Origin of the sequence: Asticcacaulis sp. (assembly GCF_047605585.1) — a bacterium.
In the GTDB taxonomy this organism is placed as follows: domain Bacteria; phylum Pseudomonadota; class Alphaproteobacteria; order Caulobacterales; family Caulobacteraceae; genus Asticcacaulis.
The window spans coordinates 400,326-515,668 of the sequence record NZ_JASGFK010000003.1; the positions used below are offsets into that span (position 1 = coordinate 400,326).

99 protein-coding genes and 1 tRNA gene (2 of these 100 cut by a window edge) are annotated in these 115,343 nt (G+C 60.5%); 55 read left to right on the plus strand and 45 right to left on the minus strand.

Annotated elements, in window-relative coordinates; all coding sequences use genetic code 11:
* Positions 1-875: the 3' portion of an ABC transporter ATP-binding protein gene (locus QM647_RS11065; protein WP_414995571.1), read on the plus strand. The gene continues 52 nt to the left of window position 1, outside the view; the window shows 875 of its 927 coding nt (coding positions 53-927); the start codon falls outside the window, past its left edge; it ends in the stop codon at positions 873-875.
* Positions 868-2,202 (plus strand): ABC transporter permease, encoded by a 1,335-nt coding sequence (locus QM647_RS11070; RefSeq protein WP_414995572.1) that lies wholly within the window; start codon positions 868-870, stop codon positions 2,200-2,202. The genes QM647_RS11065 and QM647_RS11070 overlap by 8 nt, the downstream gene beginning before the upstream one ends.
* A gap of 74 nt (positions 2,203-2,276) precedes the next feature.
* On the opposite strand, the gene QM647_RS11075 is transcribed toward QM647_RS11070, so the two are convergent.
* The 4 genes from QM647_RS11075 to QM647_RS11090 form a co-directional block, all read right to left on the minus strand.
* Complete coding sequence (locus QM647_RS11075) at positions 2,277-2,519, minus strand: hypothetical protein (protein ID WP_414995573.1); 243 nt, start codon at positions 2,517-2,519, stop codon at positions 2,277-2,279.
* 272 nt (positions 2,520-2,791) lie between these two features.
* Positions 2,792-3,196, minus strand: coding sequence for a hypothetical protein (locus tag QM647_RS11080; RefSeq protein ID WP_414995574.1), 405 nt, complete (start codon positions 3,194-3,196; stop codon positions 2,792-2,794).
* A gap of 24 nt (positions 3,197-3,220) precedes the next feature.
* Positions 3,221-3,775 carry a hypothetical protein gene (locus QM647_RS11085; RefSeq protein ID WP_414995575.1) on the minus strand — a complete coding sequence of 185 codons (555 nt, stop codon included), beginning with the start codon at positions 3,773-3,775 and terminating at the stop codon, positions 3,221-3,223.
* Between the two features lie 212 nt (positions 3,776-3,987).
* On the minus strand, positions 3,988-4,905 hold the full coding sequence (locus tag QM647_RS11090; protein WP_414995576.1) for an RcnB family protein: 918 nt from the start codon (positions 4,903-4,905) through the stop codon (positions 3,988-3,990).
* 496 nt (positions 4,906-5,401) lie between these two features.
* Here QM647_RS11090 and QM647_RS11095 point away from each other — a divergent pair, with 496 nt between their 5' ends.
* Positions 5,402-5,692: a sel1 repeat family protein gene (locus tag QM647_RS11095; RefSeq protein WP_414995577.1), complete on the plus strand. Its 291-nt coding sequence runs from the start codon at positions 5,402-5,404 to the stop codon at positions 5,690-5,692.
* A gap of 206 nt (positions 5,693-5,898) precedes the next feature.
* Here the strand turns inward: QM647_RS11095 and QM647_RS11100 are convergent, their stop codons facing one another.
* Positions 5,899-6,630, minus strand: coding sequence for a polysaccharide biosynthesis/export family protein (locus QM647_RS11100; RefSeq protein WP_414995578.1), 732 nt, complete (start codon positions 6,628-6,630; stop codon positions 5,899-5,901).
* A 163-nt stretch (positions 6,631-6,793) separates the two neighbouring features.
* Here QM647_RS11100 and QM647_RS11105 point away from each other — a divergent pair, with 163 nt between their 5' ends.
* From QM647_RS11105 to QM647_RS11120, 4 genes are all read left to right on the plus strand, one after another.
* Positions 6,794-8,356, plus strand: a complete 1,563-nt coding sequence (locus QM647_RS11105; protein ID WP_414995579.1) for a GumC family protein — start codon at positions 6,794-6,796, stop codon at positions 8,354-8,356.
* A gap of 21 nt (positions 8,357-8,377) precedes the next feature.
* Positions 8,378-9,091 (plus strand): transcriptional regulator, encoded by a 714-nt coding sequence (locus QM647_RS11110; protein WP_414995580.1) that lies wholly within the window; start codon positions 8,378-8,380, stop codon positions 9,089-9,091.
* Positions 9,088-10,377 carry an O-antigen ligase family protein gene (locus QM647_RS11115; RefSeq protein WP_414995581.1) on the plus strand — a complete coding sequence of 430 codons (1,290 nt, stop codon included), beginning with the start codon at positions 9,088-9,090 and terminating at the stop codon, positions 10,375-10,377. The genes QM647_RS11110 and QM647_RS11115 overlap by 4 nt, the downstream gene beginning before the upstream one ends.
* Positions 10,378-10,474: 97 nt before the next feature.
* Positions 10,475-10,690, plus strand: coding sequence for a hypothetical protein (locus QM647_RS11120; protein WP_414995582.1), 216 nt, complete (start codon positions 10,475-10,477; stop codon positions 10,688-10,690).
* Here QM647_RS11120 and QM647_RS11125 read toward each other — a convergent pair.
* From QM647_RS11125 to QM647_RS11140, 4 genes are read right to left on the minus strand one after another with little or no spacing between them, the layout of a single operon-like run.
* Positions 10,687-11,472, minus strand: a complete 786-nt coding sequence (locus tag QM647_RS11125) for a polysaccharide deacetylase family protein (protein WP_414995583.1) — start codon at positions 11,470-11,472, stop codon at positions 10,687-10,689. The genes QM647_RS11120 and QM647_RS11125 overlap by 4 nt on opposite strands.
* A complete protein-coding gene (locus QM647_RS11130) occupies positions 11,472-12,392 on the minus strand; it encodes a glycosyltransferase family 2 protein (RefSeq protein WP_414995584.1) in 921 nt (306 codons plus the stop codon). Before QM647_RS11130 ends, QM647_RS11125 begins: the two co-directional genes overlap by 1 nt.
* Positions 12,389-13,855 carry a polysaccharide biosynthesis C-terminal domain-containing protein gene (locus QM647_RS11135; protein WP_414995585.1) on the minus strand — a complete coding sequence of 489 codons (1,467 nt, stop codon included), beginning with the start codon at positions 13,853-13,855 and terminating at the stop codon, positions 12,389-12,391. Before QM647_RS11135 ends, QM647_RS11130 begins: the two co-directional genes overlap by 4 nt.
* Positions 13,855-15,372: an exopolysaccharide biosynthesis polyprenyl glycosylphosphotransferase gene (locus QM647_RS11140; protein WP_414995586.1), complete on the minus strand. Its 1,518-nt coding sequence runs from the start codon at positions 15,370-15,372 to the stop codon at positions 13,855-13,857. Before QM647_RS11140 ends, QM647_RS11135 begins: the two co-directional genes overlap by 1 nt.
* A gap of 230 nt (positions 15,373-15,602) precedes the next feature.
* On the opposite strand from QM647_RS11140, the gene QM647_RS11145 reads away from it, so the two are divergent.
* From QM647_RS11145 to QM647_RS11180, 8 genes are all read left to right on the plus strand, one after another.
* Positions 15,603-15,694: transfer RNA gene (locus QM647_RS11145), tRNA-Ser, on the plus strand.
* A gap of 237 nt (positions 15,695-15,931) precedes the next feature.
* Complete coding sequence (locus tag QM647_RS11150; protein WP_414995587.1) at positions 15,932-16,753, plus strand: GntR family transcriptional regulator; 822 nt, start codon at positions 15,932-15,934, stop codon at positions 16,751-16,753.
* Positions 16,754-17,310: 557 nt separating this feature from the next.
* The gene (locus tag QM647_RS11155) at positions 17,311-19,989 is read left to right on the plus strand and encodes a TonB-dependent receptor (protein ID WP_414995588.1); all 2,679 of its coding nucleotides are present in this window, start codon (positions 17,311-17,313) and stop codon (positions 19,987-19,989) included.
* Between the two features lie 180 nt (positions 19,990-20,169).
* Entirely contained in the window at positions 20,170-22,449 is a 2,280-nt protein-coding gene (locus QM647_RS11160) for an alpha-N-acetylglucosaminidase (RefSeq protein ID WP_414995589.1), read from the plus strand.
* Positions 22,449-23,561, plus strand: a complete 1,113-nt coding sequence (locus QM647_RS11165) for an acyltransferase family protein (protein WP_414995590.1) — start codon at positions 22,449-22,451, stop codon at positions 23,559-23,561. Before QM647_RS11160 ends, QM647_RS11165 begins: the two co-directional genes overlap by 1 nt.
* Positions 23,562-23,571: 10 nt before the next feature.
* The gene (locus QM647_RS11170) at positions 23,572-24,465 is read left to right on the plus strand and encodes a BadF/BadG/BcrA/BcrD ATPase family protein (RefSeq protein ID WP_414995591.1); all 894 of its coding nucleotides are present in this window, start codon (positions 23,572-23,574) and stop codon (positions 24,463-24,465) included.
* A gap of 35 nt (positions 24,466-24,500) precedes the next feature.
* Positions 24,501-25,238, plus strand: a complete 738-nt coding sequence (locus QM647_RS11175) for a GntR family transcriptional regulator (protein ID WP_414995737.1) — start codon at positions 24,501-24,503, stop codon at positions 25,236-25,238.
* 357 nt (positions 25,239-25,595) lie between these two features.
* Positions 25,596-27,164 carry an alpha-N-arabinofuranosidase gene (locus QM647_RS11180; RefSeq protein WP_414995592.1) on the plus strand — a complete coding sequence of 523 codons (1,569 nt, stop codon included), beginning with the start codon at positions 25,596-25,598 and terminating at the stop codon, positions 27,162-27,164.
* Positions 27,165-27,238: 74 nt separating this feature from the next.
* On the opposite strand, the gene QM647_RS11185 is transcribed toward QM647_RS11180, so the two are convergent.
* From QM647_RS11185 to QM647_RS11205, 5 genes are all read right to left on the minus strand, one after another.
* On the minus strand, positions 27,239-28,756 hold the full coding sequence (locus tag QM647_RS11185) for a NosD domain-containing protein (protein ID WP_414995593.1): 1,518 nt from the start codon (positions 28,754-28,756) through the stop codon (positions 27,239-27,241).
* Positions 28,757-28,794: 38 nt separating this feature from the next.
* A complete protein-coding gene (locus QM647_RS11190) occupies positions 28,795-30,078 on the minus strand; it encodes a carbohydrate porin (protein ID WP_414995594.1) in 1,284 nt (427 codons plus the stop codon).
* A gap of 5 nt (positions 30,079-30,083) precedes the next feature.
* A complete protein-coding gene (gene aroD, locus QM647_RS11195; protein ID WP_414995595.1) occupies positions 30,084-30,959 on the minus strand; it encodes a type I 3-dehydroquinate dehydratase in 876 nt (291 codons plus the stop codon).
* Between the two features lie 24 nt (positions 30,960-30,983).
* Positions 30,984-33,233, minus strand: a complete 2,250-nt coding sequence (locus tag QM647_RS11200; protein ID WP_414995596.1) for a shikimate dehydrogenase — start codon at positions 33,231-33,233, stop codon at positions 30,984-30,986.
* Positions 33,234-33,423: 190 nt separating this feature from the next.
* Positions 33,424-34,320, minus strand: coding sequence for a LysR family transcriptional regulator (locus QM647_RS11205; protein ID WP_414995597.1), 897 nt, complete (start codon positions 34,318-34,320; stop codon positions 33,424-33,426).
* A gap of 190 nt (positions 34,321-34,510) precedes the next feature.
* On the opposite strand from QM647_RS11205, the gene QM647_RS11210 reads away from it, so the two are divergent.
* A complete protein-coding gene (locus tag QM647_RS11210) occupies positions 34,511-36,853 on the plus strand; it encodes a membrane-bound PQQ-dependent dehydrogenase, glucose/quinate/shikimate family (RefSeq protein WP_414995598.1) in 2,343 nt (780 codons plus the stop codon).
* Positions 36,854-36,894: 41 nt separating this feature from the next.
* Here the strand turns inward: QM647_RS11210 and QM647_RS11215 are convergent, their stop codons facing one another.
* Entirely contained in the window at positions 36,895-37,524 is a 630-nt protein-coding gene (locus tag QM647_RS11215) for a TetR/AcrR family transcriptional regulator (RefSeq protein ID WP_414995599.1), read from the minus strand.
* A 393-nt stretch (positions 37,525-37,917) separates the two neighbouring features.
* Between QM647_RS11215 and QM647_RS11220 the strand changes: the two genes are divergently transcribed.
* Genes QM647_RS11220 through QM647_RS11235 form a run of 4 tightly spaced genes read left to right on the plus strand, consistent with a single transcriptional unit; the run spans position 37,918 to position 42,611 of the window.
* On the plus strand, positions 37,918-40,035 hold the full coding sequence (locus QM647_RS11220) for a TonB-dependent siderophore receptor (RefSeq protein WP_414995600.1): 2,118 nt from the start codon (positions 37,918-37,920) through the stop codon (positions 40,033-40,035).
* 8 nt (positions 40,036-40,043) lie between these two features.
* Positions 40,044-41,420, plus strand: coding sequence for an MFS transporter (locus tag QM647_RS11225; protein WP_414995601.1), 1,377 nt, complete (start codon positions 40,044-40,046; stop codon positions 41,418-41,420).
* A 4-nt stretch (positions 41,421-41,424) separates the two neighbouring features.
* Positions 41,425-42,075 (plus strand): glutathione S-transferase family protein, encoded by a 651-nt coding sequence (locus tag QM647_RS11230; RefSeq protein WP_414995602.1) that lies wholly within the window; start codon positions 41,425-41,427, stop codon positions 42,073-42,075.
* Positions 42,075-42,611: a peptidylprolyl isomerase gene (locus QM647_RS11235; RefSeq protein ID WP_414995603.1), complete on the plus strand. Its 537-nt coding sequence runs from the start codon at positions 42,075-42,077 to the stop codon at positions 42,609-42,611. Before QM647_RS11230 ends, QM647_RS11235 begins: the two co-directional genes overlap by 1 nt.
* A 218-nt stretch (positions 42,612-42,829) precedes the next feature.
* Here QM647_RS11235 and hutU read toward each other — a convergent pair whose 3' ends face one another.
* The 3 genes from hutU to hutI are packed head-to-tail and all read right to left on the minus strand — an operon-like array spanning position 42,830 to position 47,195.
* A complete protein-coding gene (gene hutU / locus QM647_RS11240) occupies positions 42,830-44,485 on the minus strand; it encodes a urocanate hydratase (RefSeq protein ID WP_414995604.1) in 1,656 nt (551 codons plus the stop codon).
* Positions 44,482-46,023 (minus strand): histidine ammonia-lyase, encoded by a 1,542-nt coding sequence (hutH, locus tag QM647_RS11245; protein WP_414995738.1) that lies wholly within the window; start codon positions 46,021-46,023, stop codon positions 44,482-44,484. Before hutH ends, hutU begins: the two co-directional genes overlap by 4 nt.
* Positions 46,002-47,195: an imidazolonepropionase gene (gene hutI / locus QM647_RS11250; protein ID WP_414995605.1), complete on the minus strand. Its 1,194-nt coding sequence runs from the start codon at positions 47,193-47,195 to the stop codon at positions 46,002-46,004. The genes hutH and hutI overlap by 22 nt, the downstream gene beginning before the upstream one ends.
* 432 nt (positions 47,196-47,627) lie before the next feature.
* Between hutI and QM647_RS11255 the strand changes: the two genes are divergently transcribed.
* Positions 47,628-50,474: a PAS domain S-box protein gene (locus QM647_RS11255; RefSeq protein ID WP_414995606.1), complete on the plus strand. Its 2,847-nt coding sequence runs from the start codon at positions 47,628-47,630 to the stop codon at positions 50,472-50,474.
* A gap of 8 nt (positions 50,475-50,482) precedes the next feature.
* Here QM647_RS11255 and QM647_RS11260 read toward each other — a convergent pair whose 3' ends face one another.
* Positions 50,483-51,220 carry a 2OG-Fe dioxygenase family protein gene (locus tag QM647_RS11260; RefSeq protein WP_414995607.1) on the minus strand — a complete coding sequence of 246 codons (738 nt, stop codon included), beginning with the start codon at positions 51,218-51,220 and terminating at the stop codon, positions 50,483-50,485.
* A gap of 110 nt (positions 51,221-51,330) precedes the next feature.
* On the opposite strand from QM647_RS11260, the gene QM647_RS11265 reads away from it, so the two are divergent.
* A complete protein-coding gene (locus QM647_RS11265; protein WP_414995608.1) occupies positions 51,331-52,071 on the plus strand; it encodes an SURF1 family protein in 741 nt (246 codons plus the stop codon).
* 51 nt (positions 52,072-52,122) lie between these two features.
* Here QM647_RS11265 and QM647_RS11270 read toward each other — a convergent pair whose 3' ends face one another.
* Entirely contained in the window at positions 52,123-52,587 is a 465-nt protein-coding gene (locus QM647_RS11270; protein ID WP_414995609.1) for a hypothetical protein, read from the minus strand.
* 428 nt (positions 52,588-53,015) lie between these two features.
* On the opposite strand from QM647_RS11270, the gene cyoA reads away from it, so the two are divergent.
* The 7 genes from cyoA to QM647_RS11305 all read left to right on the plus strand — a co-directional run bounded on the left by cyoA (position 53,016) and on the right by QM647_RS11305 (position 61,499).
* Entirely contained in the window at positions 53,016-54,062 is a 1,047-nt protein-coding gene (gene cyoA, locus QM647_RS11275; protein WP_414995739.1) for a ubiquinol oxidase subunit II, read from the plus strand.
* Positions 54,063-54,068: 6 nt separating this feature from the next.
* Positions 54,069-56,135 (plus strand): cytochrome o ubiquinol oxidase subunit I, encoded by a 2,067-nt coding sequence (gene cyoB, locus QM647_RS11280; RefSeq protein ID WP_414995610.1) that lies wholly within the window; start codon positions 54,069-54,071, stop codon positions 56,133-56,135.
* A gap of 4 nt (positions 56,136-56,139) precedes the next feature.
* On the plus strand, positions 56,140-56,796 hold the full coding sequence (gene cyoC, locus QM647_RS11285; protein ID WP_414995611.1) for a cytochrome o ubiquinol oxidase subunit III: 657 nt from the start codon (positions 56,140-56,142) through the stop codon (positions 56,794-56,796).
* The gene (cyoD, locus tag QM647_RS11290; RefSeq protein ID WP_414995612.1) at positions 56,796-57,212 is read left to right on the plus strand and encodes a cytochrome o ubiquinol oxidase subunit IV; all 417 of its coding nucleotides are present in this window, start codon (positions 56,796-56,798) and stop codon (positions 57,210-57,212) included. The genes cyoC and cyoD overlap by 1 nt, the downstream gene beginning before the upstream one ends.
* Before the next feature lie 176 nt (positions 57,213-57,388).
* Complete coding sequence (locus QM647_RS11295; protein ID WP_414995613.1) at positions 57,389-59,008, plus strand: MFS transporter; 1,620 nt, start codon at positions 57,389-57,391, stop codon at positions 59,006-59,008.
* The gene (locus tag QM647_RS11300; RefSeq protein ID WP_414995614.1) at positions 59,005-60,126 is read left to right on the plus strand and encodes an HlyD family secretion protein; all 1,122 of its coding nucleotides are present in this window, start codon (positions 59,005-59,007) and stop codon (positions 60,124-60,126) included. The genes QM647_RS11295 and QM647_RS11300 overlap by 4 nt, the downstream gene beginning before the upstream one ends.
* Complete coding sequence (locus QM647_RS11305; RefSeq protein ID WP_414995615.1) at positions 60,123-61,499, plus strand: efflux transporter outer membrane subunit; 1,377 nt, start codon at positions 60,123-60,125, stop codon at positions 61,497-61,499. Before QM647_RS11300 ends, QM647_RS11305 begins: the two co-directional genes overlap by 4 nt.
* On the opposite strand, the gene QM647_RS11310 is transcribed toward QM647_RS11305, so the two are convergent.
* The 11 genes from QM647_RS11310 to QM647_RS11360 all read right to left on the minus strand — a co-directional run bounded on the left by QM647_RS11310 (position 61,477) and on the right by QM647_RS11360 (position 71,549).
* Positions 61,477-63,045 carry an inorganic phosphate transporter gene (locus QM647_RS11310; RefSeq protein WP_414995616.1) on the minus strand — a complete coding sequence of 523 codons (1,569 nt, stop codon included), beginning with the start codon at positions 63,043-63,045 and terminating at the stop codon, positions 61,477-61,479. The two genes, QM647_RS11305 and QM647_RS11310, sit on opposite strands and share 23 nt — an antisense overlap.
* A 248-nt stretch (positions 63,046-63,293) precedes the next feature.
* On the minus strand, positions 63,294-64,328 hold the full coding sequence (locus QM647_RS11315) for a sulfate/molybdate ABC transporter ATP-binding protein (RefSeq protein WP_414995617.1): 1,035 nt from the start codon (positions 64,326-64,328) through the stop codon (positions 63,294-63,296).
* 11 nt (positions 64,329-64,339) lie between these two features.
* Positions 64,340-65,185 carry a sulfate ABC transporter permease subunit CysW gene (gene cysW / locus QM647_RS11320; protein WP_414995618.1) on the minus strand — a complete coding sequence of 282 codons (846 nt, stop codon included), beginning with the start codon at positions 65,183-65,185 and terminating at the stop codon, positions 64,340-64,342.
* Complete coding sequence (gene cysT / locus QM647_RS11325) at positions 65,182-66,093, minus strand: sulfate ABC transporter permease subunit CysT (RefSeq protein ID WP_414995619.1); 912 nt, start codon at positions 66,091-66,093, stop codon at positions 65,182-65,184. Before cysT ends, cysW begins: the two co-directional genes overlap by 4 nt.
* Positions 66,094-66,201: 108 nt before the next feature.
* The gene (locus QM647_RS11330) at positions 66,202-67,218 is read right to left on the minus strand and encodes a sulfate ABC transporter substrate-binding protein (RefSeq protein WP_414995620.1); all 1,017 of its coding nucleotides are present in this window, start codon (positions 67,216-67,218) and stop codon (positions 66,202-66,204) included.
* Positions 67,219-67,341: 123 nt separating this feature from the next.
* The gene (locus tag QM647_RS11335; protein WP_414995621.1) at positions 67,342-68,391 is read right to left on the minus strand and encodes a sulfate ABC transporter substrate-binding protein; all 1,050 of its coding nucleotides are present in this window, start codon (positions 68,389-68,391) and stop codon (positions 67,342-67,344) included.
* A 96-nt stretch (positions 68,392-68,487) separates the two neighbouring features.
* Positions 68,488-69,882: an OprO/OprP family phosphate-selective porin gene (locus tag QM647_RS11340; protein ID WP_414995622.1), complete on the minus strand. Its 1,395-nt coding sequence runs from the start codon at positions 69,880-69,882 to the stop codon at positions 68,488-68,490.
* A 91-nt stretch (positions 69,883-69,973) separates the two neighbouring features.
* Positions 69,974-70,195, minus strand: a complete 222-nt coding sequence (locus QM647_RS11345) for a YezD family protein (RefSeq protein ID WP_414995623.1) — start codon at positions 70,193-70,195, stop codon at positions 69,974-69,976.
* A gap of 50 nt (positions 70,196-70,245) precedes the next feature.
* Positions 70,246-70,665 (minus strand): RrF2 family transcriptional regulator, encoded by a 420-nt coding sequence (locus QM647_RS11350; RefSeq protein WP_414995624.1) that lies wholly within the window; start codon positions 70,663-70,665, stop codon positions 70,246-70,248.
* A gap of 125 nt (positions 70,666-70,790) precedes the next feature.
* A complete protein-coding gene (locus QM647_RS11355; RefSeq protein WP_414995625.1) occupies positions 70,791-71,291 on the minus strand; it encodes a type II toxin-antitoxin system VapC family toxin in 501 nt (166 codons plus the stop codon).
* Between the two features lie 3 nt (positions 71,292-71,294).
* Positions 71,295-71,549 (minus strand): type II toxin-antitoxin system Phd/YefM family antitoxin, encoded by a 255-nt coding sequence (locus tag QM647_RS11360; RefSeq protein ID WP_414995626.1) that lies wholly within the window; start codon positions 71,547-71,549, stop codon positions 71,295-71,297.
* Positions 71,550-71,773: 224 nt separating this feature from the next.
* On the opposite strand from QM647_RS11360, the gene QM647_RS11365 reads away from it, so the two are divergent.
* From QM647_RS11365 to QM647_RS11390, 6 genes are all read left to right on the plus strand, one after another.
* Positions 71,774-73,168 carry a cation:proton antiporter gene (locus tag QM647_RS11365; RefSeq protein WP_414995627.1) on the plus strand — a complete coding sequence of 465 codons (1,395 nt, stop codon included), beginning with the start codon at positions 71,774-71,776 and terminating at the stop codon, positions 73,166-73,168.
* 240 nt (positions 73,169-73,408) lie between these two features.
* On the plus strand, positions 73,409-74,788 hold the full coding sequence (locus QM647_RS11370) for a cation:proton antiporter (RefSeq protein ID WP_414995740.1): 1,380 nt from the start codon (positions 73,409-73,411) through the stop codon (positions 74,786-74,788).
* A 155-nt stretch (positions 74,789-74,943) separates the two neighbouring features.
* A complete protein-coding gene (locus QM647_RS11375) occupies positions 74,944-75,603 on the plus strand; it encodes a hypothetical protein (protein ID WP_414995628.1) in 660 nt (219 codons plus the stop codon).
* Positions 75,600-76,685 (plus strand): glycosyltransferase family 4 protein, encoded by a 1,086-nt coding sequence (locus QM647_RS11380; RefSeq protein ID WP_414995629.1) that lies wholly within the window; start codon positions 75,600-75,602, stop codon positions 76,683-76,685. Before QM647_RS11375 ends, QM647_RS11380 begins: the two co-directional genes overlap by 4 nt.
* Before the next feature lie 10 nt (positions 76,686-76,695).
* The gene (locus tag QM647_RS11385; protein WP_414995630.1) at positions 76,696-77,586 is read left to right on the plus strand and encodes a pirin family protein; all 891 of its coding nucleotides are present in this window, start codon (positions 76,696-76,698) and stop codon (positions 77,584-77,586) included.
* A 125-nt stretch (positions 77,587-77,711) separates the two neighbouring features.
* Positions 77,712-79,616 carry a M61 family metallopeptidase gene (locus QM647_RS11390; protein WP_414995631.1) on the plus strand — a complete coding sequence of 635 codons (1,905 nt, stop codon included), beginning with the start codon at positions 77,712-77,714 and terminating at the stop codon, positions 79,614-79,616.
* Between the two features lie 30 nt (positions 79,617-79,646).
* Here QM647_RS11390 and QM647_RS11395 read toward each other — a convergent pair whose 3' ends face one another.
* A complete protein-coding gene (locus QM647_RS11395) occupies positions 79,647-80,285 on the minus strand; it encodes a TMEM175 family protein (protein ID WP_414995632.1) in 639 nt (212 codons plus the stop codon).
* A gap of 128 nt (positions 80,286-80,413) precedes the next feature.
* On the opposite strand from QM647_RS11395, the gene QM647_RS11400 reads away from it, so the two are divergent.
* From QM647_RS11400 to QM647_RS11415, 4 genes are all read left to right on the plus strand, one after another.
* A complete protein-coding gene (locus tag QM647_RS11400; protein WP_414995633.1) occupies positions 80,414-81,334 on the plus strand; it encodes an alpha/beta hydrolase in 921 nt (306 codons plus the stop codon).
* Between the two features lie 24 nt (positions 81,335-81,358).
* Complete coding sequence (locus QM647_RS11405; RefSeq protein ID WP_414995634.1) at positions 81,359-82,105, plus strand: 16S rRNA (uracil(1498)-N(3))-methyltransferase; 747 nt, start codon at positions 81,359-81,361, stop codon at positions 82,103-82,105.
* Positions 82,106-82,227: 122 nt separating this feature from the next.
* A complete protein-coding gene (locus QM647_RS11410; RefSeq protein ID WP_414995741.1) occupies positions 82,228-83,562 on the plus strand; it encodes a glutamate--cysteine ligase in 1,335 nt (444 codons plus the stop codon).
* A 152-nt stretch (positions 83,563-83,714) separates the two neighbouring features.
* The gene (locus QM647_RS11415; protein ID WP_414995635.1) at positions 83,715-85,595 is read left to right on the plus strand and encodes a peptide MFS transporter; all 1,881 of its coding nucleotides are present in this window, start codon (positions 83,715-83,717) and stop codon (positions 85,593-85,595) included.
* Here the strand turns inward: QM647_RS11415 and QM647_RS11420 are convergent.
* Both QM647_RS11420 and tldD read right to left on the minus strand, forming a co-directional pair.
* Positions 85,592-87,637: a TonB-dependent receptor plug domain-containing protein gene (locus tag QM647_RS11420; RefSeq protein ID WP_414995636.1), complete on the minus strand. Its 2,046-nt coding sequence runs from the start codon at positions 87,635-87,637 to the stop codon at positions 85,592-85,594. The genes QM647_RS11415 and QM647_RS11420 overlap by 4 nt on opposite strands.
* A 251-nt stretch (positions 87,638-87,888) precedes the next feature.
* Positions 87,889-89,295 (minus strand): metalloprotease TldD, encoded by a 1,407-nt coding sequence (gene tldD / locus QM647_RS11425; RefSeq protein WP_414995742.1) that lies wholly within the window; start codon positions 89,293-89,295, stop codon positions 87,889-87,891.
* Between the two features lie 394 nt (positions 89,296-89,689).
* Here tldD and coxB point away from each other — a divergent pair, with 394 nt between their 5' ends.
* The 9 genes from coxB (at position 89,690) to QM647_RS11470 (ending at position 99,253) form a co-directional block, all read left to right on the plus strand.
* Positions 89,690-90,736: a cytochrome c oxidase subunit II gene (gene coxB / locus QM647_RS11430; RefSeq protein ID WP_414995637.1), complete on the plus strand. Its 1,047-nt coding sequence runs from the start codon at positions 89,690-89,692 to the stop codon at positions 90,734-90,736.
* Between the two features lie 23 nt (positions 90,737-90,759).
* Entirely contained in the window at positions 90,760-92,496 is a 1,737-nt protein-coding gene (gene ctaD / locus QM647_RS11435; RefSeq protein WP_414995638.1) for a cytochrome c oxidase subunit I, read from the plus strand.
* Between the two features lie 229 nt (positions 92,497-92,725).
* A complete protein-coding gene (locus tag QM647_RS11440; RefSeq protein WP_414995743.1) occupies positions 92,726-93,703 on the plus strand; it encodes a heme o synthase in 978 nt (325 codons plus the stop codon).
* On the plus strand, positions 93,700-93,906 hold the full coding sequence (locus QM647_RS11445) for a hypothetical protein (protein ID WP_414995639.1): 207 nt from the start codon (positions 93,700-93,702) through the stop codon (positions 93,904-93,906). The genes QM647_RS11440 and QM647_RS11445 overlap by 4 nt, the downstream gene beginning before the upstream one ends.
* Before the next feature lie 2 nt (positions 93,907-93,908).
* Positions 93,909-94,448 carry a cytochrome c oxidase assembly protein gene (locus QM647_RS11450; protein ID WP_414995640.1) on the plus strand — a complete coding sequence of 180 codons (540 nt, stop codon included), beginning with the start codon at positions 93,909-93,911 and terminating at the stop codon, positions 94,446-94,448.
* Positions 94,449-94,565: 117 nt separating this feature from the next.
* Positions 94,566-95,462 (plus strand): cytochrome c oxidase subunit 3, encoded by an 897-nt coding sequence (locus tag QM647_RS11455; protein WP_414995641.1) that lies wholly within the window; start codon positions 94,566-94,568, stop codon positions 95,460-95,462.
* An 82-nt stretch (positions 95,463-95,544) separates the two neighbouring features.
* Positions 95,545-96,249: an SURF1 family protein gene (locus tag QM647_RS11460; RefSeq protein WP_414995642.1), complete on the plus strand. Its 705-nt coding sequence runs from the start codon at positions 95,545-95,547 to the stop codon at positions 96,247-96,249.
* Positions 96,246-97,511 (plus strand): M16 family metallopeptidase, encoded by a 1,266-nt coding sequence (locus QM647_RS11465; RefSeq protein WP_414995643.1) that lies wholly within the window; start codon positions 96,246-96,248, stop codon positions 97,509-97,511. Before QM647_RS11460 ends, QM647_RS11465 begins: the two co-directional genes overlap by 4 nt.
* A gap of 65 nt (positions 97,512-97,576) precedes the next feature.
* The gene (locus tag QM647_RS11470; protein WP_414995644.1) at positions 97,577-99,253 is read left to right on the plus strand and encodes a putative bifunctional diguanylate cyclase/phosphodiesterase; all 1,677 of its coding nucleotides are present in this window, start codon (positions 97,577-97,579) and stop codon (positions 99,251-99,253) included.
* Here the strand turns inward: QM647_RS11470 and QM647_RS11475 are convergent.
* Positions 99,250-99,903 (minus strand): YqgE/AlgH family protein, encoded by a 654-nt coding sequence (locus QM647_RS11475; RefSeq protein ID WP_414995645.1) that lies wholly within the window; start codon positions 99,901-99,903, stop codon positions 99,250-99,252. The genes QM647_RS11470 and QM647_RS11475 overlap by 4 nt on opposite strands.
* Positions 99,904-100,077: 174 nt before the next feature.
* Here QM647_RS11475 and QM647_RS11480 point away from each other — a divergent pair, with 174 nt between their 5' ends.
* A complete protein-coding gene (locus tag QM647_RS11480) occupies positions 100,078-100,560 on the plus strand; it encodes a peroxiredoxin (RefSeq protein WP_414995646.1) in 483 nt (160 codons plus the stop codon).
* Between the two features lie 3 nt (positions 100,561-100,563).
* On the opposite strand, the gene QM647_RS11485 is transcribed toward QM647_RS11480, so the two are convergent.
* From QM647_RS11485 to QM647_RS11500, 4 genes are all read right to left on the minus strand, one after another.
* Positions 100,564-101,115: a hypothetical protein gene (locus QM647_RS11485; protein WP_414995647.1), complete on the minus strand. Its 552-nt coding sequence runs from the start codon at positions 101,113-101,115 to the stop codon at positions 100,564-100,566.
* Positions 101,116-101,176: 61 nt separating this feature from the next.
* Positions 101,177-102,538 carry a serine hydrolase domain-containing protein gene (locus QM647_RS11490; protein ID WP_414995648.1) on the minus strand — a complete coding sequence of 454 codons (1,362 nt, stop codon included), beginning with the start codon at positions 102,536-102,538 and terminating at the stop codon, positions 101,177-101,179.
* A 68-nt stretch (positions 102,539-102,606) separates the two neighbouring features.
* Entirely contained in the window at positions 102,607-104,397 is a 1,791-nt protein-coding gene (locus tag QM647_RS11495; protein ID WP_414995649.1) for an acyl-CoA dehydrogenase C-terminal domain-containing protein, read from the minus strand.
* 42 nt (positions 104,398-104,439) lie between these two features.
* Entirely contained in the window at positions 104,440-104,853 is a 414-nt protein-coding gene (locus QM647_RS11500) for a MerR family transcriptional regulator (RefSeq protein WP_414995650.1), read from the minus strand.
* Between the two features lie 190 nt (positions 104,854-105,043).
* On the opposite strand from QM647_RS11500, the gene QM647_RS11505 reads away from it, so the two are divergent.
* The 3 genes from QM647_RS11505 (at position 105,044) to QM647_RS11515 (ending at position 109,803) form a co-directional block, all read left to right on the plus strand.
* Entirely contained in the window at positions 105,044-106,738 is a 1,695-nt protein-coding gene (locus QM647_RS11505) for a hypothetical protein (protein WP_414995651.1), read from the plus strand.
* Positions 106,739-106,821: 83 nt separating this feature from the next.
* Entirely contained in the window at positions 106,822-108,495 is a 1,674-nt protein-coding gene (locus tag QM647_RS11510; RefSeq protein WP_414995652.1) for a lysine--tRNA ligase, read from the plus strand.
* Between the two features lie 126 nt (positions 108,496-108,621).
* The gene (locus QM647_RS11515; RefSeq protein WP_414995653.1) at positions 108,622-109,803 is read left to right on the plus strand and encodes a serine hydrolase domain-containing protein; all 1,182 of its coding nucleotides are present in this window, start codon (positions 108,622-108,624) and stop codon (positions 109,801-109,803) included.
* A 26-nt stretch (positions 109,804-109,829) separates the two neighbouring features.
* On the opposite strand, the gene QM647_RS11520 is transcribed toward QM647_RS11515, so the two are convergent.
* The 3 genes from QM647_RS11520 to QM647_RS11530 form a co-directional block, all read right to left on the minus strand.
* Positions 109,830-110,462, minus strand: a complete 633-nt coding sequence (locus tag QM647_RS11520; RefSeq protein ID WP_414995654.1) for a S24 family peptidase — start codon at positions 110,460-110,462, stop codon at positions 109,830-109,832.
* Between the two features lie 90 nt (positions 110,463-110,552).
* The gene (locus tag QM647_RS11525; RefSeq protein WP_414995655.1) at positions 110,553-110,975 is read right to left on the minus strand and encodes a hypothetical protein; all 423 of its coding nucleotides are present in this window, start codon (positions 110,973-110,975) and stop codon (positions 110,553-110,555) included.
* 65 nt (positions 110,976-111,040) lie between these two features.
* Positions 111,041-111,409: a hypothetical protein gene (locus QM647_RS11530; protein WP_414995656.1), complete on the minus strand. Its 369-nt coding sequence runs from the start codon at positions 111,407-111,409 to the stop codon at positions 111,041-111,043.
* 214 nt (positions 111,410-111,623) lie between these two features.
* On the opposite strand from QM647_RS11530, the gene queC reads away from it, so the two are divergent.
* Genes queC through queE form a run of 3 tightly spaced genes read left to right on the plus strand, consistent with a single transcriptional unit; the run spans position 111,624 to position 113,816 of the window.
* A complete protein-coding gene (gene queC, locus QM647_RS11535) occupies positions 111,624-112,364 on the plus strand; it encodes a 7-cyano-7-deazaguanine synthase QueC (RefSeq protein ID WP_414995657.1) in 741 nt (246 codons plus the stop codon).
* Between the two features lie 42 nt (positions 112,365-112,406).
* Positions 112,407-113,132, plus strand: a complete 726-nt coding sequence (locus QM647_RS11540; RefSeq protein ID WP_414995658.1) for a hypothetical protein — start codon at positions 112,407-112,409, stop codon at positions 113,130-113,132.
* Positions 113,133-113,183: 51 nt separating this feature from the next.
* Positions 113,184-113,816 (plus strand): 7-carboxy-7-deazaguanine synthase, encoded by a 633-nt coding sequence (queE, locus tag QM647_RS11545; RefSeq protein ID WP_414995659.1) that lies wholly within the window; start codon positions 113,184-113,186, stop codon positions 113,814-113,816.
* A 36-nt stretch (positions 113,817-113,852) separates the two neighbouring features.
* Here the strand turns inward: queE and QM647_RS11550 are convergent, their stop codons facing one another.
* The 3 genes from QM647_RS11550 to aroC all read right to left on the minus strand — a co-directional run.
* Positions 113,853-114,566 carry a pirin family protein gene (locus tag QM647_RS11550; RefSeq protein WP_414995660.1) on the minus strand — a complete coding sequence of 238 codons (714 nt, stop codon included), beginning with the start codon at positions 114,564-114,566 and terminating at the stop codon, positions 113,853-113,855.
* 130 nt (positions 114,567-114,696) lie between these two features.
* Positions 114,697-115,002: a hypothetical protein gene (locus QM647_RS11555; RefSeq protein WP_414995661.1), complete on the minus strand. Its 306-nt coding sequence runs from the start codon at positions 115,000-115,002 to the stop codon at positions 114,697-114,699.
* A 98-nt stretch (positions 115,003-115,100) separates the two neighbouring features.
* Positions 115,101-115,343: the 3' end of a chorismate synthase gene (gene aroC, locus QM647_RS11560; protein WP_414995662.1), read on the minus strand. The gene runs 864 nt beyond the window's last position; 243 of the gene's 1,107 nt are visible here — the last part of the coding sequence; its start codon lies off the right edge, out of view — the gene reads right to left on this strand; the stop codon is at positions 115,101-115,103.

Sequence of the window (115,343 nt, forward strand, 5' to 3'; positions counted from 1 at the left end):
TCGAAGCCGTGCACGACCTCAGTTTCGAGGTGAAGCGCGGGACGATCTGCGGGTTCCTGGGGCCAAATGGCGCAGGCAAAACCACCAGCGTGCGCATGATGCTGGGGCTTTCCGAGCCGAGCGCCGGGCAGGTGGCGGTGCTGGGGCAGGCACCGGGCAAGGCGCTGGAGCGCATCGGCTTCATGCCGGAGGAGCGCGGGCTTTACCGCAAGATGACGGCGATCGATGTCATCGTCTTCCTGGCCGGGCTCAAGGGCGTGAAGGCTTCGGTGGCGCGGCAGAGGGGCAAGGCCATGCTGGAGGCACAGGGGCTGGGCGCTTTTGCAAACAAGCAGATACGCTCACTTTCTAAAGGTATGTCTCAGAAGGTACAGCTTATTTCCTGTCTGGTACATGAGCCGGAACTGGTGATCCTCGATGAGCCGTTTTCCGGGCTCGATCCGGTCAACCAGCAGGGGCTGGAAGCGGTGATCCGCGAACTGGCGAAGCGCGGGGCGACGGTGCTTTTCTCCACCCATGTGATGCAGCACGCCGAGCGCTTGTGCGAGCAGGTGGTTCTGCTGACCCGAGGGCGCAAGGTGTTCGAGGGCTCGTTGAAAGAGGCGCGGGCCGCGGCGCCCCGACATCTCGATCTGGAAGGGAATTTGAGCGAGGCTGATCTGATGGGGCTGCCGGGGATCGCCTCGGTGAGCGATATGGGCGAGGCGGGCGAGGGGGCGCACCTGTGGCAGTGCCGGTTGCAGGCCGGTCATACGGCGCATGAGGCGCTGAAGGCGGCCTTCCTGCGCGGGCTGGACGTGCGACGCTTCGAGGCCAAGGAACCCAGCCTGCACGAGGCCTTTATCGTTCTGACCGGGGGAAGCAGCGATGTATAAGACCCTTCTGATTGCCCGGCGCGAATATCTCGCCTTTGTGCGCACGGTCGGCTTCTGGCTGTCGCTGTTCACCCTGCCGCTGATCATCGGCGGCAGCATCTTCATTCCGCTGATGATGCGCCATTCCGAGCCGGTGGAAACCGTAGCGGTGCTCGACCTGACGGGCGACCATATCGAAGGGGCGGTGGTCGAGGCCATCCGTGCCCATGCGCCGGAAGCGGGGCCCAATGGCCTGCTGAAGGGCGGTGGGCTGCAGCCGGTGGCCCTGCCGGCCGGACTGACGCCGGATATGACAGCCGTGGCGGCCGAAGCGAAGATTCCGGCCCTGCTGGCCTCCGGAGCGGTGGGGTCGATCATCGTGGCGACCGACAGCGAGAACAGGCTGCATTTCCGCATCTGGTCGGTCAACGGGCACAAGGGGCGCGTCGAGGACGAGATTGGTCGGGAACTGAACGGGCTGCAATATTATAAGCTGGCCGGGATGCATGGCATCGATCAGGGGCTGGCGCGGGAACTGCGCGAGTCAAAGGCGGATATTGTCAGCCTCACGCCCGCCAGCGCGGCCGCGCCCAAGACCGACGGTGTGATTTCAGGCGTGCGCGAAAATGGCGGCAAGGTTTTGGGCATCATCATCGCTTACCTGACCTGGATCGCCATCTTCTCCTCCTCCATGATCCTGCTCGGTTCGGTGATCGAGGAGAAGGCGTCCAAGGTGCTGGAGGTGCTGCTGGCCTCAGCCTCGGCCGAAAGCCTGCTGGTCGGCAAGGTGCTGGGCGTGGTCATGGTCATGCTGACCGTGTGGGGGATCTGGGGGCTGACGGCCTTCGGACTGGCCTCCTATGGCTTCAGCGTCATGCCGCCGGATACGGTGCGAGAGGTCTCGGCAGCGCTGTCCGGCGTCTTCAGCCTGGGCCATATCGCCCTGCTGCTGACCTATTTCACCGGCGGCTACCTGATGTTCGGCGTGTTCTTCGCCGCCATCGGAGCCTTCTGCGAGACCCAGAAGGACGCCCAGGCGATCATCGGGCCGATGACCATGATCATGATGATCCCGATGATCACCATGCAGGTGGCCTTTACCTCGCCGGACCTGCCGATGCTGAAATACATGTCGTGGTTTCCGCTGTTCACGCCCTTCCTGATGCCGCTGCGGCTGTCGCAGAGCCTGCCGTGGTACGAGATCGCGGGCACGCTGGCCGGTATGGGGATCGTGGCGCTGATCATGATCAGCGTCGGGCGTCGGGCCTTCAAGGCCGGGGCCCTTACCGGCGGTAAGCTGAGCTGGGGCATGCTGCTGCAGATCGCTACCCGCAAGCCTGCGAGCTGAGACCGCATGAAAACCCCCGGCGCACAGGCACCGGGGGTGTTTGCTTGATTGTTGTCTGGCTTGAGAGGCGCAGCTTACTGGCTGGAAGACGAGCTGGAGGATTCCGAGCTGGTCGTGACCGTGCCATCGGCGGCTACCGAGGTCGAGGTCGATTCCGAAGCGGACGCGGTGGTCGAGGCATCGGCCGATGTACTGGTGGACGCGGTGGTCGATGAGCTGTCGGTCGCCGGAGTTTCTTGAGCGATCGAGATCAGCGGGGCGGCGCCAAGGGCAGCGATGAAACCGGCGGCGGCAATAATACGGGCAGAAGATTTCATTGGATATTACTTTCTCTCTGTAACTTGTCTTTTAATTGAGATGCAATGCAAGTATTCGTGCATTACGGTTATATCGAATATTATCGCTATGGCGTAATGTGTTCGACGGTTGTGAAATTTCTGCATCAATGCGGCGCAAATTTGTCGCTTGTAAGGTTTATCATCCAGGGTTGTGCCTTATTTGCTGCTTTTTACGGCTTCCTTATATTGTGTTGGTCGATGCCCCATCCGCTGCTTATAAAGAAAAAGCGCCCGACTGGCGGGCGCCTGATCTATTGAACGGATGATGTGTCCGGTTGCGGCGAGTCGCTGACGGGCGGTGGCTGCAACTGGCCCGCATCGGCCGGAACTGTGGTGTCGGGCGGCGGTGCGTAGGATGGCGCCGGCGTCGGATCATTGCCCAGGGCCAGGGCCTTGGCCAGTTCCTGCTTGTTGAGGTCGTTGCTGCTGGCGGGGTTCAGCGGGTCGTTGGCATGGTCACCGGCCGCAAGGGCGCGCTGATGCTCGCGCTGCAGTTGGGCGGCGTGTTCGGCGGTGCCCGGCGTTGGCGGGGTGTCCTTTTCCTGTGTCGGTCCCGTGGGCGTGGGCACCACGGCGGCCTCCTGCGCATAGGCGGAGGCTGTGAGCAGGCCGCCGATCAGGACGGCCGCGGGTATAATCGTCTGGACGTATTTCATGATCATCACCTTTGGGATTGGGGGTCACTTTGTCTCGGCATCCGCCTTGGCACCGGCTTGGGCACCGGCCTCGGCGCTGATACTGGTGTCTGAAGCGGTGTTAACGGCGTCTGACGCTGTGTCCCGAACCTGGCCAGTGGCCGTTCGGGCATCGCTGCGGACAGCATTGACGGTCGATCCAACCGCATTGATCGCGGCGCCCGGATTGACGGTGGCATCGGCGGAGGCATTGCCGTTCACGCTGTCCTGGCTGGCGGAGGCCTGAGCGGAGCCGTGAACTTTGGCCGCCTCCTTGGCTTCGCTGACCGTGTCACTGGTCTGTTTATGCAGGGTGTTGGCGTCCTGGCGAACAGAATCCGCCGCGCCATCGACTGTGCTGGTAACGCCACCGAGATTGGTCTGGCCGCTTAGGCTGCCGCTGCCCTGGAGGCCGCCGCTCAGGCCGCCTGCAGCGCCGCCCAGGCTGCCGCCAGCGCTTCCGCCCCCACCCAGGATCTGGGCGCTGGCAACGACGGGTGTCAGGCTGAGGGTTGCAGCCAGGGCGGCAATGGCGGTGGTGTGGATGACTGATTTAAACATGGGTTCGCCTTTCCTGCGACAGTTATTGTGGCGGCAGTGTCGGGCGGGGGAGGGGCGTCAATGCGGCGGAAAAGTAAGGAGCGGATGCCCTGTTCCGGGCAGGAAAATATAAAAACGCCCTGTATTCACCGGTCTTTCGCTTCGGGCGCGAAAAAAGCCCCGGACCTTGCGGGCCGGGGCTTCGGGATCAGAAAGATAGCCTGTGCCGTAATTTAATAGACATCATAGAAGACGTCGAGAATCTCACCGCTTTGCAGGTCTACCAGGACGACATCGCGGCCGACGAAGAAATAGGCGCAATCATAGGGCGGGGTCGGCAGGCCGTAGGACAGATAGTCGTAGATACGGTAGTCGAAGAAGTAGTCGGGCAGGTATTCGCCCGCCATCCAGCGATGGCCGTACCATTGGTTCGGCACCCGGTAATAGCCGTAGCTTGGTGCGAAGTAATAGCCGAAGCGGATACCCGAATAGCCACGGAAGCGATTGTCACGGCGATAATCGAAGTGATGATCGCCACCACGCCCCGAATTCCAGTCGGGGCGGTTGCCGCCATTGTTCCAGTTTCCGTTATGGTTGCCGTTGTGGCCGTTGTTCCAGTTACCGTTATTGCCGCCATTCCAGCCGCCGTGGTTATTACCGTTATGGTCGTTGTCACGATCGCTGTCGTTATTGCCGCCCTGGTTTGGCTGGCCGCCGCCATTGCCATTCCAGTTCCCGCCGTTTCCGCCGTGATTTTGGCCACCATTATAGTTGCCATTGTCGGGTCGGTCCGGACGATTGCCATTGCCCTGATTATTGTTTTGGGGCTGACCGTTTTGAGGGCGGTCGTCACGATCGGGCGTATTTCTGTCAGGGCGCTGACGGTTCATGCCGCTGTTGGACACGGCGCCGCTGCCGCGCGCCTGGGGCGCGGGACGGGACGGCTGGGCGGCGCGGCTGGGGGCAGCCGGGCGGGCTTGCGGGGCGGGTTGGCTGCGCTGCGGCGGGCTGTCGTTATTATTGCCCTGCCGGTTGCTGCCACTGCGGCTGTCACGGTCACGGGCGTCGGCGAAGGTCGGAGCGAGGGTAACGCCCGACAACATCACCAGCGCCATGCCGGATACAGCCAGTTTGGCCAGTTTTCTGTTCATTTTCATCCTCACTTGTCTGTCAGATCGTCCCCAGGCAAACAGGAACATGCGGATCTGAGACGCGCGGCGATAAAAATTATCGCGTTGATGTCTTTATGACAGAGCCACCCTGAACTGAAGCTGAACGAATTTTGACAGCCATGAGGCGATCAAAAAGCGCCTCTGGCAAGAGCTCGAGCTTAAAAAGCGATTTATTTTGATCGATTTGCTGCAGGCGCACATTTTTAGTCTGAGTGACATCTGGCGCATTAACCTGACTTGTGTTTGATTTGATGAGTAAATGTGAAATAATTTACAGTCTTTTATTTAAAGTAATTGATATTTTATAGGATAATTATCCATTATTGACGAATATGTTAACATGAATTTTAATATTAATTCGTCATTTACACAAAAAATTCAGTGTAAATGATGCTGTTAACTTTAATTTTATCCACCGGTGGTGAACTCGTAACATCAGTTTTCAACGGAGACGCGCAAAAAGCGCGATATTAAAATGACGAACGCCAACGAAATCGAGTTCAATGCCATCCCGCTGCCGACCCCTGAAATGGGCGGTGACGAGCTCTTCAAGCTGGGCCTGATGTATTCCACGGGGCAGGGCGGTGCGCCGGTCGATCTGATCTCGGCCCACATGATGTTCAACCTGGCCTCCATGCGCGGCTCGATCGAAGCCCAGGTCTATCGCCGCGAACTGTCGCGCGAAATGGACCGCGAGGAAGTGGCCGAAGCCCAGAAGGCCGCTCGCCAGTGGCTCGACGCCGGCCGCATCGGCTACGCCGCTTAATCCCGATCAGGGATCGGGATTAAGCTTTTCTTGCGTTGTGCGCTCAAACGCCGCGCAGGTTTACGCGCCTATGCTCAAGAAGCGAAGCATTAGCACGCTTATGGCATGCGCGACGGGCGGTCGCCCTTGCCAAAATTCCTGGGTGGAATTTTGGAGGTCTGCCCGGATTTAGAACGTGAGCCGCGCTATATGCGCAAAATACCCGCTTAGCTGCCGAAGGTTCTGTAGGTAAAGTAATTCATGATGCCGCCGGGGATCAGGTTATTGACCCATTGCTCCATGAAGACGCCCGCTTCGGCGACATTGGTGCGCGGCACATAGACGATATCGAAGCGGCGCAGCGCCACCATCTGCCCGGCCTTGCCCTTGAGCGGGTCCTGCAGATCGACGATCCGGCGCATGGCCTCACCGTTACGGCCGCGGCGAATGATCATCACCTGATGTGTCTTGGCGCCATGGGTGAAGCCGCCAGCGGCAAAAGTGGCCTGAAGGGCGTCCATATCGCCCGACATATCGACCCAGCCCGGATTTTTGACCTCGCCGCCAACGAGCACGCGCATTGGCGCCGTCTCGCCCGGATAGACCGTGACATTGGGATCGCGCAGGGTGCCGGCATAGGCGCGCTCTATCTCTTCCTGCAACTGCGGCACGCTGCGATAGGCGGCCATGATCTGCCCGACCAGGGCCAGGGTGATGCGGCCATCGGGCCCGACCTGGGTCTGGCGGCTGAGTTCCGGCGCGCCCGGCACGCTGATTTCCAGCTTGTCGCCGGGATAGAGCAGGTAAAGCGGCTCCTCATTGCTCCAGTTGGCGAAGCCGATCAGCGGTGCCTCAGGCATCTTGTCCTTCGCGGTCGCGCGGCTTGCCAGGGTGTCAATGGCCATTCCGCCAAGGGTGACGCCCAGTCCGGCATTGAGGAAAAAACGGCGCGTAAGCATGAAAGGTTTCCGGGCGCGTAAAGCATGAAGAGATACTTAATGAATAAGGTGAAAAACGGTAAACATTCGTTAACGCCCGGTCGGTTAATTTGGAATCAAGGCGTGCGCCGTGTGCTCAACTGCCTGAAAGCTTTCTGAAATTTCTGGTTACGGACGAGACTCAATGCGCGCCGAGGATGTGTGGGACGAGGACGACGAGCGGGTGGTGCCGTTGCGCCGGCCGCAGGCGCGTAAAGCGTCCGCACACGATGCTTCGGGCAATGCCAAAGGCGGGCGGTCCGAAAGTCGCATCATGCAGCTTGGCATCGGCGATATCGTGTCGCTGCTGTTCCGCGAACTGTGGGTGATGATTCTGGTCTTCGGCGTAATCTTCGCGCTCGGCCTGGCGGCGGCCTTTTCCATGCCATCGACCTATACGGCCGGCGCCAGCCTGCTGATGCAGCTGGGCAAGAACTATGTCTATGAGCCCGTGGCCGGCGATGCGGCGCGCGGCGCCACGGCAACGATCGACCAGGTGGTGCAGTCGGAAGTCGAAATCCTCAACTCGACCGAGCTGAAGCGCAAGGTGATCGCCAAACTGGGCTATAAGGTGATTCTGCCGTCCGATCCGGCCTACTGGAACCCGCGCAACGACACCGAGCGCGAAGCGGCGGACGCTGCGGCGCTCAAGGTGCTGCAGAGCGGGTTTGAGGCGGCGACATCGCCGGCGAATAATGTCGTGCGCCTGACCTTCAAGCATGAGAACGCCCGCTCGGCCTCGCTGATCCTCAATACCCTGATCGACGAGTACCAGGTCTATCGCCAGGAGGTCTATACCGACCAGACTGGCCCTCTGCTGCAGAAGCAGAAGGATGCCTTCGACCGCCGTTTGGCAGATGCCGACCAGCAGTACCAGGCCTTCCTGGCGCAGAACGGCGTGGCCGATTACGATTCGACCAAGGCGACCTATGCCAAGATCTACGACCAGGTGACCACCGATCTCTACGCTGCCCAGACGCAGTATGCCACCGATCAGGCCAAGCTGTCAGAGGTCAAGGCCAGCCTGGCACGCATGAACCCGGAAATGAGCATCGAGCGCGATCTCGATCTCTCTGTGCCCAGCAAGATATTCTCGCTGCAGCAGCAGCGCCAGGACCTGTTGTCGCGTTATCTGCCGACCGCCCAGCCGGTCAAGGACCTCGACGCCCAGATCGCTGCCCTGCAGGCCATGATGACCAGCGGGCAGGGGATCGGCGAGGCCTCGCACAAGATGGGCACCAATCCGCTTTACCAGACCCTGATGGGCCAGAAGCTCGATCTCGAAGCCGACATGGCCTCGGTCAGCGGCCGTATGCGACTGTTGCAGCAGCAGGCCGGACAGGTGATGGGCAAGATGCAGGGACTGGCCGGTCTGGAGGCCGAGTACAATACCCTGGCCACCGAACGCAGCGCCCTGCAGGACAGCATCAAGAGCTTCACCCAGCGCATTCAGGAAAATGAAGCCGCACAGGAAATGACCAAGGGCGCCGACGATACGGTGCGCGTGGTCGAAAAGGCTTCCATGCCTGACCGCCCGAAGAGCCTGAAGCGCATCATCCTGATCCTCAGCTTCCTGTTCGCCGGCTTCACCGCCCTGTGTGCCGGACTGTTGCGGGTCTATACACGCAAAGGCTTCGCCAATGCGCAGATGGCCGCCCGGACGCTGGATCTGCCGGTGCTGGCCCAGGCCAAAACGAAGGTGGCGTAATGGCTGAGCTGTGGGGCGTAAATGGTTGATCTGACCCGCGAAATGGCCGATCTGATGTCGGCGCTCGGCCGGCCGCAATCGAAAAAGGGGCGGGCGCTGATGTTCGTCTCGGCCTATGGCGGCGAGGGCGTCTCGACCGTTGCGCGCGAATATGCCCGCTGCGAGGCGGCCTTCGCCAAGAAGCCGATCTGGCTGGTCGATGCCGATCTGGCAGCCCAGGGCCAGATGCAGGCCCTCACCAACGATCCGGAACGCTTTGGCCAGCCGGGGGCGCTCAGCCTGGCGACGCCGGACGGTTCGGCCTTCTTCACCATCACGCCGGAGACTAATGCCCAGGGCGAGGCGGTGCGCGATGCCGATTATGTCGTGTCGCGGCCCTTTCTTGGCCGGCACCTGTGGGTGACGCGCTTTCGCCACAAGAACCTGGCGCGCGGCCAGCGGGCGCGCATCGCGCCGCAGACAACCTATTGGCAGGCCCTGCGCCAGCACGCCCAGACCATCATTGTCGATGTACCGGCGGCGGATCGTTCGGGGGCGGCGCTGCAACTGGCGCCGCTGATGGACGGCGTGATCCTGGTGGTCAGCGAGGGCGAGGGCGATATCCAGGCGCGCGTCGACCTGAAGAACGATATCGAGCAGGTCGGCGGGCGTTTCGTGGGCATGGTCTATAACAATGCCAGCCGGATCGTGGGGAACGCCACGCGGCGGCCGCTGGGACGGCTGGCGGGGCTTTGAGCCGCCTGACGGACACGCTTGCGGACTTTGAGGCCGGCATAAGAGAGGACTGGGGAGACGACTGGCTGTCGCTGGTTCTGGGGGCCTCGATCCTGTTCGTGTTTTCGCAGGCCTGGCTATGCCCGCTGTTTGGCTATGGCGAACAGTCGCCGGCGGCGGGGCTGATTGTCCGCAACTTCTATTATCCCTTCTACCTGATGAGCCTCGGGCTGGCGGCGATCTGCTGGCGGCAGATGTTCAGCGCTCTGTGGCGGACGCCACTGCTGCTTAGCCTGTGCGCCCTGTGCGGACTGTCTTTTATCTGGTCGATCGATCCCTCCGGCACCTTGCGCCGGTTCGTGGCTCTGGCGTTCACCGTTCTGGGCGGCTACGCGCTGGCGGCGCGCTTTTCCTGGGCGCGGCTGACCGAGGTGGTGGCGCTGGCCTTCGCCGTCATGATGCTGGGCTCGGCCTTACTGGCTCTCTGTATCCCGAAGATGGGGGTGATGCAGGAACTGTTTCCCGGCGCGTGGCGGGGCATGTGGCTGGAAAAGAACAATCTCGGTTCGTGCATGGCGATCGGCTTCGTAGGCGCGGCGGCGGCGGCGCTGCATAATCCGCGCCGACAGATGTTCTGGGGGATCATGGCGGCGGGCATGGTAGCCCTGACCCTGTTGTCGACCTCCAAGACATCGTTGGTCTGCCTGGTGCTCGGCATGGGCGGTATCGCCTTCATCTGGCTGGCGCGGCGCGGGCCGGTATTGGGCATCCTGCTGACCTGGCTGGCGGTGACCGTGCTGCTGGCCTTGTCCGGGCTGATCCTGTTCGCGCCGGATAAACTCTACCTGTTGCTCGGCAAAGACGCCACCCTGACCGGCCGAACCTTTATCTGGGACGGAATCTCGCGTGTGATGGAAGACCGGCCGAAGCTGGGTTACGGCTATGGTGTGGTATGGACCGACGAGGGGGATTATGCGCCGCTGGCCAAGATCACCGCTGTGGCCGGTTTCCGGGCGTTTCATGCCCATTCATGCTGGTTCGAGACCTGGCTGGGCCTGGGGTTTGTGGGGCTCGGTATCTGGGCGATGGTCTTCATCGAAACCTGGTTGAAATCGCTGTTTCGCATGCTGCGTGGCGATGGCGGTTATTTCGCCCTGCCGCTGCTCGGCATCTACAGCCTGTCTTCCCTGACGGAGAGCATTACCCTGAGCTGGAACGACCTGCGCTGGAGCCTGTTCGTCATGGTGTTGGTCAAGATGTCCCTGCCGCGCGACGAAGACGCGAAGGATTTCAGTTTTAGGCGTTGAGAATCTAGGCTGGAGATGGATGACGCCGCGCACGAGAGGGTGACGTTTCCTTTACCGGCTGGCATGTAGCCTGGACGGAAATCACAGGGAAAAGGTCATGGATCAGGTCTGGCTGCTGCACCACACGCACAGGGTCAATGAAGACCACGAGGATATAAAGCTTCTGGGCGTCTTCTCGTCACCGGAACAGGCTGAGCGCGCCCGGCAGCGGGCGGTGAACCTGCCGGGCTTCAAGGATACGCCCGATGGCTTCAGTATCGACAAATATCTGATCGACCGCATGGGCTGGACGACCGGTTATCGCACCATTTAAGCGGCTTTTGTCTTCTGCAGCGCCTGCCCGCTGGCCAGGCGGCTGCCTTCGGCGAAGGTGACGATCTCAAAACCCATGTCGAGCGCGCGGACGATCAGGCGTTCCAGGGCCTCGGGCGTGCAGCCCCATGCGGACGGTGCGTCACGCACATCGTGGGTATAGAGCACCAGCCAGGCGGTTTCATCTTCGGCGCGGATCAGCCAGTCTGTCGCGGTCTGCTCGCCATCGGCGCCCTCGATACCGACCGCGGGGGTCTGGTTCAGGTCGCTGCCCGGCGTGATCAGGCCGTGGTGCAGGGCGCGCGACGCCGCAAAGCGCGGCCCTAGCACCGACTTGGCCTGCGGAGAGACGTCACCATACGGATAGGCGAAGGTTCTGGCCTGGGGCAGGCCCATCCGGCGGAAGGCTTCGGCGTTCAGGTCGAGATTTTGCGTAATCTCCGCCGCCGTGGCGCGGCCGCAATCGAGATGGCTGAAGGTATGGCAGGCGATCTCGTGGCCGGCGGCGTGAAGCGCGCGGATTTCAGCCTCAGTGGTGTAGGCGCCGAGGTGACTGTCGCTGCCGCACAGGCCGGCGGAGATAAAGAAGGTGCCGCGTGCGCCGTATTTTTCGAGAATAGCCGCGCCGGCTTGGGCGGCCGAGGTCGGGGCATCATCGAAACTGACGGTCAGCAGGGGACGAGGGAGCGCCTCGAAGCGCGCCGGGCAGGTATAGATCAGGCGGGCCAGGCGACGGCGCAACTTGCCGTAAAAGGAACGATCGGCGCTGTAAATGTCTGTCATCAGACGACCTGTGCGTAAAGGGCGGCGCGATAGAGACGCAGGGCGAAAGCGCGCAGCTGGACGGGCAGGAGGGGCGTCAGGCCGGCCATCTTGATGACGGGCCTCAGGGCGCCGGTGAAAGGCAGTTTCTTGAGCAGTTTCGCCACCTTGTAGCTCGGATATTGAGATACCACGTGAGGATGTTTTGCGATCACGCGTGCGAAATTGCCGACCGATTGTTCATATTTCCGCGCCAGGGTCTGCGGGGTATCGAGGCCCATATGGGTGGCGGTGTTATCGATATGACCGACGCCGTATCTCGCCGCGACGCGCATGCCCCATTCGGTGTCTTCCCAGCCCCAGCCGGTGAAGGCGGGATCGAAGCCTTCGGCCGTGAAGACATCGCGACGCACGAGCAGGTTGGAGGTAAAGACGTATTTTTCCGGGAATTGGCTGCGTTCGGCGGCACTCAGGCAATCGCTTTGCCCGGCCATGGCCTTGTGGATGGCGAAGGCTTTTGTTTCGGGCGCCTGAATCAGCGAAAAGCCGCCGAAAACGACGGTCGAGCGGCCATCGGCCTCGGCCAGCCAGCGGTCGAGGAAGCTGGCGTCATCGGGTAGCATATCGGAATCGAGGAACAGGAAGTAATCGCCACGCGCCGCCGTTGTCAGGCGGTTGCGGCCGCGCGCACGGCCCTCGTTTTGCGCGCAGGTGATCAGTTCGCAGGCGAGGGGGGACTGGTCGATAAAGGCGCTGACCTCGGCGGTGATCTCCGGCATGGCGGAGCCGTCATCGACCAGGATGATTTCCAGCGCTTCGGGCGTGCGGCTTTTCAGAGCCCGCAGCAGGGCCAGTGGCGACTCCTTGTAGAAGGGAATCAGCACCGACAGGCGCGGCGTCACCGTGGCGAAGGCGGTGTTGTGCAGGACGGGCTGGCTCATGCGAACACCTTGGCGCGCAGGCGGCCGAACACCTTGAGGGCCGGTTCGCGGATATCGTTGAGATCGAGCCACCAAGCCAGGGCGGCATAGACGATGACGCCGGCGAGGCCTTTCAGGATCAGGTCGATAATGGCCAGGCCGGTATCGGGCACCAGGGCCACGGCCCCCATCATGACGGCGACACTGGCGACGGTCTTGCCGAGATCGAGCACGGGTACCGGCAGGGCCAGGGTCTTCAGGCCCAGTGCCCAGGCGGCGATCAGGCCGAAGGCAAAGCTCAGGGCGGAAGCGAGCGCCGCGCCCATCAGGCCCATCAGCGGAATGAGCATCAAATTGAGCGCGATATTGCTGACGGCGGGCACGGCCATGGCGACGACCAGCAGGCGGGTCTTGCGGGCCAGGGTGAAGGCCTGCAGGAAATAATAGGTGCCGAGACCGGAAAACAGCGCGCCCAGGCTGATCAGCGGGGTCACGCTCAGGGCATCGGCGCGCAGGCCTTCGCCGATCAGCAGCGCGCCCAAATCCGGTGCGACCATGATCAGGCCGCCGACTGCGGGGAAAAGAACAAAGGCCATGGTGCGGATCTGGTGGCGGGCATTCTGCTTCAGCTCTGCCTCGCCGCCATGTTCCAGCGCATGGACCATGGCCGGACCGCCGGCGGCGCCGAACCATATGAACAGCACGTCGAGAATGCGCGAGGCCAGGGAGAAGCCGGCATGATAGGCGCCGGCCTCGGCCTCGTTGAGGAAGTGGGCGATGAGGAAGCGATCGACCGTATAGAGCGCCAGGGTCAGGATCAGACTGGCCGAAACGGGGAAGCCGTAATGGGCGTAGGCACGGGCCTTTTCGGCACTGAAGCGGCCTTTCAGCGCACGGCCCCAGTCTTCGCGCACCACGAAGGGCAGGCACAGAAGCGCGATCAGCCCGGCGCCGACCACAGGCGACGCGCCACCGAGACCGGCCGTAGCGCACAGGATACCGAGGCCGAAGCCGCCGGCCGTCTGGATCATGTCAAGCATTGACGCGGCACCGACGCGGCCTTCTGAGCGGCGCTGTTCCTGCACCAGCTTGACCAGAGACCGGAAGATGACACAGCCCAGCCCGAGACCCATGGCCATTTTCAATGATTGATCGGCATCGCCGGAAGTGGGCCATAGCCACAGGCCAAGCGCGCACAGCACGGTGAAGCCGACCGCGACCAGGGCGAAAAGGCGGTACACCGTGCCGTAAAGTTCCGGGGCTTCGCGATCGGTGCGGGATTCGGCCGGATAGAAGCGTGCCATGGCGGCCTCGATCCAGGTGAAGAACAGGGTCTGCGCCAGGCTGGACATGCCGAAGGTCAGGGCGTAGCGGCCGTAATCCTCGGGCGTCAGGATGCGGGTGAACACCATCAGGGTGGCGAACCCGATCAGGCCTTGCAGGATATTGGCGGGCAGATAGCCCCATAGACCTTTGGAAAACATCAGCGAACCGCTTTCGCATCGCCCAGCAGGCAGGGGACGGTCATAGCCATGATGTAGAGATCGAACCAGATGTCGTGGCGCTCGATATATTCGACATCCAGAGCAATACGGCGGCGGACATCCTCGGCGCTATCCAGCGGGCCGCGTGAGCCCTTGATTGCCGCCCAGCCGGTAACGCCCGGCTTCATGCGGTGACGCCAGGCATATTCGGCGACCAGACGCGCGCTTTCCGATGGGCCGGTCTTCATGCCGATGGCATGCGGACGCGGACCGACGAGCGACATCTCGCCCTTGATGACATTGAACAACTGCGGCAGCTCGTCGAGGCTGGTCTTGCGGATGAAGCGGCCGATGCGGGTGACGCGCGGATCGCCTTTCGTCACCTGCTGAGCGGCGGTGGCGTCGCTCATGTGAGTGTACATCGAACGGAACTTCCACACCCGGATCGTTTCGTTATTGAACCCGTGGCGGCACTGGCGGAAGAAGATCGGGCCGGGGCTGTCGAGCTTGATCAGCAGGGCCGTGACCAGCATCAGCGGCGAGAAGATGATCAGGGCCAGGGTGCCGATGATCAGGTCTTCGGCGCGCTTCAGCATGGCTTTGCGGTCGTCCTCCGAAATACCGGAGACGCGCGCCAGCGGCATGTCGGCCACGCGCGACCAAGCGGCCTTGGCAGACTGGCTGTTTTCCATATCGACGAACAGAGACACCTCATTGGGCAGACTGCGCAGTTTCTCGATAATGGTCTTGACGCGCGCCTTGGCGGAGGTGTCGAGCGCCACGACGATCTGGTCGACATAGGGGGTGATCTTGTGGCCAAGCAGGGATTGCACGTCACCCAGCACCGGCACGCCGGCGACCGCTTCCGGGTTGCGCGAGAGGCGGTCATCGAAGATGCCGAGGATATTGACATGGCGTTCGGCTATGGCCGCCTCGATCAGCTTTTCGGCATATTTCGTGGCCCCAACGATGACAATGCTGGGGATCAGCTTACCCTGGCGGCGCCAGCGATCGACCAGGCTCCACCAGAGAAGGTGCTGGAGCATGAAATAGACGACCGTGGCGCCGATCCAGAAACGGACGGCAGCGGTAACGGCATAGTCGTTGATCGAGAAATCGGCGATGAAATCGGCCATGACATAGCCGCCGGCGAAGACGCAGGCCAGCTTGACCAGGTGTTTCCAGACGCGGCCATTGCGTCCAAAACGATAGAGCCCGGCGGCATAAAAGGCCCAGTAAAGCACCAGGGTGGTAGCCATGAAGGGCAGGATATTGCCGAAGGGCGCGGTGAAAAATCCGTGGGGCGCTACCGAACGGGCGCAGACAACAGCAAAGGCGACCAGGGCGAGGAAATCAATGGAGCGGAACAGGCTGACGAACATGTCGCCGCTGCGGCGCTCACGGGCCGACACCAGCTTCTCCGGCCGGAAGGGGCCCCGGCGATCCCTGGGATCGATGACGGGACTGTCGACGCGCGTGGCGTCTTCGAGCGTGTGGCGGGGGAGGACGGCGTTCATGACCTGCTGGGCTTATTCTAGGCTTGAAATGACCCTAAGCGATTAGACTTAGGGGGCGGTTAACAGTGCGTATTTTTTATGATTTTCTCGTGTGGCGTGTGTGGCGGTGCGGGACAGTCGGGTAAACGGCTGCAAAAACCACGCCGCGGGCACGCGTCATGGCAAAGCTGTGCAACATTTTCCGAAACAGCGTTGCCTTTTAAAAACGAATACGCTAACTCACCCGTAACGGAGACGTGGCCGAGAGGCTGAAGGCACTCGTTTGCTAAATGAGCGTACCCCCAAAAGGGTACCCAGGGTTCGAATCCCTGCGTCTCCGCCATTTCCTTCCCATAGCTTTCATAATTGTTCGATAGCCCTTATGTGATAAGGGTTTGCGCGGGTTTAATGATTAATCCCCGCTGTTTGTGCCTTTCATGCGATGTTACGGCGCTTAAAATTGTTTAACCAATTTCATTATAATGCTAAATTGAAATACAACTGCCGCTCCGGGGGGGGCTAAAATGGGGGCGGGAGAACTTCAGAATGCAGTCGGCGGCGTTTTTACGGGGCGAGAGTAATGGCGGGTTCAGACGACAATTTTGGCTTGAGACCTGAAGCGGATAAGGAAGTCCGGGCGTATCAAAGCGTTGGTAATTCTCTGCTCGATCGCATTCGCACCGGCGAGTTTCGGGTTTCCGGGAAGTTGCCGACCGAACGGGAATTGGCAGAAGTCTACGGCGTAGGCCGGGCCGTGATTCGCGACGCGCTGGTCATGTTGGAAGTCAAGGGACTGGTCCAGTCGCGCCAGGGTTCCGGCATATACATCACGCGCAAGGCTTATGAAATAGATCCGGCAGAAAAGGCTGAGGTCAGGGCGAAGCCTGCCTGGGAAGCCCTGCCATCCGGTGGCCCGTTTGAATTGATCCTGGCGCAGCAGTGGCTTGAAAGTCATATTGCGAGACTTGCGGCCACTCAGATTTCCGATGATGACCTGGCCCTGATCCAGCAGGCTTACGATGACTATTGTCGAGCGGGCTTTGTTGATGCCCGTGAGAGTTTGATCCTGCATCTGCACCTGGCCATCGCCAAGGCCACTCAGAATACGGAATTGACCGTAATCGTGGGGCAGCTTTGGATGCGACGTGACAGCGATCCGTTCTGGAAAGTGGCGAATGTGAGATTGCATGAAACTCAGAACAGGGACCGTTGGGTACGCGATTATGCGCAGGTTATCGCTGCAATCCGCAATCGCGATGGTGATGCCGCCTATGTGGCCATGTGGCAGCACCTTGAAAATGTAAAGCAGTCTCTCTCCGAAGGGTTTGCAGCTATGGAAAAGCCTGCGGAAAAGGCATCGGGACGTGGCGTATCTCGCCGCAAGCTCAGGACTGAAGCCTAAATACCGAAAAAAACGGCAAGATGTCAGGCGAGGGGGGAAGCTCTCGCCATGAACGCGCGCGTCCGCTTCTGAAATAGAAATTGTGGTCCTATGTCCACATTCGGTTTTTTGACGCTATATTGGTTGGCCAATATATTTGGCGGGCCAATTTAAGGAAGCTAAAACTCGCATCTGGTCGACAAATATAGCATATTTGTCACAGAGGTCGACCAATATTCCAGTGGGAAATTGTACGATATTTTTGAAAAAAATATCATAAGATGCCGTTTTGTAACGATAAAATATGTTTTCATGTCACGGAAGCGCGAAATAATTGCGTCAAAAACTATTTATCGCTGATAAAAAATTGTCATAACGCCAATATTGAAATTGACAGGCCAATTTGTCGACCATAGTCTCAAACTCACAATTGGCGCTCCAATACGATCCCAGTGGTATCGTCTCCCGCCAAATTGGTTTGAAGGCTGAAACACGACACTTGTCACGTCTGGAACGGATCAGCACCTGCGTACCTGAAAGGGGCGCCGTTCGAGGCTCAATCTAAAAGGGGATAGACTATGACGTTCAAGGACTACGCACTGCTAAGCACCGCACTGGCCGGCCTGCTTACCGCTTCTTCGGTGATGGCGCAGGAAGTTGCCGCCCCCGCCGCCTCCAGCGACGCCGCCACGGAAGTGGTGGTAACCGGTTTCCGCAAGTCGCTGGCGACCGCGCTTCAGACCAAGCGCCGGGATATCCGTGTATCGGACGGCATTTCCGCCGAAGACCTGGGCAAGTTTCCCAGCGATAACATCGCCGAAGCCATCCAGCGTATTCCGGGTGTGCAAATCCAGAACGTCAACGGTCGCGGCGCCACGATCAGCGTTCGTGGCCTCGGTCCGCAATACGCCAAGGTGACCATCAACGGTCAGGACTTCGCTAATCCGAACTTTATCGATGGCTTCCGCTTCGACATCATCCAGACGGAACTGGCCAGCGCCGTGAACGTCTACAAGTCGCCGACCGCCGACATGGACATGGGCGGTCTGGCCGGCACCATCGATATCAGCACGGCCAAACCGCTCGATATCAAGGGCGAAAAGCTGATCGTCACCGCCAAGGCACAGGAATCCACACTGGCCGATGCCGGCGTCAATCCCGCCGTCGGCATCACCTACGCCAACCAGTATTTTGGTGGGAAGCTGGGCATCTATGCCGGCGCCAACTATCAGGAACTGGACGACCGCGCCGATTACCTCTTCATGGATCGCTGGTACACCTCGGCCGGTACTGACGGTGAATATAATGGCGGCACCGCCACGCCGGCCGGCACTCTGGTGCCGCGCCGCTTTCGTTACCGCCGCATCGACCGGACTTCCGATCGCACGCAGTTCAACCTCGGCGTCGAATACAAGGCCTCCGATAATCTGAAGCTCGGCCTGGCCGGTGTCTATTCCAAGGACGCCACCAAGTATGACGTGACCCAGCTTGTCTTCGGCAATTTCTCGCAAAGCTCGATCACGCCGGTGACGGTTGAGAACGGCGTCGCCACGGTCGTGAACCTGACCAATTTCGGCTACGACAACAACCGCCAGCTGGAAACGCGCGACCTCTCCACCCAGGCCTATACTGCCTATGCCAAGTGGAATATCGCACCGGACTGGACCCTGAACGCCACCGCGCACTACACCAAGGGTGATGGTTACCTGACCGAAGAAGCAGCGATCACCGGCTATGGTGAAGCCTCCGGCACGCTCGACATCAGCGATCCGGACAATATCAAGTTCACTGTCTCGGGCGATCCGGCCAGCACGGACCAGTACGAGAGCTCGAATATCACCTGGTCGAGCTATCCGAACGGCGCGCAGAACCACCAGGTTACGGACTCGACCTCCGCCCAGGTTGACCTGAAGTGGGATGCCAATATCGGTGTCTGGAAAGACCTGAAATTCGGCATCAAGGCCAAGCGTGAAACCTTCATGCGCTATGTGACGCGTCGCGACTATTTCGATGACAATCTGCAATATGTGCCGACGGTCACATCGAGTTCGCCCATTGTCACCGACTTCCTGAATGGCGGCGTTTCGGGCGTGACCAGCTGGTACACGCCGGATATCGCGGCCTATAAGGCGGCCCTGGCAGCGGCCGGTGTCACGGTGGAGACCCTGTATAACCCGCAGGATTCCTATTCGATGGCGCGCAATATCAGTTCGGCCTACGTCATGGCGGATTTTGCCGGCAATCTCGGCACCATTCCTTATCGCGCCAATGCGGGTGTCCGTTACGAGGCTACGTCGCAGAGCGTGACGGCCAACATCACGGATGGCTGCGATTGCGATATCCAGGGGCTTCTGGGTACTGAAACCACCACGATGAAATACAACAACGCGCTGCCCAGCGCCAACATCGCCTTCGATCTGACCGATACCCTGGTCCTGCGTCTGGCGGCCGCCAAGACTCTGGTGCGCCCGATCCTCGACTCCAGCTCGCGCCTCAACACCTCGCAATATTCTGCGACCGACACCAGCGGCATCACGACGGTCTATGTCGATCAGGGCAGCCCGACCCTGAAGCCGATGACCGCCATGAACCTCGATATCGGTCTCGAATGGTACTACAGCCGCAATGCCGGCTTCAGCTTCGGCGCCTTCGCCAAGGACGTGAAGAACGGCACCTATACGCAGCTGGTCTGCCCGGCGACCTGGGATGGCGTAAGCCTGTCGCTCGATGCCACGACCAACGACTGTATAGGCACCAACGACAAGATCTACCAGATCAATGTCACCAAGAACGACGCCTCCGTCGTCAAGCTGCGCGGTGCCGAAATCAACTGGCAGTCCTCCCTCGACTTCGTGCTGCCGATCAAGGGCTTTGGTGTCCAGGCTAACTATACCTACGTCGATCCGCAATATACAGACGACGGGTTCTCGCTGCGCAACCTCTCCAAGAATTCCGGTAACCTCACGGGTTACTGGGAAAACGAGAAGATCAGTGCCCGTATATCGGCCAACTATCGCAGCTCCTACGAGCAGACGAGCGTCGACAGTTTCTTCGCCCGTGAAGGCCATACCATTAAGGGCGGCACCCAGGTCGATTTCTCGTTCGGTTACACCTTCAATCCGCATGTCAGCCTGACCGTCACCGGCCAGAACATCTTCAATAAGAAAGAAGAAGCCTACAAGAACTCCGAGTCGATCTGGCAGGAAACGGGCGTCTTCGGGCCCAGCTATCAGATTGGCCTGACTTATAAGATGTAGGGTGAGGGACGGGGCCAGGTCGCCATCTAAACCCCGTCTTCTGAGCCTGCATGACCCGCGGGGGAGGTCTCCAGTTCTCCTCCCCCTGCTTCCCTCAGCGGGTCATATCCGGACAGTGTAATGTGTGCCATTACACTGTCCGGACTTTCTCTCTATAGTTCCGAATTTGGGATTTCGCCTATGTCTTACCCGCTCTCGCGCCGTCAGGCGCTTCTGCAGTCTCTGGGACTCGCCGGTGTGGCGATGCTCCCGGGAAGGATTGCGCAGGCCGGTGAGGCGACCCCCGCCACGGGCGTGCTGACGCGGCTGCTCGGCAAGACGGCGAAATCGATAACGATTAAACTCTCCAAGGCTTCCGGCGAAGCGCCCTGGTACAGCGTGGCGGCGCGCGGCGGAAAACTGAGCGTAAGCGGGTCCGATTCCGTGGCGGTAACGCGCGGGGTCTACAGCTATCTGAAACAGAACGGCCTGGCCGATATCAGCTGGGAAGGCGACCGCATTGCGTTGCCGGATCAGTGGCCGGCCGCTGCCGGGCAAAGGGTCGAAACGCCGTTCCGCCACCGCGTCTATATGAATACCTGCACCTTCGGTTACACCACGCCGTGGTGGGGCTGGCCGCGCTGGGAGCGCGAGATCGACTGGATGGCCCTGCACGGCATCGATATGCCGCTGGCCATGGAAGGCCAGGAATTCGTCTGGCAGGCGCTGTGGCGCGAAAACGGCCTGAGCGACGCCGAACTGGCCGCCTATTTCTCCGGCCCCGCCTTCACGCCCTGGCAACGTATGGGCAATATCGAGGGCTATGACGCACCGGTGCCGCAGGCGTGGATCGTCAAGAAGCGCGATCTGCAACGGCTTATCCTTGGCCGGATGCGCGAACTGGGCATGACGCCGATCCTGCCGGCGTTCGGCGGCTATGTGCCCAAGGCCTTCGCCGAAAAACATCCCGACGCCCGCATCTACAAAATGCGTGCCTGGGAAGGCTTCCACGAAACCTACTGGCTCGATCCGGCCGATCCGCTGTTTGCCAGGCTGGCGGGCCGCTTTATCGCGCTCTATACCGAGACCTATGGCGAAGGTCAGTACTATCTGGCCGACTCGTTCAACGAGATGCTGCCGCCGATTGCCGCCGATGGCTCCGATGCGGCCAAGGCTACCTATGGCGATGCCACGGCCAATGCCAAGGCGGCGGAGGCAGTCGATCCGACGGTGAAGGCGGCACGCCTGGCCGATTACGGCGCGGCCATCTACCAGTCGATCCGTCAGGCGCGGCCCGATGCCGTGTGGGTGATGCAGGGGTGGCTGTTCGGCGCCGACCGTGATTTCTGGTCGAGCGACGCCATCGGCGCCTTCCTGAGCCGGGTGCCAGATGACAAGCTGATGGTGCTCGATATCGGCAATGACCGCTATCCCGATGTCTGGACGCGCGCCGATGCCTTCAAGGGCAAGTCATGGATCTATGGCTATGTCCATAATTACGGCGGTTCGAACCCGGTTTACGGCGATCTCGATTTTTATAGCACTGACCTGGCAGCTATTAAGGCCAGCGAGAAGACGCGCAATCTCACAGGCTTCGGCGTCTTCCCCGAAGGGCTGCACAGCAATAGCGTGGTCTACGAATATCTCTACGATCTGGCCTGGGAAGACGTGGCGCCTGCCGACTGGTTGAAGACCTATACCCGCGCCCGTTACGGCCAGACCTCGCCGGTCCTGCTTGTCGCCTGGGGCAACCTGCAAACCGCCGTCTACCAGACGCGCTACTGGACGCCGCGCTGGTGGAAGAGCCGGGCAGGGGCCTATCTGTTCTTCAAGCGCCCGACGCTCGACGCGACGGAATTCCCGCCCCTGCCGGGCAATCCGCTGCTGCTGAAACAGGCTCTGGAACAGTTCCTCGCCGTGGCGCCGGACCTGACCGGCTCGAAGCTGTTCCGCAACGATATCATCGACGCCGCGCGCCATCTGGCCGGTTTCGAGATCGACGCGGCGATCCAGGCGGCGATCACTGCGTACAAGGCTGGTGATCTGACCGGGGGAGATGCGACTGTGGCGCGCGTGAGCGATCTGGCCCGGCGCGTCGATGCGCTTTTGGGCGCGCAGCAGGAAACCCTGTCGAGCTGGATCGATGATGCCCGCGCCTATGGCGATACACCGGCGGAAAGCGCCTACTATGTCGAGAACGCCAAGGCGCAGGTTACGGTGTGGGGCGGCAAGGGCAATCTCAACGACTACGCCTCCAAGGCCTGGCAGGGGCTTTATGCCGACTTCTACCTGCCGCGCTGGACGCAGTTCCTGACCGCGCTGCGCCAGTCGGTGGTCGCGCAAAAGTCCTTCGACCAAGCCGCTTTCACGGCCGCCATCACCGAATGGGAACATGACTGGGTGAAGGCCGATACCGCCTATAGCCGCCATGTGCCGGCCGATGTGCTGGCCGATATCAAATCCCTGCTGGAGGCCTGCTGATGAAACCGGCGCGCTACAAATCGCTTGATGTCTTCCGCGGCCTGACCATCTGCGTCATGATCGTCGTCAATACGGCCGGTGCCGGGGCGGAGCCTTTTGCCACCCTGCAACACGCCAAATGGTTCGGCTTCACCCTGGCCGACGCCGTCTTCCCGTCCTTCCTGTTCGCGGTCGGCAATGCCATGAGCTTCGCCATGAAGTCCGGCGTCAGCCATCAGGACTATCTGCTGAAGGTGCTGAAGCGCACGGCGATCATCTTCCTGCTCGGCTACCTGATGTACTGGTTCCCGTTCGCCCACCAGCAGGCCGATGGCAGCTGGGCGTTCAATCCGATCGGCGAGACCCGCATCATGGGGGTGCTGCAACGCATCGCCCTGTGCTTCGGCATTGCCGCCATTGCTTGCCGCTACCTGTCGGTCAAATATCTGATCGCGCTGTGCGTACTCCTGCTGGTCGGCTATTGGTCGATCCTGATGATGTTCGGCGTCCCCGGCCAGCAGCTGACGCCGCTCGGCAATGCCGGCGCGCTGTTCGATCAGGCGGTGCTCGGTATCAACCACATGTATCGAAAGGGGCATGGCTATGATCCGGAAGGCCTGCTCAGCACCCTGCCGGCCATCGTCAATGTCATCGCAGGCTTCCTGGCGGGGCGCTATATCAGCCGCAGCGAGAACAAGCCGCTTCTGGTGCGCAATCTGCTGATCGGCGGCGCCGTGTTCGTCATCGCCGGTCTGCTGTGGAGCCTGGGCTTCCCGCTGGCCAAACGCATCTGGACCAGTTCCTTCGTGCTGCTGACCATCGGCATCGATCTGGTGATCCTGGGTGGCCTGATCAGCTATGTCGAGATTGCCGGGCGAACAGAGGGCACGAAATTCTTTGAAATCTTCGGACGCAATCCGCTGGCCATCTACCTGTTCTCCGAGCTGTTCGTCACCGTGCTGCAGCTGATCAAGGTGAACGGGGAGGGGCTCTATGACTGGATCGGCATTCACCTGTTCCAGGCTGTTATTCCAGGCGCGCTCGGTTCGCTGATCTGCGCCATCGTCTATATGCTGGTCTGCTGGGGCCTGGGCTTCGGTCTCGACCGCAAGAATATCATTATCAAGATCTGAGTTTCCGACCATGCTACAAGCCAATACCCCTCTTTATTATGTCGGCATCGATGGCGGCGGCACCAAATGCCGCGCACGTCTGAAAAACCGTGCCGGGAAGGTGCTCGGCGAAGGCCTGGGCGGCGCGTCCAATATCCGTCTGGGCCTCGTCACGGTCTGGCAGAACATCATGGTTGCCGTCGATGAGGCACTGGGCCAGGCGCAGCTGTCCCGCGCCGATCTGCCCGATATTCATATCGGCATGGGGCTGGCCGGCATTACCACCGAAATGAACGCTCAGGTCACCATCGATTCCGGCCCGGAATTCGGCAGTATCCACGCGGCCAGCGACGCGCACGCCGCTTGTCTCGGCGCCTTTTCCGGCCGTGATGGCGCCATATTGATCGCCGGCACGGGCAGCGCCGGCTACGCTTTCGTGGGCGGCGTCGGCCATGCCGTCGGCGGCTGGGGTTTCGAGGTGGGGGATGACGGTTCCGCCGCTGGGCTTGGGCGCGCGGCGCTGCGGGCGGCCCTGCGCGGTCATGACCAGATCGCGCCGTCCAGCGCCTTTACGCGCGATGTCATTGCCTCCTTCGGCGGCAATCCGGCGGACGTGATCGCCTTCGTCACCACGGCCACGCCCAGCGATTTCGGCACGCTCGCGCCCATGATCATGGAAGCCGCGGAAGGCGGAGATGCGATCGCCACCGGGCTTGTGCGTGATGTCGCCAATGATATCGGCCGCTATATTGCCCGCCTGCGCGATATCGGGGCGTCGCGCATCGCCCTGGTCGGCGGTCTGGCCGACCCGATCCTGCCCTGGCTGGGCGAAGAGGCCAGAAGCCTGCTGACGCCGGCCGAGCAGGACGCGGTCGAAGGGGCGTTACTGCTGGCCCATGGCGCCGATAACGGACTTAACAGATGAACCGGTCGGTCGATCCTGCGGAGTTGAAAGGCCGGCTGTCCTTGCGGGTCATGTTGGGGGAACTGGCAGAGAGCGATCCTGCGCCCCTGTATGTCCAGCTACAGAACAGCCTGCGCCGTGCCATCCAAACCGGCGCTCTGGCCGTCAATGACGCCTTGCCGGCTGAACGGCAGATCGCCGAGGACTTCGACATCGCGCGGATCACGGTGCGCAAGGCGATCGAAGGATTGGCCGCCGAAGGCTTGATCGCTCGCCGTCGCGGCGCGGGCACCTTCGTTATACGCCGACTTGAGAAGAATTTCGCCAAACTGTCCTCCTTCACCGAGGATATGCTGACGCGTGGCAGCACACCGCGTTCCGAATGGCTGAGCAAGAGCCGTGGCACCGTCACGCCGGAAGAAGCGCTGTCTCTGGGCCTGTCGCCCGGTTCGGAAGTCTGCCGGTTCGTGCGCCTGCGTTATGCCGATAATACGCTTATGGCGTTGGAATACACCACCATTCCCGCCTTCTGCCTGCCGCCGCTGGGATTGATCACCACCTCGCTCTATGCCGCCCTTGACCTGACCGGACATCGCCCCGTGCGCGCCTTGCAGCGCCTGCGCGCCGTATCGCTGGCGGTGGAGCAGGCGGAAAAGCTGGCCGTGGCGCCGGGCGAGGCCGGGCTGTTCATCGAACGGCGCGGTTTCCTGGCCGATGGCCGGACCTGCGAACTGAGCCACTCCTATTATCGCGGCGATGCTTATGATGTGGTCGCGGAATTGAGCCAGCAGTGATGCGCTGCGCCCGAACATATTTACGAGACTGCCGCCGATTGTCCTGTCGGAAGCGTTTACCCCTCCGGTTTCGGCCGGGTGGGTTTCTGGGATGATCGGCCCTTGGCGTCCCTTGCCATTGTCTGGCAAGGGACGCTTCTTTTTAATAAGTCAGGTCAGCCAGATTTAAGGCTGTATCTGTTGCAAATGTTTTATAACGCACTGATTATAAAATCATTTGTATGAAAATAATGCGCCGCCCCTCGATAAGGGGATGGGCGTTCTGCAATTAATCGCCAACAAACTGGATAACCAATTGCACATATTATGAGTTTGAACTAAATTGTCAGACTATAATATAAATAGAGGAAATGTTATATGAAAATCAAATCCTTAGTGTCCACGGCCTGTCTGGCGATGGCCTTGACATCCGGCGCCTTCCAGATCGCCAATGCCGATACCCTGCGCGCCGATGCAGCGCTGAAAGCTGACGAAAATGGCGGCACGATCAGCCGCTATATCTATGGCCAGTTTTCCGAACATCTCGGCGGCGGCATCTATGACGGTATCTGGGTCGGGCCGGACTCGAAGATCCCCAATGTCCGCGGGATCCGCAGCGACGTGGTGGCGGCGCTGAAGGATCTCCACGTGCCGGTTGTGCGCTGGCCGGGCGGCTGCTTCGCCGATGAATACGACTGGCGCGACGGCATCGGCCCCCGCGATCAGCGTCCGGTGCGCAAGAACAACTGGTGGGGCGATGCGCCGGAAACCAACCAGTTCGGCACGCATGAGTTCATGGACTTCATCGACCAGATCGGCTCGGAAGCCTATATCTCGGTCAATGTCGGTTCCTCTTCGCCGAAAGACATGCGCGAATGGGTCGAATATATGACCTCGCCCGGCACCGACACCCTGGCCAATGAGCGCCGCAAGAACGGCCGCGATGCGCCGTGGAAGGTCGCCTTCTGGGGTATCGGCAATGAAAGCTGGGGCTGCGGCGGCAAGATGCGTCCGGAATATTATGCCGACGAGTATCGCCGCTTCCAGGCCTTCTTCCACAAGAGCGACACCAATCAGGGCCTGAAGATTGCCTCCGGCGCCAATGCCGAGCACTATGAATGGACCGACACCCTGATGAAGGTCGCCGGTGGGGATATGGATGGCATTTCCCTGCACTACTACACCCTGCCGACCGGTGACTGGAACAGCTCCAAGGGCGCGGCGACCGGCTTCGGCACCGACCAGTGGGTCAGCACCTTCTCGCGCACGCTGAAGATGGAGGAGATCATCAGCAAGCACGAAGCGATCATGGACAAGTACGACCCGCAAAAGCGCGTCGGCCTGTTCGTCGATGAATGGGGCACCTGGTACGATGTGGAGAAGGGGACTAACCCCGGCTTCCTGTACCAGAAGAACACCCTGCGTGACGCCGTAGTGGCCGCGGCCAATTTCAACATCTTCCATCACCATGTCGACCGCGTGAAGATGACGAGCATCGCCCAGACGATCAACGTCCTCCAGGCCATGATCCTGACCGACAAGGACAAGATCGAACTGACGCCGACCTATTACGCCTTCAAGATGTACGTGCCCTTCCAGGACGCCACGGCCCTGCCTTTGACCTTCACGGCGCCGCAATACAGCGCCGGCGGCAACACCATTCCGGCGTTCAACGCCTCGGCGGCGCGCGGCAAGGATGGTCACGTCTATATCGGTATCGCCAATATGGACCCGGCCGATAATATCGTCCTGTCGGTCGATGTCAGCGGTCTGAAGGTGACCAAGGTCGGCGGTCAGGTGCTAACGGCCGACAAGATGGACGCCGCCAATCTGCCGGGCGTAAAGGCCGCAGTCGCCCCCGTCGATTACAAAGGCGGAAAGATCAAGGGCAATCAATTGACCCTCGACATCCCGTCTAAGTCCGTTGTCGTCGTGCAGTTGAACTAAGCCATATCCGCGGCGGGGCTACCGCCCCGCCGCGGCTTGTCTGACAGGATAGCTGCTGTTGCCACGAGCCCGCATCAGGTGGCGGGGCGGCTTAAGGGCGACGTGGCCCGATCCGATGAGGTCAGGGTCGCGGTGAAGGTCAGGGCCTTGCGTGCCGATGGTGATGCGTTCCTGAACACAAAGGTACCCTGGCCTTGGCTATCCAGAGGAACCATGACGAAACCCAGATAGGTCTCAGCCTCGTCCTCGCCTTTTGTCGCGTTCCCGAACAATTCGACGCGGGCGAGGCTGTCTGCCGGTCCCGTAACCGTTCCTGAAACAGCGACTTCACCCTTGATGCGACTGACGGCTGTGAGGGTCGGTGCTTTCAGGTTGTGATTGGGCATAGCCTCGCAGTTTTCAGTGATCGTGGCGCTGCAAATCTGTTCAAGCTTGGACGGATCACTCTCGACGCCGCCGCCGCGATTGCCGATAAAGCTCGCGTGTTCCAGTCCCGGCACACCGAGCACGATAGCGCCTTTCTGGTCGGGCAGGCAGGCGCCGCCGGCAAAGCAGCGTTTGATATCCTTGCCATTGGCATACATGGAATTGGCTGTGATCAGGTTGACCGCCGGTCCGCTCACCCGGTTTCGCGCCGGTGTGCCGTCCGCATTGGCCGGCACCTGCGGGCGTACCGAAACGGCGACGCGATTGCCGGTCATGATATTGCCGTCGACGATATTATCCGTCCCGCTGAGCGTCACGGCTGAGGACAGGTTGGTAAAGTAATTGGCGCCGATATAGTTGCGGTTGCCCCAGTTGAGCTGGACGCCATCCGACAAACCTTCGAAGTGGTTGCGCACCACGATGTTGTCATTGCCCCACAGGATTTCCAGCCCTTGCGAAGGCTCGGCATTGGATGCGTCCGAAGTGACGATATTGTCGGCGATCAGGTTGAAGGCGGCGCCGCGCGTCGCTTCCATGGCATCGCCGTTGTTGAGGAAGGTGTTGCGCAGGATCTTGTTGTGATTGGTCGTCGTGGCGGTTGAATTGCCCTTGCCGTCGTCACCGGTCAGCATGATGCCGGCACCGCCCTTGTTGCCGACGATGCGGTTATCGGAAATGTCGTTGTCGCTGGCGCGGTTGATCAGGATGCCGATACAGAAGTTGCGCACCTCGATGCCGTGTATTTCCACGCCATGGGTATCGCGCAGGATGAGGCCGGGATTGGTGGTAGTGCGGACATTGGTGCCGTACTGTCCCGGCACAGCCCCCGGACAGGCCCTGGCGCCATCGCCGATGACATAGGCCGAACCGTCGATGACCGCATAGGCGCCGGTCTTCGCATAATCCGTGCCTTCGATGATCACGGGGCCCAGGATCGGCGGCAGTTCGTGGCCCGGTTTGATCACGCCCAGCCCGGAAGAGAGGGCTATGCGATACTGGCCGGGATTGAGGTTGTTCTGTTCGATCGCCCAGCGCAGCGTACCGGCCGAGCCGTCATCGGCGGCGCTGGTCACTGCCAGCGTCGTCTTCGGGGCGAAGGCCGGTGACTGCGCCAGAGCCGGCATGGCGAATACGGCAAGAGCCGTGGTGATCAGCAGGGTTTTCATGTTTGCTCCCTAAAACGCTTTTATCAGCCTGAAATTTTTCAGAATGTGACCTTGGTCTGGAGGCCGATCACGGTGGCGTCCGGTGTTTGCTTGAAGTTGAAGGTACCGGGATTGACGACATATTGCACATCGGGCCGCACCATCAGCCACGGATTGACCTGATAGCTGTAGGACAGCTCCCACACGGTCTCGGCCTTGGTCAGATTGTAGCGCGCGTCGTCCAGCGTCACGCCGGCAGAAATCAGGCTGGCGCGTTGCTGGTCGATCAGGCGCGGGTTGATGGTGCCGCTGATCCAGCCCAGGGCGATCTTGTCCTGGTCGCGGCCCTTGAAAGTGCCCTGATAGACGGCGCCCAGCCCATACCAGTTCCAGATCTGCGAGGTGGCGCGATCGTGGGTCAGGTATTGCGCGAAGACACTCAGACCCCGCTTCGGGTTGGCCTTTTCGGCGAAAATCTTCTGCTCGCCCATGAACCAGTAGCCATAGCGGCCTTCCTGTGTACCGCTCAGGCCCAGGCGGCTGGCGGTCGAGGTGTCGTAATAGCCGCCGAATTTGTAATTGCCGGGATGGCTGGTCTGGCTGCCGGGGGTCCAGTTGATCTCGACCGGATAGAGCTGGCCAGTGGTATCGCCCGCCCAGGGCTTGAAGGCATTGCCCTGCTGGCCCAGTTCCGGATTGACCTGAAACACGCCGGTGCGGACGGACACTTCCGGCGTCAATTTCTGCATCACTTCAAGGCCCCAACGGGCATTGGGGTAATTATACCAGCCGGAATCGCCGGAAAGCGACAGGGGATGGGCGCAGAAAGCGGCGTTGACGAAATTGGTGCCCAGGGTTTGGACGGCATAACCATTGCCCATGGCGTAAAAACCGGCCTTCACATAGGTTTTGCCATCGAAAAAGCTCTGATCGTAGCTCATCTCGGTAATGCGGGCATAAAGTCCGCCATAGGCTTCCTGTATGGGAAAGCGGTTGCCGACCAGATCGGCCGATGTGCTTTCGCCGCGCCGGTCATTGAGTGTGAAGTGGAAGGCGCCACCGCTCCAGCCGGCCAGCTTTTTCATATCGAAATCGACGCCGATGCGGATCTGCTCGGCCGTGCGGAAGCCGTTCTCATAACCACCTTCAGTGACACCCAGGCCCTCGACCACGAGATCGCCACGCAGGGTAATACCCTTGGCGGCCCAGTCGGTACGCAGTCCACCCATGTCGCCGAACAGGGTCTTGCCCTCATAGGTGTTATCCGCATGGGCGTTGTCGGCAAGCGCCAGGCCAGCCGTGGCACTGAGCACCAGGGCGATAGTCAGTATGGAACGCGACATGGGCCCTACTTCTTGACGGTGGCGGAATGAAGAATATCGAGCGTCTGCTGTAACTGGCCGACATCGATCTGGCCAGGCGCCGAGGCAGTGCCCATCATGCCGAAGGTCATGGCCGAGCCGAAGGTTTCGCCGCTCAGACGCGTGATGACGCCGGTGCCGCCCATCGACATGGTGAGCAGTGGCTTGTCGGTATAGGTGCTGCGCATCTGCCAGGTGGCATCGAGCAGTTTCAGCACATCTCCGGCGTCATGCGGCATGACGGCGATCTTCAGCACATCGGCGCCCAGCGCGTCCTGCCGGCGCAGGCGGCTGACCAGTTCGGCAGTATCAGGTGTGCCGCCGAAATCGTGGTTTGACATGACGACCTTCTGGCCGGCGGCATGGGCTTTCGCCACAATGGCCCTGACAACGGCCTCATCGCGGAACATTTCGACATCGACCATGTCGGCAAAACGGGCCTCGATCAGCTTGTCCATCAGAGCGCCGTAATCGGTATCGCTGATGGCCGTGGCGCCGCCTTCGGCCTTGGTGCGGAAGGTCAGGATGATCGGTTTGTTGCCCGATGCCGCCGCAACCTGCCGGCCGAGCGTGATCAGGTCTGGCGCGCTGGTCGCGATATCGAGATAGTCGATACGGAATTCGATGACATCGGCCGCTGGATTGGCGGCGATGCGCGCCACCTGTTCGAGATCGGCCGCAGCCGTCTTGCCCGTGAGGGGCACGATGGTCTTGGGGCGGCCTTCGCCGATAGTCAGGCCCTTGACGGTGAAGGCTTTGACCGCAGGAGCGGCGGACGGAGCGGTTTGGGCGATAGCCGGGCTGGCCATGATCGGGGCCGAAGCCAGCAAGGCCAGAGCCAACAGGGAAATGGTCGTTTTCATTATGTCCTCCGGATTATGCTTTTGTCAGGCTTTCAGAGCAAAGCCCGAGGCCAGGCGCGACAGGTTGGCCTCGTGGCCGGTAAACAGGGAAAAGGAGATTGCGGCCCGCTGGATGGCCATGCCGCCGCCGCCGAGTGTCCGGCAGCCCCTGGCGCGCGCCGCCTTGAGAAATGCCGTTTCGAGCGGAAAATAGACCAGCTCATTGACCCACATTTCAGGACGCAGGAGTGCCGGGTCCATCGGCAGGGCGGGCTGGTGCTCCATGCCCGCCGGCGAGCACTGGACCAGGCCTGTGGCGGTCACAAGGGCCTCGGCGAGGGGCTGGGTGTCGATGGCTGGCGTGTCCAGCCGTGTGGCCAGTGCCGCGACGCAGGCCGCATCCGGATCGACGATTGTCAGGCGCCTGGCGCCCATGTCGAGCAGGGCCGAGGCGACCGCGGTGCCGACGCTGCCGGCGCCAAGGATGACCACATGCGACAGATCGGCGCCCGGCAGGCCGGCCTTGAAGCTGGCGATAAAGCTATCGGCGTCGGTATTGCGGCCGATCCTGCGACCATTGCGGAACAGGATCGTATTAACCGCCCCCAGCCGCTGCGCGCAGGCATCGAGGTCCTGCAGGTGGGGAATAACCGATTGACGGTAATGGCGCGCGACATTGACCCCATCGAAACCGGCGCGTTCCAGTCCGGTCAGCACGTCGCCGATATCGGCTTTGTCACCGCCATTACGGCGAAAATCACCACGATGGCCGAGGTCGATCGTGCGGTAGACCATGCCGATGCCCTGCGCGCGGGCTTCATACTCCTGCATGCGCGGGCTGCGCGAGCCAGTGATGCCGCGACCGATCAGTCCGGCCAGAACGGAGTGGGGCAGGGCAGCTGGATCTTCGCTGGCCTCCATCACTGCCGGAGCGATCTCCGTGACCTGCGGGCGGGCCGGATTGAGTACGGCGCACAGGCCGGCCAGCACCATGGGCACCGCGAAGACGGCGAAGATCACCGGCAGGGGCAGTTTGGCGGCCAGCAGCCAGCCGCCGAGCATGGGGCCCAGCACGGCGCCGATGCGGCCGATACCCATGGCCCAGCCGATGCCGGTAGAGCGCACGGCGGCGGGATAAAGCGTAGCGGCAAAGGGATAGAAGCCGTTGAAACCGCCCTGTACCGTCACGCCGATCAGGAAGGCGACGAACAGGGTGCCGCTGACCGGCATATGGACGGAACCAAAGACGATCAGGGCGGCGGCCCCGGCCAGCAGATAGGCGAGGATCAGCTTGCGCAGGTCCACCTTTGCCGGGAACATGCCGATCGAGGTCATGCCGACAAAAGCCCCGACATTATAGGCGGCCCCGGCATAGATGGCGTCTGACGTGGCCAGACCCGCCTGGATCGACAACTTGGGAATCCAGCTGATGACGAAGTAGAGCGTCATGAAGCACAGGGAGATGGCCAGCCAGATCAATACGGTCGGCAGGCCGCGCCCGTCGGCAAACAGGCCGCGCACCCCGACCTCATTTTTCGTTGCGACCACCGTTTCCGGCAGGATTTCCAGAGGGAGCTCGCCAAAGCGCCTGCGCAAGGCATTGATTTTGGTCAGCGCCCCCTTTGGTTGCCGCTTGATGAGGAACTCAAGCGACTCGGGCAGGCAAAAGAAGATCAGTGGCACGGTGACAGCCGAGGCGATCCCGGCCCAGAAAAGCATACCGCGCCAGCCCAGGGCCTCGATATGATGCGCGACCAGGAACCCGGTCAGAACCGCACCGACGGGATAGCCGGCCTGCAGGAAACTTACGGCAAAGACGCGATGACGCGGCGGGGCATATTCGGCGGTCAGGGCCGCCATCGAGGCCAGCACCGTGCCAATACCGATGCCGACCAGGAAGCGCAAACCAATCAGATGCGTGATGTCGCCCGCGAAGCTGGAGGCCAGGGTGGCCACGCTCATCAGGGCAATGGAGAACAGGATCAGGTAGCGGCGGCCCCAGCGATCGGCAAGGGGGGCAATAAACAGGCCGCCCACCGCCATCCCGGCCAGGCCGGCGCTGAAAAGGACGCCGAGACGATCGGGCGTCACGCCCCAGTCTTTCGAAAGTGTGGGGGCAATATAGGACAGGATCAGCACATCCATGCCATCGAGCATGTTGAGCAGGAAGCAGATAGCGACCACCAGCGCCTGCTGTGGCAACCAGCCAAGACCGGACTCGATGGCGGCGGCGTCCTTGCCGACCGTGACATAGGGCGCGACCGAAACCGAACCGCGCGTGGAAAAATCAGCCATTAAACCATATCCAACCTGAGTCGGCGCCTGCACGGGCCATCCGACGGCATCCTCCGTATCGCCGCTTGTCCGCGGTCTTTTTAACGAACTCAGCTATGCGCTTTTCGCTTTTCGGAGGGAAATCCCAAATCGGTTACCACCCATAACCCGAGGTTATAGGTGGTCATAGCTCCGCCTTATGGCCAGGGGCTCAGTGCCTGTTCATCTGCGCAAAGGTCGCCAGGGTCAGCGTGTTGAAGGCTTCGCTGATGACCGAACGCGGACCTTCGGTGGCCCGGCTCAGATAGACCGGCACACTGGCCTGCTCTTCCAGATCCAGGATGCGTACCTTGCCGGCGTGGGCACGCGCGGCGGTGAAGTCATCGATCAGGGCAATACCGATATCATTTTCGGCGAAAGCGAGCGCGGTGGCAGCGTAGCGGACATAGGTGGCGAATTCCGGCACGATGCCGGCCTCATGGTAAATCCGCTGGATGATCTGACCGTGTGGCGATTCATTGCGAAAGGCGATCAGCCGTTCTTCAGCCAGGTCACGGATCGAAATGTGTTCGCGATCGGCCAGCTCATGACCCACTGGCACGGCGCAGACCATCCGGCCGGACCCGATCCGAACCGAGGTGATGCCAGGATGATCTATGTCGAACACCGTCAGGGCATAGTCGCCGCGTTCGGACAGCAGGTAATGGGGAATCTGCGGTCGTGACAGAATCTCGAAATGCACGTTCAGGCCGGGATGATCGTGGATCAGTTGCTTGAGGATGCCAGGTACGATCAGGTGACCCAGGGAAGGCGACGCACCGATGCGCAAGACCTGGTCCTCGCCTTTGGCCAGCCGTCGGGCGATCTGGTCGAGATCCTCAATCCCGCGATAGATGTGCTGGATTTCCTCGAAAAGCACCAGGGCTTCCTGGGTAGCCACCAGCCGACCGCTGGAACGATCAAACAGGCTGTAACCCAGCCGATCCTCCATATAGCGCAACATCCGGCTCAGGCCGGGCTGCGAGACATTGAGCAGCTTGGCGGCCCCAGAGACCGTCTTGGCGATCATGATGGCGCGAAAAATCTCGATCTGGCGAAAATTGAGCATATACTGGCGGGCACCTGAGTAAGTCCCGCAAGCGGGAGCGTTTGACTTTCATTACCGCGTTTCAGATTGGATCGCCATAACCTGTTGTTATGGATGACTCACAAACTGGTGTTGGAATTTATTGCAACCTGTCGCCATTTTCCCGCGCGAAAGGGTCAAGAGGCCTCTGGCCCCATCAGGATGACAAACAATGGACACGAAAAAATCCCTCCTACTGAACGGATTGGCGATCGTACTGGGTGCGGTCATGGTACTGGCGGGACTGTTCTTCGCCTGGGGCGGCGTGCGCCTGATGTGGCTGGGCGGGACGTGGTATTTCGGCCTGATCGGGCTAGCCTTGATCGTCTCCGGGGTACTGATTGTCCTGCGTCATCTGACCGGGATCTGGTTATATAGCGCTGCCTTTGTCCTGACGGTGGTCTGGGCTCTGTTTGACGCCGGATTTCACTTCTGGCCACTGGTGTCGCGTCTGGTGGCGCCAGCCGTTCTGCTCATTCTCGTCCTGCTGACGACTCCGCTGATGCGTGAAACGGTCCGCGAGCAGAGGCGTTACAGCCTGTTCGGGGCGGGGGGCATCGCCATCGCCCTGGTTCTGACCCTGATCTATGCCTTCCTGCCGCACGCCATAATTCCAGCCAGCGGGGTGGCCCCGGCGCGTGCCGAGGTGACGGACAGCGGTGACTGGAACGTCTATGGCAAGGATGGCGCAGCCACGCGCTTTGCCGCGATCGGTCAGATCACGCCGGAAAACGTCAAATCGCTGAAGGTGGCCTGGACCTTCCGCACCGGCGATATTCCGCTGAGCCCGACCGGATTTGGCGCCGAGGACCAGAATACCCCGCTTCAGGTGGGCAATACCCTCTACATCTGTACAGCCCACAATATCGTCATTTCGATTGATGCCACCACGGGCAAGGAAAAATGGCGCTACGATTCCCAGGCAAAGGCACCGCAATGGCAACGTTGCCGCGGCGTGGCCTATCATGATGCCATATTGGCCCCGACGAATATCCCCCGCCCGGCTGCCATCTGTGAGCGCCGCATTATCATGACGACCGTCGACGATCGTCTGATTGCGCTGGATGCCGAAACCGGAAAGCCTTGCCCGACCTTCGGTGACAAGGGAACCGTCAATCTGGCCGCCGATATCGGCCCCATCAAGCCCGGCTTCTATACCCAGACCTCAGCGCCGCTGGTGGCCGGCAACCTGATAGTGGTCGGTGGTCGCGTGGCCGACAATGTCGAGGTCGGCGAACCGGGCGGTGTCGTCCGCGCCTTCGATGTCAATAGCGGCGCTCTGATCTGGGCGTGGGATATTGGCAATCCGGCCACCACCAAACTGCCGCCGAAGGGCCAGACCTATACCCGCGCCACACCCAATGTCTGGGCCGGCATGACCTATGACGACAAGCTCGGCCTGGTCTACCTGCCGACCGGCAACACCACCCCGGATGCCTGGGGCGGCGAGCGCACCGCCAATGACGACAAATACAGTTCCTCCATCGTCGCGCTGGATGTAAAGACCGGCCGTCCGCGCTGGTCTTTCCAGACGGTCCATCACGACCTGTGGGACTATGACGTGCCCGCGCAGCCGACCCTGGTCGATCTGGCCGATGGCACGCCGGCCCTGGTCCAGGTCACCAAGGCCGGCCAGATATTCCTGATTAATCGCGTCACCGGGCAGCCCATCGCCGATGTCGAGGAACGCAAGGTCGCGGTCGGCAATGCCAGGGGCGAGCGCTATTCCCAGACCCAGCCGTTCTCGGTCGGCATGCCTTCCATCGGCGCCCAGACCCTCAAGGAATCCGATATGTGGGGCGCAACCCCTTTCGATCAGATGCTGTGTCGCATCCAGTTCAAGCAGATGCGCTATGACGGTGCCTTCACCGCGCCGGGTGAGGACCTGAGCCTGCAATGGCCGGGATCGCTTGGCGGTATGAACTGGGGCGGTGTCTCGATCGACAAGTCAACCAACTACATGTACGTCAATGACATGCGCCTGGGACTGTGGACGAAGTTCATCCCGCGCGAACAAGTGAAGGGTGGCAGCGGCAAGGGCACTGAAATGGGCCTGTCGAGCCAGGACGGCACGCCCTACATGTCGATGCGCAACCGCTTCCTGTCGGTACTGCAGATCCCGTGTCAGAAACCGCCCTACGGCACGATGACGGCAATCGACCTGAATACGCGCAAGGTCGCCTGGCAGGTCCCCATGGGCACCGTGCAGGATACCGGCCCGTTCGGTATCAAGATGCTGGCGCCGATTCCGATAGGTATGCCGACTCTGGGGGGGGCGCTGGCCACCAAGACAGGCCTGGTTTTCTTCGCCGGTACCCAGGACTATTACCTGCGCGCGCTCAGCGGCACGACGGGCAAGGAATTGTGGAAAGCCCGCATGCCGGTCGGCTCGCAGGGGACGCCGATGAGCTATGTTTCACCGGTTGATGGCAAGCAGTATATTGTCGTCACCGCCGGCGGCGCGCGCCAGTCACCCGATCGCGGCGATTACGTCATCGCCTACAGACTGCCGTGACGCATAGAGGGTGGTGTTTTGGGGCAGACGGTGTGATCGGGCTAGGCTTCGCTATCGAACCCCTTAAGCGCCAGTGCGAGGACACGGACGAACTTTTCGAATACCTGCTCGGCCAGCTTCTGGTCATTGACGATTTCTTCGAGACAAAGCCCGCGGATAAAGCAGCCGATCATATATTCGGTCAGCAGGGGCGAGGGGTCTGCGCCAAGGTAACGACGCGAAATCTCAGGGGCGCCTTCGGTCGGTTCGGAGGGCAGGTAGTCTTCCAGGCGCTCGTCAAAGCGTTCGCGCAGGGGCCTGTCCGTTCTGGCCGCGATCATGAACTCGATATTGGCCGGAAAGTCCTCACGATAATTCTGCCAGAGCAGGCGCAGGCGCTTTTCCAGCTCATCATCCTGACCGTCAAGGCTGGCGACCATCTGACGGGTCTTGTGGATGCGGCGGCTGATCAGGTAAGCAGCGGCTTCGGCGAACAGATCGACCTTGGTGGGGAAATGGTGCACCAGGGCGCCGCGCGAAACACCGGCGCGCTTGACGACTTCTTGAGTCGATGTCGCGGCATAGCCATCTTCGGCCAGTCCCTCAAGCGCGGCCTTGAGCAGGCGGTCCTTCATCTCCGAGCTGCGTTCTTCCTGCGTCCGTCGCTGCATATGAGGCGTGGGAGAGGACATCGTTCACCTGTGAGTTTCTTTTCGGCCGCTCGCGGCCTGGTTTATGTAAATTGAGTATACGCGCAACGATACTCTATATTCTCACATGGCCAACAGCTTCCTGTGTCATTGAACACACGGGGCTGGCGGTAACATAAGATTTTTACGCATTGCGCCTTGACACAAAAACAAACAGGCCTGACTGTATCATTATAAACACGATTGAGGCAAAATAAATAATCTCTGAAAATCAGGGCTTTAGATAAAACCCATAAATAACACTAACTTAGTGTGGTATTGAGTTTGACTAAAGAAACAGGCGACAAAAACTTACTTGAACCTGCGTCGCGATCTGGGATTACGGCTCCAGTCAGCGATTTTCGCTCGGATGAAATGTATCAAAGAGGTATTTAAATGAAGCGCCTGCTACTCAATACGACTGCCACTCTTCTGGTTCTCGCCATAACTTCTGTCGCTTCCGTCCACGCGCATGCCGAGAGCGCGGACACCGCGACGGCGGCGACCAGCGATGATCCGGTTGAAACCATTACCGTCAAGGGCTTGCGCAAGACTAAGGTGCCAACGACTGGCGCTCTGGGCGCGCGTTCGGCGCTCGACACGCCGTTCGGCATCTCGGTTATCGACAGCGACGCCATGCTGGATCGCCAGCTCAATTCGCTGGGGCAGGTCTTCGCCGATGATCCTTCGGTCAATGGTGCCGGTAATACGTATACCTTTCACAGCAACCACCTGAATGTGCGTGGCCTGCAACTGGACGAGTCTAACGGTTTCAAGATTAACGGACTGCCCATCTATTCCTTCAGTGTCGAGCTGCCGTTGGAAGACTTCCAGCAGGTCGAACTGCTGAAAGGGGCCACTGGCTTCATGTATGGCTTTGGCTCGCCGGGCGGTATCGTCAACTACGTCACCAAGAAGCCGGGTAACGATCCGGTCGCCAGCTTCGATTTCGGCTATCATGGCGGCAGCCTCCTGACCGCCCACGCTGATGTCGGTGGCCGCGCCGGCGCCAACGATGTCTTTGGCTATCGCATCAACGCCACGACCGAGAGCGGCGATGCCTATAACGGCGCCAGCGTGCATCGTAACGCGCTGGTCGGCTCGTTCGACGCCCGCCTGACTCCGGACCTGCTGTGGACCGCCGACCTGATCTATCAGGAACGCGATACCAGTGGCCAGGTTCAGGGCTTCGGCACGGCCTTCTATACTGGCAGCGAAATCCTCCCGACCGTCGATGGCGCGCGCGAGCTGCCGGCCTCGAACGGCACCTTCTTCAATACCAAGTTCGCCCTGGCAACGACTGGTCTGCAATGGCGCATCAGCCCGAACTGGAAGGCGAAGTTCGATATCTCGGCCTCCGACCGCCTGGCGCGTTTCGCTGCGGACTGGTTCTACCCCGTCGATTCATCCGGCGAGACCATCGACTATCTCAATGCCAGCCGTTCCGAGAACAAGGTGAACCTGTTCCAGGGGCTGGTTGAGGGAGATGTGACGACTGGCGTGCTGAAGCACCATCTGGTCATTGGCGCCAGTTACCAGAAACAGGAAAATTACAGCAACGCCAATCAGGTCTGGGGCTATCTCGGCACGCTCAACCTCTATGAGGACACGCGTCTGACCTACGATAATTCCAACACCTACGCGCCGTATCACTCGGCCGACTATATCCAGAAGGCAGTCTTTGCCAGCGACAGCATCGACCTGACCTCGAAGCTCCAGCTTCTGGCCGGCCTGCGCTATACGGACTACGAGCAGACCAGCTTCAACACCAGCGGCGTTGAAACCTCGACCTACACCAAGTCGCCCATCACCCCGACTATCGCCCTGTTGTACAAGCCGGTGCCGGACGCGACGGTCTATGTCTCCTATGTCGAGGCTCTTGAACAGGGCAGCGTCGTCGGCTCGACCTATGCCAATGCCGATGAAATCCTGAATCCGCTGCGCAGCAAGCAGTATGAAGCCGGCGTCAAGTACAAGTCAGCCCGCTGGGGCGGCAATGCGGCCCTGTTCCGTGTCGAACGCGGCGCCGAATATGCCAATGCCGACAACTACTACGTCCAGAACGGCGAAGTTCGCTATCAGGGCGTCGAGGTGAACGGTTATGTGTCCTTGACCGATAACCTGAAACTCTCGGGCGGTGTCACGGCCCTGGATACTTCCTACCGGAAGGGCGATGCCAGCATCGAAGGCAACCGGGCCGAGGGCGCGCCGCGCAATCAGGCCGTGGCCAACTTCGACTACAAGGTCTCGGCGGTTCCGGGCCTGAGCCTGAACCTGGGTGCCCGCGCCAACGGCAATGAGGCCATCGATGCCGCCAATACGCTCTTCCTGCCGGGTTACACGCTCTATAATGCCGGCGCCAAGTATACGACGGAAGTTTCCGGCCGTCCGGTGACCTTCCGTGTGCAGATCGAAAACCTGGCTGACAAGCAATACTGGTACTATGTTCAGTCGGGCTACTTCTACACCGGCGCGCCGCGTACCGTGTCGGCTAACATCCAGTTCGGTTTCTGATGACAACCATGGCTAAAAAGCCGATGTCGGCGGCCGCGCAGAGAGGGATCTACGCGGCCGTCAACATCCCCTTCATGATCATGCAGGCGCCGGCCTTCATGATCCTGCCGGCCCTCTATGTAAAGCACGCGGGCCTGGAACTGGTGCTGGTTGGCACCATCCTCACGGTCTTGCGTGTGCTGGATGCCGTGCTCGATCCGGTGATCGGTTTTCTGTCCGATCGCACACGCTCGCGCCTTGGGCGGCGCAAGCCCTGGATACTGGTTGGGGCGGTCCTCGGCGGTGTGGGCACGCTTGCGGCCTTCCAGCCGCAGTATTCTACCGGATATGTCTATTTCACGATCGCCTTCTTTCTGATGACCCTGGGCTGGACGCTGCAGGAAATCGCCCACTCGGCCTGGCTGAGCGAATTGTCAGAAGATCCGCAGGAGCGCCATAGCCTGTCAACCTGGCGCTACAATGCCGGCATGCTGGCGACCGCGCTGGTGCCCCTGATCCCGCTGACGGGCCTGTTCAAAACGACCGAGATGACGCCGCAAGTCATGTCGGTCGCTGCCTGGCTGGTGGTGATTTTCCTGTTTCTGACCATTCCGCCCATGTTCCTGCTGCCGAACGGAAATACCCATACCGAGACCGTGCGCAAGGTGCCCGCGAAGATCGTGTTTCGCGACATGTTCCGTAATCGACCGTTCCTGCTGTTCGTGGCCATCTTCACGACCCAGGGTCTGGCTTCGGGGATGGTGTCAGGCCTCTACTATTTCTACCTCGATAACTATCTCCACGTCAGCGACCGCTATTCCTACGTAATGCTGGCGGTTTATGCGCTGTTCGTTGTGGGCGCCGGTGCTTGGCTTTGGCTGGCCCGATGGATCGACAAGCACATCATCATCGGCATCTGCACGCTTCTGGTCGCGGCGACTAATATCGTCATGTACCTGATCGTACCTGGACCTCAGGCTTTCTGGCAGTTGCTGGGTGCTTTTTCGGTGTCGGCCATCGCTACCGCTGGCGCCATGGCGGCGCAGAACGCCATGCTGTCCGATATCGTTGATTTCGGCACGCTGGAAAGTGGCGAGAACCATTCCGGTAACTATTTCGCTGCCCTGACTTTCATCAACAAGTTCAACCTGGCGGCCGGCAGCGGCATTGCCTTCGTCATTGCCGGTCTGTTCGGCTTTTCGGCCAAGGGAACAAATGGTCCGCTGGCCATGACCGGCTTCTTCGTCGCTATCATCTGGATTCCGTTCGCGCTCAATGTCGTGTCCGGCCTCCTGTGCTGGCGCTATCCTTTGAACCGCAAGCGGCTGGAAGACATCCGCGCGCAGCTCCAGTTAAAAACCGCACCCTCTGAAGACCAAAATCTTATTCCTGAAAAAACGAGTTAAACCCGTGCCTGTCATCGAGATATTCACCAAGCCTGGCTGCGGCTGGGCCGAGCGTAACTTCGCCGCCCTGGAACTGAAGGGGCAGCCCTACCATATCGTGCCATCTTGCACTCAGGCGGGGGTAAAGACGGAAGAGTTCCTCTCCCTGTCGCCCTACGCCCGGACACCGACTGTGCGTATCGACGGCTTTGTTGTCTACGAATCCGCTGTCATCAACGACTATCTGGATGATATTCTGCCGCAATCGCCCCTGCGCCCCGCTGATGCAAAACAGCGGATCGCCAACCGCCTGTGGATCAGGCATTGCGACCGCGAACTGATCCCGCAGTTGAATGCCTTCGCGCCCGGCAAGGAGGCCGACAAGCGCGAGGCGGGCAGGGCCGCCATGACGACAGCGCTGGAACAACTGGCCTACTGGGGCCTGCTCAATCGCCCGTCCGCCTTCTGGGATGGCGAAGAGATCGGTCTGGTCGACCTGGCTTACCAGACCTTCTTCGTTGCATTGTCGAAGGTCAATGCACAATGGGATGCCGGGATCGAATTGCCCGAACCCGTCCGGCAATGGGCGGAACGCATAGAGGCTCATACCGCCGTTCAGCGTGCCCGCGAGGTCGGCCAGCAAGTGACTTATATCGATGCCAAAGGAGCCGCCTGATGATCCCCGCCCGTATTGAAACCCCTTATGGTGTTATTGAACTCGAACTGGATGATGTCCGCGCGCCGATCACGACGGCCAATTTCCTGAAACTGATCGACGATGGCGCGCTCGAAGGCGCCGATGTCTACCGCATCGTTATCTCCACCCAGAAGTACGGTGAGTTGCCGACCATCGACGTCATCCAGGGCGGCATTGGCTGGACGCGTTGCAAGGACTTTACCCCTATCGAACACGAACCGACCAATGTGACCGGTCTTCGCCATCTCGATGGCACGATTTCGATGGGCCGCACCGCCGAATTCGGCGCCACCACAGAATTTTTCATCTGTATCGGTGCGCAGCCGAAGCTCGATGCCGGGGCGATCGAAGGACCGGGCGCGGCGGGCTTTTCGGCCTTCGGCCAGGTGGTTTCGGGAATGGATATCGTCAAAACCATCCAGCACTTGCCGACGATCCATGAATCGCCCACCGGCGAAGAACGCTTCAATGACCAGTTTCTGGAACAACCTGTGCCTGTCAAGGTTCTGCGCTAGAACGTTTCGCGAAAAAGTTTGTTAAAGCAAAGAATTAGAGCGCTGGCTCATGAGGTCAGCGCATGACAATACTCTATTGGCCTCCTTTTAAAGGAGAGCCGGCCGTTCAGAAATGTTCAGCCGGTACCAATCGATTATGACCGGTACCTGAAAGCATTATGAAGCCTGTTTATGCCGATAGAGCGACTTGTTATAGAGATGTGTTTGCCTGCATGGACTTACAGGATGGCCGGCAGGTCGAGACCTTTCTCACGGGCGCAGTCGATGGCGATGTCGTAACCGGCATCGGCATGGCGCATCACGCCGGTAGCCGGATCGTTCCACAATACGCGCGCCAGTCGTTTGTCGGCGTCCTCGGTGCCGTCGCAGACAATGACCATGCCGGAATGCTGCGAATACCCCATGCCGACCCCGCCGCCGTGATGCAGGCTGACCCAGGTGGCGCCCGAGGCCGTATTGAGCAGGGCGTTGAGCAACGGCCAGTCGGAAACGGCGTCTGAGTCGTCCTTCATGGCCTCGGTTTCGCGGTTAGGCGAGGCGACGGAGCCTGAATCAAGGTGATCGCGGCCGATGACGACGGGCGCCTTCAGTTCGCCTTTGCGCACCATTTCATTGAAAGCCAGACCCAAGCGATGGCGATCGCCCAGGCCGACCCAGCAGATACGCGCCGGCAGGCCCTGGAAAGAGATGCGTTCGCGCGCCATGTCGAGCCAGTTGTGCAGGTGCGGATTATCTGGGATCAGCTCCTTCACCTTGGCGTCGGTCTTGTAGATGTCCTCCGGATCACCCGACAGCGCCACCCAGCGGAACGGACCGATGCCGCGGCAGAACAGCGGGCGGATATAGGCCGGCACGAAACCGGGGAAATCGAAGGCATTGGTCACGCCCTCATCGAAGGCGACCTGACGGATATTGTTGCCGTAATCGACCGTGGGCACGCCGGCCGCCTGGAAGTCGAGCATGGCCTGGACGTGCTGCGCCATTGAGGCCTTGGCGGCCTTGGCCACGGCTTGGGGGTCGCGTTCGCGCTTCTCCAGCCATTCCTCGACCGTCCAGCCGGAGGGCAGATAGCCATTGACCGGATCGTGCGCCGAGGTCTGGTCGGTCAGCAGGTCCGGGCGCACACCACGGCGGTATAGCTCCGGCAGGATATCGGCGGCATTGCCGAGCAGGCCGACCGAGATCGGCTTTTCGGCGTTTTTGATCATCTCCAGCGCCTCGTCGATCGTATCGGCGCGGTAATCGAGATAGCGGGTACGCAGTCGCATATCGATACGCGAGGCCTGACATTCGATGGCCAGGCACGAGGCGCCGGCCATTACCGCCGCCAGCGGTTGCGCGCCGCCCATGCCGCCGAGGCCCGCTGTCAGCAGCCACTTGCCCTTGAGATCGCCGTTATAGTGCTGGCGGCCCATCTCCACGAAGGTTTCGTAGGTGCCCTGCACGATGCCCTGCGTGCCGATATAGATCCACGAACCGGCGGTCATCTGGCCGTACATCATCAGGCCCTTGCGGTCGAGTTCGTGGAAATGCTCCCAGTTGGCCCAGTGCGGCACCAGATTGGAATTGGCCAGCAGGACGCGCGGGGCGTTTTCGTGGGTCTCGAAGACGCCGACCGGCTTGCCTGACTGGATCAGCAGGGTCTGGTTGGTTTCGAGGCGTTTCAGGGTTTCAACGATGCGATCATAGCTTTCCCAGTCGCGCGCCGCCCGGCCGATGCCGCCATAGACGACCAGTTCTTCCGGACGTTCGGCGACATCCGGATGCAGGTTGTTCATCAGCATGCGCAGCGGCGCTTCAGTCAGCCAGGACTTGGCGGAGAGCGTCGTGCCGGTGGCCGGCTTGATCACGCGGGAATTATCGAGACGGGTCATTGGTCAACTCCGGGGAGGGCGATATGGGCGGCGCGGGTCACGGCCTGCGAACGGACGAGATCGATGGCCAGGGCCATGTCCGGGTGGAAGTGGCGGTCGTGATCGAGCGCGGGGACGGCGGCGCGGGTGAGGGCCCGGACGCGCTCCAGTGCCTCGGATGAGGTCAGCGGGGCATGGAAATCGCAGCCTTGCGCTGCCGCCAGCAGTTCGATGCCGATGACGGCGAAGGCGTTCTCGGCCATTTCCATCAGGCGGCGTGCGCCATGGGCGGCCATGGAGACATGGTCTTCCTGATTGGCCGAGGTCGGGATGGAATCGACGCTGGCCGGATAGGCGCGCTGCTTGTTTTCGGAAATCAGCGCGGCAGCGGTCACCTGAGGGATCATGAAGCCGGAATTGAGGCCCGGTTTCGGGGTCAGAAACGCCGGCAGACCTGACAGCGCCGGATCGACCAGCATGGCGATGCGGCGTTCGGCGATCGAGCCGATTTCGCAAATGGCCAGGGCGATCATATCGGCGGCGAAGGCCACGGGTTCGGCGTGGAAATTGCCGCCCGAAAGCGCTTCATCGGGATCGGTGAAAATCAGCGGATTGTCGGTGACGCCATTGGCCTCGGTCTCCAAGGTGGTGGCCGCCTGACGCAGGATGTCGAGCGCCGCGCCCATCACCTGTGGCTGGCAGCGCAGGCAGTAGGGGTCCTGTACGCGCTCGTCGCCCTTCAGGTGTGAAGCGCGGATGGCGGAACCGCTCATCAGCTCACGCAAGGTGTGGGCGGTGTCGATCTGGCCCTTGTGGCGGCGCAGGGTATGGATGCGCGGATCGAACGGCGCGTCTGAGCCCTTGGCGGCTTCGGTGGAGAGGGCGCCGGTGACCAGTGCGGTCTGCATCAGCACCTCGGCTTCGAACAGGCCGGCCAGGGCATTAGCGGTTGAGAACTGTGTACCGTTGAGCAGGGCCAGGCCTTCCTTCGGGCCGGGATCGAGCGGCTTTAAGCCTGCGTCAGTCAGGGCCTGCATGGCGGGCTTGCGCACGCCGGCGACCTCGATCTCACCGACACCGAGCATGGCGGCGGCCATATGCGATAGCGGCGCCAGGTCGCCCGAAGCGCCGACCGAACCTTGGCAGGGAATGACCGGCATCAGGTCATGCGCCAGCATGGCCTGCATCAGATCCAGCGTCTCGACCCGGATGCCGGACGCGCCTTGCGCCAGCGAGGCCAGTTTGAGCATCAGCATCAGCCGGACCACGGGTTTCGGTGACGGGGCGCCGACGCCGGCGGCATGGCTGAGGATGATATTGCGCTGGAGCGTTTTCAGGTCGGCATCCTCGATGCGGGTCGAGGCCAACTTGCCGAAGCCGGTATTGATGCCATAGACCGGCTCACCCCTGGCCAGAATGCGGGTGATGGCCGAGGCGCTCTCCGCCACCTGCGGGAGGCAGGCCGGATCAAGTGAAAAGGCCTCGCCGCGATAGATGGCGCGCCATTGTGCCAAAGAGATGGAGCCGGGGGTAAGGATCATACGGGTAGGCCTTGGAATACACGGGAATGGAGGGGCGAAGCGCCCATGAAATAGACGAGGTCGGCCGGTTGCTCGCAGTCCCAGACGGCGAAATCGCACCACTTGCCGGGTTCCAGCGCGCCGATATCGTCGCGGCCGAGCGCCCTGGCGGCATTTGTGGTGACGCCCGCCCAGCATTCATCGACCGTCAGGCGGAAGCAGGTGGCGGCCATGTTCATCGCCATCAGCAGCGAGGTCAGGGGCGAGGTGCCGGGATTGCAGTCGGTGGCGATGGCCATGGGGACGTTTTCGGCGCGTAAGGACTCGATCGGCGGCTTGACCGTTTCGCGCATGAAGTAGAAGGCGCCGGGCAGGAGGGTAGAGACCGTGCCGGCATCGCGCAGGGCTTCGATACCGTCGGCGTCGAGATGTTCGAGGTGGTCGGCGGAGAGGGCGCCATAGCGCGCCGCCAGGGCCGCACCGTGGAGATTGGAGAGCTGTTCGGCATGAATTTTTACCCGTAGGCCGTGCGCCTGCGCCGCCTGGAAGACGCGCTCGGTCTGGGCGGGTGAGAAGCCGATGCCCTCGCAGAAGACATCCACCGCCGAGGCGAGACTGACCGCCGCCGGGATCATCTCGTTACAAACGGCGTCGATATAGGCGTCGGGCCGGTCCTTGTATTCGGGCGGCAGGGCGTGGGCGCCGAGCAGGGTGGTTATGACGCGCACCGGGCGCAGGCGTTCCAGGGCTTTGGCGGCGCGGAGCATTTTCAGTTCGTCATCGAGCGTCAGGCCATAACCGGACTTGATCTCGACCGTGCTGACGCCTGAAGCGATCAGAGCGTCGAGGCGAGGCAGGGCGGCCTGGATCAGATCGTCTTCCGAAGCGGCGCGGGTGGCGGTGACGGTCGAGAGGATGCCGCCGCCGGCGCGGGCGATCTCTTCGTAGGTGGCGCCATCGAGCCGCAGCTTGAACTCATGGGCGCGATTGCCGGCAAAGACCAGATGGGTGTGGCAATCGATCAGGCCGGGCGTCACCAGCCGTCCGCCGAGATCGATGGCGGTATCTGTCTCGAAAGCCGGGGCATCGGCCTCAGCGCCGGCATAGAGGATGCGGCCGTCAAGACACGCGATCACGGCGCGCTCGATAACGACGGTGCCGGCGGCCATGGTCAGCAACCGGGCATTTTTCCAGAGACGATCGCAGCGCATTGCGAACCTTTGATCAGCGGGAGGTGTGCTGATATTTAATAATGTATAGACATATTAAATGGCAAGCGCGAATATCATATCCAGCATTTTGAGCGAGATTTTGATCTCAATTATTTGATTTTATATATGATTATCAGGAGTAGTTGAGCTGAGAACGTCTGTTTTTCGATATCTAATGGTTATGTAGCGCGCTTTACAGGTGGGATGTCGACAGAGGAGTATAAAGCGCCATGACGTAGGCATGTGAGGAGTAGAAGCGGGGCAGTACGGTTCCCGCTGCATAAAGACGCAGCTGCCATTGGTTTTGGGAAACTCTGAAAATAATTATAGGCTACAACATCGAAGACTTATTGATCCTTTATTTATCTGGTCGCTAATGTGTGAAGCGTCGGCTTTGGCGATGCGGATCATCTTAAAACGCAGAAAATCCTAATGGATGAGAGTACGGTATCTGAAGGGGGCGTCGGGGCGGCGTTACAATCCCATCTCGCGGCCATTGTGGATTCGTCGGATGACGCGATCATCAGCAAGGACCTGAACGGCATCATCCGTTCCTGGAACAAGAGTGCGGAACGTATTTTCGGTTTTTCAGCCGCAGAAGCGATCGGCAGGTCCATCACCCTCATCATCCCTCCCGACCTGATCGCTGAAGAAGCTAATATTATCGCGCGTATCAAGGCCGGCCGGCGGGTGGACCATTTCGAAACCATACGCCAGACCAAGGCCGGCGCGCTGGTTCGCATTTCCCTGACCGTTTCACCCATCCATGATTCCGAAGGCCGTGTTGTCGGGGCATCCAAGGTGGCGCGCGACATTACGCAGGTACGCCGGATCGAGGAGCAGCTCAGCCTGGCGACCGAGGCCAGCGATATAGGTCTCTGGGATCTCGATGTGGTGGCCGATATTCTATTCTGGGATGTTCGGTGCCGGCGCATGTTCGGCTATTCCCATGACGACGCGGTCAGTCTCGAGGGTTTCTATGAGGCCGTGCACCCGGACGACCGGGAGGCCGTCTTTACGGCCTTCGAGTCGGCCAAGGACACAAACATCCGGACGGACTACGATATCGAGTTTCGCGTTGTCGGGAAAAATGACGGACGCATCCGCTGGATCGCGGCCAAGGGCAAGGTGCTTTTCGACAGTGCCGGCCGGCCGGTGCGCGCCGCAGGGACGGTGCGGGATGTTTCCGCGCGCAAGGCGGCGGATCTGGAAGCCCAGACCGAGAAGGCAATCGTAACGGCGCTGTACGAGGTGGGAGAAGCCTTTTCGATCAATGCCGACCTGCAGCAGGCCGTTCAGACCGCCACGGATATTGCCACCCGCCTGACCGGGGTCAAATTCGGCGCCTTCTTTTACAACCGCACGGATGCCGCCGGGGAGAGCTACATGCTCTATACCCTGACAGGCGTCGATCGCGCGCGTTTTGAAGGCTTTCCCATGCCGCGCAATACGACCCTCTTCGCGCCGACCTTTTCCGGTCATGGCACGATCCGTTTTGACGACGTGACGGTCAGTCCGCTTTACGGAAAGAACGCGCCCAACCGCGGATTGCCACCAGGGCATATTCCGGTGCGCAGCTATCTGGCGGTACCGGTGCTTTCCAAAGGCGGTGAAGTGCTGGGCGGGCTTTTCTTCGGTCATGCCGAGGTCGGCATTTTTAGCGAACGCAGCGAGCGGATCGCCCGCGCGATTGCCGCGCAGGCCGCAACCGGTATCGAGAGCGTCCGGCAGCTGGAACGGGCGCAACAGAACGAGGAGCGCCTGGGCAATATGGCGGATTCGATCGATCAGATGATCTGGTCCTGCGATGCCGCCGGAGAGGTAACCTATTATAACCGGCGCTGGTATGCCTTCACGGGCATGGAGGATCGGGTAAGGCGCTGGACGTCTGTCCTTCACGATGAAGATCGTGAGGGCGCGCAGGCGGAATGGGAAACGGCCGTAAGCACCGGTACGCCGTTTGAACGCCAGGTTCGCATCTGCCGCCAGGATGGCGTCTGCCGGTGGGCCCTGGCTCGTGCCGAGGCCGTCAGAGACCGCGAGGGGATCATCCAGGCCTGGTATGGCACCCTGACGGATATTCAGGATCTGGTGGACGCGCGCCAGAGGGCGGAACAGGCCAATATCGCCAAGACTGAATTTCTGGCCAATATGAGTCATGAGATCCGCACGCCGATGAATGCGATCATCGGCCTGTCGCATATTCTCGCCCGAAGCGCGCCCCTGACCGAGCGGCAGCAGAATTATGTGGCGACGCTGGCAACCAGCGCCAATGGCCTGCTTGAACTGATCAATGACCTGCTGGATGTGTCCAAGATCGAGGCGGGGACGGTTGAACTGGAAGAGACGCCCGTCGATGTCGTCGAATTGGCGGAGGAAGTGATCGGCATGGTGGCCGTCAAGGCGCGCGAAAAGGGGCTGGTGCTCGCTCTGCATGGCGAGTCGCTCCGTGGCATGCGCTTTTGCGCCGACCCCCTGCGTATCCGCCAGATACTGGTCAATCTGTGCGGCAATGCCATCAAGTTCACCGAAAAGGGCCGGATTGACGTGAGGCTTGTCCGTGAAGGCGGCGATTCCCCCGACCGGTCGATCGTGAGTCTGATCGTGGAGGACACGGGCATAGGCATTGAGGCCGGCAAGGTCGGGACCATTTTCGAGAAGTTCGTCCAGGCGGACAGCAGTATTTCGAGGCACTATGGCGGCACAGGGCTTGGGCTGGCCATTTCGCGAAATCTCGTGGAACTCATGGGCGGCCGCATCGAGGTGGATACCGAGCCAGGTCGTGGCTCTCGCTTCACGGTTTCCCTGCCTTTGCGATACGCTGGCGCTATTCGCGATGGCGGCCTGATGGTCGCTGGACCGAACGAGATGCTGATCCGGGATAATGATCCGAAACTGCCGGTTCTGCTTGTCGAGGATCATGGCCCGAACATCCTGGTCGCCAGCACGTTGCTGGAAGCCTTCGGCTATGGCGTGAAGGTGGCCGAAAGCGGGGAAGAGGCGCTGGAAAAGGTCAGGCGTGAGGCCTTTGCGGCCATACTCATGGATGTCCAGATGCCGGGCCTCGATGGTTTTGAAACGACGCGGCTGGTGCGGATTCATGAAGGTGAGGCCAGCCGGCCGCCGGTGCCGATCATTGGCATGACGGCGCACGCCCTATCCGGAGACCGTGATCGCTGCCTCGCTTGCGGCATGGATGACTATATTTCCAAGCCGTTTGAACCCGAGGATCTCAGGCGACGCCTCGAAACCCTGATCAAGGCGTCTGAACCTATTTAGCTGCAAGCTCAGGTTTGCAATATCTGGAACGTGATGACCAGCACATCGCGGTGGCCGGGCGCGTGCATATCGACCAGGTGGATCGGGGTGACGCCGTGCAGGACGCGGTGGTCATCGAGAAAGACCGCGTCGAGGGGGGTACCCAGGGTGAACTGGCCCAGCGGCTTACGCCCCGGCCCGCAGATGGCGGTGACGCCTTCACCGACATTCAGCCGATCGACCAGTATCACCGCCACCCAGTCGACGCCGTCGCGATGCATGCCTTCCGGCGTCGGCTGGCCGGTTTCACCCGGCGCCGGCTCGATGCGGAACTGATGGATTTCAACGCGTCCGTTCGCTGCGTGCGCATCGGCGGTGAAGAGGTCGCGGCAGAGATCGAGCAGGGCCAGGAAGGCCGGATTGCTGGCCGTCTTCTCCGTCACCGGCTCGAACCAGCGCTGTACGCCACCATTGAGCATGTTGTAATCGCGGCTCTGGTAATGCGGCTGATGCGCTTCACGCGTGAACTGGCCCGATGTCAGGCTGAAGATCGCGTGACGGCGCTTGCGGTAGCGGCCACCATCGGCCATGAAGCGGTCCGGTCCCAGGTCGTCCCATGAGGCGGCAAGGGCTGGCCAGTGGTCGGCGAAACTGGCCGGCAGCAGGGCCTGCGTGATCTCGCGTGGCGCAAAGACATGGCCATCGGCTTTCAGCCGGCGGCGCAGGTCGGGCAGGGCAGGGACGTTATCGGGGGCGTTATCCGGCATTGTGGCAATCCTTTTTCCGCCTCTCTTAACCGCTTCAATGTGAAAAGCAATGTGATGAGGTGTCGCGCCGTGTCTATGATAGGACCGCGCCCATATTCACGAGGCCTGTCATGTCCAATCGCAAAATCTCCCTGCCATCGATCCTGTTCGGTTGCCTGACCGTGGCGGCAATCGCCCTGTTTCTGACGCTCGGCGTCTGGCAGGTGCAGCGGCTGGCCTGGAAGACCGCCCTGATCGCGCGGGTCAATGCGCGCGTGGCGGCGCCTGCGGTGGCCGCGCCCGGCGTGGCCGACTGGCCGCGTGTCAATCGCAACGACGATGAATACCGTCATGTCACCCTGCGCGGGCAGCTGATGAACGATGCCGAGGCCCAGGTCTATACTCTGTCCGACTATGGCGCTGGCTACTGGGTGATGACGCCGATGCGGCGCGATGACGGCAGCATAGTCTATATCAATCGCGGCTTCGTGCCGATGGAGAAGCGCCAGCCGGCCACACGGACGGAGGGACAGCCGCAGGGCGAAGTGACGGTGACCGGATTGCTGCGCCTGCCGGAAACCAGGGGCTGGCTGTTCCAGCAGGCCAATGACCCCGCTCATGACGCCTGGTATCGTCGCGATATCGCGGTCATGGCGCAGAGCCGTCACATCGGGGCGGTTGCGCCCTATTTTGTCGATGCCGACACTACGCCCAATCCCGGCAGCTGGCCGAAGGGGGGGCTTACGGTGGTGAAATTCCCCAACAGCCACCTGATGTACGCCATCACCTGGTTTTCCATGGCGGCGATGCTGATCGCCGTATCGGTCTGGCTGTTGTGGTTCCGCAAGCCGGAAAGCGCTGACGGCAAATGAAAACGGCCGCCGGACTGTCCGGCGGCCGTTTGCTTATTCTGTAGCCTTGAATTAGATGCGAACCTTGACCGGTTCGGCATGGGGCAGACCGTTGACCCAGCGGGTCAGGGCATCATCCATATGGCCCAGCACGGCGAGGTGCAGGCGCTTGAACGGATGGCCGGCCAGGGTCAGGAAGATCTGGAACATGCCGTAGTGCGGTTCCGGGGTCAGGGCGTCGATGATGTCCGACTTGCGGATCACGGCGTCGATGACCAGACCGTTATATTCCAGACGATCTTCGTAGAGCGACAGCTTGCAGCGCCAGATCATGGGGGCGCCGAAGAGGGCGGCCGCGATGGGAATCAGGCTGAGTGCAATGCCGCCGAACTGGGCGACCGCGCCATGCATATGGGTATAGGACTGTATCGCACCGGTAACACCCATAACAATAAGCGCCAGGGCGCCGGCCAGAAGAAGGGCTTTGAAAACCGGTCCAAACTGATAGACACGCGGATAGGCTTTAGTCGCTTCCATACTCTATTTCCTCACGTCAATTAATTTTAACGCCTGCGTCAATTTATCCCACGCTACCTCATAATTGGGATATTGCAACGCCTTTTCCCAATTTTAGATTAATGAAACGGCGTAAAATCGGCCTGCGCGGATTTGGGCAGATTTTGGATGTCACGGTTATTTGACTTTTACGTCAGTGTTTGCAGCGTTAAATAACTCCGTTTTTTAACGCAAATGCGAAAAAATAAATGCGGCGGTGCGACAATGTGCCCCTTGCGACCCTGGCGAAATTCCTGTTTACGCGTCGGAATCCTCGCGAGAAAAAGCGCGAAGAGTGTGCCAACTCCTTTGTGTGATTTAGGTTTAGTCCTGTGAACCCTTTGGATCGTCATTCGACGCGCCTTTTACAGGCCGTATTTTCCAAGCGGAGCGTTTCCTTGTCTTCTATATTGCGGCGCACAATTAAGCGCGCCTTCATCGCGGGCAGCCTGATTGCAGGCGCGGCCCTTTTGTCGGGATGTCACATGGCTGTGATGGACCCGAAGGGCCCCGTCGGGATGCAGGAAAAAGACCTGATCATCCTGGCCGTGCTGTTGATGCTGATCCCGGTCGTGCCGGTCATCTTCATGACCCTCTGGTTCGCCTGGCGCTATCGCGCCTCCAATACCAAGGCGACCTACGCGCCGGATTTCGAACATTCCAACCGCATCGAGGCCGTCGTCTGGGCGATCCCGACCCTGATCATTATCGCGCTCGGCGCCGTGACCTGGGTGTCGACGCACGAACTGGACCCGCGCGCGCCGCTGGCGCCGCATGAAGCCCAGGCGAATGTGAAGCCGATCGAGGTCGAGGTCGTTTCGCTCGACTGGAAGTGGCTCTTCATCTATCCCGAATACAATATCGCCACGGTCAACGAGATGGCCCTGCCGGTCGGCACGCCCGTCCACTTCAAGCTGACCTCGGCCACGGTGATGAACTCCTTCTTCATCCCGCAGCTCGGCTCGCAGATCTACACCATGACCGGCATGGAAACCCAGCTGTCGCTGCGCGCCGACCATGCAGGCACCTATGACGGCATTTCAGCCAATTACAGCGGCCACGGCTTCGCCGGCATGAAGTTCCAGGCCCTGGCCATGGACGACGCCGGTTTCAAGGCCTGGGTGGCGAAGGCGCAGGCCTCGCAAGTCCCGCTGGATGCCGCCGCCTATACGCAGATTTCCAAGCGCGACCTGGCTTTCAAGCCAGCCTATTACGCTTCGGTCGAGCCGGACCTGTTCCACAAGATCCTGAACAATTGCGCCACCGGCGGCCTGTGCACCGATGACTCGCACAATATGGCGATGATGAAGAATCTGGCGCCCGGCGCCGATCAATGCAAGCCGGGTGAAGAGTCCCAGACCAAAACCAAGTCCAAAGCCGCGAAGCCGGCGGTCGTCACCGAGGCGGCCATCACCCCCAAAACCCTTTTCCAGTCATCTGGCGCGCACAAGAGCTGATATCATATGTTAACGCACGCAGAACCTGCCGCCAGCGCGGCTTCAACGGCCGATGTGTCGCCGCTTGTCGAATTCCTGTTCGGCAAGCTGCGCATCGATTCGGTGCCCTGGCATGAACCGATCATCATGGTCGCCGGCGGCGGCATGGTGGGCGGGGCCATCTTCGTCCTCGCCCTGATCACCTATTTCAAGCAGTGGAAATACCTCTGGACCGAATGGCTGACCTCGGTCGATCACAAGAAGATCGGCGCGATGTACATCATTCTGGCCCTCATCATGCTGCTGCGCGGCTTTGCCGACGCCCTGATGATGCGCGGCCAGCAGGCCCTGGCCTCGGCCGGCGGCTCTGGCTACCTGCCGCCCGACCACTTCGACCAGATCTTCTCGGCGCACGGCGTCATCATGATCTTCTTCATGGCCATGCCCTTCGTCATTGGCCTGATGAACGTGGTCATGCCGCTGCAGATCGGGGCGCGCGATGTCGCCTTCCCGTACCTGAACAGCATGAGCTTTTGGCTGACCGCTGCGGGCGCCATCCTGATCAACGTCTCGCTGGTCATCGGTGAATTCTCGCACGCTGGCTGGCTGGCCTATCCGCCGTTCTCGGAGCTGGAATTCTCGCCAGGAGTAGGGGTGGATTATTACATCTGGGCCCTGCAGATTTCCGGTTTGGGGACTCTGCTTTCAGGCGTGAACCTTATCACCACCATCTTCAAGATGCGCGCGCCGGGCATGACCCTGATGCGCATGCCGGTCTTCACTTGGACCACCCTGGCCGCCAACATGCTGATCGTCGCGGCCTTCCCGATCCTGACCGTGACCCTGGCCATGCTGGGTGCCGACCGTTATTTGGGCATGCACTTCTTCAGCAATGACGGCGGCGGCAACCCGATGATGTACGTCAACCTCATCTGGGCCTGGGGCCACCCCGAAGTCTATATTCTGGTGCTGCCGGCCTTCGGCATCTTCTCCGAAGTCGTCGCTACCTTCTCGCGCAAGCGTCTGTTCGGTTATGACGCCATGGTCTACGCCACCATGTGCATCTGTATCCTGTCGTTCATCGTCTGGCTGCACCACTTCTTCACCATGGGCGCCGGCGCCAACGTCAATGCCTTCTTCGGCATCGCCACCATGATCATCTCCATCCCCACGGGTGTGAAGATCTTCAACTGGCTCTTCACCATGTATCGCGGCCGTGTCCGTCTCGAACTGCCGATGCTGTGGACCCTGGGCTTCATTATCACCTTCGTGATCGGCGGCATGACCGGCGTTCTGCTGGCCGTGCCGGGTGCCGACTTCGTGCTGCACAACTCGGTCTTCCTGATCGCCCACTTCCATAACGTCATCATCGGCGGCGTGGTCTTCGCCTGCATCGCCGGCCTGAACTACTGGTTCCCGAAGGCGTTCGGCTTCAAGCTGCACGTTGGCATCGGCAAGGTGTCGTTCTGGTGCTGGCTGGTCGGCTTCTACATCGCCTTCATGCCGCTCTATGCGCTCGGCCTGATGGGCATGACCCGCCGCCTGGACTACATGAACAACCCGGTGTGGCACGTCTACCTGATCGTGGCCCTGTGCGGCGCGTTGCTGATCTTCGTCGGCATCCTCGCCCAGCTGCTGCAGATCGTCTATTCGATCTGGAAGCGCAACGAGCTGCGCGACCTGACCGGCGATCCGTGGGACGGCCGTACCCTGGAATGGGCCACGTCCTCGCCGCCGCCGTTCTATAACTTCGCCGTGGTGCCGAAGATCGGCAATCATGACGCCTTCTGGGACGCCAAGCAGACCGGCCAGGCCTATATCCAGCCGAAAACCTACGAACCCATCCACATGCCGCGCAATACCCCTACGGGCTTCCTGATCGGTATTGTCAGCGCCGGCCTCGGCTTCGGCCTTGTCTGGCACATCTGGTGGATGGCGGGCGGCGCTCTGCTGGTCATGATCGGCCTCGGCATCGTCCATACCTTCAATGAAGACCGCGACTATTACGTGCCGGTCGATGAAGTGAAGGCGATCGAAGACACCCACTTCGCCGATCTCAAGGCCGCGGGCCAGGCTATCAAGGCGGGAAAGTAGGAATATGAGCAAGACCATCAATCCTGTCGAAGGTTACGAAAACCAGATCGACTCCGCTTACGACCACAACCCGAACGACGCGCATCACGCCGGCGAGCATCACGATGAAGCGCCCAAGATCACCCTTGGGTTCTGGATCTACCTGATGAGCGACTGCATCCTGTTCGCGTCGATCTTCGCCGGTTATGCGGTCCTGAAGGACAACATCGCCGGTGGCCCGAACGGTCGCGAACTGTTCGATCTGCCCTACGTAGCGATCGAAACGGCCTTGCTGCTGATCTCCTCGCTGACCTACGGCCTGGCCATGATCAGCATGGAAGCGGGCAAGCTGAAGCCGGTCATCGGCTGGCTGGCCGTCACCGCCCTGTGCGGCCTCGGCTTCATGGGCATGGAAATCCATGAATTCGGCAAGCTGATCGCCGAAGGCAACGGCCCGAACCGTTCGGCCTTCCTGTCGGCCTTCTTTACCCTCGTCGGCACGCACGGTATTCACGTCACCTCCGGCCTGATCTGGATGGGCGCCATGTTCGTCCACCTGTTCAAGCGCGGCCTGACCCCCGCCAACCGCATCCGCCTGATGACGCTGAGCCTGTTCTGGCACTTCCTCGACATCGTCTGGATCGGTGTCTTCACGATCGTCTATCTGATGGGAGCCGCCTGATGAGCACGCCCGATACCGCCAAGCCTAAAAAGGCCAAGGACCCGCATACCCAGCCGGTCGACAGCCACGGCCATGGTCACCATGATGATCACGGCGCCGGCCACGGCACGGTGACGTCCTATGTCATTGGCTTCATTCTGTCGGTGATCCTGACGGCCATTCCTTTCGCCCTGACTATGATGCACGTGCTGCCGGTCGCCACCCTGATCCCGACCATCGTCGCCATCGGTGTGGTGCAGATCCTTGTGCACCTCTACTTCTTCCTGCACATGAATGCGTCTTCCGGGCAGATATGGAATAACGCCGCCTTTGTCTTCACCGTGCTGATCGTTGGCATTCTGGTGGTCGGCTCCCTTTGGGTCATGTACCACCTGAACACCAACATGATGCCGGGCATGATGCCTTCGGTGGGCTAAGCCCATCCATCTGCCTGTTGATTTGAAAAGCCCGCCCGTAGCGATACGGGTGGGCTTTCTGCATTCCGGACGGAATTTAAATCCCGTTAGGATTTGGCGGTTAAGCTCCATTAATCATAATTCGCGTTCGAGACCCTGCCGCCTTCTTCCTCCCCACAGGACAATGCTCACAGGTCATGCCCAGACAGGCCCGGAAACAGACCGCCGATAGTGAATACGTGTTCGCGCCGCACGAGCGGCCGTCCATGCCCGGCTCTCCTTATGCGCCCAGCCACCCGCTGCGCCGCAAGCTGGGCTATGTGATCGTTGCGATCATCATGGCCATGGCGGCGAGCCTCTCCAACGCCATTGTCAGCGTCAATACCCAGTCGCTGGCGGGCGCCATGGGGGTAACGACCACCGAGGTCACGTGGCTGCTGGCCGTCTATGTCGCTTTCAACGCCTCGGCCAACCTGTTGCTGATCAAGGCGCGGATGCAGTTCGGCATTCCGCCGGTCATGCGAGCCCTGCTGTGGCCCTATATCGTGCTGGTGTTTTGTGAACTCTTGTGGCCGAGCTTTTCGCTGGCCATTGTGGCGCGGGCGGCGGGCGGCTTTCTGGCGGCCGGGATGTCGTCGCTGGTTATCTATAATCTGATGCAGGTCTTTCCGGCGAAGTTCCGGCCTCTGGCTATCGTCTTTGCCGTCGGCCTGCCGCAGCTGGCCACCCCGATCGCCCGCCTGCTGCCGGTCGAGCAACTGATGGTCAATGGCCAGCAGACCATCCACATGATCGAACTGGGACTGGCCCTGGCGGCCTCAGCCGGCGCCAACCTCGTGCGCCTGCCGCCGACCGACAAGGTGCCGTCCTTCGATCCGCTGGATGCCATCACCCTAGCGCTGTTCCTGCCGGCCATGCTGCTGCTGTCCGTGGTCCTGACCATGGGGCGTTATCTGTGGTGGACCGATACGCCCTGGCTTGGCGTGGCCCTGGCGGTATCGGTCACTTTGTTCTTCCTCGTCGGTTTCATCGAATACAAGCGCACCAATCCGCTGCTCCACCTGCGCTGGATCGGCAGCAAGGACATCCTGCGCTTCTGCGCCGTGGCCATGCTGGTCAGGCTGGCGCTCAGTGAGCAGACCTATGGCACGCTTGGCTTGTTGACTGTCGGCGGACTGAACAATGACCAATTGCATGGGCTTTTCGCGGTCATCCTGTTCGCCATGATCGGCGGTACCCTGGCCAGCGCCGTGCTTTTGAAGGCGCCGCGCATTCCCTACCTGATCATTGTGGCGTCGCTGATCATTGCTCTGGGCGCCGGTCTTGACAGCTTCGCCTCCAGCCTGACACGGCCGCCGCAACTTTACCTGTCGCAGGCCCTGCTGGCCTTCGGCTCGACCTTCTTTATCGGACCTGCGCTGCTGTTCGGCTTCGGCAAGGTTCTGGAGCAGGGCAAAGGGTTCATCGTCAGTTTCAGCGTCATGTTCAGCCTGTCGCAGAATATCGGTGGCCTGGCCGGTTCGGCGCTTTTGAGCAGTTATCAGGTGATCCAGGCGCGGGCGCATACCCAATCGATGTACAGCCATCTGCTGGCCGGCGATCCGGCGGTGGCGGCGCGTGTGCAGGGGGGCGTGACATCGCTGGCGCAGGTGATTTCGCGCGAGGCCAATGTCGCAGCCTTCAATGATGTGGCGCGGCTCGTCATGGTCATCGCCATTCTGACTGCCTTCTACATTGCCTATCTCATTTTCCTCAAACGGCTGGCGGACCGAAAACAGGCCCTGGCCACATCCCCCAATGCAAAGGCGGCCGCATGACCGACGCTGTAAATCCCGCTCAAACCCCGGCTGCCGACGAGGCGCCGCGCCACTGGACTCCGCCGCAGCGGCCGAACATCGTCGTGGTGTTCTTCGCTGTTCTGGCCGTGGTGGCCGTGCTGCTGATTCTGTGGGCCTGGAACCTGCCGCCCTTTACCGGCGGTGATGAGGTGACACAGAACGCCTATGTGCGCGGTCGCACGACGGTGATCGCACCGCAGGTCAGCGGCTATGTCACCGAGGTGGTGGTGAAGGACTACGAGACAGTGCAGGCCGGGCAGGTGCTGGCGCGCATCGATGACCGCATCTACCAGCAGCGCGTGGCGGCGGCGCGCGCCAGTCTGGCGGCGGCGGAAGCCAGCCTGGCCAATTCGGAACAGGCGCGGGCTTCGCGCACCGCGGCGGCGGAAGGGCAGGCGGCGTCACTGGCCAGCGCTCAGGCCCAGCTTCTGCGGGCACAGGCCGATATGAAGCGCGTCGATGAACTGGTGGGGGATGGTTCGGTATCGTTGCGAGAACGCGACTCCACGCTCGCGGCCCTGCGCGCGGCCGAAGCGCAGGTCAATCAGGCGAAGGCGGCGGGCGATATTTCGCAGCAGGATATTCGCACTGTCGAGGTCAGCCGTGGGGGCCTGGCGGCTCAGGTCGAGGCGGCGCGGGCGCAGTTGAAACTGGCGGAGATTGATCTGTCCAACACGGTGATCCGCGCACCGGAGGCCGGTCAGCTGGGTGAGATCGGCGTGCGCGTTGGTCAGTACGTCACCAATGGCACGCAACTGCTCTCGCTGGTGCCGCCAGATCGCTGGGTGATCGCCAACTATAAGGAGGCCCAGACGGCGCGTATGGCGGTGGGGCAGCCGGTGGTCATGACGGTGGATGCGCTTGGCGGGGCCAAGATCAATGGGCACGTCGAACGCCTGTCACCGGCGGCCGGATCGGAGTTTTCCGTTATTCGCACTGACAACGGCACGGGCAATTTCGTCAAGATCCCGCAGCGCATCGGTATCCGTATCCGCATCGATCCGGGCCAGAAACTGGCGGAGCGCCTGCGGCCGGGCATGTCGGTGGAAACCCATGTCGCCAGCCATGCGAAGGTGAAGGCCGGGGGGAAGGGATGAAACGGCTCCTGTTACTGAGCGTGGCGTGTGTGCTGGGCGCTTGCGCAGGACCGCGCCCGGAGGCGTCGGTGCGCGCGAAGGTGACGCCGCCGGCGGGATGGCGCGACGCGGCGCCCGCACCGGCCGTAGTCAATATTGACTGGTGGCGCAACTTCAACGATCCGATCCTGACGCAATTGGTAGAGACGGCCCTGGCCAACAATACCGATATCGCCCTGGCGGTGACGCGGGTCGATGAGGCGCGTTATGGCTATCAGGCGGCGCAGGGCGCGTTGTTGCCTTCGCTCAATGCCAGCGGCGCAGGCGCCTATTCACGGTCGATTTCTTCGGTCACAGGCCGGCCGGTCACGCAAACCGCCGGCGAAGCGGACCTACCGCTGTCCTATGAAGCCGATCTCTCCGGCCGTCTGCGCAACACCTCAAAAGCCGCTCATGCGACCTTGCAGGCTTCGGAATATGCCCGTGAGGCGGCGCGGCTCAGTGTCGCCGGCACTGTGACCAGCGGCTATATCACCTTGCGGGGGCTTGATGCCCGCCTGGCACTTTTGAAAGAGACCCTGAGCACGCGCGAACAGGCGCTGGCAGCGGCCCGTCATCGCGCCGATACCGGCTACAGTCCGAAGCTGGAATTGCAGCAGGCCCAGGCCGAATACAGCGCCGCTCAACAGTTGATCCCGGCGGTCGAACTGGCGATCCGCCGCCAGGAAGATGCCTTGAGTGTCGTGCTGGGGGATAATCCGCGTGCGATCGAACGGGGTGTGGCTCTGGGGGAGCTGGCTGTACCTGCGGTGCCGGTTTCCCTGCCGTCCGACCTGCTGCGCCATCGTCCGGACGTGGCGCAGGCAGAGGCGCAGATTGTCGCAGCCGATCGCTCGCTTGATGTGGCGCGTGCCGCTTTCATGCCGACGATCCGCCTGACCGCTTCCGGCGGTTACGCGACCTCCGATCTGTTGCCGCATGGCTATGACGTCTTCTCGCTCGGCGGCAATATTGTCCAGCCCCTGTTCCAGGGGGGGCGCCTGAAAGCCCAGTCCGGAGCGGCGGCCTCACGGCGCGATCAGGCGGCCTTTGCTTATAAGAAGGCGGCGCTGAACGCCTTCCGCGAGGTCGAGGATTCACTGGCGGCGGTCGACCGGATCAATGCGCAACAGTTGATTCTGACGGAGCAGACGGCGTCACTGGCGGAGGCTTATCGGCTGGCCGGCAATCGTTACAAGGCTGGCTATTCGCCCTATCTCGAACAGATCGACGCGCAACGCACCTTGCTGGGGGCGCAACTCAGCCTGATCCAGGCGCAGGCGGATCATCTCAATGCCATAGTCGGACTTTATCAGGCCGTCGGCGGCGGCTTTACAGAAACTGGCGGAAAATGAAGTAGAGCGCACCGGAAAGGGCGATGGTGGCGGGCAGGGTCAGCACCCAGGCCAGGGCGATGCCGCGCAGGGTGCCGCCCTGCAGGCCGGAACGGTTGGCGGTCATGGTGCCGGCTACGGCGCCGGAGAGGATGTGCGTGGTCGAGACCGGCAGGCCCAGGCGTTCGGCGGCGAAGATGGTGACGGCCGAGACGATGCCGGCGGAAGCGCCTTGCGCGTAGGTCATCTTTGAATTGCCGATCTTTTCGCCGACCGTGACCACGATGCGTTTCCAGCCGACCATGGTGCCGAGGCCGAGCGCCAGGGCGGTAGCCACCTTGACCCAGCCGGGGACATAACGCGTCATGTCGTTCAACGCGGATTGCAGGCCGGAAAGAGGCGCCGGAGCGGTTTTAGCGTTTTTCAGGATGCCGACCGCGGCATTGACCAGATACATGTCGTTACGCAGCTGCGGCATGTCGGCGGCGGGCACGTTGCGCAGGGCGCCATGGGACTTGATTTCGTCTTCGATATGGCCGGTCATCAAGGCCAGGGCGCCGTAAAGGTCGGGCGTATCGATACGGCGGTTGCGCACGGCGGCATTGACGGCGCTGCGGGCGATATCGAGCGTGGGTACGGTGGCGCCATTGGCGTGGCTGGCAAAGGCCTGCGCGCCGGCATCGAGCTGCGCCAGATAGGCCGGTTGGGCGGCATCGGGCAGGGTGCGGTTGAGCGCATAGGTGGCCGGGGCGACACCGATCAGGATGATCATGATCAGGCCCATGCCCTTCTGGCCGTCATTGCCGCCATGGGCGAAGGAAACGCCGGTGCAGGCCGCAATCAGGGTGGCGCGTATCCACAGGGGCGGCGGCGCTTCGCCTTCCGGCGCCGCGTAAAGCTTTGGATTGCGGATCAGGGCCTTCATCGCCAGCAGCAGGAGGCCGGCGACGACGAAGCCGATCAGCGGCGAGAAGATCAGGGCCTTGCCAACCTTGATGGCCTGGGCCCAGTCGATTCCGGAGGTGGCGTTCATGGCCGAGGTCATCAGCTGGTTGGCGACGCCGACACCCATGATCGAGCCGATCAGGGCATGGGAAGACGAATTGGGGATGCCCAGCGCCCAGGTGCCGAGGTTCCAGATGATGGCCGAGATCAGCAGGGCGAAGATCATGGCGTAACCGGCGCCGGTCCCGACCTGCAGGATCAATTCGACGGGCAGCAGCATGACGATGCCGTAGGCCACGGCGCCGGTCGAGGCCAGGACACCGAGAAAGTTGAATACGCCCGACCAGATGACGGCGGTGAGCGGTTTCATGGAGTGGGTGTAGATGACAGTGGCCACCGCATTGGCGGTATCGTGGAAACCGTTGACGAATTCGAAGCCGAAGGCGATCAGCAGGGCCAGGCCAAGGAACAGGAAGGCGCCCAGCGTGATCGGTTCGCCGATCGACAGAGCGTCATGATGCACGCTCCAGCCGACATAGAGCAGGCCAAGGCCGATCGGAATAAGGAACAGCAGGCCGGCGGAAAGGCCGGAGGCTTTGGGTGTAGAGGGCGTGGAACTCACGAGGTCTGTCTCTGCCGGTTTTCGGTGGCGCCTCTTTGGCAGGTGCGGCGGCAAGAGTCGATTTGTTTTTATGACAGATTTATGACGACTATTGTTCGGAAAAGTCCTTGAAACAAAGGGTTTTCTGAATTTTGAATGCGGGGCTTGCTGTGATCTCAGGCCATTCAAGGCTTTGCGGTCGATATTTAGGCCGAACACGGATTAAAGGCCGGACATGCGTCCGGCCTTTAAAAAATGCGCCTTACGGGTCAAGCGTAGGCGTAAACCCGTTCCGGCCGCAGTTTCAGGGCGTCGCCGATAGCGAAGTGGTCGGCTTCGGTACCGTGCGGGTGCTGGGTTTCGAACAGGGCGCCATCTTCGCCCTTAAGTTCCAGACGCAGGCTGTGGCCGGCGGGCAGAACCGCGCTGACGGTAACAGGGATGCCGGCGCCGCTGCGTGACAGGACGGCCTCATAGGGACGGAAGCGCAGGGTGTAGTCACCATCATTCGCCGCACCGGCGACCGGGGCCGAGAAGCCGTCGAAATGGGCGACGCCGGCAGAGACCTTGCCGGTCGCCTTGTTGGCCGAGCCGAGGAAGTCGAACACGAAGGCCGATTGTGGGCTGGAATGAATTTCCAGTGGCGTGCCGATCTGCTCGACCTTGCCGGCCTTCAGCACCACGACACGGTCGGCGAGGTCGAGCGCTTCTTCCTGATCGTGGGTGACGAAGATGGTGGTCACGCCGGTCTCGTGATGGATGCGCTTGAGCCAGCGGCGCAGATCCTTGCGCACCAGGGCATCGAGCGCGCCGAAAGGCTCGTCGAGCAGCAGGATGCGCGGATTGATGGCCAGGGCCCGCGCCAAGGCGACCCGCTGCCGCTGGCCGCCGGAGAGCTGGGAGGGATAGCGCTTGCCGAGATCTTCCAGCTGGATGAGCTTGAGCAGGCGGTCGACCGTAGCCTTGATCTCGGCCTTGGAAGGACGTTCCTTCGCCGGACGGACATTGAGGCCGAAGGCGATATTCTGCGCCACGGTCATGTGGCGGAACAGGGCGTAGGACTGGAAGACCATGCCGATACGGCGGTCGCGCGGATTGAGCTTGAGATAGTTCTCGCCCTCGAAGGTGATGCCGCCGCTGCTGGGTGTATCCAGACCGGCCAGTAGGCGCAGCAGGGTGGTCTTGCCGGAGCCTGAGGGGCCGAGCAGGGCGATGAACTCGCCGGACTTAGCCTCGAAGGTGACATCCTTAAGCGCCGGGAAGTTGGTGAAGGTCTTGTTGACGTTGGAAATAATGAGCGACATGAAACTGTTTCCTAGTGTCGGCGGGACGCCGCGAGCTCACCCGCGAAGCGCCATTCCAGAAGGGTTTTAAGCACGAGCGTGACGATGGCGAGGCCGGCCAGGATGGAGGCTGCGGCGAAGGCGCCGATCGTGTCGTACTGGTTGTAGGTGATCTCGATATAGAGCGGCAGGGTGTTGGTCAGGCCGCGGATGTGGCCGGAGACCACCGACACGGCGCCGAACTCTCCCATGGCCCGCGCCGTACACAGCAGAACGCCGTAGAGCAGGGCCCACTTGATATTGGGCAGGGTGACGCGGAAGAAGATATCCCAACCGCGCGCGCCGAGCGTGCGGGCGGCCACTTCTTCATCCGTGCCCTGGTCTTCCATCAACGGTATCAGTTCGCGGGCGATGAAGGGCAGGGTGACGAGCACGGTGGCCAGTACCAGACCCGGCAGGGCGAAGACGATCTTGACGTCATAGTCGCGCAACAGGAAGCCGAACCAGCCCTGTGCCCCGAAGAGCAGGATCCACACCAGGCCGGAAATGACCGGCGAGATGGAAAACGGCAGGTCGAGAACAGAGAGCAGCAGGCTCTTGCCCTTGAACTCGAAGCGCGTGATGCACCAGGCGGCGCAGATGCCAAAAATGGCATTGAGCGGTACGGCAATGGCGGCGACCAGCAGGGTCAGAAGAATGGCGTCCTTGGCGTCCTCGGTCTTGAGCGCGGCCAGATAAGGCTGGATGCCTTGCGACAGAGCGGTGACCAGCACATTGATCAGCGGCAGCAGGATGATGAAGGCCAGCCACAGCAGGCTGAAGCCGAGCAGGGCGAAGGCGCCAATGGTTTTCGGTGAACGGGCGGCTCTGGCGGTCATTTGGCGCTCCCGGCATTGGCCTTGCCGATACTGGCGAAGAAGCGTTGGGCGATATTGAGGAACAGCAGGATGACCAGCGAGATGGCCAGCATGATGACGCCGACAGCGGCCGCGCCGGCATAGTCATATTCCTGCAGCTTGATCACGATCAGCAGCGGGGCGATTTCCGAGATATAGGGCATGTTGCCGGCGATGAAGATGACCGAGCCATATTCGCCGACGCCACGCGCCAGGGCCAGCGAGAAGCCGGTGACGAGCGAGGGCATCAGGGCCGGCAGGATGACGCGCAGGGTGGTCTGCACGGCGGTGGCGCCGAGGGTTTCGGCGGCTTCCTCGATCTCGGCCTCGAACTCGGCCAGCACAGGCTGGACGCTGCGGACCACGAAGGGCAGGCCGATAAAGGTCAGGGCGAGGAAGATACCGATCGGGGTATAGGCGATTTTCAGGCCCAGCGGTTCGGTGATCGAACCGACCCAGCCATTGGCGGCGTAGAGGCCGGACAGGGCTATACCGGCCACGGCGGTCGGCAGGGCGAACGGCAGGTCGATCAGGGCATCCAGCAGGCGACGGCCGGGAAAGCTGTAGCGCGTCAGGGCCCAGGCGACAGCTAGGCCGGCAAAGGCATTGACGACGGCTGCAGCCAGGGCGGTGATAAAGCTGAGCCACAGGGCGTGGATCACGCGCTCGTCGGTCAGAACGAACAGGAAGCCTTGCAGGCCGTGTTCCCACGGGCGGGCGATCAGTGCCGCCAGCGGAATGATGACGATCGCACTGAGGAAAAACAGCGTGATGCCGAGGGTGATCTTGAAGCCCGGCAGCACATGGGTCGTGCCTGTGGCGGGGTGGGGCGCCTGGAAGTGGTCCGGGATAACCGGTTCAGGGGGCGCGGTGTCGGGTTGTCCCGTCATCGGGTTGCCTCTTTGCTGGATGATTACGCAACTGCACCGCCAGCTTTTATGCGCAGACGGTGCGGAGATGGCAAATCGCGGTCTCGTGACCTGGATTTGCCGGGTGTGTTACCTCTTACTGATCTGGTCGAAGACGCCGCCGTAATTGAAATGAATGGCCTGGACCTTCTTCCAGCCGCCGAAATCGCGGATGGTGACCAGATTGACCTTGGTGAACTGGCCGGCGTATTTCGCTGCGGCTGTCGGATCGCTCGGGCGGTAGAAGTTGCGGCCGATGATATCCTGCCCTTCGGCGCTGTAGAGATAGGTCAGGTACTCTTTAGCGACGGCCAGCGTGCCGTGCTTCAGGGCGTTCTTGTCGACCACCGCCACCGAAGGCTCAGCCAATATGGAGACCGAGGGGACGACGATCTCGAACTTGCCCTTGCCGAGCTTGGCCTGGGTCAGCAAAGCCTCGTTTTCCCAGGCGATCAGCACATCGCCGATGCCGCGCTCGACGAAGGTGGTGGTGGAGCCGCGCGCGCCGGTATCGAGCACCTTGACGTTGTCATAGACCTTCTTGATGAAGTCGCGCGCCTTAGCGTCGTCATTGTTGCTGACCTTCAGCGCCCAGGCATAGGCGGCGAGGTAGTTCCAGCGCGCACCGCCGCCGGTCTTCGGATTCGGCGTGATGACGCCGATGCCGGGGCGGGCGAGATCGCCCCAGTCGCGGATGTTCTTCGGATTGCCCTTGCGGACCAGCAGGACGATGGTCGAGGTATAGGGCGACGAATTGCGCGGCAGGCGGCCCTGCCAGTTGGCGGGAAGCAGGCCGGACTTGGCGGAGATCTGATCGATATCGTCCGACAGAGCCAGGGTCACGACATCGGCGGGGCTGCCTTCGATGACGGATCGCGCTTGGGCGCCGGAGCCACCGTGACTCTGGCGGATGGTGACGACCTGACCGGTCTTGGCCTTCCAGTATTTGGCGAAGGCCGTGTTATATTCGGTATAAAGCTCGCGCGTCGGATCGTAGGAGACGTTGAGCAACTCCAGCGGCTTGGGCGCAGCGAAGGCGCTTTTCGCGCCAGTCGCCAGCAGGGCGGCCCCGGCCACGGCTGTGGTCAGAAATGAGCGTCTTTGCATGGAATAGTCCTGAAAACGCCCGTCAGTGCGCAAGAGCCTTGCCGCCGGACAGGCTGGATAGGGAGGAAGGGGCATCGCCGTTAGGCGCCGGCGATGCCCCTGAAACCGGTGCTTGAGACCGATTTACTTCTTGGTGATCTGGTCGAACACGCCGCCGTAATCGAACTGTTCCTTCTGGACCTTTGCCCAGCCGCCGAAGTCCTTTATGGTGACCAGGGGCAGGTTGGGGAAGCTCGAGGCATACTTGGCCAGGATCTTCGGATTGGTCGGGCGGTAATAGTTCTGGGCGATGATTTCCTGGGCTTCGTCGCTGTAGAGGTAGCTCAGATATTCCTTCGCGGCGGCCAGGTTGCCGTTCTTGTTGGCGGTCTTGTCAACCACAGCGACCGGCGGTTCGGCCAGGATCGAGATCGACGGATAGACGATGTCGAACTTGCCCTTGCCGAGCGAATTGGTCGCCAGATAGGCCTCGTTCTCCCAGGCGATCAGCACGTCGCCGACACCCCGTTCGACGAAGGTAACGGTCGAGCCGCGGGCGCCGGTATCGAGCACCGGCACGCGGTTGAACAGGTTCTTGAGGAATTCCTTGGCCAGGGCGTCGGTGCCCCAGCGCTTCTTGGCATAGGCATAGGCCGCCAGATAGTTCCAGCGCGCGCCGCCCGAGGTCTTCGGGTTCGGGGTAACGACCGAAACGTCGAGGCGGATCAGGTCGTCCCAGTCCTTGATCTTCTTGGGATTGCCCTTGCGGACCAGCAGGACGATGGTTGAAGCATAGGGTGTCGAGTTGTTCGGGAAACGGCTCTGCCAGTTGGGCGGCAGCAAGCCGGCCTTCTGCGAGATCGAGTCGATATCGGCGGCCAGGGCCAGGGTCACGACGTCGGCCGGGCTGCCGTCGATGACGGAGCGCGCCTGGGCGCCGGAGCCGCCATGGCTTTGGCGGATGGTGATGTCCTCACCGGTCTTGGCCTTCCAGTGCTGGGCGAAAAGGGCGTTATAGGCGACATACAGTTCGCGGGTCGGGTCGTAGGAGACGTTAAGCAGTTCGCGCGTCTTGGCGGCGGCCGGGCCGGCGATTGCCAGGGCACCGGTTGTCAGCGCGCCGGAGGCCAGCAGGCTGGCGCCGCCGAGCAGGCCACTCAGGAAGGTTCTGCGTTGCGGATTCTTGAAAGACATTTCTGAAGTTCCTTCTATGGGCGCTGGCCGAATTCCCATCCGGCCAGACTGCCTCAATTTATGTAAAAAAGCGATCAGCGGCTTTTGGATGAGCGCTTAGTAGCGGAACTGGATGCGGCCCGAAGTGAATTCTTCCTTGCGACGGTCGGCACCGCCGGCGGCGCCCCCTTCGAACTTGGTCGAGTCATAATCGGCCAGCAATTTCAGGTTTTCACTCCAGTACCAGCCGATACCGAAGCCGGTCGAGGTCGCCTTCTGGGCCGATGAGGCCAGGGAGGCGAAGCCGCCTGTAAAGGCGTCCTGATCGATTTCGGTATAGCCATAGCGCGCGGTCAGTTCGAAGGCGCCCCAGGTGCCGTTCTTCAGGCTGAAGTCCTTGTTCGGCTTGACGCCGCCCTTGAAGCCGACGTTCTCACCGGTGAGCACCCAGGAAGCCGAGACGTCAAGCGCCTTGTTTTCCAGCTCGGCCGAGGCGGTGGACGAGGCGACATCCTGCTTCACTGTCACGTAGTCGGCCAGGATGCCGAAGTTGTTGAGGTAGAACCAGGCCTGTGGGTTGGAACGGGTTTCCTTGCCGTTCGAATAGACGCCGGTGGCATACTTGAAGAAGGTCTGTTGGCCGGGGGTCTTGTAGCTGCCGAGTTGGGTGTCGGTCGTGTTGCCGAGGTGCTTGCCGTCCGAACCGGCATAGCCGATACCGAAACCCTGCAGGGCCACGATGCTGGTATTGGCGAAGGGCTGGGCGAAGACGCGGTAGACGACGTCCTTCTGGTTATCGAGATCGTTGTTCAGGTTGACGCCGTCCGTGGCGCCGTTGAACAGGCCGACCTGATATTCCACGGCGTTGTCGAACAGGTTGCCGAAGACCTGGTAGCCGACATCACGGTTCGGCACGAGGTTGGTCGAGTGGCCGCGCTCGGTCCAGATGACGTCGGCGTCGGCCTGCAGGCGCTCAAGGCCGAGCGGCGACTTGAACTTACCGCCGCGGAACTGCACGGCGTCGGAGAACTTGTACTCGACATAGGCGTCAACGATGGACGCGGCCGCCGAAGAGGAGCCACCCAGTTCCGGCGTGATCTTGAAGGAGGCATTGCCGGCCTTACCGCTGAAAGTCGGGCGGATCAGGCGGTCGACGACTTCATCCCGCAGGCTGCCGTCGTCATTGCTGAAGCTGTGAACGTCGACATTGACCTGGGCATTGATGCCGAAGCTGTATTTACCGTCGGCCGAGGTGAAGGTCAGGCCTTTCTTGTCGAGCGTGGCGGTCGGGGTCTTGGCGGCGGCGGCCGTGGCGATTTCCTGATCCAGTTCGCGCTGGCGCTTCAGGGTGTCCAGTTCCTGCTCGAGGCGGGCAATGCGCTCGTCCTGAGTCAGGGTGCTGGTGTCGGTCGAGCCGGCGGCCGGTGCGTCTTGAGCAAAGGCCAGGGCCGGGGTGAGGGTGAGCGCTGCGGCGATCGCGCCGAGGCTGACGGTCAGGTGAGAGATTTTCATAGGGATGATTCCGTGTGGGTGCGTCACTGTCGATGTGTTCGCTAGTGAAAATATGATTTTTATTAGTAGTTTGTGCGCATTACTTCAGGTGTCAGGAGAGGCTTTCGTTGAGGGCCTTCCCCTTGGCGTCGAAGCGCAGCTTTTCGCTGCGTTCGATTTGCACGACCCGGGAGTCGTGGATGACGATTTCCAGCGAGCCGAAGCGGATCTGCTGGAGGCTGGTCAATATCTGGCGTTCGATCTCGGTGAGATTGGACGCGGTAAAGGATTGGTTGGATTCTGGGCGCACGGGGGCGCTGGACGGTACACTCATGGTGGTCCTCGTCTGGAAAAACGGATTTAGGGAAGAAGGTGTTGGATGCCTTACAGCGCGGGGTCGGTAACCAGATCCTGCAAACATCGATGGTCGAGCACGCCGGACATGGCGTTGCGGACATCGAGCATCAGATGACGCAGTCGGCAGGCCGCTTCATCGCGACAGTCTTCGCACTTCTGGTAAGCTGTCAGGCTGGCGCAGCGGATGGGCGCCAGCGGGCCGTCGATGATGCGGATGATGTCCCCCAGAAAGATGTCACTGGCGCTTTTGGCCAGGAAATAGCCCCCGAAGATGCCGCGCTTCGAATCGACAATGCCGTTCTGGCGCAGTTCCTGAAGAATATTGTCGAGGAATTTCTGCGGAATGTCCGCTGCCTCGGCGATCTGTTTGCTGGGCAACATGGGTTTGTCCATTTGTGCCATGTGTATGAGCGCTTTCAGAGCGTATTTGGCTTTCATGGATAGCATGTGTTGCCTCTCCGTCGCGCCGGTTTAAAATCTACACTCAATGAGTATGTTTTAAACAAAAGCGCGTCAATGGTGTTTAAAGCGTATTATTCTAATGTAGATTGTTTAGCGGCGCTAAACCAGTCTTATCTCAGGAAAAGACTTTTCAGCCACTGCGAACCGCTGCGCGCCACCTGCTGCCAATCGGCATCTTCCGCGTCTTCCGCTTCCGGCGTGTAGCCCCAGGGGGTGAATACCTTGGTGCGCAGGGCCTTGAATGGATTGGGGTTTCGCGTCACCAGCACCAGGCCGTGCACCTGGGCGGTGGCGGCCAGCAGGGCATCGCGTTCGTTTTTGACGTCGGCCAGGGTCGCGCGCTTTTTCACCACGCCGGCATCGACCGGCAGGATACGGCCATCGAAGGCGCTCATGACCTGTTCGTCTAGCCAGGTGCGCAAGGGGGCGGCCTGGGCGCGGTCCCGGCGCTCGGCGCGTGCCACGCCGTTCTCCAGTTCCAGCAGTGTTAGGGCCGACATGTAGAGATTCTGCCGGGCGATGCCGGAGGCCCAGCGCATGACGCCTTCGTCACAGCCGCCGGTCCGGGCCTTGCGCAACTCGCCGATCACCGGCGTATCGAGAAGATACATGACCTAGGCTCCGAGATCCGCTGTCCGGTCCCAGGCGGGTGTGGAGAGCGGCGATTCCAGCTCGCCGGTCTCGGCCGGCGGCATGGCCAAAAGGTCGATTATGCTTTCGGTCTGACCGCTGATCTGGCGGTAGGCTTCGAAACTGATCAGCACGTGCGAGGGGCGGCCGCGGTCGGTGATGAAGACCGGCCCCTGGCGCGCCAGCCGTTTGGCCTTGCCAACATCCTGATTGAAATCGCGACTGCTGATGGTAGCCATGTCCGCCTCTGAATTTTCGCAACAAAGGTGCGATTTTTCGAATTTTGTAGGCACGTTACTACAATATGGCCTTTTGGCAACATAAATTTATGTAATAAAATAAATGCCTTATATGAGTTTCGGTTGCGATTTTTCTGTTTGCCGAAGCCGGTGCCACGTGCTGACATCCCGATATTAAAGCGCCGTCACAAAAGAGGCGCAGGGACGCGCAGGGGTAGAACCATATGATTACAGACTTTTTGCAGACGGGTATAGCGGCCGATGTGATGAAGAGCGTGGCCGATACAATCGGCGGTCTTCTGGCGCCGCATGGAACCGCAGGACCTGACGGCATCAGGGCCATGACGCCCGGTGACTTCAGCCTGCACCTGTTCCTGCAACTGGTCATTATTCTGGGGCTGTGCCGCATCACCGGCTGGCTTGGGCGAAAGTTCCTGGGGCAGCCCCAGGTCATCGGGGAAGTCATCGCCGGGGTTATTATCGGGCCTTCGCTGCTGGGACATTTCTTCCCGGGCATCATGGCCGAACTGTTCCCGAAGGAGACCAAGAATATCCTCTATGCCGGCGGACAGCTCGGCATCGGGCTTTACATGTTCATGGTCGGCACTAGCTTTCGCGCCGACCATTTCCTGTCACGCGGGCGCAGCGCCTTCGCGGTTTCCCTGACGGGAATCGCGGCGCCTTTCCTGGCGGCCATCCTGATCACGCCCTTCCTACTGAAGGTGCCGGGTCTTTTCGCCAACGGGCTGCCAACCTTTCAGGCGACCCTGTTCTTCGGTGCCTGCATTGCTCTGACCGCCTTCCCCGTGCTGGCGCGTATCATTCACGAGCGTGGCCTGAACAATTCCATGCTGGGCACCTTGACCCTGGCGGCGGGCGCTTTCGATGACGCAGTGTCGTGGTGCGTGCTCGCCGTCGTGCTGGCCATGTTCGGCGCCGGTGCCGGCGTGGCCGTCATCGCCATCTGTGGTGGCCTGGCCTATACACTGTTCATGCTGTTCTTCGGCCGCAAGCTGTTGGCCCCGTTCGGGCGGGCGGTCGAACGGAAGGGGGAGATGAGTTACACCGTCATGGGCATCACCCTGATCCTGTTCTGCCTGTCGGCCTTCTTTACCGACGCGATCGGCATTCACTCGATCTTCGGTGGCTTCATCCTGGGCACAGCCATGCCGCGCGGAAAGTTCGTCGAGGAACTGAAGAAGAAGGTCGAGCCTTTCGCCGTGGTCATGCTGTTGCCGATGTTCTTCACCTATTCGGGCCTCAATACCCGCATGGATATGGTCAATACGGTCGAGCTGCTGCTGATCGCTGGCGGCGTCCTGCTGGTATCGATCCTGACTAAGCTGGTGGCCTGCTATGCCGCCGCACGCCTGGCCGGAGAAGACAACCGCACGGCGCTCGGCATCGGTGCGTTGATGAATGCCCGCGGCCTGATGGAGCTGATCATCATCAATATCGGCCTGCAGAAGGGCATTATCGGGCCGCCTCTGTTTTCGATCCTGGTGCTGATGACCATTGTCACGACCGCGATGGCGACGCCCCTGTTCGAACGGGTCTATGGCCGCAAGGCCCGCGAAATCGGCGAACTGGAGGCTGTGCCGGATAACGCCACCAGTTGAATTCGCAAGAGTTAGGTGTGTTCGAGTTCCCTCCCTTTGCGAAGTGGGAGACTCGTTGTTCTGATTAATTTGTAGTTATGTTGCTACAATGTGATGAAAAAGCAACAGCAATTTTCTCAATAAATTAAATAACTTAAAACGTCATTTTTAATTTGACCAATTCTCAAAATCTGTAACCCCTAGGATGGCCGACAGGCTCAAAAAATCTCAAACAACGCTTCCGGGGAATTCAGAGTGAACATTATTGACCTGGCGCCAGCGGACCTGCTGCAGGGCGCCATACACGAAATCAGCAATATCCTGTCGCCGCATGGCGCGGTGGGGCCGGACGGCGTCACCAAGGCCTATGCGCCGGGTGACTTTTCCATCCACTTCTTCCTGCAACTGGCCGTAATCATCGTCACCTGCCGTGTGGTCGGCTGGCTTGGCCAGAAGCTGCTCGGCCAGCCTCAGGTCGTTGGCGAAATGGTCGCCGGTGTGATCCTTGGGCCATCCTTGTTCGGCCTGCTGTTTCCCGAAATCCAGGGCGCCATCTTCCCCAAGGAAATTAAGAGCGTGCTCTATACAGGCGCCCAGTTCGGCGTCGGGCTCTACATGTTCCTGGTCGGCACCACCTTCCGCGGCGATCACTTCGTCCAGAAGGGCAAGAGCGCTATGTTCGTCTCTCTGGCGGGCATTACCGCGCCCTTCCTGCTGGCCATTCTGCTGACGCCGTGGCTGCTGACCGTGCCGGGCCTCTTCGCCGCAGGTATCTCACGCTTCAACGCCACTCTGTTCATGGGCGCTTGCATCGCCCTGACCGCCTTCCCGATGTTGGCGCGCATCATCAATGAACGCGGTCTCGCCAATTCGGCCCTCGGCACCCTGTCCCTGACGGCCGGGGCCTTTGATGACGCCGTGTCCTGGTGCGTGCTGGCCATCGTGCTGGCCACCTTCGGCGGCGGCCCTGGCGTGGCGGTGGTGGCCATTGGCGGCGGTCTGCTGTTTGCCCTGTTCGTGATCTTTGTCGGCCGCAAGCTGCTGGCGCCGCTCGGTCGCATGGTCGAAGCCAAGGGCGAGATGAGCCATGCCGTCCTGGCCATTGTCATGATCTGCTTCTTCCTGGCGGCCTTCATCATGGACGCCGTCGGTATCCACGCCATCTTCGGCGGCTTTATCCTGGGCACCGCCATGCCGCGCGGCAAGCTGTGCGAGGAACTGAAGAAGAAGGTCGAGCCGTTCGCCGTGATCGTGCTGTTGCCGATGTTCTTTACCTATTCGGGCCTGAACACCCGCATGGACATGGTCAGCTCACTGCCCATGTTGCTGGTGGCCGGCGCCATCCTGCTCGCTTCGGTGCTGGCCAAGTTCGCGGCCTGCTGGGGCGCGGCACGACTGAGCGGCGAAGACAACCGCACGGCGCTCGGCATCGGTGCCCTGATGAACTCGCGTGGCCTGATGGAGCTGATTATCATCAATATCGGCCTGCAGAAGGGCATTATCGGCCTGCCGCTCTTCGCCATGCTGGTCATGATGGCCATCGTCACCACGGTCATGGCGTCGCCGGTGTTTGAACTGGTCTACGGTCGCAAGGCCCGTGAAAGCGGTGAATTGGGGGCTGTGCCTGAGACATCAAGCTGACATTGATTCGCCTGAAACGCGTTTTAAATTCTGACCAATACGCCTTTGCCCCTGTTTCCCTTGGAAACAGGGGCTTTATTTGGTTAATGACAATGTTGTGACGAAAAATGGATAGCCGCCACCTGGCAGCTTGCCAATCGTCCATGGAGTGTTTGATGCTTAAGACCTGGAAAATAGCCGTTTTGGTTCTTGGTTCCGTTATGACGGCCGTGCCGGCGCTTGCCGGCGTAAGCCTGATGCAGGACAAGCCGGCCGCTATCCAATACGATCCAAAAAGCGGTTTTCCGGATCATAATGGCGCCTTTTCCGCCATGGTGATCGTTATTCCCCAATCGCAACTGCCCGAGTTCGACAAGACCGATGGCAGCAACCGCCATGTCACGCGTGTGGCGCGCGCCCAGGTGGGGGCGAAAATGGCGGTCAAGCTGGTCTTTACCGGCCTGGCCCGTGACGTGGCCGGCAATGGCGATGTGACCTATGACTTGAAGGTCACTGGGCCTGACGGTCTGGTTTACGGCACCAGTGATTACAGTCATCTCGTTGCCATGCACGGGCCCTTGGGCGATACCAAACACGTTTTCGACAACCGCACCAAGGTGGTGCTGATGTCCTTCGATCCGCAGGACAAGCCCGGCATTTACACGATCAAGGCCGTGGCGCGCGATGAGGTGGCGCATCTTGAGGTGCCGCTGACCACGACGATCGAACTGCTTGCACCGGCTGCACCTGTCGCGCCTGCCGCCGCTGCGGCTACGACCGCACCGGAAACGACAGTGCCCGCGAAGAAGAAAAGCCGCAGGAAAGCGCGGAAATGATTCTGTTTGTCACCCAGACCTTTCTACCAGAGACGGGTGGCATACCGGCCCTGATGACCGGACTGGTCCAGGCCCTGACAGTACATGGTCACCCGGCTGAGGTTTTCTGCCGGGCCAGCCGCTTGCATGTTGTGAAAGCGTTTGACGCCTCGCGCCGCTATCCGGTGCATCGTTTCGGCGGGGTTAAATTCTGGCGACGCTGGCAGACAGGAAAGGCTGTGGCGGCGCGCATCCGCCAGGGTGGGGTGACGACCGTGGTGGCCGATAACTGGCGAGTGCTGGCGGAACTGCCAGCAGCGGCGCTGAAATCGGTCAATGTGATATGCCTGGCGCACGGCAATGAATATGCCGGCAAACGCACGCAAGGCATAGCGCATGCCCTGAGACGGGCGAACCTGATCGTGGCCAATTCCGACTTTACCGCCGATCTGGTACTGCCTTTTTCGGGGCAAATCCCGATTGAGGTGGTTCTGCCGGGCGTAACGCCGCCGCCGGGCGCGCGTCCGGCCACGGTAAGCCGTGTAACAAGCCAGCGCCTGTTGTGCATGGCACGGCTGGAACCGCGCAAGGGACTGGATCAGGTCATAGGCGCCCTGGCGGCGCTGAAGCCCGTTTATCCGCGCCTGGCGCTCGATATTGTCGGGCACGGCGAGGACCTGGGGCGACTCACAGAACTTTCGGTATCGCTCGGGGTGAAAAATCGTGTGCATTTTCACGGCACGGTTTCCGACAGCGCCCGTACGGAACTGATCCGCCAGGCGCGGCTATTTGTCATGCCGAACCGCGAAGGGGAGGGCGTCGATGGTTTCCCGACAGCCTTTCTGGAGGCGGCCGCCTTTGGCGTACCTGGTGTTGCGGGGGCAGCCGGCGGGTCCGCCGATGCCGTGCTGGCGGACGAGACGGGGTTGATAATCGACGGTGAGGACATTGATGCCTTGACCGATGCCCTGCGGCGTCTGCTAAATGACGATGGACTGTACCGCCGGCTGGGCGAGGCAGCGCAGGCGCGATTCTGGTCTGACTTCGCCTGGAGCGAAGCGGTCAGTCGCTATGAGGCGGCGTTCGGCCTGACAACTGACTAGGAGACAAGAGATGAGCGAAGCCCTTTCCGAAACCGTGAGCCTGATCATCCCGGCGCGGGAAAAGGATTTGGGGGGCTTCAAGGTGCGGCGTGTGCTGCCCTTCGCCAAACATCGCATGGTCGGGCCGTGGATCTTCTTCGACCATATGGGGCCGGCCGATTTCGCACCGGGCATCGGCATCAATGTGCGGCCGCATCCGCATATAAACCTGGCGACCGTCACCTATCTGTTCGCCGGTAATATCCTGCACCGCGATTCGCTGGGCACGCGCTCGGTGATCAAGCCGGGCGATATCAACCTGATGGTGGCGGGGAAGGGGATTACCCACTCCGAGCGCGAGGAAGAGTCTGCGCAGGCCAGGGCACGTCATCTTGACGGCTTGCAACTGTGGCTGGCCCTGCCGGAAGCCGACGAGGAAATCGATCCGGCCTTTTATCATTACGATGCCGATGACATTCCCGGCATCACCGAAGACGGCCTGTCCGTACGTGTCATGATGGGGGAAGCCTTCGGCCTGACTTCGCCGGTGAAGACCTATGCCCAGACCTTCTATGCCGAGTTCCGGCTCGCTGCGGGCAAAAAAGTGGACGCGCCGCTGACCGCCGAGGAACGCGCCGTCTATGCCTGTAACGGTGCCCTGGAGATCGATGGCCAGAGGCTTGAAGCTTATGAGATGGCGGTTCTTGCGCCGGGCGCGGCCGTGACCATCACCGCGCTGGAAGACGCTCACTTCGTTATGATCGGCGGTGAGCCCCTGACCGAACGCCATATCTACTGGAACTTCGTGTCGTCACGGCCGGAGCGTATCGAACAGGCCAAGGCCGACTGGCAGGCCCAGGACGGCATCGCCTTTCCGAAAGTGCCGGGCGATGAGTTGGAGTTTATTCCGCTGCCGGAATAAATTGCGCCTGATATCTTTACAAATGTAACCGGCTGCGCTTGGTTAGTCCTCCTCCGGGGTATTTCAGCGTCAGTCAGGGTTTCATGAAAAAATACGGTTTGAGTTTGGTCAGTGCGGTTGCACTGATGTCCGCAGTTTTGGCTCCGGCCGCGTTTTCACAGGATATGGCGCCGCCGGCCGTGCCCGTCGAGCAGCCGCAGAATATCCCTTACCCCGGCACCTTGCAGGTCACGGTGGATGCCACCGACCTCGATCACCGGATTTTCCAGGTCAACGAAACCGTGCCGGTCGTGAAAAGCGGCGACATGGTGCTGATGCTGCCGAAATGGCTCCCGGGCCACCATTCGCCGGGCACCGAACTCAGCCGGGTCGCCGATATCATCGTCACCGCCAATGGCCAGCGCATCAACTGGCTGCGTGACCAACTCGACATGAACGCCTTCCACATCACCGTGCCGGAAGGCGCCAAGACGGTTGAGGTGGCGTTCAAATACCTGGCGCCGGTGACTTCGGCCGCCGGCCGCATCACCATGACGGCCGATATGGTCGATCTGCAATGGAACTTCGCCTCCATGTATCCGGCCGGCTATTACGCCAAGCAGATTCCGGTGCAGGCCACGATCAAGGTACCGGCGGGCTTTGGCTATGCCACCGGACTGGAAACCGACAGCAAATCGGGCGACACCATCGTCTTCAAGACGACCGATTACGACACCCTGGTCGACTCGCCGGTCTATGCCGGGCGCTATTTCAAGACCTGGGATCTCACCCCGGCCGGTTCCGATGCGCCGGTGCGCCTGAACATCATGGCCGACGCGCCGGATATGCTCAATGCCCCCGATGATGTCATTGCCGTCCACAAGAAGCTGATTGAACAGGCCTATAAGCTGTACGGTGCACACCATTATAATCATTACGATTTCCTGGTTGCCGCGTCTGATACGATCGGCGGCATCGGACTGGAACATCACCGTTCGTCCGAGAACAGTGTGTCGGAGAAGTACCTGACCGACTGGAAGACCGCCTTCGTCGGTCGCGACCTGCTGGCGCATGAATATACCCACTCATGGAACGGCAAGTTCCGCCGTGGCGCCGATCTCTGGACGCCGAACTTCCAGGTGCCGATGCGCGACTCGCTGCTCTGGGTCTATGAAGGCCAGACGCAGTACTGGGGCTATATGCTGGCCGGTCGGTCCGGTTTGCTGAACAAGGAGCAGGACCTTGGCGCCCTGGCCATGATCTTCGCGTCTTACGACAATCTGCCGGGCCGCAAGTGGCGTCCGCTGATCGACACCACCAATGATCCGATCATCTCGTCGCGCAGCCCGCAGAACTGGACCTCGATGCAGCGCTCCGAGGACTACTATAACGAAGGCCTGATGATCTGGCTCGATGCCGATACCCTGATCCGTGAGAAGACCAATGGCAAGAAGTCGCTCGATGATTTCGCCAAGGCCTTCTTCGGTATCAAGAACGGCGACTGGGGCGAGACAACCTACACCTTCGACGATGTGGTCAAGACGCTGAACAGTGTCTACGCCTATGACTGGGACAGCTTCCTGAAAGCGCGCGTCTATGGCTACGGCCAGAACGGCGATGGCGCCGCGCCGACCGATGGCATCACCCGGGGCGGTTACAAGCTGGTCTATCAGGAAACCCCGACCGACTATTTCAAATCACTGGAATCCCTGCGGAAATATTCCAATCTGAACTATTCGATCGGCTTTTCGGTCAACGGCAAGGACAATACCATCATGTCCGAACTGTGGGATAGCCCCGCCTTCAAGGCCGGGCTGACGCCGGGTATGACCCTAGTTGCGGTCAACGGTAAGGCCTTCGATATGGATCTGCTCAAGGCGGCCATCACCACGGCGAAGACCGGCAGCGAACCGATCGAGTTGATCGTCAAGTCGGATGACAACTATAAAACGGTCAAGATCGATTATCACGGTGGCCTGCGTTATCCGGCCCTGCAACGGATCGAGGGCAAGCCGGCCTTGCTTGATGATATTCTGGCAGAAAAGAAATAAAGAAAAGGCGGGCCTCACAGCCCGCCTTTTTTATGTCTCGTCCGTCTTTGTCGCCTTGAACGGCTCCAGATGCAGCCGGTTGGTGACGAAGAAGGCAATGAAGATAAAGCCGATGGAAGGCAGAATGCCGAAGCGGATACCGACCCACAGCGCGCCGGCGGCAATGATTACGGGCGTCAGACTCAGGCGGAACAGGCCGTAGATCTTGAAGCCGGTGGTCAGGCGCGGATCGGTCAGTTTGCCGATAAAGGCGATGTAGAACCACAGAAGGCCGGCCGCCAATGCCGCTGCGGCCATCTCGCCAATATACATCTGCAATACCACGGGGGGCATGCCGTGTTCGCTGGCCATGGCGTTGACAAAGGGCATGACGCTGATCAGGCAGAGGAAAACGAGGTTGAGCAGGGCGGCGATTTCATCAAATTTCTGCGTGAAGCGGAAGATGAAGCGATGCGCCATCCAGAACAGGCCGAGCGAGAAGAAGCTGACGACATAGAAGATCAGCTTGGCGAGGATGGGCGTCAACAGGCCGACCCAGGTGCCGTCCCAGTGTTCCGGCGGGCGCAGTTCGATAACCAGCAGGGTAATGGCGATGGCGAAGACGCCGTCTGAAAAGAAGATCAGCCGTTCCAGGTCGTAGTTCTTTTCCGGTGTATCGTGATTTTTCATGGCAGCCCCGTCAGATGAAACGGTAAAATCAGCCTAGTCAGGGGCGGCTGTCAAGTCGGAGGCGTTCGTTCATCCCGCAGTCAGGTTTGCGGGTTTATCTAGGAAACGCCCATCCGTGGAGGTATGCCATGACCCGTCTGCGCCTGATTGCCGTCTTCACCTGTATCGCGACCGTGGCCGTCGTCGCCCTGCCGGTCGAGGCCCAGCGGCTTCGCCAGCGCATTATCGAGCGGATAAAGGAAAAATCCGCCGACACACCGCCGCCAGATGCCGGCCAGTTGGTAGCCGGTGCGACCCGTCAATCCGCCGCCTATGGGGCCGATCCGGCGCAGACCATGGAAATCTATCTGCCGCCGCATCCTGATCACGCACCGGTCATCGTTATGGTGCATGGCGGCGGCTGGCGCATCGGCGACAAGAACATGGCCGGGGTGGTGGAGAACAAGATCAGGTACTGGCTGCCGAAAGGCTATGTTTTCGTCAGTATTGATTACCGCATGCTGCCGGAAGCTGGTGTCGACGTGCAGGCACGGGATGTGGCTTCGGCCATTGCTTATGTCCAGGGACATGCCGGTACATGGGGCGGTGACGCAAGCAGACTGATCCTGATGGGCCATTCCGCCGGCGCGCATCTGGTGGCGCTGCTGTCAGCCGATCCGTCTCGCGTGCGCAGCGCTGGTGGTCATAACTGGTCCGGCACGGTGGTGCTGGACAGCGCCGCCTATGATGTAGCTTCGGTCATGAACCGCAAGCATCCGCAACTTTATGACGACGCCTTCGGCACCGATCCGGCCTATTGGACGAGCGTGTCGCCGGCACAGCATATCGCGCCGGACGCGGTGCCGATGATGCTGGTCTGTGCACTGAAACGCCCGGATGATTCCTGCGGTCAGAGCCGTGATTTCGCCGCGCGCCTGAAAAACGCGGGTCAGGTCGCGCCGGTGGTGGAGGAAAACCTGAAGCATGGCGAGGTCAATTCGCAACTCGGTCTGCCGGGTGAATATACGGATAAGGTCGATGGCTTTATGACGGCGCATCTTGGCAGGTGAAGGGTTCGGCGCTAAACCGGGCCCATGATCCGCCTTTACATATCCGAACCGACACCCGTCTTTAGTGCGGGGCTGATGCTGCCGCTCAATATTGACCAGGGGCGCTACCTGACCTCAGTCATGCGCAAGGGCATGGGCGATGAAGTGTCCGTATTCAATGGTCGTGACGGTGAGTGGACGGCGCAGATTGCCGAGGCCGGCAAGAAGCATGTCGTGCTGAAACTGATGGAACAGACGAAGCCGCAGCCGCAAGGGCAGGGACCGGTACTGGCCGTGGCGCTGATCAAACGATCGCCGCTGGAATATATCATCGAGAAGGCGACAGAACTGGGCGCCTCGCGGATTCAACTATTGATGACCCGTCGCACGCAGTCGGATCATGTCAAGCTGGAGCGTCTGAAGATTATCGCCCAGGAAGCCGCTGAACAGACAGAGCGGCTGGATGTGCCGGAGATTCTGGCGCCGATAAAGCTCGATGCCTTTCTGGCGGCGCCGGGTGTGGAGGCGATTGTTTTCGGTGACGAGGATAGCACGCATGAAGGCGATGAACGCCACACCAGGCCGTTGCTGGACGTTCTCTCAACATTGACGAACAAGCGTGCGGCGATCCTGATAGGCCCCGAAGGTGGCTTTGATGATCATGAACGTCAGGCCTTGCGCGGCATGGAAAACGTCTATCCGGTCAATCTTGGACCGCGTATCCTGCGTGCCGATACCGCGGCTATTTCCGCCCTGACACTTTATCAGGCGGCGCTTGGGGATTGGAAGTAAATCGCCAAAATCATAATTGTCACCTTGCCAGTGACGGAAGGGCAGCCCATATAAGCCCCGCTTGCAATATTGAGAGGGCAGGGCGCGTGGCTGAGACTTCTAAGGCGGAACCTGTCCGCACCATGGCCGATCTGGTCAGCTATTTTGAATCCGGCAACAAGCCGCGTGAGAAGTGGCGTATCGGCGCGGAGCACGAGAAGTTCGCCTTCCATCTCGATACCCTGCGCCGCCCGACCTATGAAGGCTCGGATGGCATCGAGGCTATGCTGGTGGGGCTGGAGCGCTTCGGCTGGAAGCCCTATCATGAGAACGGCAAGATTATTGCCCTGCTGAAGAATGGCGCCTCGGTGACCCTGGAGCCGGGTGGCCAGTTCGAGCTTTCGGGCGCGCCGCTGGAAACCATCCACGATATCTGCAACGAGACCGGCCAGCACTTGGAAGAGGTCAAGACGGTGGCCTCCGAGCTGAAGCTGGGCTTTATCGGCCTCGGCTTCTCGCCTCTGTGGACCCGCGAGGAAACGCCGGTCATGCCCAAGGGGCGCTATAATATCATGCGGTCCTATATGCCGAAGGTGGGCAAGCTGGGGCTCGATATGATGCTGCGTACCTGTACGGTGCAGGCCAATCTCGACTATGCCGACGAGGCCGACATGGTGCTGAAATTCCGCACCTCCCTGGCCCTGCAGCCGATTGCCACGGCTCTGTTCGCCAATTCACCGTTTATCGAGGGCAAGCCGAGCGGTTTCCTCTCCGCCCGCGCCAATGTCTGGACCGATACCGACCCGGACCGCACTGGCATGCTCGATTTCGTGTTCGAAGATGGGTTTGGCTTCGAGCGCTATGCCAGGTATGCGCTCGATGTGCCGATGTATTTCGTCAAGCGCGAGGGCGCGGCGAATGGCGGCTATATCGATGCCTCGGGGCAGGACTTCAAGACTTTCCTCAAGGGCGAACTGCCGGCGCTGCCGGGTGAATTGCCGAACATGGACGATTGGGCCGATCATCTGACGACCCTGTTCCCGGAAGTGCGCCTCAAGAAATATCTCGAAATGCGCGGCGCCGATGCCGGTCCGTGGGGCCGCCTGTGTGCTCTGCCGGCGCTGTGGGCGGGGCTGCTCTACGACCAAGCGTCGCTGGAAGCGGCCTGGGAACTGGTCAAGGGTTGGACGAACGACGACCACAACACTCTGCGTGGCATGGCCGCGAAGACCGGCCTCAAGGGCGAGATCGCCGGCCGTCCGGTGAAGGACTGGGCGATGGATGTGCTTGAGATCGCGAAGCAGGGCCTGAGGAACCGCAATCGCCTTTCTGGTGGCCTGATCGATGAGACGGGTTATCTGGCCGAACTGTTCGAAATCGCCGAAAGCGGGTTGACGCCGGCCGACCGCCTGCTGGAAAAGTTCAACGGTATCTGGCAAGGTGACTTCCACAAGCTCTACGCGGCGGAAGCTTATTAAGCCTAAGTCTAAAATCGTATACAATTTCGCACGCGCAACGACTCTTGTGCTTGCCAAGGGGCTGATTTGCTGGTCTTGTCGTTAAAAAGGCAACGATCTCCGATGGCTGCGGGCTGACGGACAATGCCCTCATCCCATTTCGAGACCTCTTTATGCTTAACCTCGTCCTCATCGCCGGCATAGTCATTACCATTGCGACCGGGATTCCGGTCCTGCTGCAGATGCGGAATCACCCCAAGGGGCTGGTGGCCTGCTTCTTTCTGGAAATGTGGGAACGTTTTTCCTTTTACGGTATGCGCGGCCTGCTGATCTATTACCTAACCAAGCAGTTTCTGTTCACCGACGCCCACGCCAGCCAGCAATATGCGTCCTACATGACGCTCATCTATCTGATTCCGTTAGTGGGGGGGCTGGTTGCCGACCGCTGGCTGGGCACGCGTCGTGCCGCCATCTTTGGCGCCATTCTGCTGGTCATCGGCCACTTCGGCATGGGTTTCGAAGGCAAGCCCGCGCAGCAGATACTGAGCTATCAGGGCAAGACCTACGAATTCGTCCGCCATGGCATGGAAGAGCCCAAACTGAAGGTGGGCGATGCGCTTTATACCTATCATGCCGATGCCAGTGAAGCGCTGTTGATCGACGGCCTGCCAAAAGATGCCCCCTTGCCCGCCAGGTTGGAGAAGACGAGTTACCAGCTGGATCGACGCGTTGTGACCTCGTGGGCCGAAAGCGCCTTCTTCCTGTCGGTATCGCTGATCATCATGGGCGTTGGCTTCCTGAAGCCCAATGTCTCGACCATCGTCGGTCAGCTGTACAAGGATCGCGATCCGCGCCGGGATTCCGGCTTTCAGCTCTATTATTTCGGCATCAATCTGGGGTCTTTCTGGGCGGCAATCATCTGTGGCTATCTGGGAGAGACCGTTGGCTGGTGGGCCGGGTTCGGCGCCGCCGGTATCGGCATGGCTCTGGGGCTTGTCGGCTTCCTGCTTGGCAAATCGTGGCTGGAAGGCCGCGGTGAAGCCCCTGACCCGGCAGCTCTGACGACCAAGGTTGGCCAGGTGATACGCAAGGACCATCTGATCTATCTGTTGTCGGTCTGCGGCGTGGCCGTCATCTACTTCTTGGTCCAGAGGAACGAGATTGTTTTCTACGTCCTGATGGCCTTGTCCATCCTGATGCTGGCCTATGTCGTTTATTACATGTTCACGCGCTTCACTCGTGTTGAGAACTTCCGCGTGGCTCTGGCGCTGATCCTGAGCTTCGCCTCGATCGTTTTCTTCACGCTGGAAGAGCTGGCCGGTTCTGCACTCAGCCTGTTTGCCGATCGTAACGTCAATCTCAACATTATTTCCGAGCCGATCAAACTGGGTGGCAATATCCTGCTGGCTTCCCGTGAGCAGCTGGCAGCCATGGGCGGTGTGCCAGCCGGAACGCTTTGGGTCGATATGGGCTTTACAGCCGCCCAGACCCAAACGATCAATACCGGCTGGATATTGATCTTTGCGCCGATTTTCGCCGCCCTGTTCAGCTTTCTGGGCCAGCGCAAGGCCGATCCCGATCCGGTCAAGAAGTTTGCCTTCGGCATCGTTGCCACGGGCGTGGGCTTCATGGTGCTTGTCTGGGCAGCGCCGCTGCATAATGCGCAGTTCCAGTTGCCGCTGATTTTCCTGGTAATCAACTACATGCTGACCACGGTCGGTGAAATGACCGTGTCGCCGGTCGGGCTGTCCCAGCAAACCAAGCTGTCACCGCCACTGATTGTCTCGACCATGATGGCGCTGTGGTTTGTCGGCACCGCCTGGGCTCAGCATTTCGGCGGCCTCATTACCGAAAAAATGAGTGCCTTGACCATTGGTGGCCACGTGGTCGATGCCGGAGAATCGCTGCGGGCTTCGCTGGCCGTTTTCAACATGATCGGCCTCGTCGTTATCGGTTTTGGCGCCGTCCTGTTTGTCGTCAGCTTTTTTATCAAGGGCTGGTCAGGCGGCGTCAACGACGCCGTTCCTGAAGACGCCGGTGCCCGGGAAGGTTAGAAATCCTTCTTCAGCCTTAATTCCAGCATCGGCGGTACCTTGGAGGTCGTATGCTGGGTATAGGAAATGGCTGATAGTCCGCGCAGACCTTCATAGACAGTCCGGTCCTGAGTGAAACGCAGGCTGAGGGGGTTCTTGATCGTGGCCTTGAAGGTGAGTTTGCTGGGAGTCTTGTACTGGAACCAGACTTGCGTCCAAGGATCAAAAAAAGCGTCCGTCAGCTCATTGGCCAGATAGTTGCGGTTCTTGCCCGCGCTTTCGACGTCGACACCCCAACTGGTGCCAGATTTCGGGAACTCCTGGCTGAAGCTGACCGAATAGATATGCGGTTCGATACCGGAAACGCGACGGGTTTGGTCGGTGATCGGGTCCCTCACTTTTGAATGGCGGTAGTACCATTCCAGGCTCAGAGTACCGTGTGGCACGTGTAGACGGTCAAGCGGGGTATCCAGCTTCAGATGGGCGATATCCCACTGCGAGTTGCCGATATTGCCGTTCGCTGTATAGATGTCGCCATCATCGACCACGGCAATGAAATCCGAGGTATCTTCATAATCGTAATGCTCAAGCGCCAGGCTGATGGCGCCCTTGTCCCAGAAGGTATGCTCGATAATGATGGTATTGAGCCAGTCTTTCTGTGGCACCAGATTGCTGTTTCCCAGGGTTACGTGGTCGGTTTCAAGCTGTACCGACGAGGCAAAGCCGCTGAAACTGAGCTGATCGACCTGGCGGATGGTCTTCCAGCTGATCTTGGTTTTGTCGCTGAAAGAATAAACGGCCTGGAAGCGCGGCTTGTAATAGGTGAAGGAATCGGAACGGTTGGCCGCCGGTACGGAGATGGTCGATGCCTCGACCTTTAGTTCGCCTTCGAAGCTCAGCTTTGTCGTTGCCTTCCAGTTGGCGGAGACGAAGGATTCCGTGCGGTCCTCCTGCACGCGGACATACTCGGTGCTGTCACTGCCGCTTGTCACATAGGACGAGTCGCGATCCAGACTGTTGAACACGCTTTCCGTGCCGACCGCGAAGCTCAGGCCATCGCGCTTTTCCCAGCTCAGGCGGCCATTGAGGATGCGCTCATCGGTCAGGCTCAGGGCCCGGTAATCGGCCGTGCCGTCGCTGTCGGTATAGATATCGATATCGTGGACGCGCTCATGGCGGTTAAGCACATTCAGGTTGAGGTCCAGGCCATGGCCGAGCTTGCGCTCGTACTGGCTGCCCAGTTCGCTGGGCGTATCCTTCTCAATGAAGCTTTCATAGCCCATGGCGCCATCCTGATCATAGGTCAGGGTCTGGCGATAGACGGAGGGATTATAGGTGCCGTTGAAGGTGATCTTGCCGCCGAAGAGCGGGCGTGAATGCGAGGCCTGGGATTCGATACCGGTGCCGCCGGCATGCTGGAAGATATTGAGGATCTGCTGGCCGGTGTTGTCGGTGGTCACGCGCCGGGCATTCTGCGCGCCGTTATCGAAGAAGTTGAAGATATCCGCTGTAATATCCGTGCTTTTGCCGTTGCGGTTATCATTGAAGGTGAAGAGCAGGACGCCGGCATTGGTGCGGGCATCGAGATTGCGATAGATGCCGAGGACCGAGAAGTTCGGCTTGGCATCGGTCTTGCGCACCACATTGACGATCTGGCGGTGGCCGTGCATGTCGATACCCGGCGCGCCGCCGGTAATCAGTTCAAGATGGTCGACCTGGGCGGCATTGATATTGGACAGGGTGTTGCTCAGGTCGGCCTTGGTGGTCGGACGCTGGCCATCGATCAGCACATTGCCGGCAGTGCCGGAAAAGCCACGAGCGCTCTCGCCGCCATCGAAAACGAAGCCCGGCACATGCGCAACCATGTCATAGGCTGTCGAGACCTGGAACTCGGTAAAATAGGCCGGCTGGAAGGTCTGGACCCCGTTCGCGGCCGCAGCCGGTGGAAAGGGCGGGGGCGGCGGAGGTGGAATATCCTGCGCCTGGGCGGATGTGCCCAGGCTGAGGGCAAGCCAGGTGGCGGCCCCAATAGCGGCAAGTGCGGTGGTGGTATGCAGGCGCATGAAACTTGTTTTCCCCGGTATGGATGCGAAGCACAGGCGACGCATCCGTTGGGGCATGGCATACCCGCGAAGCCATGGGTTACAAGTTAAATGGATGTAACATTTTCAACCAACAGAATGAAAAATGTCGATTTTGTGTCTATAAAACACAGGCCAATTCAATGTGTTAGTTGGTTGTCTACGGCAAATTTCGTATAACTTGCCCGAGCCCTGTATGACAGAGATTTAATGTAAAACTGTCATTACGATGCCTAATTCGTCCCGCCGACCGTCAGGCCGCGGATACGCAGGGACGGTTGACCGATACCGACCGGCACGCTCTGGCCGCCCTTGCCGCAGGTGCCGACGCCGGGATCGAATTTGAAATCGTCGCCGATCATATCGACCTGGGTCATGGCCGCCGGACCGTCGCCGATCAGGGTCGCTCCCTTGACCGGGGCGCCGACCTTGCCGTCTTCAATCAGATAGGCCTCGGTGCACTGGAAGACGAACTTACCGTTGGTGATATCGACCTGGCCACCGCCGAAATTGACGGCATACAGGCCCTTCTTTGTATTAGCGATCATGTCGTCAAGCTTATCCTGACCGGCGCGCATGAAGGTGTTGGTCATGCGGGGCAGAGGCTGGTGGGCATAGGACTGACGGCGGCCGTTGCCGGTAGCCTTCGTGCCCATCTGGCGGGCGGAGAGACGGTCGTGCATGTAGCCGACCAGTACGCCGTCCTCGATCAACGTCGTGCAGGAGGTGGCTGTGCCTTCGTCGTCGATATTGAGCGAACCGCGCGCATCGGGCACGGTGCCGTCATCGACAATGGTGACGCCCTTGGCGGCCACCTGTTTGCCCATCTTACCGGAGAAGGCCGAGGTGCCCTTGCGGTTGAAGTCGCCTTCCAGGCCATGGCCAACGGCCTCGTGCAGCAGCACGCCCGGCCAGCCTGGCCCCAATACAATATCCATTTCCCCGGCGGGGGCGGCCACCGCGTCAATATTGACCAGCGCCTGGCGCAGCGCCTCGTCGACCTGGGCCTGCCACTTTTCAGGCGCGGTGATATCGAACCACGAAATGCGCCCGCCGCCGCCGGAAGAGGCGGTTTCGCGCCGGCCATTGCGCTCGACGGAGACGCTGACGTTCAGGCGGACGAGGGGGCGATAGTCGTGATAAAGCTCGCCGCCCGCGCGCAGGATGGTGATGGCGCGCTTGTCGCAGGCCAGCGAGGCCGAGACCTGGACGACACCGGAATGCTTTTGGCGGGCATAGGCATCCATGGCCTGTAGCAGGGCGATCTTGTCGGCGAAGGCCATCTCGCCCAGCGGATCATGGGCCTTGTAGTAGGACTGGTTGGTACGGGCGGGATTGGTTGTCAGCTGCACATCGACCGGCTTGCCGGCCTTGGCCAGGACGGCGGCCTCGGCGGCGCGATGGATGGCGTCCAGCGACAGTTCGGCGCTGTTGGCGAAGCCGATGGTCTCGCCGGCTACAACGCGGAAGCCAAAGCCCTGATCGGCGCCATAGGCCGAGGATTTCAGGCGACCGTCATCGAACAGCAGGGATTCGGACTCGCGCTTCTCGATGAAGATTTCACCATCATCGGCGCCCTTCAGGGCCTCTTCCAGAACGCTGTGTGCACCGGCAAGATCGAAATCGCCCCAATCGGACATTGCGGCGGCGGGAGAGAGGGAATCGGCCATGGGACATCATCACTTGAAGCGGTTGGATATCCCTATTTAGGCATGGTTATCGAGCTTGGCCATGATTTAAGTCGTTAAATCTGAAAATGATGTGCGAATGAAAGTCAGATGCGGTAAGGTGATGCGACAAAAGACCGCACTGAGCGCGCGGTTATGGCCGTTTCGGGCTGAAAAAAGGCAAATCCCTTTTTTGGGCCTTTGCAATTTGCCGGGAAGGCTTTAAGGAACCCTGTTGGACGGGCCGGCTAACAGGTCTGAAAGTGCGTCAGATTCGTTCAGTGAATACGGCCGCGTATAAGTTTCAGGGATAGGCAGCTACGGAAGCGTCAAGCTTCCGGCAGCCGTTAAAATGAGGGTTCTGCGAATGGGCATTAAAGGGCTTTTCGGGAGAGGGCTGTTTAAAGCTGCCTCCGGTGCGGTCGCCAGTCTGGCCTTGTCGGCTGCCGTATCGACTTCGGCGTTTGCCGACGAGGTGCAGCAAACCCTCGGCCAACCGACGGACAAGGCCATGGGGTGGCAATTGCCCGGTTCGGCGCTGAAGCGTCAGACGGAATGGTTCTATAACGACCTCCTGTTCCCGCTGATTGTCGCTATTTGTGTCCTTGTCGGCGCACTTCTGCTGTGGATCATCATCCGCTACAACCAGAAGGCCAATCCGGTCCCAGCCAAGTTTTCCCACAACACGTTCATTGAAATCGTCTGGACTCTTATTCCAGTGGTCATCCTCGTGGTTGTCGCCGTTTTCTCGCTGAGCCTGCTGCGCGACTACAACAACATGCCCAAGCCCGATGTGGTGGTGAAGGCCACAGGTAACCAGTGGTTCTGGACCTATGACTATCCCGAACTGGGGGTTACCGATATCGAATCGCGTCTGCGCGAAGATGCCAAGGACATGAAGACGGCCAAGGCCGCTGGTATTCCCTACCTGCTTGAAGTCGATAATGCCCTGGTGGTACCGGTTAACCGCGTCATCCACGTGCAGACCACCGGCGCTGACGTCATTCACTCGTTCACCATCCCGGCCTTCGGCTTCAAGATCGACGCCATTCCGGGCCGCCTGAACAATACCTGGTTCAAGGCCGAGAAGATCGGCACCTATTACGGCCAGTGTTCGGAACTGTGTGGCAAGGACCACGCCTATATGCCGATCGAGATCAAGGTCGTCAGCGACGCAGATTTCGATGCCTTCATCATCAAGAACGGCGGCAAGACCCGCGCCATGCTGGCCTCCGAAGCCGCCGCTTCCGCCGCGGCCGCCGAAGAAGCCGCGGCCTCCGCTGCTGAAACCGCCAGCGCTTCCGCTGCCGCTGCCGAGGTGGCCTCCGCCGCCGCGCCGGCCGCTGCTGCCGCTACGCCCGCTACAACCCCTGCCTCCGCGGCACCGGCTTCCGGTGCGGCCGCCGCGCACTAAGTTCAGTTCAGAGAGATATCATCATGTCTTCAACTGCCGTCACTCATGAACGCGATACACACGCCGGCGCTCACACGCACGATGCGCCAGGGCACGATGCGCACGAACACAAGCCGGGCTTCTTTGCGCGCTGGGTCTTTACGACCAACCACAAGGACATCGGCACCCTCTACCTGATCTTTGCCATCTTCGCCGGTCTGATCGGTGGCGCTTTTTCCGGCCTGATCCGCTGGGAACTGGCCGAGCCGGGCCTGCAGGTCTTCATGAAGGGGTCGATGCTCGACTCGATGGGGCTGTTTAACCTGTCGAACCCCGATCACGCCAAGCACGCCTTCAACTCGGTGGTCACGGCCCACGCCGTCATCATGATCTTCTTCATGGTCATGCCGGCCACCATGGGCGGTTTTGCCAACTGGTTCATGCCGATCATGATCGGCGCGCCCGATATGGCCTTCCCGCGCCTGAACAACATCTCGTTCTGGCTTCTGGTCGCCGCCTTCGTCCTGCTGTCCGTCTCGATCTTCACGCCTTCGGGCCCCGGCGGTGAACATGGCTTCGCCGGTGGCTGGACCATGTACCCGCCGATGTCGAGTCATACAGGCTCGCCCGGACCGGCCATGGACCTGGTTATCCTCAGCTTCCACCTGGCCGGCGCCTCGTCGATCCTGGGGTCGATCAACTTCATCACCACCATCTTCAACATGCGCGCGCCGGGCATGACCCTGCACCGCATGCCGCTGTTCGCCTGGGCCGTCCTGGTCACCGCATTCCTGCTGCTGCTGTCCCTGCCGGTTCTGGCGGGCGCCATCACCATGCTGCTGACCGACCGTAACTTCGGCACCGCCTTCTTTGACCCGTCCGGCGGCGGCGATCCGATCATGTTCCAGCACCTGTTCTGGTTCTTCGGTCACCCGGAAGTCTATATCCTGATCCTGCCGGGCTTCGGTATCGTCTCGCACATCGTCTCGACCTTCTCTCGCAAGCCGGTCTTCGGTTACCTCGCCATGGCCTATGCCATGATGGCCATCGGTTTTGTCGGCTTCATCGTGTGGGCGCACCACATGTACACGGTCGGCATGTCGTTCGACCTGCGTGCCTATTTCGTGCTGGCCACCATGGTCATCGCCGTGCCGACGGGCGTGAAGGTGTTCTCGTGGATCGCCACCATGTGGGGCGGCTCCCTGTGGTTCACCGTGCCGATGCAGTGGGCGATCGGCTTCATCTTTCTGTTCACGGTCGGCGGCGTCACCGGCGTCGTGCTGTCGAACGCGGCCGTCGATTACAGTTTGCAGGACACCTATTACGTCGTCGCTCACTTCCACTATGTGCTGTCGCTGGGCGCCGTCTTCTCGATCTTCGCCGGCTTCTACTACTGGTTCGAGAAGATGTTCGGCGTGAAGTACAACAAGTGGTTGGGCGGCGCGCACTTCTGGATCATGTTTATCGGCGTCAACCTGATCTTCTTCCCGCAGCACTTCCTGGGCTTGCAAGGTATGCCGCGTCGCTATGTCGACTATCCGGAAGGCTTCGCTTATTGGAACATGGTCTCCTCGATCGGCTATGCCATCACCGCCGTCGGCGTCTTGGTCTTCCTGGCCATGTGTCTGGAAGCCGCCATTGTCCGCCGTCCGGCTGACCCGAGCGGCAATCCGTGGGGCGAGGGCGCGACCACCCTGGAATGGACCCTGTCGTCGCCGCCGCCTTATCACCAGTTCTCTGAACTGCCGGTGATCAAGGAAGAGGAAGACGAGCACCACTAAATCCGCTAAAGAGCGATTTACGTAAATCCGGGGGTGAGGTCCGAGAGGTCTTCACCCCTTCGTTCTTGGAGCGGATGTTTGATGTTATCAAAGGTCCGCTCCAAGATTTCATTTTGTCGCGCAATCTATCCGAAAAGTGGTATCCACTTTGTCGGATTGCGCTTTAGAGGTCAGTTTGAGTTCCCAACCGAAACCAAAGGCGAAAAAAGTGGCTCTGACGCGCGAGGAGATGGAAGCGAATCTGCGCACCGCCTACGCATCGAAAGCCATGCGCGGGTCACCGCGTGATTATTTCCAGCTTTTGAAGCCGCGTGTCATGTCGCTGGTCGTCTTCACCGGCTTCACCGGCCTGATGATTTCGCAGGGCTGGAGCGGCAACCATCTCAATCCGCTGCTGGCGGCGGTGGCTGTCTTCTGCATCGCCATCGGCGCGGGCGCAGCCGGGGCGCTCAACATGGCCATTGAGGGCGAGACCGACGCCCTGATGCGCCGCACGCGTATGCGGCCGGTGGCGGCGGGACGAATCACCAAGAATGACGCCTATGCCTTTGGTGGCGTTCTGGCCTTCCTGTCGGTGGCCCTGATGTGGCTGGCCTTTCCTGATGGCCTGGCCGCCGGTCTGCTGGCCCTGACCATTGCCTACTATGTCGTCTTCTATACCCTGATCCTTAAGCGCCGCACGCCGCAGAATATTGTCATCGGCGGTGCCGCCGGGGCCTTCCCTCCGGTCATCGGCTGGGCCGCCGCCACCGGCCATGCGCCGCTGGAAGCCTGGATTCTGTTCGCCATCATCTTCCTGTGGACCCCGCCGCACAGCTGGGCCCTGGCGCTCTATACCACCGAGGATTACGCCAATGCAGGTATCCCCATGATGCCGGTGGCGAAAGGGGCGAAATCGACCCGCCTGCAGATCCTGCTCTATTCGCTGGTCATGGCGCCGGTCGCCTGCCTGCCGATCGCCTTCAAGATTGGGGGACTGGCCTATGCCGCCGTCTCGGTCATTGGCGGGGCCATCTTCATCTATCTGGCGGTACGCGTCTTTTTGTCGCGGGCAGGCGATCATCCGGAAGGTGGAGAGCAGAGCCTTTACGATGTTAAGAAGGAAGCGCTGTCGGCGCGTAATCTCTTTGCCTTTTCCATCCTTTATCTGACCCTGCTGTTCGCCACCCTGCTGGTCGAGCACATCGTCGCGGGACTGCTGTCATGACCGATCTGTCTGAAGGCCAACTGAACGAAGGCAAGGCGGCCTATATCCAGGCTCAGAAAAAGCGCAATCTCTATATTGGCCTGGCCCTGTTTGGCTTCGTCGTGCTCGTCTTCTTTATCTCGATGGCGCGCATGTCGCAGGGCATCAAGAACGATGCGAAGCGCGCCGCCGAAGCCCGGGCCTCCATCTCGGCGAGCAAATAGACATGGCGCTGAGCCGCAACAGCCGTGTGGTTCTGTCTCTGGTGGGCGCACTGGTTGTTATGTGCGGCCTGACCGCGGCGGCTGTGCCGGCCTACCGCGCCTTTTGTAACGCGACCGGCTTCAACGGCACGGCGCGCAAAGCCAAGGCCACGCTGGCGGCGATCCAGACGCCTGGAAAAAAGATTGTGCGCGTGCGTTTCGATACCAATACCAACAACGTGCCGTGGAGCTTCAAGGCGGAAAAGCCCTATCTCGATACGCGAGTCGGCAAGTCGGCCATGGTATGGTTCGATGTGACGAACAATGCCAGCCATCCGGTGACGGCGCGCGCCACCTACAACGTTTTGCCCGATACCATGGGCGCCTACTTCATGAAGACCCAGTGCTTCTGCTTCAATGACGTGACGCTCCAGCCGGGGGAAACCCAGCGTTTTCCGGTCGTTTATTTCCTCGATCCGAAGCTGATGACCAACAGCGATACGGAGGATGTGCCGGACGTCACCCTGTCCTATACTTTTTTCGAGTCGAAGGCGGTGTCCTGAAACAGGATCAGATTGTGGACAAACAGGCATTGGCATAATCGGAATCCTGGGTTATGCCTGAAATATATATAATCAGCCGCGCGTCGAGATGCGGTACCCAAAGGTGAGTTGAACGAAATGGCCCATCACGGCGTAAAACACGATTATCATATCATCAATCCCAGCCCCTGGCCTCTGATGGGCTCGGCCTCGGCCGTTGTCTGGGCGCTCGGCATGGTGGTCGGGATGCGCGGTCTGTTCGGCATCCCCAAGGGCGAGTGGTGGCTGATGCTGACCGGCCTCGTGCTGATCATGCTGACCATGGTCTTCTGGTGGCGCGATGTCATCAAGGAATCGAAGGCGGGCGACCATACGCCGGCCGTTCAACTCGGCCTGCGCTACGGCATGATCATGTTCATCGCCTCCGAAGTGATGTTCTTCGTCGCCTGGTTCTGGATCTTCTTCGAAATGGCCCTGTTCCACGGCCACCGCGCCGGCGCCGGCGAAGCTATCGATGAAGTCAGGACGGCCTGGTCGACCTGGCCGCCGGAAGGCGTCGAAACGCTCGATCCCTGGCACCTGCCACTGGTCAATACCCTGCTGTTGCTGACTTCCGGCACCACGGTCACCTGGGCGCACCACGCGCTGCAGAAGGGCGACCGCAAGGGCGCCATCCAGGGCCTGCTGCTGACTGTCATCCTTGGCGCGCTGTTCACCTGCGTCCAGGGCTTCGAATATGCCGAAGTCGCTCGTGAGCACAATTTCCACTTCTTCCTGTTCAAGGATGCTGCTGAAAATACCGGCGCCGCCAACCTCTACGGCTCGGCCTTCTTCATGGCCACGGGCTTCCACGGCTTCCACGTCATCATCGGCACCATCTTCCTGATCGTCTGCCTGCTGCGCGCCATCGCCGGCGATTTCACCCCGCAGAAGCATTTCGGCTTTGAGGCGGCCGCCTGGTACTGGCACTTTGTTGACGTGGTGTGGCTGTTCCTCTTCGCCTTCATCTACGTCATCTTCGGCGGCCCACATTGACGGCTGACCGCCCACAACATTTCTGACCTTCGGGGCGCCGGCTTCAGAGCTGGCGCCCTCGCTGTTTTACGACCGGAATTCCATGTCCTTTCGCGATTATCTCAAAGCCGTGCCGCCGGGACTGGCGATTGCTTCCGCGATCGCCTTCATTCTCCTCAATGGCCTGGGCATCTGGCAGCTTGAGCGGTTGAAATGGAAAGAGGGACTGATCGCCGACATGGCGCGTACTGAAGCCGCGGCGCCCCTGCCGGTCGAGACCCTGCTGGCGCAGCCGAAACCGGACTGGCGTTCGGCAGCCCTGCCGGACTGCGTAATCGATCCGGCCCAGCTGATCTACATGCATTCGGAAGTGGCGGGCGTGCCCGGCTATCGTGTCCTGACGGCCTGCCCGATCAAGGCGGGCGCCATGCTGGTCGATCTGGGCTTTGCCGAGAACAGGCAGGCAGTGAGTGCCGTCACCCTGGCGCCGGTTGGCCGGCTGCGGCCGTTCGAGAAGAGCGGCCTTTTTACCCCGGTCAATCGCATCGCCGATAATGACTGGTACTGGCGCTCGGCCACCGAAATGGGCACGGCTCTGAAAGCCAGCCTGCGGCCGGATTATTTCCTGGTGCTTGACCTGAAGGCCAGTCGCGCCGATATAGCGGGCCTGTTGCAGGGACCGCTCACCGCGCCTCTGCCAAATCGTCATCTTGAATATGCCCTGACCTGGTTCGGCCTGGGCTGGGCGCTGCTGGGTGTTTTCGGTAGCGTCGTCTATCAAAGAGCCCGAAAGGCTAAAACCATTTGACTATTCTCGCCTCGCAAAAGCTCTACACCTTCGATAACGGCCTGCGTTTGCTGGTCGATCCTATGCCCGGACTGAAGACCTTTGCGCTGAGCGCGCTGATCTATGGTGGGGCACGGTTTGAAACCGAGGCGCAGTCGGGCTGGGCACATCTGCTGGAGCACATGGTTTTCAAGGGCGCCGGTGGCCGCAACGCCCGTGACCTCGCCGAGGCCATCGAGCACAAGGGCGGCACGATCAATGCCTCCACAGGCTATGAACATACCCGTTTCGAAGTACGCGGCCTGAACAGCCTCCTGCCGCTGGCGCTGGAAATCGTCACTGACCTGATGTTTCGGCCGGTCATTGATGGCGAGGAACTGGCGCGCGAGAAGAAAGTGGTCGAGCAGGAGATCCTCGAAGCCTACGATACGCCGGATGATCATGTCTTCGATCTGCTGCAATCGGCCATGTTCGCGGGGCAATCGCTCGGCCGGCCGATCCTGGGCACCAAGCAAAGCCTCAAGCCGGTCACACCGCCGGCTCTGCGCGCCTTTGCCGAAACCCTTTACGCGCCGCACCAGATCGTTATCTGCGTGTCGGGCGGTGTCGTGTCGGAAGAGGTCTATGCCGCTCTGAAACCCTATGTGGAGAGCGTGCCGGCGCATACCGGTTTCGACAGGCCGGCGGTCATGCGTTTCACCACGGAACGCCATGTCCAGAAGCGTAAGATTGAGCAGGCCAATCTGACCCTGGGCTTCAATGGTATAGGCCGCCTCAACCCGGACATCATTCCCCTGCGGCTGTTTAGCGAGATTCTGGGCGGCGGTATGGCGTCGCGCCTGTTCCAGGAGGCGCGTGAAGCCAGGGGGCTGGCCTACAGCATCGATTCCTTCACCACGCCTTATCGTGATGGCGGCATCTTTGGCGTCTATGCCGGTTGCGCCGCCAGGGATGTCGAGCCGCTTATCGAGCTTATTCAAAAGGTTCTGGGCGAACTCTCATCCAATCCGCTGGAAGCCGAGCTAGAACGCGCCAAAGCGCAATTCATGACCTCGCTGTTTCTCAATCATGAAGGGGCGGCCTCGCGCAGCGGCACTTTCGCCAGCCAGCTATCGACCTTCGACAAGGTGTTCACGCTCGATGAGGTAGCGGCGGATATCGAAGCGGTCAGCCGCGATGATCTGGTGCGCGTCGGCTCGGCCATTGCCAGTCAGAAGGCTTGCGCCAGCGCGCTTCTGGGACCGAAATCGATGAGTGACGCGTCAAGTTTGCTGGCGGCGTAATTGGGGTGCATTCCAGTGCAAATCACGTCATGTCTATACCGGGCGTGGTAAAGGGCAGCGACAGCATGGACAGCAAGACAAAGATACCGTCCGACTGGCTGGATGACGCGCTGGCTGGCGCGGATAGCCTGCTGTGGGCCTATGATCTGTCATGCGGCTGCCTGGAATTTCACGGCAGCCTGACGGATGTCGCCTTGCCGTCAGTCTGCACGCCGGATGAGCTGGCGCCCTTGCTGGCGTCGGGCGAGGCCGACAGGCTGGCTCAGGTCCTGCATACCCTGGAAGTGCGCGCCGCCGTCAACCTGCCCGGCGAAGATCAGGTGCAGTGCCTGGTGCGCCTGAAGGACCAGCGCCTGCTTTACTTCAAAGGGCGCCGGACGAGTGCAGCCCTCGTCCTCGGCGTCGTGACCGAGATGAGCCGCGATCTGCGCCGCGCCCCCAAGACGGACGGGCTCATCCAGGATATCCATATCGATCCCCTGACCGGGCTCTATAACCGGCGGGGCTTTCTGGCCGCCAGCCGTGACCTGCTGGCCCAAGAAGGCGATTACGACCTGGTGGTCGGTGATCTCAACCGCTTCCGCCGTCTGAACGAAGCCCTGGGGCATGACCGGGCCGATATGGTGCTGGGCATTCTGGCGCAAAGGTTACGAGAGGCCTTTGGCAATGGTTCGGTGCTGGGCCGGCTGGGCGAAGACGAATTCGCCGTCCTGACCCTGCGCGGCTTTCCCCGTGTCTCGGAGCGGATGCGCAAGGCGATGGAACGCACGCTGGTTGTCGCCGGCTTCGATATCCAGCCCTCCTTCACCATGGGGGCCGTCGCGGTCGAGGGCGGGGAAGGGGCGCTGGAAAGCGCCGAACTACTGCGCCGGGCCGAGATGGCGATCGAGGCGGCGCGCGCCAAGGGAGCAGGGGGCGTCGCCGCTTACAGGCGCGAGCTGGAAAGCGACGGTCTTACGCGCCTGGCCCTGGAGGCGGAGCTGCGCAAGGCCTTCATCAGCGGGGAAATCCATGCCTGGTATCAGCCGATCGTCAATCTGCAGACCGGCGTCATTGCTGGGTTCGAGGCCCTGGCGCGCTGGGTGCATCCGCGGCGCGGCATCATTCCGCCCGACCACTTCCTGACCGCGGCGCGCGATCTCGGCCTGATGAGCGATCTGGGCCTGATCATGATGCAGTCGACCATTCGGGCGCTGGTAAAATGGCGGACGGCCTACAGCCTGCCGCCGCACTTCTTCGTCAGCGTCAATCTGTCGGCGCCGGAGATCGAGCGCCAGAACTTGGTCGAGGACGTGTCACGCCTGATCCAGGAGGCAGGGTTACCGACCAAGTGTCTGAAGCTGGAAGTGACTGAAAGCGACGTCATGCGCGATCCCGATGCGGCCGCGCGAGTACTGGAAGCCTTGCGCGAAGCCGGTGCCGGCCTGGCGCTCGATGATTTCGGCACCGGTTTTTCCTCCCTGTCCTATCTCGCCAAGCTGCCGTTCGATACGCTCAAGATCGATCGGTCCTTTATCCAGACCCTCATGACGGATGGCGCCTCGGAAAAGATCGTCCACGCCATCTTGACCCTGGGCAGCGATTTCGGTCTGGACGTGGTGGCGGAGGGCGTGGAAGACCAGGCACTGGCCGACCGGCTGGCGGGTCTGGCCTGCCATCTGGGGCAGGGCTACGGCTTTGCCCGGCCGCTCAAGCCGAACGATGCGGAGGCGTTTCTGGCGACCTCTCTGGCGCAGGCTTAGGCCGTGCCCGCTGTGCCGGAGAGGTGGCCGGCATCGATGCCCATGCTGGCCAGGGCACGTGACCACAGGTGTTCCGGATCGCCGCCAAACAGCAGTTCCTGGCTTGCCGGCGCCACCAGCCAGGCGTTCTGGCTGATTTCCGCCTCCAGCTGGCCTGGCCCCCAGCCGGCATAGCCGAGCGCGATCAGGCTGCGCGCCGGACCGGTGCCGCCCGACAGGTCGACTAGGATGTCGCGTGAGGCGGTCAGGCCGACGCCCTGTTCCTCGCCATCGGGACGGCTGATGAAGGGACCGCCGAGGTCGAGGGTGACGTCACTGAGCTGGTAATCCAGCGTATGAAGCACGAAACCGCGATCGTTCTGTACTGGTCCGCCACGATAAATCTTCTGTGTGGCCAGGCGACGGGCGAAGATGGGATTATGACTCTCTATGCCCAGTTCCTTCATCATCTGGCTGAAGTTCAGGCCATTGATCGGCTGGTTAAGCACAAGGCCCATGGCGTGCTCGGCATCATGCTGGCAGAGATAGATGACGCTGTGATTGAACGGCTGGTCGTTCAGCGCCGGCATGGCGATCAGCAATTGCCCTTGGTAGGAGATGTGGCCGGCGAGGCCTTCTGCTTGGGAAAAGGAGTCTTGCGGACTAATCATGGCGTCTGTGCCTTTGGGGAGGTGGGCCATTCTTGTAAATGGGAAGGCGATATTACCCTATATGGTTACGTCTGTCCTGATTGCAAAAGGCCACGAATGCGGATAGCGATCCGTATCGCATTTTGATGGCCGGTTCGCAGAGAACGGGCGGCGAATTAAAGAAAGAGATTTATCATGAGCCTGCAAGCCGGAGATACCCTGCCTGAACTGACCCTGACCGTGGTGGACGAAGCCGGCCCCAAGCCCGTCGCTTCGAAGGAATTCTTCGGCGGCAAGACCGTGGTGCTGTTCGCCGTGCCGGGCGCCTTTACCCCGACCTGTTCGGCGCGTCACCTGCCGGGCTTCAAGGATCACGCCGCCGATTTTTCGGCCAAGGGCGTCGATGTGGTCGCCTGTACCTCGGTCAATGATTATTTCGTCATGAAGGCTTGGGCGAAGGATCAGGGCATCAGCGATGAAGTGGTTCTGCTGGCCGATGGCAACGGCGATTTCGCCAAGGCCATGGGCCTGACGCTCGACGCTTCCGGTTTCGGCATGGGACCGCGCTCGCAGCGCTACGCCGCGGTCATCAAGGATGGCCAGATCGACAAGCTGTTTGTTGAGGCCGCCGGTGAGTTCAAGGTTTCCAGCGCCGAATATGTATTGGAAAACCTGTAGGTTTTACGTGCACTTCCGGCGATTGAGCCAGGTCTGCCACCGGGTATATCTCGGTGGCGGAGCGGCCTGACGCAGGTCGGCAAAGGCTTCGAGGCGTGTGCCGGCCGGCGCGGCGCGGGGAGTGAGATAAAGCACATCATAAGGCGGGTCGCAGGCCTTCAGGCCGGCAAAGCTCGCGGGACGCATGATCGCTGTTTCGGCGACAGGGCTGTCCGGCACAGGGCGATGGCAGATCAATTCGTCCTTGCCGCGGGGCGCGCAGGTAAAATCATCGGGCAGTTCGCCTTTTGTCAGAGAATCGGTCCTGGCCTCAAAGCGGACGGTTGGTTCCGGATCGTCATTGCCTCTGTACAGCGAAATATATTCAGAGACGGGCTGGCCTTCTGAAACCTTGTCCTGAAAATCAGTCACCACATGGGTGAATTCCGCAGGCGTATTCAGGCAGGCGGTCGACAGGACAGCGCAGAGCTGAGGCTTTTGCGATTCTGGCGCGTGGGCCCACACGGCAAAGGCCATGACGCAGCCCATAAGCAATACCGCAAGAATCGTTTTCATACACCCAGCCCCTAATCCTGAGCTGTGAAGCTAGACCGAACAGGGTTAACGGGCAATATGTCTATCTTGTTGCGTGTATGACGGCCTTGACAAGGGGCTCTGGCCTGTAGCCCATTTCCCAGGGTGTCAGGCCCATGCGAATGACGATGAGTTTGAGTGAAGGAATGATCGTTACGGTCTGACCATCATGGCCACGCAGCCAGAAGGCGTCGGCGGGGAGGCCCGTGGCGCCGGTTTCGCTTTCCTGTGGACCGAGCAGCCAGGTCTGCATCTGTGAGTAGCCGTCCTTCGAGCCGTTTGAAGTCCGCATCAGGCCGACAAAGCCTTCCGGCAGCAGGCGCTGGCCATTCCATACGCCATCCTGCATGAGGAACTGGCCGAAGCGTGCCCAGTCGCGCGCCGTGGCATAGACATAGGAACCGCCGGCGAAGGTGCCGTGTTCGTCCGTTTCCATGGTGGCGCTGGTCATGCCGAGCGGTCCGAACAGGGCCTGACGCGGGAAGGCGAGGGCCGTGGCGGGATCGCCGATACGATCCATCCACAGGCGGGCCAGGATAAAGCTGGTGCCTGTCGAGTAGGCGAAATGCGCGCCGGGCGTCGTGGACAGTGGCTTGTCGGCGGCGAAGGCGGCCATATCGGGCTTGACGTACAGCATGCGCGAGACATCCGATACGTCGCCATAGTCCTCGTTAAATGCCAGACCGCTTTTCATGGCCGTCAGGTCGCGGATACGGATATCCTTGCGGCCGTCCGTCCATTGCGGAAACAGCGCCGTATCATCGAGCGACAGCTTGCCGGCCTGAACCACGCGGCCGAGTAGCGCGGCATTGACGGTCTTGCTCATGGACCAGCCCAGCAGGGGCGTATCGGCGGTGAAGCCGGGGCCGTAGGTTTCTGCCAGCAGACGCCCATCCTTGATGACGACGATGGCGCGCATATTCGGGCCGGTCAGTTTGGCATCATTGAATACGGCGGCCAGTTCCGGTGCGGCGCCTGCCGGCGCGTCGCTGCCTTCCGGCCAGAGGCCGGGACCATGGGGGATAATGACGGGTTTGGCAGGCAGGTGAATGGCCTGGGCTGCCGCCCAGTTCAGGTCCGGCACACTGGTGCAGCCGAGGCCGTCGCGATAAAGGGCGCCCGAAGGCGCGAACAGGCCCAGAAAGCGCGCCGTAACCGAATGCGCCTTCCGGTCAACCTTGACGGAGATCAGTTTCAGCGCCGGATTGCCGGGCGCCTGAACATCGACGGCCAGCACCTGCTGTGCGTCACGCCCGGCGAGGAAGACATTGGAGCAGACCATCTTGGCTGCATAGCCGTCCCCGACGCGCAGCAGTTCCGGCGGTGCGATAAACAACCAGGCCAGAACGCCCAGCACAGCGGCCAGCAGCAAGGCGCCAAGCCCTGTCATAATGTTACGGATCATTGTGCGCCCCTTTAAGCAGGCGAACAGTATAGGCCCGGATTATGACAGCTTGACAAGCGGCGGACGGATCAGAATTCGTCGTCCGCCAGAGCCATCAGGCCTTCGGCGCCGGCCTTCATCTTGATCAGGTGCGCGTCGGCATCGGGCAGGATGCGTTCCAGGAAGACGCGACCGACCTTCAGCTTGGTGGCGAAGAAGGGATCTGTCGAACCGGAATCGATCTGCGCCTGTGCTTCGCTGGCCATGCGCGCCCACATATAGGCGGTGCAGGTCAGGCCGAACAGGTGCAGGTAGTCGAGCGATCCGGCCGCGGCGGCATCCGGATTACCCATGCCGTTCTGCATCAGCCACATGGTGCCGTCGAACAGCTTGGCCTTCGTGTCCTTCAGGGCCTTGATATAGGCCGGAACGCTGGAACCGGCTTCCTCGGCGGCGACATAGGCGTCGATCTCGCCCAGGAAGGTCTGTAGCGCGCGGCCACCCTTGGAGGGCAGCTTGCGGCCGACGAGATCGAGCGCCTGCACGCCATTGGTGCCTTCATAGATCAGGGTGATGCGGATATCGCGCATATATTGCGAGGCCGGGAAGTGCTCGGTGAAGCCCGAACCGCCGTGAACCTGCATGGCGTCCTGGGTCACCTTCAGGCCCTTCTCGGTCAGGTAGGCCTTTATGACGGGGGTGAGCAAAGCCATGTAGTCGCTTGCTTTTTCACGCTCTTTTTCATCTTCGGCGACGTGTTGCAAGTCGGCTTGCAGTGCGCCCCAGGTCAGGAAGGCGCGGCCGCCCTCGATCAGGGCGCGGCTCTCCAGCAACATGCGGCGGACATCCGGATGGACGAGGATGCTGTCGGCGGGCTTGTCCGGCGATTTAGGCCCACTGAGCGCACGGCCCTGCAGGCGGTCTTTCGCGAACTGGTTGGCAGCCACCAGGGCCGCATGGCCGATCGCCAGGCCTTGCAGGCCGACGCCGTAACGGGCGCTGTTCATCATGTAGAACATGATCTTCAGGCCTTCGTTTTCCGCACCCAACAGGAAGCCCTTGGCCTCGTCATACATCATGACGCAGGTCGAATTGCCGTGAATACCCATCTTGTGCTCAAGACCGGCGCATTCCAGTGTGTTGCGTTCGCCCGGATTGCCGTCGGCATCGGGCAGGAATTTCGGCACCAGGAAGAGGGAGATGCCCTTGACGCCGGCAGGGGCGCCTTCAAGGCGTGCCAGCACCAGATGGCAGATATTGGAGGTAAAGTCGTGCTCTCCCGCCGAGATCCAGATCTTCTGGCCGGTGATTTTATAAGAGCCATCGCCGGTCGGCACAGCCTTGGTGCGCAACAGGGCCAGGTCGGTGCCGCACTGCGGTTCGGTCAGGTTCATGGTACCGGACCATTCGCCCGAAATCAGCTTGGGCAGGTAGAGGTCCTTTTGGGCCTGCGTGCCGCCGGCGGTGAGAGCCGAGATGGCGCCCTCGGTCAGGCCGGGATACATGCCGAAGGCCGAGGAGGCGCCGGACAGCATTTCGGAAAAGGCGGTGTTGACGAAATGCGGCAGGCCTTGGCCGCCATATTGAGGATCGTTGGACAGGGCGGTCCAGCCGGCTTCGGTCAGGGCCTTGTAGGCTTCCTTATAGCCCTTGGGGGCGGTCACTTCGTGCGTGACCGGATCGAGCGTGCAGCCTTCCTTGTCACCGGTGATATTGATCGGGTGGACGACTTCTTCGGCGAACTTGGCTGCTTCTTCGAGAATGGCTGCCACCGTGGCCGTATCCGCGTCCGCGAAACCTTTCAGATTGCTGTACTGATCCGTCTTGAAGACGTTTTCGAAAAGAAACTGATAGTCGCGAACGGGAGCTACGTAGGCCATTTTGTTATTGTCCCTGTTTAGGATAACGGAATTGAAGTCTGATTAATTTGCAGTTTCGCTTTCCAGCGTGTGGATCTGTTCTTCCAGCCAGATGCAGCCATCGGCCATATCCTTGATCGCCGCTTCGATATCTTCGCGCTGACGCTTCAGGGTTTCGATCTGGCCGCGATACTTGTGCAGGGTGGCGCGCATCTGGGCGGCGCCATGATCCTTCGGGGTATAGAGATCGAGGATTTCGTGGATTTCGACCAGCGAAAAACCGAGACGCTTGCCGCGCAGGATCAGTTGCAGCCGGGCGCGGTCACGCGGTGAATAGAGACGGGTCTGACCCTTGCGCTGCGGCGAGATCAGGCCCTTGTCCTCATAGAAGCGCAGGGCGCGGGCCGTGACGTCGAACTCCTTGGAGAGCTGACGGATCGAATAGGTGCGGTGGGTATCTTTAGCGTGCGTTTCCATGAGCATTTTTCTGGATTTGAATGGACTGTGGCAGAATCTTACATTTACGTCAACGTAAAGTTATGTGCTTTCAACAGGGCGGTCAAGCGAAAATGTTTCCGTAAGGTGAAGTGAGCCTGTGACGGGTACGTTGACTTGGATGCAGCCTCATGGTCTCACTATCCCGGGCCACACGGCACAGGGGATGGATATGACATGGCAAGCCAGGCTTATGACGTCGGCGGCGCTGCTTTGTTTGTTGAGCGCGCTGGGGTGCCGGGCGGTTCCAAAGGCGCCGGTAGCGAAGACGATCGATCCGGCCGTCCTGTCCGCCCATATGTGCGGCAAGCCGGAAGGTCGTTCTGACGACAAGCCCCTGCCATTGCTTAAAGGGCTGGCGCCCATTCATTTTGATGCGGATACAGGCAACGCCGAAGCGCAGGCCTATTTTGATCAGGGGTTCGCCCTGCTGTATGGCTTCGAGTATCCAACAGCGGTGCGCAGTTTCCACGCGGCGCGTGTGCGAGATGCCGACTGTGCCCTGTGTAGCTGGGGCGAGGCGCTGGCCATGGGGCCGAATATCAATCAAACCGAGATGGCGCCGCAAGAGCGGGAAAAGGCTCTGGCCATCGTACAGGCGGCACTGGCGAAACCGGGGCTGCGCGATCGCACCCGCGCTCTGCTTGAGGCCCTGGCCACGCGTTACGCGGCGAACCCGGTGAAGGCGCAGGGCGGGGTGCATACCGAGGACTTCGCCAACGCCATGGCGGCGATCGCCGATAAATGGCCTGACGACAATGTGCTCCAGGTGCTGGCGGCGGAATCGGCAATGGATGTGCGGCCCTGGGATTATTGGGAGGCCGGCGGTCACACCGCTTATCCCTGGGCACAGAAAGCCATCGACCGGGTGGAAAAGGTGCTGGCGCGCAGCCCTGATCAGCCGGAAGCCATCCACCTCTACATCCATCTGACGGAAGCCTCTGATCGGCCGCAAAGGGCGGAAAAATACGCTGACCGGCTAGGCATACTGGCGCCCAACTCACCGCATCTGGTACATATGCCAAGCCATACCTATTACCCGGTCGGGAGGCTGGGCGATGCCATTGACGTCAATATCAAGGCCATGGCGATCGACGAAGGCCTGGCGCGTGATCTGGGGGAAAAGCCGGCCTATTTCGGTTATTATTACCATCACGCCACCTTTATCATGTCGGCGGCACAGCAGGTGGGGGACGCGGCCAACGCCTTGCGCCTGGCCAGCGAATCCGAGGCAGGGGTTACCAGCGCCAAGCCGGAAAGCTGGGATGAATACAAGCTGGTCGTCGCCATGCAGTCGCGTGCGCAGTTCATGGCGCCGGCCGACTTCCTGTCCCTGAAAGCGCCGGACAAAACGCTGCAACTGCTGACGGCCGTGTGGCGGCATGGTCGGGTTCAGGCCTATCTCGCTCAAGGCAATCTGGGCGCTGCCAGGCGCGAACTGGCCATTTTACAGAAGTTGCGTGGCCTGGCCAGGTTAGGCGGCGATAACGGCTTGCTGTTTGATCGTGAGGTGGATCTGGCGCAAGGGCGCGTGGCCATGGCGTTGGGGGATGCGGTTACGGCCGGGAAGGTATTGTCAGCCGCGGTCGAGATCGATGGCAGGCTGGCCTATAGCGAGCCGCCGCAGGCCGATCGCCCGGCAGGTGTGACCTTGGGCGCCGCAAAGCTGGAAGTGGGGGACGCGCAGGGGGCGCTTGCCGCCTTCGATGCGGCGTTGAAAATGCGACCGGGCAATGCCTATGCCCTGTGGGGCAAGGCGCAGGCACAGGAGCGGCTGGGCGATAAGGCCGGCAGTGTGGCGACGATGGCTGAGTTCCACAAGGTCTGGCGCGGGGGCGCGACGCCGGTGACGCTTGCCTCTCTTTAGGCGCTGCCGCCTTTAACAATTGACCTCGGCGCTGCCGGGACGTAAAGCCAAGCTCTCTTAAAAAGAAAGGCTTTATCCCCATCATGTCGTCTCTGACCACCTCTGCTTACGCTGGCCGCGCTTGGCCCTTTGAACAGGCCCGCAACCTGATTGCGCGTCTGGTCAAATCGCGCATTGCAGGGCACGAGGATCAGAAACGGGCGCTTGCCCTGATCGAGACCGGCAAGACGGATGAAGCCCTGAAGGCCTTCGAAGGCCTGGACCGCGCCGTGATCTTAGAGACCGGCTACGGCCCTTCCGGCCTGCCGCATATCGGTACCTTCGGCGAAGTGGCGCGCACCACCATGGTGCGTCAGGCCTTCGAGGCGATGACCGGTGGCGCCTGGGCTACGCGCCTGATCTGTTTCTCGGATGATATGGACGGCCTGCGCAAGGTGCCGGACGGTATTCCCAACGCCGAGATACTGCGTGAAGACCTCTACAAACCGCTCACCGTGGTACGTGATCCGTTCGGTGAATATCCCTCGTTCGGTCAGCACAACAATGCGCGTCTGAAGGCGTTTCTCGACAGCTTTGGCTTTACCTACGAGTTCCTGTCCTCGACCTTGTGCTACAAGAGCGGCATGTTCGACCAGACGCTTCTGACGGCTCTGGATCGTTTCGACGATATCCAGAAGGTCATGCTGCCGACGCTTGGGCCGGATCGCCGCGCCACCTATTCGCCCTTCCTGCCGATTTCGCCGAAGACCGGTTTTGTGCTCCAGGTGCCGACGCTTGAGCGCAATGTGGCGGCCGGCACGATTGTCTTCGAGGAAGAGGGCGAACGTTTCGAAGTGCCGGTGACCGGCGGTCACGTCAAGATGCAGTGGAAGCCGGACTGGGCCATGCGCTGGGCAGCCCTGGGCGTCGATTATGAGATGGCTGGCAAGGACTTGATCGATTCTGTTAAGGTGTCGTCTCAGGTCTGCAAGGTGCTGGGCGGTACGCCGCCGGAAGGCTTCAACTATGAGCTTTTCCTCGATGAAGCCGGTCAGAAAATCTCCAAGTCGAAGGGCAATGGCCTGACCATGGAAGACTGGCTGCGTTATGGTGCGCCGGAAAGCCTGGCCTATTACATGTTCCAGTCGCCGAAATCGGCCAAGAAGCTCTATTTCGACGTCATTCCGCGCGCGACCGACGAGTTTTTCCAGCAACTGGATGCGTTCCCGAAGCAGGAAGAAGCCAAGCAGATCGAAAATCCGGTCTGGTTCGTTTTGCGTGGCGAGACGGGGATCAAGTCGCCGCCGGTGACTTTCGGCCTGATGCTCAACCTGGTTTCCGTGGCCAATGCCCAGGACAAGGAAACGCTGTGGGGCTTCCTGCGCGCCTACATTCCGGGCGCCACGCCGGAAAGCGAGCCTGTGCTCGATCGCCTGGCGGGCTATGCGATCAACTATTTCGAGGACTTTGTGAAGCCGTCGAAAACCTTCCGCCTGCCGGACGAGAAGGAAAAGGCGGCGATGTCCGATCTGGCGGCGAAGTTCCGCGAGTTGCCAGCTGACACGCGGGATGCCGAAGTGCTGCAAAACCTCGTCTTCGAAGTCGGGAAAGCACATGAATTCGAGCCCTTGCGCGCGTGGTTTCAAGCGCTTTATGAAGTGCTGCTCGGTCAATCCCAAGGGCCACGCTTCGGTTCGTTCGTGGCTATTTTCGGCCTGGAACGCACGATTGCTCTGCTGGAACAGGGCATTAACGGTGAGTTGGTCCAGGCTCAATAACTCATGGGGTTTGGGGCCTGAGGCCCCAAGCCTTTTTTGCCCTTGAAGGGCGGAGAAAAAGCAAGATAAGAAGGTTTTGTGGGGTCACGGACCCCACACCCCATAAGTCATGAACATGAGGCCACCATGCTGCGTTATGCCGTAGTCCTTAGTGCCCTGTTATGCGTACCCGCTCTCGCCGCCGACCCGCCGCCGCTTCCATCACCCTCAATCATTGACGCCCATGTCGCGGATGCCATGAAGGCAACCGGTGGCAAGGGGGTGGCGCTGGCCGTGATCGATAATGGCCAGGTGGCCTACGTTCATGCCTATGGCGTGCGCAATGCCGCCGGCGATCCCCTTCAGACCAATACAGTCATGTACGGCGCCTCGCTGACCAAGACGGTTTTCGCCTATACGGTTCTGCAGCTGGTCGATCAGAAAAAGATTGCTCTCGATACGCCGATTGCCGACGATCTCGACAAGCCGCTGGTCGATTACGACACCAATGCCATCTATCCGGACAAATACGGGCCCTATAAGGATCTGGCCGGCGACCCGCGCTGGAAGCGGATTACCCCGCGCATGGCCCTGACGCATTCGACCGGGTTCGCCAATTTCTGGTGGATAGAGCCGGACCAGAAACTGCATATCCATTACGATCCAGGCACGCGCTATGCCTATTCCGGCGAAGGCCTGATCCTGCTGCAATTCGCCATCGATCAAGGCCGCAAGGACAAGGGGCTGGGCGTCGATGTCGGCGACCTGACGAACGGTATTTTCCACAATCTCGGCATGACGCGCACCAGCCTGAAATGGCGCGATGACTTTCGGCCGAACCTCGCCGATGGCTTCAATGACAAAGGCGAGGCGGTTGAACACGACGAACGCAGCAAGGTACGCGCCGCGGGTTCTATGGACACAACGATAGACGATCTGTCGAAATTCGCTGCCGCACTGGTGAAGGGCGAGGGGCTTTCACCGGCCTCGCGTGCCGAAATGGTCAGGCCGCAACTGCATATCGGCACGAAGACACAGTTCCCGCCTTTCGCCGATGAATTGCCGGCTGACCAGCAGCGCAAGGATCTCTATGCCGGTCTGGGCGTGGTGGTGTTCGATGGCCCGCAAGGACATGGCTTCTTCAAGGGCGGACATGACAGTCAGACGGCCAACACTATGGTTTGCCTTGAAAGATCGAAACGCTGTGTGCTGATTCTGTCGAACGATGTGCGCTCGGAAGCGGCCTTTGCCGATCTGGTGCGGTTCATTTTGGGGGATACCGGTGTGCCGTATGAGTGGGAATATGGCGATTATGCGGGGAAGTCATAAGGCGTATAATCGGTGAGGTTTACCCGTTACTGACTGGCCCATACAATCCGAGCAATCCACGCCACCTCAAGCCGGTCGAGCACACGATCGGGAAAATCAGGGTTCAGCGAGCGCAACTCCACCTGGCGGGCGGAAAACCGCACCAGCTCCTTGGCCATGACCTCGCCTTCCGTCGTCTTGACTACGACGCGATCGCCTTTGCGCAGGTTCTGGGCATGGGGGTCGACCAGTATCCGGTCGCCGTCCCGATACAGCGGCAGCATGGAATCGCCTGAAATTTCAAGTGCATACAAGCCTGTGTTAACAGAGGGAAAGGTAATCTCGTCCCAGCCCTGGCCCAAAGGAAAACCGGAATCGTCGAAAAACCCCTCGCTGCCCGCCTGGGCAAAGCCGATCAGCGGAATGCCGTGTCCCGCATCGCGGCCCTCGGCCAGCAGGGCAAATTCGGAAAACTTGATGCCGGTCGCTTCCAGCAGCTTCGCCAGACTCTCCGTCGAAGGCCAGCGCGGCCGGGCCTGGGAATCGGGGGAGGTCCGCTTCGATTTATTGAAACTGGTCGGATCGAGACCGGCCAGGCGCGCCAAACCGGAAGGCGTCGTATTGAGCCGGTTCGCCAGGGCATCAATGGCGGCCCAGATATGGCTGTGCGAAAGGGTCATAATATAAACATGTCAAAAAAGCCGGTCAGGGCGTTGAATGTGTGTACTATAGAAGGTAAGGAAAATAAATCCACAATTAGGAAAATCAACCTATTTGGTGGATTTTATTCGTTTCGCCCTGGCCGCGGCTAAACTACCGGCAAGCAAGGCGAGAAGCACACCATAGGCCGAAACAATCAGAACCGTCATATAGGCCCATCTGGCCACCTCGACATTCAGCAGGCCTGTCAGGCCCGACATGGTGGAAACCAGTTGCGCGGCTGAAGCCCATAAGGGCCAGGGATGCGGCGACTTCCAGCACAGGATCACGAAACCCGCCAAGCACAGAATATCGACAAGCGTTTGACTCAGGTCCTGATGGTGGCTGAGGACGCTCAAGCCGTTGGCCAACACATAGGCGGCGAGATAAAGCACTGCTCCGCTGCGTTCGCGCCAGCCGCCGAAAATAATAGCGACCAGACAGGTGAATAAAAGAAAAGCAGCGTCAAAAATCGCCAGCGGAGAATGCAGCATGCCGGAGCCTCATAGCGGGGCGTTACGCATTCACGCTATCCGCGTTTCCAGCAGATATGAAGCGATTATTCCGCGATAATCCGTTCGTAATCGCTTGTCAGTTCTGTATCTTGGGGCGCGGGCGTGGCGGCGGGCTTGTCCTCCGCCGGCAGGATGACGACCTTGCCAAGGCCAATCTGTGCCTGAACCTCTGTCAGCTTTGTATGGGCGGCGGTCATGTGCTGTTGGGCCATACTGAGCGCCATCATGGCCTTCAGCGTATGCTGATGGGCATCATGACCGATCGTGGTCGACAGGCGGATGGCGCGGCGCGACGTGACATAGGTTTCAATCAGGTTGGCGGCTTCCGCCAGGGCCGTGTCGATCGCTTCTTCCGTAACGTGTAATTGAGCGGCCAAAGCTTTGGCGACACTGATTTTTCTCTCTTTCGACATGATAATCCTCAGATTCGGTGAGATAAGGGACGGTGGATGCCGGCCAGTTCAACACCTATCATCAATTATTAATTGTTCAATAATAATATTCTATCCATGGGTGTGTTTTCCTGTTGCATATTCTTGGCGCAGGCAGCGGTAATGCCAAAAGGCTTGCAAATCAGGACAAAGGCGCGTTTTAGATGAGGGTCGCCTCCCTATTGAAAGTTTCCCCATGTCCGCGTCCCTGGATCATGTCCCTGCCAGTAAATCCGCCCTTGTTCTGTTCTCGGGTGGCCAGGATTCCAGCGTTTGCCTGGCGTGGGCTCTGACGCATTTCGAGCGCGTGGAAACCATCGGGTTCGATTATGGCCAGCGCCATGCAATTGAGATGACGACGCGCACCCAGGTGCTGGAAAAATTCCGCGAAGCCTTCCCGCAATGGGCTGAACGTTTGGGCGAGGACCATGTCTGCGATCTGCGCGGCTTCGGCGCCGTGGCGGAGTCGTCATTGACCCGCGAGACCGAGATCGTCATGACCGAACGCGGTCTGCCGTCCTCCTTCGTACCGGGTCGCAATCTGGTGTTCTTCGTCTACGCGGCGGCGGTAGCCGACCGGCGCGGTCTGGACCATCTGGTCGGCGGCATGTGCGAAACCGACTTTTCCGGTTATCCTGATTGCCGCAATGAAACTCTGCAGGCCATGCAGACCGTTCTGCAGCTGGGTATCGAACGGCCGTATGAAATCCATACGCCGCTGATGTGGATCGACAAGGCGCAGACCTGGGCGCTTTCCGAAGAACTGGGCGGCCAGCCGTTGGTTGATCTGATCCTTGAGGAAACCACGACCTGCTATAATGGTGTGCGTGCCGAGCGTCATACCTGGGGGTATGGATGCGGTGAATGCCCGGCCTGCCAGTTGCGCAAGACCGGCTTCGAGCATTTTCTTGAGGCTAAGCTGCCCGTCGAAAAGTGATTAAGCTTTACAGTTCACGTGATTATTCAGGGGGGAGTAGTTATGGATTGTGAGACCAAGGCAAAATTATCTAATCCATTTGTACTCATGTATCGTGTCCCTATTATCTGGGGGCGCCATTTCCCGGTGTTCGCGGGATTGGCAATAATAGGGGCGATACTCACCGCTGCGGGGCTGTGGGGCTGCACTTGGGTAGCAGGACAATTTCATCCTCCGCTTAGACTTGTTGAAGCGGTTAATCTTATAATGATTGCTGGCCCCTTGGTGCTGGCCCACGCTGGATTTCTTGTTGTTGTCAGTCAAGTTTTGGGTAAAGAGTTGGAGCCGTCAATCGGGCGGATTTCCTTTTGGGACTGGCTGCGGGCCAGCCTCGGCCTCTCGTTTTTTATGTCTGCGATACTTGTGCCATTATTGATCTGGCTGCCGCGGATGTCTGTTATGGCTTTAACGGCCGTTTTGATGCTCACCCCCATCTTGCCGGCAATGGCACTGCGAAAACGCCCAGCCGGTCTTTTATTTTGGGTGAAATTCTTCTTTTTCTCCATTCCTGCCGCCTTGCCCTGGGTGATCGTTATCGAGTGTCTGGGGCTTCCGTCTCAGGTCGCGGACAGCTTTGGAATAATGGAAGGCGGAGTCATATTGCTTCCCTTGACTGCCTTACATACATTTCTGGCAAGTACGTCATCTGCTGTCATTTCTACCATGGTGTTTCTTAGCCTTACACGCAACCCTGAGGCGGCCGCGGCAGCCAAAGAATTTGCCGGTTGACTTGCAAAGCCTCATACGGTCTTTGAAACGAAATTTTTAGATTGTGTTTGAATGTATAGTTTCAAGGAAATTTTCCTGACTCTGCAGGGCGAAGGCGGGCAGGCAGGGCGTGTCAATGTCTTTGCGCGCTTTGCCGGTTGCAACCTGTGGAGTGGCCGTGAGCAGGATCGCGCCACGGCGGCCTGTACCTTCTGCGACACCGATTTTGTCGGGACCGATGGCGAGAACGGCGGCAAGTTCCCAACGCCTGCCGATGTGGTGGCCGCGCTGGACGGCGTGTGGGGCGAGGGGCGCTCCGCCGACAAGGCCGTGGTCTTTACCGGTGGGGAGCCGATCCTTCAGCTTGATGAAGACCTGATCGAAGCGGTCAAGGCGGCCGGCTATTTCATCGCGGTCGAGACCAATGGCACGCTGAAGGCGCCGGAGGGGATCGACTGGATCTGTGTCAGCCCGAAAGCGGATAATCGCCTGCATCAGACGCAGGGCCAGGAACTGAAGCTGGTCTGGCCACAGGACGGTGTCAACCCGGCGGAATTCCTCGCCATGGATTTCGAACGCTATTACCTGCAACCGAAGGATGATCCGCATCAGGCGGCCAATACCCAGGCGGTGATCGATTACTGTCTGAAGCATCCACAATGGCGCATGAGCGTCCAGACGCATAAGCTGGTTGGTCTTAAGTAACGAGGTTTGGGGCCGCAGGCCCCAAACCCCATATGTTTAAGCCGCATCCAGCAGCACGATCTCGGCGTCTTCCAGCGCCCGGATATCGAGCGCGGCTTCGTCCTTGATGGCCGCACCGTCGCGTTCATCGAGTTCGACGCCGTTGACAGTGACCTTGCCGCGGGCCACCACCAGATAGAGGTGTCGCGTCTGGCCTTCCGGTGCGGTCACCGGCGTATAGCTTTCAGACTGATCTTTCAGCAAGGTGGCGCCGAGCAGACGAGCCGGGGTACGGATCAGCAGACTGTCTTCATCGCCCTTGAAACCGGAGGCGAGGGTGACGAACTTGCCGGCACGGTCGCCCTTGGGGAAGGGTTTGGCGCCCCAGGCCGGTGGCTGACCGCGCAGGCTGGGCTCGACCCAGATCTGGAAGATCTTGGTGGTTTCGCCTTCCAGATTGTATTCCGAGTGACGGATGCCGGTGCCGGCCGACATGACCTGGACATCGCCGGCTTCGGTGCGGCCCTTGTTGCCCAGAGAATCCTGGTGAGTGATGGCGCCTTCGCGGACATAGGTGATGATTTCCATGTCGTTGTGCGGATGCGGCGGGAAGCCTGTCTGCGACTTGATCTCGTCGTCGTTCCAGACGCGTAAGCTGCCCCAGCCCATCTTGGCCGGATCATAATAGGAGGCGAACGAGAAATGGTGCTTGGCGTTCAGCCAGCCATGATTGGCGCCGCCGAGTTGATTGTAAGGTCTTTTGTCGATCATGAGAAACTCTCCCTCTTGAGCTGTGACCCGATATATAATTGTAACTTTCACAATTACAATAGGCGCGTTTCCCATCATACACACATAAAAAAGCCGGAAGCATCAACTTCCGGCTTTTGGAAAGAAACGTTTATTGCTGCGGTGGCGATGGCGGTTTCATTTTCGAGAAGGCGTCGGTCAGTTCAGCGGCGGTGACCTTGCCATCGTGATCGGCGTCTATCATGTCGAAATGCTCTGCAAAGCGGGAATCGGCCGCGGCTTCAGCCTTGCTGATGGCGCCATCCTTATCGGTGTCCAGACGGGCAATGAGGTCTTCGGCCTTGGGCGGGCCACCTTGCGGACCACCGGGCGGCGGGCCATCCGGGGCTTGCTGTGCGCAAACGGCAGTGGCGGCCATCATCAGGCCTATCGCCATGGGTATAATCAGTTTTTTCATATATGCATCCTCCGGCACGCGCCATGTGCGCGGCTCCGGCCAACAGGCGTAAGATGCGATGCAGCCGGTTTTACGGCTCCCGTGTTACAGGAGTGAAATCAACCGCTGATAGTATGAAATCCGCCGCCGGTCTGGCCACGGTGTCTGAGATAAGCATCCAGCAGTACACAGGACATCATCGCCTCGGCCACCGGTACGGCGCGAATGCCGACGCAAGGGTCATGGCGGCCCTTGGTGATCAGTTCAACCTCCTGGCCCTGCAGATCAATGCTTTCGCGCGTGGTCAGGATGGACGAGGTCGGTTTCAGCGCCATGCGCGCTACGACCGTCTGGCCGGTGGA

Bases quoted from the DNA above. Each gene is read 5' to 3' on its own strand.
- QM647_RS11140 (WP_414995586.1), bottom strand. From the start codon at position 15,372: ATGAACGCCGTCCTCCCCCGCCACACGCTCGAAGACGCCACGCGCGTC.
- QM647_RS11530 (WP_414995656.1), bottom strand. From the start codon at position 111,409: ATGTCGAAAGAGAGAAAAATCAGTGTCGCCAAAGCTTTGGCCGCTCAA.
- QM647_RS11075 (WP_414995573.1), bottom strand. From the start codon at position 2,519: ATGAAATCTTCTGCCCGTATTATTGCCGCCGCCGGTTTCATCGCTGCC.
- QM647_RS11165 (WP_414995590.1), top strand. From the start codon at position 22,449: ATGAAACCGGCGCGCTACAAATCGCTTGATGTCTTCCGCGGCCTGACC.
- QM647_RS11490 (WP_414995648.1), bottom strand. From the start codon at position 102,538: ATGATCCGTAACATTATGACAGGGCTTGGCGCCTTGCTGCTGGCCGCT.
- QM647_RS11270 (WP_414995609.1), bottom strand. From the start codon at position 52,587: ATGGAAGCGACTAAAGCCTATCCGCGTGTCTATCAGTTTGGACCGGTT.
- QM647_RS11440 (WP_414995743.1), top strand. From the start codon at position 92,726: ATGGAAGCGAATCTGCGCACCGCCTACGCATCGAAAGCCATGCGCGGG.
- QM647_RS11215 (WP_414995599.1), bottom strand. From the start codon at position 37,524: ATGTCCTCTCCCACGCCTCATATGCAGCGACGGACGCAGGAAGAACGC.
- cyoD (WP_414995612.1), top strand. From the start codon at position 56,796: ATGAGCACGCCCGATACCGCCAAGCCTAAAAAGGCCAAGGACCCGCAT.
- QM647_RS11130 (WP_414995584.1), bottom strand. From the start codon at position 12,392: ATGAGCCAGCCCGTCCTGCACAACACCGCCTTCGCCACGGTGACGCCG.
- QM647_RS11500 (WP_414995650.1), bottom strand. From the start codon at position 104,853: ATGGAAACGCACGCTAAAGATACCCACCGCACCTATTCGATCCGTCAG.
- QM647_RS11350 (WP_414995624.1), bottom strand. From the start codon at position 70,665: ATGCTATCCATGAAAGCCAAATACGCTCTGAAAGCGCTCATACACATG.
- QM647_RS11525 (WP_414995655.1), bottom strand. From the start codon at position 110,975: ATGCTGCATTCTCCGCTGGCGATTTTTGACGCTGCTTTTCTTTTATTC.
- QM647_RS11185 (WP_414995593.1), bottom strand. From the start codon at position 28,756: ATGAAAACCCTGCTGATCACCACGGCTCTTGCCGTATTCGCCATGCCG.
- coxB (WP_414995637.1), top strand. From the start codon at position 89,690: ATGGGCATTAAAGGGCTTTTCGGGAGAGGGCTGTTTAAAGCTGCCTCC.
- QM647_RS11340 (WP_414995622.1), bottom strand. From the start codon at position 69,882: ATGAAAATCTCTCACCTGACCGTCAGCCTCGGCGCGATCGCCGCAGCG.
- cyoC (WP_414995611.1), top strand. From the start codon at position 56,140: ATGAGCAAGACCATCAATCCTGTCGAAGGTTACGAAAACCAGATCGAC.
- QM647_RS11410 (WP_414995741.1), top strand. From the start codon at position 82,228: ATGGCCGATCTGGTCAGCTATTTTGAATCCGGCAACAAGCCGCGTGAG.
- QM647_RS11180 (WP_414995592.1), top strand. From the start codon at position 25,596: ATGAAAATCAAATCCTTAGTGTCCACGGCCTGTCTGGCGATGGCCTTG.
- QM647_RS11085 (WP_414995575.1), bottom strand. From the start codon at position 3,775: ATGTTTAAATCAGTCATCCACACCACCGCCATTGCCGCCCTGGCTGCA.
- QM647_RS11295 (WP_414995613.1), top strand. From the start codon at position 57,389: ATGCCCAGACAGGCCCGGAAACAGACCGCCGATAGTGAATACGTGTTC.
- QM647_RS11550 (WP_414995660.1), bottom strand. From the start codon at position 114,566: ATGATCGACAAAAGACCTTACAATCAACTCGGCGGCGCCAATCATGGC.
- QM647_RS11110 (WP_414995580.1), top strand. From the start codon at position 8,378: ATGGTTGATCTGACCCGCGAAATGGCCGATCTGATGTCGGCGCTCGGC.
- QM647_RS11335 (WP_414995621.1), bottom strand. From the start codon at position 68,391: ATGTCTTTCAAGAATCCGCAACGCAGAACCTTCCTGAGTGGCCTGCTC.
- QM647_RS11405 (WP_414995634.1), top strand. From the start codon at position 81,359: ATGATCCGCCTTTACATATCCGAACCGACACCCGTCTTTAGTGCGGGG.
- QM647_RS11385 (WP_414995630.1), top strand. From the start codon at position 76,696: ATGAGCGAAGCCCTTTCCGAAACCGTGAGCCTGATCATCCCGGCGCGG.
- QM647_RS11170 (WP_414995591.1), top strand. From the start codon at position 23,572: ATGCTACAAGCCAATACCCCTCTTTATTATGTCGGCATCGATGGCGGC.
- QM647_RS11095 (WP_414995577.1), top strand. From the start codon at position 5,402: ATGACGAACGCCAACGAAATCGAGTTCAATGCCATCCCGCTGCCGACC.
- aroD (WP_414995595.1), bottom strand. From the start codon at position 30,959: ATGAAAACGACCATTTCCCTGTTGGCTCTGGCCTTGCTGGCTTCGGCC.
- QM647_RS11105 (WP_414995579.1), top strand. From the start codon at position 6,794: ATGCGCGCCGAGGATGTGTGGGACGAGGACGACGAGCGGGTGGTGCCG.
- QM647_RS11495 (WP_414995649.1), bottom strand. From the start codon at position 104,397: ATGGCCTACGTAGCTCCCGTTCGCGACTATCAGTTTCTTTTCGAAAAC.
- QM647_RS11315 (WP_414995617.1), bottom strand. From the start codon at position 64,328: ATGTCGCTCATTATTTCCAACGTCAACAAGACCTTCACCAACTTCCCG.
- QM647_RS11475 (WP_414995645.1), bottom strand. From the start codon at position 99,903: ATGATTAGTCCGCAAGACTCCTTTTCCCAAGCAGAAGGCCTCGCCGGC.
- QM647_RS11380 (WP_414995629.1), top strand. From the start codon at position 75,600: ATGATTCTGTTTGTCACCCAGACCTTTCTACCAGAGACGGGTGGCATA.
- QM647_RS11080 (WP_414995574.1), bottom strand. From the start codon at position 3,196: ATGAAATACGTCCAGACGATTATACCCGCGGCCGTCCTGATCGGCGGC.
- QM647_RS11355 (WP_414995625.1), bottom strand. From the start codon at position 71,291: ATGTATCTTCTCGATACGCCGGTGATCGGCGAGTTGCGCAAGGCCCGG.
- cysW (WP_414995618.1), bottom strand. From the start codon at position 65,185: ATGACCGCCAGAGCCGCCCGTTCACCGAAAACCATTGGCGCCTTCGCC.
- QM647_RS11420 (WP_414995636.1), bottom strand. From the start codon at position 87,637: ATGCGCCTGCATACCACCACCGCACTTGCCGCTATTGGGGCCGCCACC.
- QM647_RS11455 (WP_414995641.1), top strand. From the start codon at position 94,566: ATGGCCCATCACGGCGTAAAACACGATTATCATATCATCAATCCCAGC.
- QM647_RS11225 (WP_414995601.1), top strand. From the start codon at position 40,044: ATGGCTAAAAAGCCGATGTCGGCGGCCGCGCAGAGAGGGATCTACGCG.
- tldD (WP_414995742.1), bottom strand. From the start codon at position 89,295: ATGTCCGATTGGGGCGATTTCGATCTTGCCGGTGCACACAGCGTTCTG.
- QM647_RS11470 (WP_414995644.1), top strand. From the start codon at position 97,577: ATGGACAGCAAGACAAAGATACCGTCCGACTGGCTGGATGACGCGCTG.
- QM647_RS11135 (WP_414995585.1), bottom strand. From the start codon at position 13,855: ATGTTTTCCAAAGGTCTATGGGGCTATCTGCCCGCCAATATCCTGCAA.
- QM647_RS11210 (WP_414995598.1), top strand. From the start codon at position 34,511: ATGGACACGAAAAAATCCCTCCTACTGAACGGATTGGCGATCGTACTG.
- QM647_RS11070 (WP_414995572.1), top strand. From the start codon at position 868: ATGTATAAGACCCTTCTGATTGCCCGGCGCGAATATCTCGCCTTTGTG.
- QM647_RS11520 (WP_414995654.1), bottom strand. From the start codon at position 110,462: ATGACCCTTTCGCACAGCCATATCTGGGCCGCCATTGATGCCCTGGCG.
- QM647_RS11090 (WP_414995576.1), bottom strand. From the start codon at position 4,905: ATGAACAGAAAACTGGCCAAACTGGCTGTATCCGGCATGGCGCTGGTG.
- QM647_RS11510 (WP_414995652.1), top strand. From the start codon at position 106,822: ATGTCGTCTCTGACCACCTCTGCTTACGCTGGCCGCGCTTGGCCCTTT.
- QM647_RS11235 (WP_414995603.1), top strand. From the start codon at position 42,075: ATGATCCCCGCCCGTATTGAAACCCCTTATGGTGTTATTGAACTCGAA.
- QM647_RS11515 (WP_414995653.1), top strand. From the start codon at position 108,622: ATGCTGCGTTATGCCGTAGTCCTTAGTGCCCTGTTATGCGTACCCGCT.
- QM647_RS11540 (WP_414995658.1), top strand. From the start codon at position 112,407: ATGGATTGTGAGACCAAGGCAAAATTATCTAATCCATTTGTACTCATG.
- QM647_RS11390 (WP_414995631.1), top strand. From the start codon at position 77,712: ATGTCCGCAGTTTTGGCTCCGGCCGCGTTTTCACAGGATATGGCGCCG.
- QM647_RS11260 (WP_414995607.1), bottom strand. From the start codon at position 51,220: ATGCCGGATAACGCCCCCGATAACGTCCCTGCCCTGCCCGACCTGCGC.
- QM647_RS11485 (WP_414995647.1), bottom strand. From the start codon at position 101,115: ATGAAAACGATTCTTGCGGTATTGCTTATGGGCTGCGTCATGGCCTTT.
- QM647_RS11415 (WP_414995635.1), top strand. From the start codon at position 83,715: ATGCTTAACCTCGTCCTCATCGCCGGCATAGTCATTACCATTGCGACC.
- QM647_RS11330 (WP_414995620.1), bottom strand. From the start codon at position 67,218: ATGCAAAGACGCTCATTTCTGACCACAGCCGTGGCCGGGGCCGCCCTG.
- QM647_RS11400 (WP_414995633.1), top strand. From the start codon at position 80,414: ATGACCCGTCTGCGCCTGATTGCCGTCTTCACCTGTATCGCGACCGTG.
- cysT (WP_414995619.1), bottom strand. From the start codon at position 66,093: ATGACGGGACAACCCGACACCGCGCCCCCTGAACCGGTTATCCCGGAC.
- ctaD (WP_414995638.1), top strand. From the start codon at position 90,760: ATGTCTTCAACTGCCGTCACTCATGAACGCGATACACACGCCGGCGCT.
- QM647_RS11100 (WP_414995578.1), bottom strand. From the start codon at position 6,630: ATGCTTACGCGCCGTTTTTTCCTCAATGCCGGACTGGGCGTCACCCTT.
- QM647_RS11360 (WP_414995626.1), bottom strand. From the start codon at position 71,549: ATGGCTACCATCAGCAGTCGCGATTTCAATCAGGATGTTGGCAAGGCC.
- QM647_RS11300 (WP_414995614.1), top strand. From the start codon at position 59,005: ATGACCGACGCTGTAAATCCCGCTCAAACCCCGGCTGCCGACGAGGCG.
- QM647_RS11205 (WP_414995597.1), bottom strand. From the start codon at position 34,320: ATGCTCAATTTTCGCCAGATCGAGATTTTTCGCGCCATCATGATCGCC.
- QM647_RS11555 (WP_414995661.1), bottom strand. From the start codon at position 115,002: ATGAAAAAACTGATTATACCCATGGCGATAGGCCTGATGATGGCCGCC.
- QM647_RS11445 (WP_414995639.1), top strand. From the start codon at position 93,700: ATGACCGATCTGTCTGAAGGCCAACTGAACGAAGGCAAGGCGGCCTAT.
- QM647_RS11190 (WP_414995594.1), bottom strand. From the start codon at position 30,078: ATGTCGCGTTCCATACTGACTATCGCCCTGGTGCTCAGTGCCACGGCT.
- QM647_RS11480 (WP_414995646.1), top strand. From the start codon at position 100,078: ATGAGCCTGCAAGCCGGAGATACCCTGCCTGAACTGACCCTGACCGTG.
- QM647_RS11120 (WP_414995582.1), top strand. From the start codon at position 10,475: ATGGATCAGGTCTGGCTGCTGCACCACACGCACAGGGTCAATGAAGAC.
- QM647_RS11375 (WP_414995628.1), top strand. From the start codon at position 74,944: ATGCTTAAGACCTGGAAAATAGCCGTTTTGGTTCTTGGTTCCGTTATG.
- QM647_RS11395 (WP_414995632.1), bottom strand. From the start codon at position 80,285: ATGAAAAATCACGATACACCGGAAAAGAACTACGACCTGGAACGGCTG.
- queE (WP_414995659.1), top strand. From the start codon at position 113,184: ATGTATAGTTTCAAGGAAATTTTCCTGACTCTGCAGGGCGAAGGCGGG.
- QM647_RS11255 (WP_414995606.1), top strand. From the start codon at position 47,628: ATGGATGAGAGTACGGTATCTGAAGGGGGCGTCGGGGCGGCGTTACAA.
- QM647_RS11150 (WP_414995587.1), top strand. From the start codon at position 15,932: ATGGCGGGTTCAGACGACAATTTTGGCTTGAGACCTGAAGCGGATAAG.
- hutI (WP_414995605.1), bottom strand. From the start codon at position 47,195: ATGCGCTGCGATCGTCTCTGGAAAAATGCCCGGTTGCTGACCATGGCC.
- QM647_RS11345 (WP_414995623.1), bottom strand. From the start codon at position 70,195: ATGAGTGTACCGTCCAGCGCCCCCGTGCGCCCAGAATCCAACCAATCC.
- QM647_RS11305 (WP_414995615.1), top strand. From the start codon at position 60,123: ATGAAACGGCTCCTGTTACTGAGCGTGGCGTGTGTGCTGGGCGCTTGC.
- QM647_RS11450 (WP_414995640.1), top strand. From the start codon at position 93,909: ATGGCGCTGAGCCGCAACAGCCGTGTGGTTCTGTCTCTGGTGGGCGCA.
- QM647_RS11265 (WP_414995608.1), top strand. From the start codon at position 51,331: ATGTCCAATCGCAAAATCTCCCTGCCATCGATCCTGTTCGGTTGCCTG.
- QM647_RS11505 (WP_414995651.1), top strand. From the start codon at position 105,044: ATGACATGGCAAGCCAGGCTTATGACGTCGGCGGCGCTGCTTTGTTTG.
- QM647_RS11200 (WP_414995596.1), bottom strand. From the start codon at position 33,233: ATGGCTGATTTTTCCACGCGCGGTTCGGTTTCGGTCGCGCCCTATGTC.
- QM647_RS11125 (WP_414995583.1), bottom strand. From the start codon at position 11,472: ATGACAGACATTTACAGCGCCGATCGTTCCTTTTACGGCAAGTTGCGC.
- QM647_RS11155 (WP_414995588.1), top strand. From the start codon at position 17,311: ATGACGTTCAAGGACTACGCACTGCTAAGCACCGCACTGGCCGGCCTG.
- QM647_RS11220 (WP_414995600.1), top strand. From the start codon at position 37,918: ATGAAGCGCCTGCTACTCAATACGACTGCCACTCTTCTGGTTCTCGCC.
- QM647_RS11365 (WP_414995627.1), top strand. From the start codon at position 71,774: ATGATTACAGACTTTTTGCAGACGGGTATAGCGGCCGATGTGATGAAG.
- QM647_RS11460 (WP_414995642.1), top strand. From the start codon at position 95,545: ATGTCCTTTCGCGATTATCTCAAAGCCGTGCCGCCGGGACTGGCGATT.
- cyoB (WP_414995610.1), top strand. From the start codon at position 54,069: ATGTTAACGCACGCAGAACCTGCCGCCAGCGCGGCTTCAACGGCCGAT.
- QM647_RS11160 (WP_414995589.1), top strand. From the start codon at position 20,170: ATGTCTTACCCGCTCTCGCGCCGTCAGGCGCTTCTGCAGTCTCTGGGA.
- hutU (WP_414995604.1), bottom strand. From the start codon at position 44,485: ATGACCCGTCTCGATAATTCCCGCGTGATCAAGCCGGCCACCGGCACG.
- queC (WP_414995657.1), top strand. From the start codon at position 111,624: ATGTCCGCGTCCCTGGATCATGTCCCTGCCAGTAAATCCGCCCTTGTT.